80 protein-coding genes and 1 pseudogene are annotated in these 85,273 nt (G+C 67.7%); 7 read left to right on the plus strand and 74 right to left on the minus strand.

The genetic code is table 11. The features are described 5' to 3' along the window. The 61 genes and pseudogenes from N5J29_RS12900 to N5J29_RS13200 form a co-directional block, all read right to left on the minus strand. Positions 1–1,524 (minus strand): MCP four helix bundle domain-containing protein (locus N5J29_RS12900; RefSeq protein ID WP_279924434.1); only part of this gene is annotated, 1,524 nt, incomplete at its 3' end. A gap of 102 nt (positions 1,525–1,626) precedes the next feature. Then, positions 1,627–2,010, minus strand: coding sequence for a hypothetical protein (locus N5J29_RS12905; protein WP_053520421.1), 384 nt, complete (start codon positions 2,008–2,010; stop codon positions 1,627–1,629). A gap of 136 nt (positions 2,011–2,146) precedes the next feature. Continuing rightward, positions 2,147–2,638, minus strand: a complete 492-nt coding sequence (locus N5J29_RS12910) for a chemotaxis protein CheW (protein WP_053520422.1) — start codon at positions 2,636–2,638, stop codon at positions 2,147–2,149. A gap of 137 nt (positions 2,639–2,775) precedes the next feature. Continuing rightward, complete coding sequence (locus tag N5J29_RS12915) at positions 2,776–3,549, minus strand: flagellar brake protein (protein ID WP_111186113.1); 774 nt, start codon at positions 3,547–3,549, stop codon at positions 2,776–2,778. Positions 3,550–3,690: 141 nt separating this feature from the next. Next, positions 3,691–5,883 (minus strand): methyl-accepting chemotaxis protein, encoded by a 2,193-nt coding sequence (locus tag N5J29_RS12920; protein WP_164153062.1) that lies wholly within the window; start codon positions 5,881–5,883, stop codon positions 3,691–3,693. A gap of 3 nt (positions 5,884–5,886) precedes the next feature. Further along, positions 5,887–6,360, minus strand: coding sequence for a hypothetical protein (locus N5J29_RS12925; RefSeq protein WP_128990761.1), 474 nt, complete (start codon positions 6,358–6,360; stop codon positions 5,887–5,889). Between the two features lie 202 nt (positions 6,361–6,562). Beyond that, positions 6,563–8,806 carry a methyl-accepting chemotaxis protein gene (locus tag N5J29_RS12930; protein ID WP_164153063.1) on the minus strand — a complete coding sequence of 748 codons (2,244 nt, stop codon included), beginning with the start codon at positions 8,804–8,806 and terminating at the stop codon, positions 6,563–6,565. Positions 8,807–9,151: 345 nt separating this feature from the next. Further along, positions 9,152–11,161, minus strand: coding sequence for a chemotaxis protein CheA (locus N5J29_RS12935; RefSeq protein WP_053520424.1), 2,010 nt, complete (start codon positions 11,159–11,161; stop codon positions 9,152–9,154). A gap of 44 nt (positions 11,162–11,205) precedes the next feature. Then, positions 11,206–11,571: a response regulator gene (locus N5J29_RS12940; protein WP_164153064.1), complete on the minus strand. Its 366-nt coding sequence runs from the start codon at positions 11,569–11,571 to the stop codon at positions 11,206–11,208. Next, a complete protein-coding gene (locus N5J29_RS12945) occupies positions 11,568–11,876 on the minus strand; it encodes an STAS domain-containing protein (RefSeq protein ID WP_053520056.1) in 309 nt (102 codons plus the stop codon). The genes N5J29_RS12940 and N5J29_RS12945 overlap by 4 nt, the downstream gene beginning before the upstream one ends. Before the next feature lie 117 nt (positions 11,877–11,993). Further along, positions 11,994–12,989 (minus strand): chemotaxis protein CheW, encoded by a 996-nt coding sequence (locus N5J29_RS12950; protein ID WP_164153065.1) that lies wholly within the window; start codon positions 12,987–12,989, stop codon positions 11,994–11,996. Further along, a complete protein-coding gene (locus N5J29_RS12955; RefSeq protein WP_164153066.1) occupies positions 12,986–13,768 on the minus strand; it encodes a ParA family protein in 783 nt (260 codons plus the stop codon). Before N5J29_RS12955 ends, N5J29_RS12950 begins: the two co-directional genes overlap by 4 nt. A gap of 172 nt (positions 13,769–13,940) precedes the next feature. Then, positions 13,941–14,786, minus strand: a pseudogene (motD, locus tag N5J29_RS12960) (flagellar motor protein MotD); the annotation flags it as partial. A 1-nt stretch (position 14,787) separates the two neighbouring features. Beyond that, positions 14,788–15,528 carry a flagellar motor protein gene (locus N5J29_RS12965; RefSeq protein WP_053520060.1) on the minus strand — a complete coding sequence of 247 codons (741 nt, stop codon included), beginning with the start codon at positions 15,526–15,528 and terminating at the stop codon, positions 14,788–14,790. Between the two features lie 101 nt (positions 15,529–15,629). After that, positions 15,630–17,456: a chemotaxis protein CheA gene (locus N5J29_RS12970; protein WP_164153067.1), complete on the minus strand. Its 1,827-nt coding sequence runs from the start codon at positions 17,454–17,456 to the stop codon at positions 15,630–15,632. A gap of 2 nt (positions 17,457–17,458) precedes the next feature. Then, complete coding sequence (locus tag N5J29_RS12975; protein WP_053520062.1) at positions 17,459–18,064, minus strand: protein phosphatase CheZ; 606 nt, start codon at positions 18,062–18,064, stop codon at positions 17,459–17,461. Next, positions 18,064–18,456 (minus strand): chemotaxis response regulator CheY, encoded by a 393-nt coding sequence (gene cheY, locus N5J29_RS12980; protein ID WP_053520063.1) that lies wholly within the window; start codon positions 18,454–18,456, stop codon positions 18,064–18,066. Before cheY ends, N5J29_RS12975 begins: the two co-directional genes overlap by 1 nt. Positions 18,457–18,513: 57 nt before the next feature. Further along, positions 18,514–19,257, minus strand: coding sequence for an RNA polymerase sigma factor FliA (locus N5J29_RS12985; RefSeq protein ID WP_053520064.1), 744 nt, complete (start codon positions 19,255–19,257; stop codon positions 18,514–18,516). Further along, a complete protein-coding gene (locus N5J29_RS12990) occupies positions 19,254–20,141 on the minus strand; it encodes a MinD/ParA family protein (RefSeq protein WP_053520065.1) in 888 nt (295 codons plus the stop codon). The genes N5J29_RS12985 and N5J29_RS12990 overlap by 4 nt, the downstream gene beginning before the upstream one ends. Then, the gene (flhF, locus tag N5J29_RS12995) at positions 20,128–21,780 is read right to left on the minus strand and encodes a flagellar biosynthesis protein FlhF (protein WP_164153068.1); all 1,653 of its coding nucleotides are present in this window, start codon (positions 21,778–21,780) and stop codon (positions 20,128–20,130) included. Before flhF ends, N5J29_RS12990 begins: the two co-directional genes overlap by 14 nt. 145 nt (positions 21,781–21,925) lie before the next feature. After that, the gene (gene flhA / locus N5J29_RS13000) at positions 21,926–24,031 is read right to left on the minus strand and encodes a flagellar biosynthesis protein FlhA (protein ID WP_065176156.1); all 2,106 of its coding nucleotides are present in this window, start codon (positions 24,029–24,031) and stop codon (positions 21,926–21,928) included. Next, positions 24,028–25,158 carry a flagellar biosynthesis protein FlhB gene (flhB, locus tag N5J29_RS13005; protein WP_053520068.1) on the minus strand — a complete coding sequence of 377 codons (1,131 nt, stop codon included), beginning with the start codon at positions 25,156–25,158 and terminating at the stop codon, positions 24,028–24,030. The genes flhA and flhB overlap by 4 nt, the downstream gene beginning before the upstream one ends. An 84-nt stretch (positions 25,159–25,242) precedes the next feature. After that, a complete protein-coding gene (locus tag N5J29_RS13010; protein ID WP_164153027.1) occupies positions 25,243–27,477 on the minus strand; it encodes a CocE/NonD family hydrolase in 2,235 nt (744 codons plus the stop codon). 72 nt (positions 27,478–27,549) lie between these two features. Then, positions 27,550–29,682 carry a bifunctional diguanylate cyclase/phosphodiesterase gene (locus tag N5J29_RS13015; protein ID WP_164153026.1) on the minus strand — a complete coding sequence of 711 codons (2,133 nt, stop codon included), beginning with the start codon at positions 29,680–29,682 and terminating at the stop codon, positions 27,550–27,552. 163 nt (positions 29,683–29,845) lie between these two features. Continuing rightward, a complete protein-coding gene (gene fliR, locus N5J29_RS13020) occupies positions 29,846–30,637 on the minus strand; it encodes a flagellar biosynthetic protein FliR (protein ID WP_053519606.1) in 792 nt (263 codons plus the stop codon). Between the two features lie 13 nt (positions 30,638–30,650). Beyond that, a complete protein-coding gene (locus tag N5J29_RS13025) occupies positions 30,651–30,920 on the minus strand; it encodes a flagellar biosynthetic protein FliQ (protein ID WP_053519605.1) in 270 nt (89 codons plus the stop codon). 93 nt (positions 30,921–31,013) lie between these two features. Further along, positions 31,014–31,796: a flagellar type III secretion system pore protein FliP gene (fliP, locus tag N5J29_RS13030; RefSeq protein WP_053519604.1), complete on the minus strand. Its 783-nt coding sequence runs from the start codon at positions 31,794–31,796 to the stop codon at positions 31,014–31,016. A 1-nt stretch (position 31,797) separates the two neighbouring features. Then, positions 31,798–32,205 (minus strand): flagellar biosynthetic protein FliO, encoded by a 408-nt coding sequence (gene fliO, locus N5J29_RS13035; RefSeq protein WP_053519603.1) that lies wholly within the window; start codon positions 32,203–32,205, stop codon positions 31,798–31,800. Further along, positions 32,202–32,537, minus strand: a complete 336-nt coding sequence (gene fliN / locus N5J29_RS13040) for a flagellar motor switch protein FliN (RefSeq protein WP_053519602.1) — start codon at positions 32,535–32,537, stop codon at positions 32,202–32,204. Before fliN ends, fliO begins: the two co-directional genes overlap by 4 nt. Then, positions 32,534–33,538 carry a flagellar motor switch protein FliM gene (gene fliM / locus N5J29_RS13045; RefSeq protein WP_164153024.1) on the minus strand — a complete coding sequence of 335 codons (1,005 nt, stop codon included), beginning with the start codon at positions 33,536–33,538 and terminating at the stop codon, positions 32,534–32,536. The genes fliN and fliM overlap by 4 nt, the downstream gene beginning before the upstream one ends. A 10-nt stretch (positions 33,539–33,548) precedes the next feature. Continuing rightward, positions 33,549–34,067: a flagellar basal body-associated FliL family protein gene (locus N5J29_RS13050; RefSeq protein ID WP_164153023.1), complete on the minus strand. Its 519-nt coding sequence runs from the start codon at positions 34,065–34,067 to the stop codon at positions 33,549–33,551. 111 nt (positions 34,068–34,178) lie between these two features. Next, on the minus strand, positions 34,179–35,270 hold the full coding sequence (locus tag N5J29_RS13055) for a flagellar hook-length control protein FliK (RefSeq protein WP_065183031.1): 1,092 nt from the start codon (positions 35,268–35,270) through the stop codon (positions 34,179–34,181). Further along, on the minus strand, positions 35,267–35,734 hold the full coding sequence (gene fliJ, locus N5J29_RS13060) for a flagellar export protein FliJ (protein WP_164153022.1): 468 nt from the start codon (positions 35,732–35,734) through the stop codon (positions 35,267–35,269). The genes N5J29_RS13055 and fliJ overlap by 4 nt, the downstream gene beginning before the upstream one ends. 3 nt (positions 35,735–35,737) lie before the next feature. Continuing rightward, positions 35,738–37,123 (minus strand): FliI/YscN family ATPase, encoded by a 1,386-nt coding sequence (locus N5J29_RS13065; protein WP_053519597.1) that lies wholly within the window; start codon positions 37,121–37,123, stop codon positions 35,738–35,740. After that, entirely contained in the window at positions 37,120–37,761 is a 642-nt protein-coding gene (locus tag N5J29_RS13070) for a FliH/SctL family protein (RefSeq protein WP_053519596.1), read from the minus strand. The genes N5J29_RS13065 and N5J29_RS13070 overlap by 4 nt, the downstream gene beginning before the upstream one ends. Continuing rightward, entirely contained in the window at positions 37,758–38,744 is a 987-nt protein-coding gene (gene fliG, locus N5J29_RS13075) for a flagellar motor switch protein FliG (protein WP_053519595.1), read from the minus strand. Before fliG ends, N5J29_RS13070 begins: the two co-directional genes overlap by 4 nt. Positions 38,745–38,751: 7 nt before the next feature. Beyond that, a complete protein-coding gene (fliF, locus tag N5J29_RS13080; RefSeq protein ID WP_053519594.1) occupies positions 38,752–40,398 on the minus strand; it encodes a flagellar basal-body MS-ring/collar protein FliF in 1,647 nt (548 codons plus the stop codon). Positions 40,399–40,410: 12 nt separating this feature from the next. Next, entirely contained in the window at positions 40,411–40,776 is a 366-nt protein-coding gene (gene fliE, locus N5J29_RS13085; protein WP_053519593.1) for a flagellar hook-basal body complex protein FliE, read from the minus strand. Positions 40,777–41,035: 259 nt separating this feature from the next. Continuing rightward, the gene (locus tag N5J29_RS13090; protein ID WP_065176167.1) at positions 41,036–42,541 is read right to left on the minus strand and encodes a sigma-54 dependent transcriptional regulator; all 1,506 of its coding nucleotides are present in this window, start codon (positions 42,539–42,541) and stop codon (positions 41,036–41,038) included. Next, positions 42,538–42,915, minus strand: coding sequence for a response regulator transcription factor (locus N5J29_RS13095; protein WP_053519591.1), 378 nt, complete (start codon positions 42,913–42,915; stop codon positions 42,538–42,540). The genes N5J29_RS13090 and N5J29_RS13095 overlap by 4 nt, the downstream gene beginning before the upstream one ends. A gap of 14 nt (positions 42,916–42,929) precedes the next feature. Then, a complete protein-coding gene (rpoN, locus tag N5J29_RS13100; RefSeq protein ID WP_053519590.1) occupies positions 42,930–44,339 on the minus strand; it encodes an RNA polymerase factor sigma-54 in 1,410 nt (469 codons plus the stop codon). Between the two features lie 269 nt (positions 44,340–44,608). After that, complete coding sequence (locus N5J29_RS13105) at positions 44,609–45,241, minus strand: response regulator transcription factor (RefSeq protein WP_053519589.1); 633 nt, start codon at positions 45,239–45,241, stop codon at positions 44,609–44,611. Positions 45,242–45,332: 91 nt separating this feature from the next. Then, positions 45,333–45,911, minus strand: coding sequence for a PilZ domain-containing protein (locus N5J29_RS13110; RefSeq protein WP_111186090.1), 579 nt, complete (start codon positions 45,909–45,911; stop codon positions 45,333–45,335). Further along, positions 45,908–46,201: a hypothetical protein gene (locus tag N5J29_RS13115; RefSeq protein WP_111186089.1), complete on the minus strand. Its 294-nt coding sequence runs from the start codon at positions 46,199–46,201 to the stop codon at positions 45,908–45,910. Before N5J29_RS13115 ends, N5J29_RS13110 begins: the two co-directional genes overlap by 4 nt. Next, positions 46,198–46,614 carry a flagellar export chaperone FliS gene (gene fliS / locus N5J29_RS13120; RefSeq protein WP_053519586.1) on the minus strand — a complete coding sequence of 139 codons (417 nt, stop codon included), beginning with the start codon at positions 46,612–46,614 and terminating at the stop codon, positions 46,198–46,200. Before fliS ends, N5J29_RS13115 begins: the two co-directional genes overlap by 4 nt. A gap of 127 nt (positions 46,615–46,741) precedes the next feature. Beyond that, on the minus strand, positions 46,742–48,157 hold the full coding sequence (fliD, locus tag N5J29_RS13125) for a flagellar filament capping protein FliD (RefSeq protein ID WP_164153021.1): 1,416 nt from the start codon (positions 48,155–48,157) through the stop codon (positions 46,742–46,744). Between the two features lie 436 nt (positions 48,158–48,593). Further along, a complete protein-coding gene (locus N5J29_RS13130; RefSeq protein ID WP_164153020.1) occupies positions 48,594–49,772 on the minus strand; it encodes a flagellin in 1,179 nt (392 codons plus the stop codon). An 86-nt stretch (positions 49,773–49,858) separates the two neighbouring features. Next, complete coding sequence (locus N5J29_RS13135; RefSeq protein WP_279924438.1) at positions 49,859–51,091, minus strand: flagellin; 1,233 nt, start codon at positions 51,089–51,091, stop codon at positions 49,859–49,861. Between the two features lie 72 nt (positions 51,092–51,163). Then, complete coding sequence (locus N5J29_RS13140; RefSeq protein WP_197625486.1) at positions 51,164–52,381, minus strand: flagellin; 1,218 nt, start codon at positions 52,379–52,381, stop codon at positions 51,164–51,166. A 394-nt stretch (positions 52,382–52,775) separates the two neighbouring features. Continuing rightward, positions 52,776–53,978 (minus strand): flagellar hook-associated protein FlgL, encoded by a 1,203-nt coding sequence (gene flgL, locus N5J29_RS13145; protein WP_164152920.1) that lies wholly within the window; start codon positions 53,976–53,978, stop codon positions 52,776–52,778. Then, positions 53,975–55,855 (minus strand): flagellar hook-associated protein FlgK, encoded by a 1,881-nt coding sequence (flgK, locus tag N5J29_RS13150; RefSeq protein ID WP_164152919.1) that lies wholly within the window; start codon positions 55,853–55,855, stop codon positions 53,975–53,977. The genes flgL and flgK overlap by 4 nt, the downstream gene beginning before the upstream one ends. An 8-nt stretch (positions 55,856–55,863) precedes the next feature. Then, positions 55,864–57,060 carry a flagellar assembly peptidoglycan hydrolase FlgJ gene (flgJ, locus tag N5J29_RS13155; protein ID WP_164152918.1) on the minus strand — a complete coding sequence of 399 codons (1,197 nt, stop codon included), beginning with the start codon at positions 57,058–57,060 and terminating at the stop codon, positions 55,864–55,866. 1 nt (position 57,061) lies between these two features. Continuing rightward, positions 57,062–58,195: a flagellar basal body P-ring protein FlgI gene (locus tag N5J29_RS13160; RefSeq protein ID WP_164152917.1), complete on the minus strand. Its 1,134-nt coding sequence runs from the start codon at positions 58,193–58,195 to the stop codon at positions 57,062–57,064. A gap of 2 nt (positions 58,196–58,197) precedes the next feature. Next, the gene (gene flgH / locus N5J29_RS13165; RefSeq protein ID WP_074898853.1) at positions 58,198–58,890 is read right to left on the minus strand and encodes a flagellar basal body L-ring protein FlgH; all 693 of its coding nucleotides are present in this window, start codon (positions 58,888–58,890) and stop codon (positions 58,198–58,200) included. Between the two features lie 22 nt (positions 58,891–58,912). After that, on the minus strand, positions 58,913–59,698 hold the full coding sequence (gene flgG, locus N5J29_RS13170) for a flagellar basal-body rod protein FlgG (RefSeq protein ID WP_053517910.1): 786 nt from the start codon (positions 59,696–59,698) through the stop codon (positions 58,913–58,915). 103 nt (positions 59,699–59,801) lie between these two features. Further along, entirely contained in the window at positions 59,802–60,551 is a 750-nt protein-coding gene (locus N5J29_RS13175; RefSeq protein WP_164152916.1) for a flagellar basal body rod protein FlgF, read from the minus strand. A gap of 32 nt (positions 60,552–60,583) precedes the next feature. Further along, the gene (gene flgE, locus N5J29_RS13180) at positions 60,584–61,807 is read right to left on the minus strand and encodes a flagellar hook protein FlgE (RefSeq protein WP_053517912.1); all 1,224 of its coding nucleotides are present in this window, start codon (positions 61,805–61,807) and stop codon (positions 60,584–60,586) included. A gap of 31 nt (positions 61,808–61,838) precedes the next feature. Next, positions 61,839–62,522 carry a flagellar hook capping FlgD N-terminal domain-containing protein gene (locus N5J29_RS13185; protein ID WP_053517914.1) on the minus strand — a complete coding sequence of 228 codons (684 nt, stop codon included), beginning with the start codon at positions 62,520–62,522 and terminating at the stop codon, positions 61,839–61,841. Between the two features lie 23 nt (positions 62,523–62,545). Continuing rightward, on the minus strand, positions 62,546–62,953 hold the full coding sequence (gene flgC, locus N5J29_RS13190; RefSeq protein ID WP_053517916.1) for a flagellar basal body rod protein FlgC: 408 nt from the start codon (positions 62,951–62,953) through the stop codon (positions 62,546–62,548). Positions 62,954–62,956: 3 nt separating this feature from the next. Further along, positions 62,957–63,352: a flagellar basal body rod protein FlgB gene (gene flgB, locus N5J29_RS13195; RefSeq protein WP_053517917.1), complete on the minus strand. Its 396-nt coding sequence runs from the start codon at positions 63,350–63,352 to the stop codon at positions 62,957–62,959. A 166-nt stretch (positions 63,353–63,518) separates the two neighbouring features. Further along, positions 63,519–64,463, minus strand: a complete 945-nt coding sequence (locus N5J29_RS13200; protein WP_053517918.1) for a chemotaxis protein — start codon at positions 64,461–64,463, stop codon at positions 63,519–63,521. 129 nt (positions 64,464–64,592) lie between these two features. Between N5J29_RS13200 and flgA the strand changes: the two genes are divergently transcribed. From flgA to N5J29_RS13220, 4 genes are all read left to right on the plus strand, one after another. Continuing rightward, complete coding sequence (flgA, locus tag N5J29_RS13205) at positions 64,593–65,249, plus strand: flagellar basal body P-ring formation chaperone FlgA (RefSeq protein WP_065182183.1); 657 nt, start codon at positions 64,593–64,595, stop codon at positions 65,247–65,249. A 75-nt stretch (positions 65,250–65,324) separates the two neighbouring features. Next, complete coding sequence (flgM, locus tag N5J29_RS13210; RefSeq protein ID WP_053517921.1) at positions 65,325–65,630, plus strand: flagellar biosynthesis anti-sigma factor FlgM; 306 nt, start codon at positions 65,325–65,327, stop codon at positions 65,628–65,630. Further along, positions 65,627–65,965: a flagella protein gene (locus tag N5J29_RS13215; RefSeq protein WP_053517922.1), complete on the plus strand. Its 339-nt coding sequence runs from the start codon at positions 65,627–65,629 to the stop codon at positions 65,963–65,965. The genes flgM and N5J29_RS13215 overlap by 4 nt, the downstream gene beginning before the upstream one ends. Positions 65,966–66,056: 91 nt before the next feature. Beyond that, complete coding sequence (locus tag N5J29_RS13220) at positions 66,057–67,274, plus strand: ATP-binding protein (protein ID WP_065175707.1); 1,218 nt, start codon at positions 66,057–66,059, stop codon at positions 67,272–67,274. 54 nt (positions 67,275–67,328) lie between these two features. Here N5J29_RS13220 and N5J29_RS13225 read toward each other — a convergent pair whose 3' ends face one another. Then, on the minus strand, positions 67,329–69,104 hold the full coding sequence (locus N5J29_RS13225) for an EAL domain-containing protein (RefSeq protein ID WP_053517925.1): 1,776 nt from the start codon (positions 69,102–69,104) through the stop codon (positions 67,329–67,331). A gap of 4 nt (positions 69,105–69,108) precedes the next feature. Further along, positions 69,109–71,211 carry a PAS domain S-box protein gene (locus tag N5J29_RS13230; RefSeq protein WP_111187002.1) on the minus strand — a complete coding sequence of 701 codons (2,103 nt, stop codon included), beginning with the start codon at positions 71,209–71,211 and terminating at the stop codon, positions 69,109–69,111. A 131-nt stretch (positions 71,212–71,342) separates the two neighbouring features. On the opposite strand from N5J29_RS13230, the gene N5J29_RS13235 reads away from it, so the two are divergent. Continuing rightward, complete coding sequence (locus N5J29_RS13235; protein ID WP_053517927.1) at positions 71,343–74,105, plus strand: GGDEF domain-containing phosphodiesterase; 2,763 nt, start codon at positions 71,343–71,345, stop codon at positions 74,103–74,105. Positions 74,106–74,320: 215 nt separating this feature from the next. On the opposite strand, the gene N5J29_RS13240 is transcribed toward N5J29_RS13235, so the two are convergent. The 6 genes from N5J29_RS13240 to N5J29_RS13265 form a co-directional block, all read right to left on the minus strand. Next, the gene (locus N5J29_RS13240) at positions 74,321–74,539 is read right to left on the minus strand and encodes a hypothetical protein (RefSeq protein ID WP_111187001.1); all 219 of its coding nucleotides are present in this window, start codon (positions 74,537–74,539) and stop codon (positions 74,321–74,323) included. A 98-nt stretch (positions 74,540–74,637) separates the two neighbouring features. Further along, positions 74,638–75,828 (minus strand): methyl-accepting chemotaxis protein, encoded by a 1,191-nt coding sequence (locus N5J29_RS13245; protein WP_053517932.1) that lies wholly within the window; start codon positions 75,826–75,828, stop codon positions 74,638–74,640. 191 nt (positions 75,829–76,019) lie between these two features. Next, entirely contained in the window at positions 76,020–76,634 is a 615-nt protein-coding gene (gene hflD / locus N5J29_RS13250; RefSeq protein WP_065175704.1) for a high frequency lysogenization protein HflD, read from the minus strand. After that, positions 76,631–77,773: a tRNA 2-thiouridine(34) synthase MnmA gene (gene mnmA, locus N5J29_RS13255; protein WP_065175703.1), complete on the minus strand. Its 1,143-nt coding sequence runs from the start codon at positions 77,771–77,773 to the stop codon at positions 76,631–76,633. Before mnmA ends, hflD begins: the two co-directional genes overlap by 4 nt. Further along, on the minus strand, positions 77,770–78,231 hold the full coding sequence (locus tag N5J29_RS13260) for an NUDIX hydrolase (protein WP_065182192.1): 462 nt from the start codon (positions 78,229–78,231) through the stop codon (positions 77,770–77,772). The genes mnmA and N5J29_RS13260 overlap by 4 nt, the downstream gene beginning before the upstream one ends. Position 78,232: 1 nt before the next feature. Beyond that, positions 78,233–78,703 (minus strand): hypothetical protein, encoded by a 471-nt coding sequence (locus tag N5J29_RS13265; protein ID WP_111186999.1) that lies wholly within the window; start codon positions 78,701–78,703, stop codon positions 78,233–78,235. Between the two features lie 108 nt (positions 78,704–78,811). On the opposite strand from N5J29_RS13265, the gene clpS reads away from it, so the two are divergent. Continuing rightward, positions 78,812–79,138: an ATP-dependent Clp protease adapter ClpS gene (gene clpS / locus N5J29_RS13270; RefSeq protein WP_164152914.1), complete on the plus strand. Its 327-nt coding sequence runs from the start codon at positions 78,812–78,814 to the stop codon at positions 79,136–79,138. A 43-nt stretch (positions 79,139–79,181) separates the two neighbouring features. Here clpS and N5J29_RS13275 read toward each other — a convergent pair whose 3' ends face one another. Continuing rightward, complete coding sequence (locus tag N5J29_RS13275; RefSeq protein ID WP_164152913.1) at positions 79,182–79,994, minus strand: APH(6) family putative aminoglycoside O-phosphotransferase; 813 nt, start codon at positions 79,992–79,994, stop codon at positions 79,182–79,184. A gap of 135 nt (positions 79,995–80,129) precedes the next feature. Here N5J29_RS13275 and clpA point away from each other — a divergent pair, with 135 nt between their 5' ends. After that, on the plus strand, positions 80,130–82,409 hold the full coding sequence (gene clpA / locus N5J29_RS13280; protein WP_065182194.1) for an ATP-dependent Clp protease ATP-binding subunit ClpA: 2,280 nt from the start codon (positions 80,130–80,132) through the stop codon (positions 82,407–82,409). A 75-nt stretch (positions 82,410–82,484) separates the two neighbouring features. Here clpA and N5J29_RS13285 read toward each other — a convergent pair whose 3' ends face one another. The 4 genes from N5J29_RS13285 to N5J29_RS13300 all read right to left on the minus strand — a co-directional run. Continuing rightward, positions 82,485–82,862, minus strand: coding sequence for a hypothetical protein (locus tag N5J29_RS13285; RefSeq protein ID WP_164152912.1), 378 nt, complete (start codon positions 82,860–82,862; stop codon positions 82,485–82,487). A gap of 201 nt (positions 82,863–83,063) precedes the next feature. After that, positions 83,064–83,282, minus strand: a complete 219-nt coding sequence (gene infA / locus N5J29_RS13290; RefSeq protein ID WP_005409596.1) for a translation initiation factor IF-1 — start codon at positions 83,280–83,282, stop codon at positions 83,064–83,066. A gap of 86 nt (positions 83,283–83,368) precedes the next feature. Next, positions 83,369–84,109: a leucyl/phenylalanyl-tRNA--protein transferase gene (gene aat / locus N5J29_RS13295; RefSeq protein WP_053517945.1), complete on the minus strand. Its 741-nt coding sequence runs from the start codon at positions 84,107–84,109 to the stop codon at positions 83,369–83,371. A gap of 43 nt (positions 84,110–84,152) precedes the next feature. Then, on the minus strand, positions 84,153–85,273 hold a 1,121-nt coding region (locus N5J29_RS13300; RefSeq protein WP_279924440.1), incomplete at its 5' end, for a GNAT family N-acetyltransferase.

Here is an 85,273-nt window from a genome sequence, read left to right on the forward strand (position 1 = left end):
GGAGGCGATCTCGCCGGCGGCAGTACTGATTGCCCGGCTGGACTGCTTGATGCGGGTGACGATCTCGCTCAGCTGCGCGGCAGTGGCATTGGCATCGTCACGCATGCGAGCGAATACGCCCTGGTAGTCGCCATGCATGCGCACGGTGAGGTCACCCTGCGACAGCGCGGCGAGCAGGCCGGAAATCTGTTCGATGCTGCCGGCGTTGGCGTCGAGCAGGCCGTTGATCTGCTGGGCCAGCTGCAGGAAGAAGCCTTCCTTGTCGCTGGTTTCGATCCGGCCGGACAGGTCGCCGGCGGCGGCGCGGGCGATCACCCGGGCCACTTCGGCCTCGACCTGCGCTTCCTGGGTACGGTCACGCCATTCCACCACGCAGCCGACGGTGTCGCCGTCCTCGTTGCGGATGGTCGACACGACCTGGGCGAACTGGGCATCGCCGTACTGCATCGGGCGACGGGCCACGCCGTGCTGCTTGAGGTTCGCCAGCAGGGACGGGTCCATCTCGCCACGGTGTTCCAGCACCGTGACCGGCTTGCCGATCAGCGAGTCCTGCGCATCGAAGTCAGGCAGGTCGCGGCGCACATCGTCCTGGTACTGGCTCAACGTCTGCTGCAGGGCACGGTTGCTGTAGACGATGGTGTTGTTGGCATCGGTCAGGTAGACGCCGGTCGAACTGTAATCCAGCGCGGTCCGGATGCGCAGGTTCTCGCGGGCGATGGCCTGGTCGGTCTCGATGCGCTCACGCAGATCACGCTGCATGCGCTGCATGGCCTGCATCAGTTCGCCCACTTCATCCTGGCGGCTGACATCGATGTGACCGTCGAGCTTGCCGCCGGCGACATCATTGGCCACCGAGACGGCACCACGCACGCTGCCGACGAGGGCGCGGGCGAACAGCCACACCAGCACCAGGCCGAGCGCGGCGCCACCCAGCAGGGCGATCACGGTCAGGACGGACGAAGCGGCATAGGTGGATTCGGCCTGTTCGCGCGAGGCGCGTGCGAGGCGGTTGTCTTCGGCAATCAGGGCTTCCAGCGCCGCGGCGGCCTTGCGGTGCTTGGTGCGGGTCTCGCCGACGAAGGTATCGATGGCGTCGTCCGGCAGGTCCAGTTCCAGCATCTCGGTGACGCTGTCGTAGGAGGCCAGGGCGTCCTTCCAGTCCTTGGCGAAGGTGTCGAACAGCTTCTTCTGCTGGGCGTTGTCCACCAGCTTCGGATAGTCCTTGATGGAACTGTCCATGCTGGTACGCAGCGCGGCAGCCTGCTTGCGCGCGTCGGCCTTGACGTCATCGCTGGCACGGATCAGCTGCTGGTAGGCACTGTTGCGGTACTCGCCGAGCATGCCGCGCATCTCGCCGGCCAGGCGGATGCTTTCCATGCGCGAACCGGCCAACTCGGTGGTGACGTTGTTCAGCGAATGCAGGCCACGATAGGCGACGATGCCCTGCAGCAGCATCACCAGCAGGATGACGCCGAAGGTCACCATCAGCTTCGGCATCAGTTTCAGGTTGTTGATCCAAGGCATGGGCGTTGCGATCTCCTAAGGCAGACGCGCACGGGCATCGGGCCCGGTTGCGGCGGCGGCCACGCCGGCACCAGGACCGGCGTGACTGCGACGGACAGCGGATTACTTGATGTTGGCCAGCTTCAGGCCGGCCGGCGAGCTGACTTCGATCTCGGCGCGCGAGGCATCGCGCTGGATCTTGCCGATCACGCACACGGTCTTGCCTTCCAGCGTTTCCAGCGGGAACGAGAACTTGCTGCGGTTTTCACCGGCGATGCGCGCCGAGAAGGTGTGGCGCGGGAAGGCGCCGCCCATGTACAGGAACGTCGGCTGGCCTTCGGAACCTTCGGCGAAGCGGGCCTTCTCGACCTTGCCGCAGACCATGCCGTCCTTGCCCACCGAGCGCGGGGCCAGTTCCGGCGGGATCATGTCCGAGGACTGGGCGAGGGCGGACGACGCGGTGGTGGCCAGGGCGGCAGCCGAAACGAGCGCGAGCAGGGACTTCATCGGGGTGGTTCTCCGGGAGGGTGATGGTTTTTTGCCGGTGGTACGCGTTCCCGCGCGGCCGGCCTCTGTCCCCCTATCGGCACCGCCGCAGGGAACTGAAGGGTTTCGTGACAGCAACGTGAAGCGGTACGCAGACTCAGGCGGCGGCGTCCTCGAGCAGGGCCGGCTGGCCCATGTCCGCGCTGTCCAGCAGGGTCTCGATGTCCAGCAGGATCAGCATGCGGTCGTCCTGGGTGCCGATGCCCGAGATGAACCGGGTATCGACCGCAGCGCCGAATTCAGGGGTCGGGCGGATCTGTTCGGACGACAGCGGGATGACGTCCGAGACGCTGTCCACCACGATGCCGACCACACGGTCATCGACATTGAGCACGATCATCACGGTAAAGGCGTCGTAGCGCGCGTTCTCCAGGCGCAGCTTCAGGCGCAGGTCGATCACCGGCACGATGGTTCCGCGCAGGTTGATTACGCCCTTGATGTAATCCGGTGCGTCCGGCACCCGGGTGACGGCATCGTAGCCGCGGATTTCCTGCACCTTGAGGATATCCACGCCGTAATGCTCGGCGCCGAGCGTGAAGCTGAGGAATTCGCCGCCGGCGCTGGCGGCGGAGCGGGTCTGGTCGTTCATCGAGGGGTCCTGGTTCTGCCGGAAGTCCCGGTGTCAGGCTCGATATCGGCCCCGCGCGGGGGGACTTTAGGCAGGGCCGTGACAGGACATTCCCGTCTGGTGAGGACCGGATGGCGCCAGGCCACGGCCGGCGCCAGCTACATCTCTCCGTTCCGGCGTGCCTTGCGCTGGCGGTCGATCCGGAAGATGTAGCGCTGGATGGCGCTGTCGCCACCGCGAGGCAGGCTGTCGAAGCGCATCCCCACGCGCTTGATTTCGGTACCGTTGGGCTGGCGCTGCGGCAGCAGGTTGCAGACCACCAGTTCGATATCCAGATCCGGCCCATCCGACAGCGACAGCACCGCCGCGTAGCGCTGCTGCAGGCCGAACACGGCGCAGTCGCTGGGCACCGCGACGGCAAGGCCTCCGCCACTGATGTCCACCACGCGCATCGACAACGCCTCGGGGCGTCCGTCCGCAGCCGGCAGCAGCAGCTGGGGCGAGTCGGTGACGGGGGTCTCCAGCCGGTACAGTTCGCGCCGCTGCAGATGCATCAGTTCCTCTGGCAGCGCAGCGCGGAAGGCGACGTGGCCGTCGTTGTCCACGCGCTGCAGCCCCTGCAGACGGAAGCGCACCAGCACGCGCTCAAGCTGGGCGAAACACAGCACATGATCGGCCTGCTCGGCTGCCCGGTTGGACGCCTCCTGCGGGCTGCCATCGATCAGCAGCACGTCCTCGTCTTCGTCCAGTTCCAACAGCGCGGTCGGGAACGAGCGATCGCGGCCGTCGATATGCGCGTTTATCAGGGAGCGCTGCTCGATCAGCGAGCGCAGCAGCTGCCGCAGCTGGCGCGGATTACGGACCAGGAAGCGTTCATCCGCGGCGTCGGCCGCATGGACATCGTGCACTGCTGTGTCGTTGCCGTCGGACATGGAATCTGTGGTCAGGGGCGGGCGCCTGCGCGCGCCGGCGCGTGGCTCGATGGGGATATCGGCCACCGCGCCGGATTATGAAGTGTGAGTTTCATCACCTTCCATCGGCCGGGCCGGGATCGAAGGAATGGGCCGAAGGCATCATTCCTCGATACCGGCGATCTGCCGCACACGCTGCATCACCGCCGGATTGTCGTCCCCTCCGTGCAGGTGGAAGCGCGCTACCGCGGCCGCCAGCAGCTGTGCCTGTTCGGCCATGCCGTGGGTGGCCGCGGTGGACGCCTCCACCAGCGTGGCGTTCTGGCGGGTGCTGGCGTCCATCTGCGCGATGCTCTGGTTCACCTGCTCGATGCCCATGCTCTGTTCCTGCGAGGCGGAGGAGATCTCGCCCATGATCTGGTTCACCTGCTGCACCGCGGCCACGACCCGCTGCATGGTGCTGCCGGCCTGTTGCACCAGTGCGGCGCCATCGCTGACCTTGCCGACAGAGGCGTCGATCAGGCCCTTGATCTCCTTGGCAGCACCCGCCGAGCGTTGGGCGAGGGTGCGCACTTCGCTGGCGACCACGGCAAAGCCGCGGCCCTGCTCACCGGCACGGGCGGCTTCGACCGCGGCATTGAGGGCCAGGATGTTGGTCTGGAAGGCGATGCCGTCGATGACGCTGATGATCTCGGCGATCTTCTTCGAGGAGGCTTCAATGGCGGACATGGTGGTGACCACCTGGCCGACGACCGTGCGCCCCTCGCCGGCGATGTCGGCCGCATCGGTGGCCAGCTGGTTGGCCTGCCGCGCATGTCCCGCGTTCTGGCGCACGGTCGCGGTCAACTCCTCCATGGTGGCGGCGGTTTCCTCCAGGCTGGCCGCCTGCTGTTCGGTACGGCTGGCCAGGTGGCCATTGCCCTGCGCCAGTCCGGCGGCAGCGCCGGTGAGGCGGCTGGAGGCTGCCTGGATGCTGCCGACGATGCGGGTCAGCTCGGCGATGGTGGTGTTGGCATCGTCGCGGATGCGGGCGTAAACGCCGTGGAAGTCGCCCTGCATCTGCACGGTGAGGTCGCCGCGCGAGAGCGAGGACAGCAGCTGCGAGATCTGCTCGATGCTGCGTGCGTTGGCATCCAGCAGGCCGTTGAGGCGTTCCGCCAGCTGCAGGAAGAAGCCTTCCTTGCCGGCGGTGCCGACGCGGCCGCTGAAGTCGCCCTGCGCGGCGGCATCGACGATATGGCCGAGTTCTTCTTCGACCTCGATCTCGGCCGTGCGGTCGGCCCACTCCACTACGAATCCCTGGCGCTGTTCGTCGTCGCCGATGATCGGATTGACGATCAGCTGCAGGGCCCGGCCGCCGACGCGGATCTGCGTGCGGTAGGTGCCGGTGAGGCGGTCGAGCAGGGTGGCCTGGTGGGCCGGATTGCGGTGGAAGATGTCGATGTTGCGGCCCAGCAGATCGGCGGCGCTGAACTGCGGCAGGTCACGGCGCAGGTCGGCTTCGGCGGCGGCCAGCATTTTCTGCAGTGGACGGTTAACGAAGACGATGTTGCGGTCACGGTCAGCGATCATCACGTTGGTGGTGACATCGTCCAGCGCGCTGCGGATGCGCAGCGATTCGCCACTGGCCGCCAGCTCGCGCTGGCGGCGCTGCAGCAGCCGGGTGCTGGCTTGGACCAGGGCGGCGGCCAGCGAGTCCTGCGGGAACTGGCTGGCATGCAGCGCCTCGGGCAGGGGCTGGTCGTCGGCCAGGCCGCGTGCCAGGTGTGCCAGTTGCTGCGGGTCGTGGCCGAGCAGCAGAAGCTGGCGGCGCATCTGGACGGCCATCACCGACAGCAGGCCGGCCTCGATGGTGACGTACAGGGCGTGCAGGACCAGCACGCCCAGACCACTGCCGGCGGCGAATACCGGGTACGGCAGGCCGCGCGTCTGCAGGGCGAAGAACAGCACGTGATGCACGGCGATCGCCACGGCGGCCACCACGATCGGCAGCCAGTCGCGGTAGTACAGCAGCAGTGCGATCAGCACGATGACCGTGAAGTGGGTCTCCAGCTGTCCGTGCGTCTGGTGGATCAAGGTGGCCGACAGCACCATCCACGCCAGCGCTGTCGTGCAGCGGCTGAGGCGGCTGCCGGGCTGCAGGTGGATCTGCACCGCGCTGACCAGCAGCGCGGGCAGTGCGACCAGCAGCCACGGTGTCCATTGACCATGGCGCACGGCCAGTGCCAGCGAGGCCAGGACCAACCCTGCACTGACCAGCAGGAACAGGCGGTCGGCACCCGCGGCCAGCGTGCGCAGGTAAGGCGGTGTCGGCTGACCGGTCGGCGCGGCGGTATTACGGGTGGAGGCATGCATGCGCTACTCCTTGTGGCATGGGCAATGATGGGAAAGGATCACGGGCGCCTGTGCATTGCGCAGCAGCCCCGCAACCAGTGGAGCGGCTGCGAGCGGACGGCCGCCGCAGCCCGCGTCGAGAAGGGAGGGCCCGGCATAGACAAGGCGCTGCTGGTACAGCACCAGCCATTCGAAGGGCAGCGGCGTGCGGGCCTCCCGCAGGTCGATGCCGTCGGGTGTGCGCGCCGGTGGGGCGCAGCCACAGACGATGGACTGCCGCAGCAGCAGGGGATGCTGGTGGCTGGCGGCAAGCACGGCGGGCGACAGCTGCGCCAGCACGTCCGCGGCGCGCCAGCGGCCGGCCGGTGGCTGTGAAGCATCGGCCTGCGCCCACAGCGCGGCGAGGGTCCATCCGAGCCACGCAGCGAGCAGCAGCACGCCGGCCAGCATTCGCCCACGCTGTACCGGTATCGGGTCGGGGTCGTTGCTGGCTGGCATCGCTGGCTCGCGTAGGACCGTGTCCCGTTAGCGGCGAGCGGCGGCTGAACCTAAAGAAAAATTCAATCAGTTGGCCGGGGCAACGCTGGAACTGTGATGCGTTGCGACGACCGGCGAGGAGTCACGGCGAGCAGACCGGGCCGGTCGAGGGTCGGATCCCTGCCAGCGTGCAGGAATCCGACGCGTCCCGGTTCCGATGAGGTCAGAACTCCTGCCAGTCGCCGTCGAGTGCCAGCGCCGGCTGCGCCGCCGCGGCGCGTGCGACGCGCTGGGGAGCCGGCCTGGCCGCTGGAGCTGCCGCTGGCGTTCTGCGCTGCGCCGCCACGACCACCGCCGGTAGCGGTGCTTCGTTCTGTGACTCCAGGCGGAAGCGGGCCACGGCCTCACCCAGCTGCACAGCCTGTTCCTCCATCGCCCGTGCAGCGGCGGTGGCTTCCTCCACCAGCGCGGCGTTCTGCTGGGTGGTCTCGTCCATCTGCACCACGGTCTGGTTGACCTGCTCGATGCCGGCGCTCTGTTCCTGCGAGGCCGCGGAAATCTCGGCCATGATGTCGGTTACGCGCTGCACCGAGGCAACGATCTCGCCCATGGTGGCGCCGGCCTTGTGCACCAGCGCAGAACCATCTGCGACCTTGCCCACCGAGTCGTCGATCAGGCCCTTGATCTCCTTGGCGGCAGCGGCCGAACGCTGGGCGAGGGTGCGCACTTCGCTGGCGACCACCGCAAAGCCGCGGCCCTGCTCACCGGCACGGGCGGCCTCGACCGCGGCGTTGAGGGCCAGGATGTTGGTCTGGAAGGCGATGCCGTCGATGACGCTGATGATCTCGGCGATCTTCTTCGAGGAGGCTTCAATGGCGGACATGGTGGTGACCACCTGGCCGACCACTTCGCCGCCCTGGGAGGCGACGCCATGGGCACCGATGGCGAGCTGGTTGGCCTGGCGGGCGTGCTCGGCATTCTGGCGCACGGTGGAGGTCAGTTCCTCCATCGAGGCGGCGGTTTCTTCCAGGTTGGCGGCCTGCTGTTCGGTACGGCGCGACAGGTCGTTGTTGCCCGAGGCGATCTCGCCGGCGGCCAGGGTGATGCTGGAGGCGCTGGCCTGGATCTGGCCAACGATGCGGGTCAGCTGGGTGACGGTGGCATTGGCATCGTCACGCATCCGTGCGAACACGCCGTTGAACTGCCCGTCCATGCGCGCGGTGAGGTCCCCGGCAGCGATCGACTGCAGCAGCTGCGAGAGCTGGCCGAGATTGCTGTCGGCGACTTCCATCATGGTGTTCAGGTGATCGATCATCACCTTGAAATCATGGTGGAAGCGCTGTGCGTCGCCGCGCTGGCTGAAGTCGCCCGCGGCGGCTGCGGCCGCGAGCTGCTGGATCTGCGTATTGATCGCCAGCAGGCTGGACTTGGCCGCATCCATCGACTCATGCAGGATGGCGCGGCTGCCGGGCAGGCGGCGCGCGTCCGGTGCGAGATTGCCGACGGCATACTGGTTGAGTACGTCGATCGCATCGCGGATCGCGTCCAGGTGCTCGAAAATGACCGTATTGATGCCGCTGGCGAGCTGGCCGTAGACACCCGGGAAGTCTTCCGGGATGCGATGGCTGATATCCGGTCCGGCATGCATCTGCGCCATCAGCTGTGTCTGCTCGGAGAAACGGCGCAGCATTGCGGTCATTTCCGCGGTGGCGGACAGCATCTGGCCGGCCTCGTCGTTGCTGGTGGCGCGGGTGCTGACGCTCAAGTCACCGCGGGCGACTGCCTGGATGGCCTGCACGGCCTTGCCGAGCGGACCGGTCACGGCCCGCGAGATGACCGTGGCCAGGGCTGCGGCCAGCAACGACAGCAGCACGATGCAGCCGATGATGGCGATCATGCTGGCGCGATGGGTGGCGTTGGCATCGGCGATCCGCGCGTCCATCAGGCCGGCGATGTGGGCACCCAGTGCCTTCAGGGCGTCGAACAGTTCACGCCGTGCCGGGCGCGACTGCTCGTCGGAAATCTGCTGCGCCATGATGCCGTCGCCGGCGGCCACTGCGTCACGCATGGCCTTGTTGGCGGCGAAGTAGCGATCCACCTGCGCCGAGGCGGCGCGATACAGTTCGCGTTCCTTGTCCTGGGCCGGCAAGGCGGCATAGGCCGCCAGTTCATCGCGTACGGCTTTGGCGGTGGCGTCCATGCGCTTGTTGTAGTCGGCCACCTTGTCCGGTTGGTCCAGCATGGTCAGCTGGGCCAGCTCGTAGGTACGGAATTCACCAAGCTGCGAGCGGGCTTCGCCCAGATGCTGCACCGACGGAATATCGTTGCTGGCCATCGCCCCCAGCTGGTCGTTGGCCTGGCTCAGGCGCAACAGTGCGAACGCACCCAGCAGCAGGGTCATCAGGGTGGTGAGGGTGAACCCCACGGCCAGCTTGCGGGCGATGGGCAGATCGTGGAACCACTTCATGCAGGTGCTCCAGGTGGGCAGAGTGGCGGGCGTGCGTGCCGGCCGGGGAGTGCAGCGTGAATCGGAGCCGATGCGAGTCCGGTCACGACTGTCACTGCGAGATAGCGGCGCACGGCCGGCGGACTTTATGGATGGGCGTCACATCCGGATGCGTAGGGACGGCGGCGCGGACGCGTTGCAGGGGCCGTGTTCCGGCCTGCACGCGGGTGGTTTCCTGCGGCGCCGTGGGCCGACGGAGTTCACGAAATGGAGCGGGAGGCGCACACTCGCCTTGCTACCGGGCTGCACACAAACGAAAGCCGCCGCCCGTGTGGGGCGGCGGCCCTGGATCACCTGCGCTCGGACTCAGGCGGCCTGCGGCACGCGCAGCGAGCGCACCAGCCCACCGATGTCGACGATCAGTGCAACGCGGCCATCGCCGAGGATGGTGGCGCCGGACACGCCGCCGATACGCCGGTAGTTGTTCTCGATGTTCTTGACCACGACCTGCTGCTGGCCGACCAGTTCGTCCACTTCCAGTGCGATCTTCTGCCCGTCGCCTTCCACCACCACCACCAGCGACTCGCTGCCGGGCATGCGGGCGCCGTACCCGTAGTACTCGCTGAGGGACAGGATCGGCAGGTACTCGCCACGCACGCGCAGCACGCGCCCTTCGCCGGCCATGCTGCGGATGTCCTCCGGCTGCGGCTGCAGGGCTTCCAGCACATAGGCCAGCGGCAGGATCAACGTCTCGCCCGCCACCGCCACGGTCATGCCGTCGAGGATGGCCAGGGTCAGCGGCAGCCGGATCAGGGTACGCGTTCCAGTGCCCAGGCTGCTTTCGATCTGTACTTCACCGCCCAGTGCCTGGATGTTGCGACGGACGACGTCCATGCCCACGCCGCGCCCGGAGAGATCGGTGACGGCGTCGGCGGTGGAGAAGCCCGGTTGGAAGATCAGGTCCCAGACCTGCGAGTCGGTGGGATTGTCGGGCACGCTCAGGCCGCGTTCGGCCGCCTTGGCGAGGATCCTGGCGCGATCCAGGCCGCGTCCGTCGTCGCTGACTTCGATGACGATGTGGCCTCCCTGGTGCGACGCCGCCAGGGTGATGGTGCCGGTCTCGTCCTTGCCTGCGCCCTTGCGCACGTCCGGCATTTCCAGCCCGTGGTCGATGGAGTTGCGGACCAGGTGGACGAGCGGATCGGCGATCTTCTCGATCAGGCCCTTGTCCAGTTCGGTGCCTTCACCGATGGTGCGCAGGCGGACCTGCTTGCCGAGGCGGGTGGAGAGGTCGCGGACCAGGCGCGGGAAGCGGCGGAACACGGCGTCGACCGGCAGCATGCGCACGCCGATGACGGCTTCCTGCAGGTCGCGGGTGTTGCGTTCGAGCTGATCCAGGCCGGCGAACAGGCTCTCGGCAAGCACCGGATCCAGCGCATGCGAGACCTGCTTGAGCATGGCCTGGGTGATGACCAGTTCACCGACCAGATTGATCAGCGCGTCCACCTTGTCGACACTGACGCGGATCGAGGTTTCCGCATCCTGGCTGGTGCCAGGGGTGCCACTGGCGGCAGGGGCGGCGGCAACGGGGGGTACTGCAGCAACGGGCGTGGAAGGGGCGTTGGCTGTTGTATCGGGGGCGCGGGTGGCCAGGCTTGGCGGCGCGGCCGGACGGATGTCCAGTTCGCAGTCGTCCAGCACCCACGCAAAGGTGTCTTCGATCTTGCTGCGCGGCACCTTGCCGACCAGGCCGAGGTCCCACGCAAGATGGGCTTCGAGAGGGTCAAGCTGGGCGAAGCCGGGTAGGCGTTCGAGCCGCGCAGCGACCTGCAGCGAGCCGAGATGTTCCAGTTCGCGGATGATGCGCAGCGGATCATTGCCGCTCATGAACAGTGAGGGCGCGGGGGTGAAGCCGATCTGCCAGGCTTCGGGGGTATCGTCCACCGGTGCTGCGGCGGCAGCCGCGGCCGGGGCGCTGGCTGCCGGCTGGCCGGACAGCACTGCCTCCAGCCGCGCCTTCACCGCGGCGACGGCCGCCGGATCGGCCGCCTGGCCGTGCTCGGCCTCGCGCAGCAGGGCGCGCAGCACATCCACGGACGACAGCATCGCATCGACCGCGTGGCCTTCCAGCGCGCGCTTGCCGGCGCGCAGCTCGTCCAGCAGCGTTTCCAGTACGTGGGTGAGCGCGGCGATGGCATCGAAGCCGAACGTACCGGCACCGCCCTTGATGGAGTGGGCGGCGCGGAACACCGAGTTGATGATCTCCGCGTCCTGCTGCCCCGACTCCAGGGCCAGCAGGCCGGCCTCCATCGCGTCGAGGCCTTCGCGGCTCTCTTCGAAGAAGGTGGCGTGGAAGCGTTGCAGGTCCATGCTCATGCAGTGGTGATCCGGAAGCGAAGAAGGGGAACGGTGCGGGGCGATCAGCCCAGCACTTTCTGCACGGTGGCGACCAGCTGTTCCGGGTTGAACGGCTTGACCAGCCAGCCGGTGGCGCCGGCGGCCTTGCCTTCGGACTTCTTGTCGGCGGCGGACTCGGTGGTCAGCATCAGCAGCGGCGTGAACTTGTAGTCCGGCAGCTGGCGCAGCTCGCGGATCAGCGCAATGCCGTCCATGTTCGGCATGTTGACGTCGGTGACCACCGCGCTGAAGCGCTGTCCCTTCGCGCGGCCGAGCGCGACCGCGCCGTCTTCAGCTTCTTCGACGGCAAAACCGGCCGAGGTGAGGGCGAAGGACACCATCTGGCGCATCGACGCCGAATCGTCCACCACCAAGATACGTGCGCTCATGCAGCGTTCTCCACAGATTTCAGGTTGTCATGGGGTACGTCCAGGCCCAGGGCCTGGGTGACGCCCAGCAGGCGCGCGGCGTCACGGAAGGTTGCAGTGCAACCGTGGAAGCCGGTGTCCAGGCCCGCCTCGCGGCGTGCCTGCACGAATGCGCACAGCACCTGCACGGCGGCGGTGTGGACGCGGCCGACCTGGCTTGCATCCAGGGTCAGCTCGCCAACCTGCGCTACCAGCGGGGCGAGGCGGTTCTTGAGCTCGGTGCTGGTCTCGATGCCGAGATCCTCACCCAGTTCGACAGTACTCATCGTTGCTCCGGACAAACGGTTCCGTCATCCATATCGGCACCCGCCAGGGGTTCTTTAGGGGGCGGTGAGGCCCTGCGTGCCCGTTCCGACGGGCCCGGGCAACGCGTGGCCCCCGCCTCAGTTGAGCAGGCGGGTGGCGTCGAGCAGGATCATCGGCCGTTGGCTGACGCGGGCCACACCACGGAAGAGGTCGTTGGAGATCTGGCAGATGCGGGCGGTATCCGGTGGCTCGATCTGCGAATCAGTGAGATTGGCGACGTCTTCCACGGCCGAGACGCGCAGGCCGATGGTCTCGCCGTCTTCCTCCAGCACCACGATGCGGGTCTGTGCGTCGTCCTCGGCCGCCGCTGCGCCCAGGTGCAGCCCAAGGTCCATCACGGGCACCACCTGGCCGCGCAGGTTCATGATCCCCAGCATCGCCGGCGCAGTGCCGCGCAGCGGCAGCAGGGGTACCGGCAGTACCACCTCCTGCACTTTCAGCAGTTCCAGTGCATAGGCCTGGCTGCCACAGCGCATCCGCAGCCAGCGCGAGGTGCGCTCGTTCGCGCGGCGGTGCTGCGGATGCGGGCTGTTGGCGGGTCGATGGGCCTGCGCCTGCAGTTCCTGCCAGCTGGCAGGGCGGCTGGCGGCGGGTGCTTCGAGGGCGACACGCGGCGGTGCAGCCGCTACCGGCGGCACAGCGGCGGGTGCCGGGGGCACGATCCGCGCGGGCGGCACCGGATCCACCCCTTCGCCGCTGGCGGCGGCCTCGAAGGCAGCCTGCAGCGCGGGGCTGTCGGTGTGGGCCAGCAACGGGCTTTCCGCGCCGTCGGTCTCGTAGATCACCTCATCGGGCAGATCGTCCCAGGTCGGCTGGCGTTCGGCAGCGGCCGGTGCAGCGGACTGGCTGGCGGTCTCGAAGGCGGCCGCCAGAGCGGCGTCATCCATGGGCACCACGTCGCTGCTGCCGGTTTCGTAGATGACCTCTGCCGGCAGGTCGTCCCAGGTCGGCTCGCGTTCGGCGATCGCCGCCGGAAGCGCCGTGTTGCCTGCATCGGGGCTGGCCGCCACCGGGGCGATCGCTTCGCCCAGCAGCTCGTCCAGATAGTCGTCCAGCACGCCGGTGGTGTTCATGCGGCTTGCTCCAGCGCGCGCGCATCCTCGCCAAGGATCCAGTTCAGCGCGCGACGGTAGGCCGCGAGCCCGCGGCCGGGATAGTCCTCGCCGACGCTCGGCAGGGTCAGGCCGGCCGCGTTGCTGACCCGCGTGTCGATCGGAATCGCATCCTCCCAGACGCGTGCGCCGTGACGGTCCTGCATGCTGCGCAGTGATTCGTTGCCGGTGCGGGTGCGGCGGTCGAACAGGGTGGGCAGGATCGAGATCGGCAGCGGGCGCCGGCGCGAGCGCTCGACCATCTCACCGGTGCGCACCATGCCGTCCAGCCCGTGCAGTGCCAGCGGCTCGGCCTGCGTCGGAATGATCAGGCGGTCCGCTGCCGCGAGCGCATTGATCATCAGCAGGCCGAGTGTGGGCGCGCAGTCCAGCAGGATGTAGTCGTGCTGGCCCTGGTGCCGTGCCAGCGCGTTCTGCAGCGCCAGGCCAAGGCCCGGCTGGTTGGCGCTGCGGCGCTCCAGCGTGGCCAGTGCCGGCTGTGCACAGACGTAGTCCAGGCCGCTGAGGCTGCTGGTGTGGCAAAGGCTGGACAGCTCGGCCGGAGGTGCGCCGAACAGCTCAAGTACGCCGGTCGGTGGCGGGTCCACCGGCACGCCGAAGGCGCGGCTGAGCGAGGCGTGGGGATCAAGATCGATCAGCAGCACGCGATGGCCCTGCGTGGCCAGGTTGCGACCGAGGGCCAGGGTGGTCGTCGTCTTGCCGACTCCGCCCTTCTGGTTGGCGACTGCCCAGATGCGCATGGGTTTACTCCTTCATTGCCGGGGGAGCGGCGGCGCCGACACGGCTGCCAGCCGGCACCGGTGGCAACTGCACCGGTGCGATGGGGGACGGGGAGGGCACTGTGGCGGGTGTTGCCGCAGGCCCGGCGGACGGGTCGGCCGCGCCGTTGGCGGCGTTCAGGCGCTGGCCCAGCGGGTCGACCGAGTGCGAGGTGTCGGCCAGGATGATGACCATCACCCTCCGGTTGCGGTTGCGACCCTGCGCACTGTCGTTGTCCTCGCGCGGGCGGAACTGGCCGTAGCCGACCATGGCCAGACGCGAAGGCTGCAGGCCCTGGTCGGCGAACAGGTGGACCACGCTGGCGGCCCGCGCGGCCGACAGTTCCCAGTTGGAGGGGAAGGTGGCGGTGGCGATCGGCACGTTGTCGGTGTGGCCTTCCACCCGCACGCTGTTGGGTACGTCGCGCAGCACACCGGCCAGGCTGGACAGCGTCCCGCGCGCGTGCACGTCCAGCGCCGCCGAGCCGGTCGGGAACAGGATGTCGCTGTTGATCTCCACTTCGATCCACAGCTCGGTGCGGCGCACGCTGATCATGCCGCGCTCGATCAGCGGCGACAGCGCGGCGGTCAACCGGTCGGCGATGCTGCTGAGCTGGCGCTCGGCACGGGCGATCTGCTGCTGGTCGTGCACCGAGACCGGCATGCGCATCTGCGAGGCCATGGCCGGCAGCAGGGTAGGGTCGTGCGAGGGTGCCGGTGCGGACGGGCCGATCTTGGTGCCGGACTTGATCACCGAAGGACTGTCCCAGCCGCCCCCCTGCACCTGCTTGTTGCCGACCTGCACCGGATTGATGGTGCGCGGCGCGCCACCAAAGGCATCGGTGAGCGCATCGGCCATGATCCGGTACTTGCCTTCGTTGATCGAGGAGATCGCATACATCACCACGAAGAAGGCCAGCAGCAGCGTCATCAGATCGGCATAGGGGATCGCCCATGCTTCATGGTTGGCGTGCTCTTCGTGGTGTCTGCGGCGGGCCATGTCAGTGCAGGAAGCCGGACAGGTTGGTTTCGATGTTCCGCGGGTTCTCGCCCTGCGCGATCGAGATCAGGCCTTCGATGACCATCTCGCGGTCGCGGCTGTTGTGGGCGATCACCCCCTTCAGCTTGGCGGCGATCGGCAGGAACAGCAGGTTGGCCGACGCGATGCCGTAGATGGTGGCGGTGAAGGCGGCGGCGATGCCATGCCCCAGCTTGCTGGGGTCGGCCAGGTTCTTCATGACGGCGATCAGGCCCAGCACCGCACCGATGATGCCCAGCGTCGGCGCATAGATGCCCATGCCCTCGAAGACCTTGGCAGCGGCCTGGTCACGGTGTTCCTGGCTGCCCAGCTCGATCTCCAGCATGTGCCGGATCGATTCGGGCTCGACGCCATCGACCAGCAGCTGCAGGCCTTTGCGCAGGAACGGATCCTGCTGCGCTTCCACCTGCGCTTCCAGGCCCAGCAGGCCCTGGCGGCGGGCGATGTTGCTCCACTCGACGATCTGCTGGATCAGCTCGCGACGATCGCTGTGCGGCGGGCGCACGACCCAGCGCACGATCCGGAAGGCATGCCTGAATACGGCGGGTGCGGTGTGCAGCAGGATCGCGGCGATGGTGCCGACGATGACGATCACGAACGCCGCAGGCGACCACAGGGACGCCAGTCCGGCGCCCTTGAGGATGCTGCCGCCGACCAGCGAGGCCAGGGCGAGAAAGAGTCCGATGAGGCTGAGTCTATCCATGGGTCCGGTATCGGCGTGTGTGAATGGGACTTGAGACACCGGTCGATCGCGTACAGACGGTAGTCACAGTTTCTGGTTCGCCGGGCCATGCCCGGCGAGCGTCATCGCAGGCCATCCACGTCGAGGATGAGGGCCATCCGGCCATCACCGATCAGCGTCGCACCGGCGTAGCCGCGCAGGCCGCGCAGGGCCTTCGGCAATGGCTTGATGACCACTTCCTCGCGCCCACGGACTTGGTCCACGACCAGGCCGAAGCGCGCCTCGCCGGCCTGCAGCACCACGATGGTGAGCAGCGCCGAGGCGGCGGGCGTGACATCCAGCCACTGGCGCAGATCGACCAGCGGCAGGGTGTGCGAGCGACGATCCAGCACCGCCCGGCCATCGAACCAGCCCAGCGAGGTGCGCGGTGCATGCAGCACTTCCATCACGCGCGCCAGCGGCAGCGCATAGACGTCCTCGCCGGCCTGCACCAGCAGGGTTGGCAGGATCGCCAGGGTCAGCGGCACGCGGATCAGGAAACGGCTGCCCCGGCCCAGTTCCGACTGGATCTGGATCTGCCCACTGAGCTCGCGGATGCGCGACTGCACCACATCCATGCCGACGCCGCGGCCGGAGATGTCGGTCACCTGCTGCTTGGTGGAGAAGCCGGGCAGAAACACCAGGTGCAGACATTCCTCGCTGCTCAGCCGGGCCGCCGCCTCCGGGTCGATCAAGCCCTTTTCGCGTGCTTTCGCGCGCAGTTTTTCCGGATCGATGCCGGCGCCATCGTCCTGCACCTCGATGCTGACGTAGTCGCCTTCCTGCTGGGCCGACAGACGCACGTGGCCCATGCGTGGCTTGCCCTGTGCTTCGCGCAGATCGGGCATCTCCACACCATGGTCGATGGCGTTGCGGACCAGGTGCACCAGCGGGTCGGCCAGGGCCTCGACCAGGTTGCGGTCAAGCTCGGTTTCGGCGCCGACCAGCTCCAGGTCCACTTCCTTCTTCAGCGAGCGGGCAACATCGCGGGCGACCTTGGGGAAGCGCGAGAACACCTTGCCGACCGGTTGCATGCGCGTGCGCATCACTGCCGACTGCAGGCGCGCGGTGGCGATGTCCAGGGTCGACACGGCGCGGTCCAGTTCCTCGTCGCGCAGGCGCGCACGCAGGGTCTTGAGACGGTTGCGCGACAGCACCAGCTCGCCGATCAGGTTGACGATCGCATCCAGCCGCTTGGTATCCACGCGCACGGTGTGCTCCGCCTCGGCCACCGGCTTGTTGGCCGCGGGCTTGGCAGCGGCGGCCGCGGGGCGCGGTGCGGGCAGTGCAGGCGCAGGCGGAGCAGCCACGGGTTTCGCGCCCGGGGCGGCGCCGCCGTGCAGCTGGTCCAGCAGGGCTTCGAACTCATCCTCGCTGATCAGGCCATCGTCGGCCTTGGTAGGCGTCGCCACCGCGGTGGGGGCGTTGCTGCCGTGCAGCTGATCGAGCAGGGCCTCGAACTCGTCGTCGGTGATCAGGTCACCGGCAGCGGGCGCGGCCGCTGCGGGAGCGGCGGCGGCCGGCGCAGCAGCGCCGTGCACGTCGAACTGGGCGATCAGGTCCGGCGGGGCATAGCCGGGTTCGTTGCCGGAAGACACGGCATCCAGCATCGATTGCAGGTAGTCCAGTGATTGCTGTGCGGCATCGAAGTGATGCGGCTGCAGCACCGCCTGGCCAGCGCGGACGGCGCCCAGTGCCTCTTCGGCGGCATGGCACAGCTCGACCATGGCGGTGATGCCGAGGAAGCCGGCGCCGCCCTTGAGCGTGTGATAGCCACGGAACACGGCGTTGAGCTGGTCGGCGTCCTGCGGCGCCTGTTCCAGCGACACCAGCTGTTCGCCGAGGCGATCCAGGATTTCCTGTGCCTCGATGATGAAATCGGCGGTGATGTCGTCGGATACCGCGCTCATGCTTACAGTCCCAGGTCCGACAACAGGTCGTCGGCGTCGTTCTGAGAGACCGCGTGGCGGTCCAGTCCCTTCAGTGCCGGTCCGGCCAGCGCCGGATCGGTGCGATGCTGCTCCGGTGGCAGGCCCAGCGCGCCAAAGCCTTCGTGCACGCGGCGGACGATGCCGACCACGCGACGGATGATCTGTCCGGTCAGGTCCTGATAGCTCTGGGTCAGGGCAATCTCGGTCAGGTTGTGGCGGATGCGTTCCAGCTGCGCATCCTGCCCCGGCTGCAGGCCTTCGGCGCGCAGCTGTTCGGTGAGGCTGCGGCACTCTTCGGCCAGGTCCAGGGTGCGGTGCGTGGCCTGTTCGGTCATCGCCACCACATGGTCCAGGCGCGCGCAGGCGTCGTCCAGCTCGCCCGCCTCGCTGGGGACGGTCGGCAGTTCGCCCAGGGCCTGGCCCAGTTCGCGGGCCAGCCGTGACAGGCCGCTCATCATCGGCTGCGTGCGTGCGGCCACCAGGGCGTCGATGCGCTGGCGCCAGGCGCTCTCGTCGCCGGATTCGAGCGCGTCGAGGGCTTCCTGCAGGCGCAGGGCGAGAGCGTTCTTGTCGACCGTGGCGTCCATCAGGCGCTGGCCGCCAGGCGTTCGAAGATCTTGCCCAGTTTCTCTTCCAGCGTCTGCGCGGTGAACGGCTTGATGATGTAGCCGTTCACGCCGCTCTGCGCCGCTTCGATGATCTGCTCGCGCTTGGCCTCGGCGGTGACCATCAGCACCGGCAGGGTCTTGAGCTTGGCATCGGCGCGGATCGCCTTGAGCAGTTCGATACCGGTCATCACCGGCATGTTCCAGTCGGTGACCACGAAGTCGAACGGCTGGCTCTGCAGCATCGACAGTGCGGCATGCCCGTCCTCGGCTTCGGCGGTGTTGGTGAAGCCCAGATCGCCCAGCAGATTCTTGACGATGCGACGCATGGTCGAGAAGTCGTCGACGATCAGGATGCGCATGTTCTTGTTCAAAGCGGAGTTCCTTTGTTGTTCAGTCGCCCGCGGTGGCCGTGGCCGCCGCAGGCATGTTCATTCTTCAAGCCCGGCATCCGCAGCCTCGAAGATCTTCAGCCGGCCGCGCAGGCGCAGCACGGCCTGGCCGTGGATCTGGCAGACGCGCGATTCGCTCACGCCGAGCACCGCGCCGATCTCCTTCAGGTTCAGCTCCTGCTCGTAGTACAGCGAGAGCACCAGCTGTTCGCGTTCGGGCAGATGGCCGATGGCCTTGCCCAGTTCGCGGCCGAATTCGCCACGTTCCAGGACCTGCTGCGGTGTGGGTCCGCCCTGGGCGACGGTGTCCAGCTCGCCCTGGTCTTCGATGCGCGACTCCAGGCTCAGCACCTGGCCGCGCGAGGCGTCCTCCATCAGCCGTAGGTATTCGGGCAGTGGCATGTCCATGGCCGCCGCCACCTCGGTGGCACTGGCTGCACGGCCCGTGGTCTGCTCCAGGCGGCGGATGGTGGCGGCCGCATCGCGGGCGCGCCGATGCACCGAGCGCGGTACCCAGTCGCCACGGCGGATCTCGTCGATCATCGAGCCGCGGATGCGGATCGAGGCATAGGTCTCGAACGAGGCACCCTGGTCGGCGTCGTAGCTGCGCGAGGCTTCGATCAGGCCCATCATGCCGGCCTGGATCAGGTCGTCCACTTCGACGCTGGCCGGCAGGCGTGCGGCCAGGTGATGGGCGATGCGCCGCACCAGGTCCGAGTGCTGGGCGATGACCTCGGTCGCCGCCGAGCGCTGGACTTCCCTGTACTGGGCCGCGCCTTTCATGCTGCCACCCCGCGTTGCTTGAGGATGCGCTCGAGGAAGAATTCAACGCCACCGCGTGGCTCGGTGGGGGCCTGCCAGCGGGCGGTGCGACGGGCGATCTCGGTGATCGCCAGCGCCGCCGGGCTTGATGGATAGGCCTTCACCACCGGCTGCTGGCGCTGCACCGACAGGCGCAGCCAGTCATCCTGCGGCACGCAGCCCAGGTAGTTCAGCGAGACATCGGCAAGGAACTTCTCGCAGACCCGGGTCAGCTTTTCATACAGCACGCGGCCCTCGTTGGGGTCGCGCACCATGTTGGCCACCACCTGGATGCGGTCCACGCCGCGCTCGCGCGACAGCACCTTGATCAGTGCGTAGGCGTCGGTGATCGAGGCCGGCTCGTCGCAGACCACGACAACGGTGTCCTGTGCGGCCTGGCAGAAGGTCAGTACGCCATCGGTGATGCCGGCGGCGGTGTCCACCACCATGATGTCCAGCTCGCGTTCCAGTTCGGAGAACACGTTCACCAGGCCGATGTGCTCGGCCGGGGCCAGCTCGGCCATGTGCCGCCGACCGGACGCGGCCGGCACCACCAGCACGCCGTTCGGACCTTCGACGATCACGTCTTCCAGCGAGCAGCGGCCGGCGACCAGATCCGCCAGGGTGTGGGTGGGATTCAGCCCCAGGATCACGTCGATGTTGGCCAGGCCCAGGTCGGCGTCGAGCAGCAGCGTGCGCTTGCCCATGCCGGCCAGCGCCACGGCCAGGTTGGCCGAGACGTTGGTCTTGCCGACGCCGCCCTTGCCGCCGGTCACGGCGATGGTGCGCACAGGGCCGAGCGGCTCGCTGCGGGTGGCCGACAGCGGGAAGGTCTTGGTCAGCTTGGCGTACTCACGCGACGGCATGGTTCAACTCCGGGTTGCAGGGCATATCGGCCGCTCGGCGCAAATCTTCAAGGCGAAGTACAAGATTGGCCGCACTGGCCCGGTGCAGGTCGTCCGGAACGTCCTGGCCATCGGTCACCCAGGTGATCGGCAGCGCGTGGTCCACCGCGACCGACAGGGCGTTGCCGAAGCGGCCGGTCTCATCCAGCTTGCTCAGCACCAGGCCCTGCAGGTTGGCCGCGCCGAAGCGGCGCACCACCTCGTCCATGTCGCCGAAGCTGGTATTGGCCGGCAACACCAGCAGGGTGCGGACCTGGCGGGCGGCACGCAGCCACTGCAGCTGGGCGGCCAGGGCGCGGTCGCGCGGGCCCAGGCCGGCGGTATCGATCAGCACCAGCTTGTAGTCCTTCAGGCGCTCCAGCAGCTGGTCCAGGTCGGTACCGCTGTTGGCTTCATGCACCGCGATGCCGAGCTGGCGGCCATAGCCGTACAGCTGCTCGCGGGCACCGATGCGCAGTGTGTCGGTGGTGACCAGGGCCACATCGCGCGGCGCGTGCTTCTCGGCGAAGCGCGAGGCGAGCTTGGCGATGGTGGTGGTCTTGCCGGCCCCGGTCGGACCGACCAGAGCGATCACGCCGCCTTCTTCCAGCGGATCGACCGGCGCGATCGGCAGCCTGCGCGAGATCAGGCCCAGCATCAGCCCGCGGCCCCGGTGGGCTTCGGTTTCCAGCGGTATCTGCATGGCCACATCGCGGGCCAGCCCGGCATCGAATCCGTACTCGTCCATCAGGTCCAGGGCGGTCGCCCGCACCGGGCAGCCGCGCAGGCGCTCGTCGGTGAAGCGGTTCATCTCGCGCTCGATGACCTGGCGCATGCCGGCCACTTCGTGGCGCAGCTGGCGGATCTCGGCATCGTCCTGTGCAACCACCGTCAGTACCGGCGCCGGGGCAAGGAGCGGCGCCGGGGCCGGCGCGGTCTCCGCTTCAGCGGCAGCGGCAGGGGCTGGCGTGGTCTCGGCAACGTCCTGCGCGTACGGCGGTTCGGGGTGCACGGCCTCGGCTTGCGCCGTGGCCGCAGCGGTGATCGGCAGCGGCGGCGGCAGCACTGCCGGCGCGGGGGATTCGTGATGCTCGTCCTGCGGCGGGTCGATCAGGAAACGGGCGCGGTTGGCGGGCGCCGGTGCGGGAGCCAAGACGGCGCTCGCGAACGGCGCGAAGATCTGCTCCGGCAGTGCCGGATCGTTGACGGTGGCACGCGCCAGGGTGGCAGCGAAGCCGGAACTGCCGCGGGTGGGCACGATCTCGTCCGCACTGTCCAGCGTGCGGCCGGTGGCACCGACGGCCGCGCGGGCGAGGGCGGCCACGGCCGATGTGGTGGCCGTCACCGGCTGCTGGGCCGGTGTCGCGGAGCGGCGACGGGTGACCGCGGCGATCACTGCATCCGCGGCGGTGCGCGGTTTCGGCGGCGGCGGAGCTACGTCGCGCCGCGAGGCTTCCAGCGCGCGTTGCACCGCGCTCTCGTCATAGTTGGCTGCGGCGACGATCTCGACGCCTTCCTCGATCCGGCGGTTGGACAGGATCACAGCATCGGGACCATGTTCCTTGCGCACCAGGTTCATGGCCGAGCGCATGTCGGCGGCGACGAATCGTTTGATTTTCATGCTGTGGTCACGGGACGGGGACGGCGGGGTGGGGGTGGGAGAACGCGGGTGGTCGGTGGTCTGCACGGAACGGGTTCCCCTTGGCATCTGTCTGTTGCGGTGGTTCGAAGGTGGTGTCTGTTTTCTGACGCATCGGTGGGCGGCGTCAGCTGATCGTTCCGACCAGCTTCAGGCGCTTGTCCTCCGGCACTTCGCTGTACGCCAGTACCGACAGCGACGGAACGCTGTGACGGACCAGGCGTGCCAACGCGGCACGTACCGGGCCGGGAACCAGCACGACCGCGGGCTCGTTGCGGGCTTCCTGCTTGCTGACACATTCGGCCAGACTCTGATGCAGTCGCTCGGCAAGCCCGGGTTCCAGCGCGGCGCCGTTGCCCTGCGTGGACTCCTGCAAGACACGTTCCAATTGCGGGTTGAGGGTGAACACCGGCAGCTCCGCCGACATTCCGGCGATCTCCTGCACGATGAAGCGGCCGAGCGCGGTGCGCACTGCGGCGGTGAGCGTGGCCGGGTCCTGGCTGGACGGCGCGTGCTCCACCAGTGCTTCGGCGATCTTGCGCAGCTGGCGGATCGGAATGCGTTCCACCAGCAGGTTCTGCAGCACCCGCACCACGGCCGACAACGGCAGCGCCTTGGGCGTCAGATCTTCGACGAGCTTGGGTGCGCTCTTGGCGAGGTTGGCCAGCAGGTGCTGCACCTCTTCGTGGCCCAGCAGCTCCGGCGCATGCTCGCGGATCAGGTGGGAAAGATGGGTGGCGACCACGGTGGCCGGGTCGACCACGGTGTAGCCCATGGTTTCGGCCTGGGCGCGCTGGTGCGGCTGGATCCAGGTAGCGTCCAGGCCGAAGGCGGGATCCTTGCCGGCGATGCCGTCCAGCGGGCCGAGCGCACTGCCGGGGTCCAGCGCCAGTTCGCGGTCGGGATGGATCTCGGCGGTTGCCACCGGCACGCCATGCACCAGCACGCGGTAGCCGTTGGCCGGCAGTTCCAGGTTGTCGCGGATGTGCACGGATGGAATCAGGAATCCCACGTCCTGGGTCAGCTTGCGCCGCACGCCCTTGATGCGTGCCATGAGTTCGCCGCCCTGATTGCTGTCCACCAGCGGAATCAGCCGGTAACCGACCTCCAGCCCCAGCGGGTCGACCGGGCGCAGTTCGTCCCAGCTCAGTTCTGCGGTGGGGGCCGGCGCCGCCGGTCGGCCCAGCGCACTGACCGCGCCGGGGTCGCTGCCGGCAGCGTCGCTCGGGGCCGGGGCCTGTCCCTTCCGGTACAGCTTCCAGGCGATGAAGCCGAGAATGGAGGCAAGCGTCAGGAAAGCGACGTTGGGCATGCCGGGCACCAGGCCGACCAGGCCGATGATGCCGGCCGTGATGGCCAGGGCACGGTACTGGCCGAACACCTGGCCGGTCATCGCCTGTGCCATGTCCTGCGAGCGCGAGGCACGGGTGACCAGCATCGCCACTGCGCTGGAAACCAGCAGGGCCGGCAGCTGCGCCACCAGACCGTCACCGATGGACAGCAGGGTGTAGGTCGCAGCGGCATCGCCGAACGGCATGCCATGCTGCAGCACGCCCACGGCGAGGCCACCGAGCATGTTGATGAACAGGATCAGGATGCCGGCAATCGCATCACCCCGGATGAACTTGCTGGCGCCGTCCATCGCGCCATAGAAGTCGGCTTCCTCGCGGACCTCCTCGCGGCGCAGCTTGGCTTCTTCGCGCGTCAGCAGGCCGGCGTTGAGATCGGCATCGATGGCCATCTGCTTGCCGGGCATGGCGTCGAGGATGAAGCGCGCGGTCACTTCCGAGACACGGCCGGCGCCCTTGGTGATGACCACGAAGTTGATGATGGTCAGGATGGCGAACACCACGATGCCGACCGCATAGTTGCCGCCGATCACGAATTCACCGAACGCCGCGATGACCTTGCCAGCCGCGTCGTGGCCATTCTGGCCATTGAGCAGGATGACGCGGGTGGAGGCCACGTTCAGTGCCAGCCGCAGCATGGTGGTGACCAGCAGCACGATCGGGAAGATGGTGAAATCCAGCGGGCGCTTCACGTACACCACCGCCAACAGCACCATCAGCGAGATGGCGATGTTGAAGGTGAACAGCGCATCGAGCACGGGCGCCGCCAGCGGCACCACCACCATCGCCAGCAGCGCCAGCACGATCAGCGGTGCGCCGAGGCCTTGGCGGATCATCTCCAGCAGCCGGCGGGTGTTGAATCCGGACGAGGCCTGCGCGCTCATGCCCGGCCTCCCTTGCCGAATTCATCCACCTCGATGTGCGGGGCGCCCGGCATCGGGCCGGTGCGCCAGGCGCGCAGCTGGTAGACGTAGGACAGGACCTGGGCCACGGCCGAATACAGTCTCACGGGGATTTCCTTTCCGAGTTGGCCTTCCCGATACAAGGCGCGTGCCAAAGGCGGGGCGGAGACGATGGCGACCTTGTTGCCATCGGCGACTTCACGGATGCGCAGGGCGGTCTCGTCCACGCCCAGCGCCACCACGGTGGGCGCGTTCATGGCGCCGCCCTCGTACTTCAGAGCCACGGCGTAGTGGGTCGGGTTGACCACCACCACGTCTGCGGTGGGCACCGCTTCCATCATCCGGCGGTTGGCCATCTGCTGCTGGAGCTGGCGGATGCGGCCCTTCACCTCCGGGCTGCCTTCGCTTTCCTTCATTTCCCGCCGCAGTTCCTCGCGGGTCATCTTCAGCTTGCGCATCCAGTTCCAGCGCTGGTACGGCGCGTCGATCGCCGCCAGCACCAGCATTGCCCCGGCGGTGGCCAGCAGCAGTCGCAGGGTGAAGCCCAGGCCATCGGTGATGGCGGTTTCCAGTGGGTGGTGGATCAACCCGCGCAGGGTGTCGAAGCCGCTCCACACCACCAGTCCGGCGGCGACGCCCACGAACGCCACGCGCAGCAGTGACTTGGTGAATTCAGCGATGGCTTCCGGCCCGTACAGACGTTTGAGGCCGGTCAGCGGGTTCAGCCGATTGATGTCGGGCATCATCGCTTTGGCCGACCAGCGCAATCCGCCCATCACCAGCGGGGCGACGAAGCTGGCCAGCAGGCAGACCAGCACCAGCGGGGTGATCACCAGCATGAACTGCAGCAGCAGGTCGCCAAAGTGGCCGAACAGTTCCTTCGGGTTCTGCCGCAGCCCCTGCTCGGGACTCAACGCCTGTTTCATCCATTGCGTGGCACCACGGCCGATCGAGCCGCCCATGGCCATCACCGCCAGCACGCCGCCACCGAACACCGCGGCGGTCCCCAGTTCGCGGGAACGCGGCAGGTTGCCCTGTTCCCGGGCCTCGCGCAGGCGTTTTTCGGTGGGTTGTTCGGTCTTTTCGCCGGCGGATTCGTTCTCGGACATCACGGGCACTGCGGCAGGGGATGCCGGGCTGCCTGCAAGAACTGTTCCGCGGCGCGTGGTTCACCGCCGGGGCAACGCCCGACGCTAGCCGGGCAGGGCCGGCCGCAGCGGGATGCTCAGCGTGCTGTCGCTGTGCCAGTCCACCTGCAGGGGCTCACCGGCATCGGCGGCTGACTCGTCGCTGACATCGCGTCCGGTGCCGTGGTTCACCTGGTGCATGGCGTCCTTGAGCACGTCCACCTTCACCAGCAGCCGGCTGCCCGCGCCCACACGGCGGGCGACCATGCGGGTGCGATCGAAGGGCAGGTCGGTCCATCGCCCCGGCACCAGCAGCTGCCGCGTGGTCGGGTCGCGTACGTGGCTGGCCCGGCCGACGTAGTAGGACAGCTGCATCCGGCGCCCATCGGGCAGCAGCTCGTACAGGGTGACCGTGAAGTCCATGTCGCGCTTGTTGATGCGGACCTTCAGATCGCCCGAGAAGCGTCCGATCAGGTCCATCGGTGCTGGGAAGGGCTCGGAGAGGAAGGTCAGTGCCGTGTCCGGCTCGTCCCCGGCGGCCACGATCGGGAACGGATAGTAGCCATGCCGGACCTCCGTGCGGTCAGCGAGGTCCACCGTCTGCCGCAGTGTTCCCGGCGTTGGCCGCTGTTCCTGCAACGGGTGATGGTCGCCCTCAGCGGCTGCCGACAGGTAGTACGTGCGGTGGCCGCCCGCAGCGGCATCAAGGGTGGCTGCATGCCCCCAGGTGTTGCTGCCCATCAGCTGGAAGTTGACCTGGTCGGCCAGAAGCGCCGGGCGCGGGGCACCGCGAAGTACGTGGTCCAGCCACTGGAAGGTCAGCGCAGGCGTATCGAACTGCGCGACCGGGTCCACCGTGTAGCCGCGCAGCTGCATCGGCTTGCTGGCGGCCTGGGCACCGCCGTGGTCATACGGCCCGATCAGCAGGACATGATCGGCGTCCGGCCGGTAGCGCATGTGATCGGTGAAGTACTGCAACGCGGAAATCTGGCCGTCGTCGTAGTAGCCGGTAATGGTCAGCACCGGAATGCGGATGTCCCTGAAGTCTTCGGCGTACGGCACCATGGCCTGCCAGTAACCATCATAGGCCGGGTGGGCGAGCCAGCGCTGCAGCCAGGGATTGGGGGTGCCATCGATCTGGTCGATCTGCCGGTACGGCCGGCCGGAGGCATACCAGCGGCCGGGCAGCTGTGACCACCGGTCCTGCTGCCCATAGGTGTCGGTATCCAGCATCGGGCCATTGGCCACGTAGAAGGCCCAGCCGTAGTTGGCGCTGAGGAATACGTTGTTCTCCATCGGCAGGCCCTGGCCCGGAATGGCAGCCACGTAGGGCACGATGGTCTTCAGTGCCGGATGGTGATGGCGCGCTGCCGCCCATGCGGTGAATCCTTCATAGCTGCCGCCATACATGGCGACCCGACCGTCGCTCCAGGGCTGGCGGCTGACCCAGTCGATCGCGGCATTGGCGTCCACCCCGTCGTGTTCGTAGGGGGCGATGGTGCCGGTACCCTGACCTTTTCCGCGTGCGTCGACCACGATGCCGGCGTAGCCGTGGGCTGCGGCCAGCAGCATCTTCAGACGGTTCTTGGGTGGGTCGGTGTAGATGGTGAACAGCATGGCCGTCGGCAGCGGCGCGGACGCGCTGCGGGGCCGTGCCAGCTGTGCGGACAGCACCACCCCTTCGGCCACGGGGATACGCAATCCGCTGTCGATCACGAAGCGGCGTTGCTGTTCTGCGTCAAGCAGTGCAGGGGCGAGTGCCGCAGCCAGGGTCTGCGCGCGCAACACAGCCTGCAGACGCACCAGCTCCAGCGCGGCTGACTGCGGCACGGTGGCGGCATCGGCCTGTGCCGCAAGCGCCTGCGTCAGCTGCGCCTGTACCGCAGCGGGAGGCAAGGCAAGCGCTGCATCGGCCTGCACGGCGGCAACATCATCCAGGCCAGCAAAGGCCGAATGGAAGGCGCGCGAATACGCTTCCGCATCCCGCGCGCCAGTGCTTGCCAGCAGCATCGGCATCCAGCGCTGGGCCGCCGCGCCATCGCCGGCAGCGGCCAGCGTCGCGCGCAGCTTCTCGATCATGGCGCGTGCCTCGGCGTAGCGACCCGTGGCCAGCAGCGCATGGCAGCGCTGTGCATCGGTCAGCGTTGCCGACTGCAACACCTCCGTACCCAGCGCCTGCAGTGCCGTATCCACCTGTGCTGGCGGCGCATCGCGGGGCAGCGACCACCGCAGATCGCTGGCGGCCACGCGGGTGCAGGTGAGCGCCAGCAGCAGGCCAGCAAGAAGAGCGCGTAAGGTCACGGGGTGTTCCTTGCAATGGCGGGCGCGTGGCCATCATACGGTGGGTGGCCGCCCGCCGCGGAGAGTCCGACGTTACCCCGGCGGGGCCGGTGGGGGCGGGGTCTGCGCCAGCTCCACCCGTGGCCGCGGCAGGTCGTGCAGTTGCATGAAACGGCCCGCATCGACCGGGCGGCCGAGCAGGTAGCCCTGCAGGTAATCGCACCCCAGCCGCTCAAGGTAGGCACGCTGGGCAGCCGTTTCCACGCCCTCGGCAACAATGTCCATGTCCAGTGCATGGCCCAGCGCCACGATCGCCGATACGATCACCACGTCCTCCGCGCTGTGTTCGAGATCGCGCACGAAGGCGTGGTCGATCTTGATCTTGGTGGCCGGCAGGCGCTTGAGGTACAGAAGACTGGAGTAGCCGGTGCCGAAATCGTCGATGGAGATGCCGACCCCCAGCACCGACAACGCCTGCAGCAGCCGCAAACTGGTGTCGGTGTCGCGCATCACGGTGCTTTCGGTGATCTCCAGCACCAGGTTGCGCGGCGTCATGCGATGCCGCTCGATCACGTCGCGCACATCGCGCAGCAGGTGCGGCGAGCTGAACTGGACCGGCGACAGGTTGACCGATATCGACCAGCCCTCGTGGCCGGCGTCGTGCCAGTGCCGCAGTTGCAGGCACGCCTGGTCCAGCGCCCAGCGGCCGATCTCGTTGATCGCGCCGCTGCGCTCGGCCAGGCGGATGAAGCGATCCGGTGGAATCAGGCCCTGTTCCGGATGACGCCAGCGGATCAGCGCCTCGGCGCCGGCGACCTTCTGGGTGGCCACGCGGATCTTCGGCTGGTAGTGCAGGAACAGCTGTTCGCTGCCGATCGCCCGGCGCAGGTCGGCCAGCAGGCGGAACTGCTGTTCGGCGCTGTCGTTCATCCAATCCGCAAACAGGACAAAGGAGTTTCGGCCGGATTCCTTGGCCTGGTACATCGCAGCGTCGGCGAAGGCCATCAGCTGGCGTTCGCTGGCGGCGTGGTCGGGGCAGATGGCGATGCCGATGCTGGCAGTCACCTGCAGTTCGTTGTCGGGCAGCAGCGGGCCGCTTCCCACCGCCTGCAGGATGCGCCGGGCCAGGGTCGGTAGATCCTCGTCATGGTCGATGCGCACCACCAGCACGAACTCGTCGCCGCCCAGCCGCGCCAGCAGGTCGTTCGGCCGCAGCAGCTGGCGGGTGCGCTCGGCGACGGCCACCAGCAGGGCATCGCCGGCCTGGTGGCCATAGGCATCGTTGACCTGCTTGAAGCCATCCAGGTCCATGAACATCACCGCGAAGCGGCTGCCGCCCTGTTCGGCTTCGGCCAGTGACTGCACGATGCGCCGTTGCAGCAGCAGCCGGTTCGGAAGGCGGGTCAAGGGGTCGTGCAGCGCGGCCTGGGTCAATTCCTCCTGCGCATCCGTCAGCGAGGTGCTCAGCATCGCGTTGCGAAGGCGCAGCAGCTGCGCTTCCACCCGCTGGTCCAGCCAGGACACCACCAGCACCACCGCCAGGATCGCGACGGTCAGCACCACCACCAGCATCGCCAGCCAGGTGCTCTGCAGGCCATCGCCCACCGCAGCGCCGCAGATGCTGCCCTGTGGAAAGCGTGCGGCGGCCATGCCGGTGTAGTGCATGCCCACGATGGCCAGACCGAGCAGGCCGGCGGCGGCCAGCCGGTCACCGACCCGGGTGCGCTGCGCGCGCAGGCGGAAGGCGACGTAGAGGGCGGTCCAGGATGCAGCGACCGCAACCAGCAGCGACAGCAGCAGCCAGCCCGTGTGGTAGTCGATGCCGGGTTGCATGCGCATCGCGGCCATGCCGACGTAATGCATGCCGGCAATGCCGGTGCCCATCAGCAAGGCGCCCCCTGCCAGGCGGGGATGTGGCAGGGTGGGCAGCGAGACCAGCCAGAGCGCGAACACCGACGAGGCGATGGCCAGGGCGAGCGACAGCAGGGTGATCGGCAGGTCGTAGCCCAGCGGAATGGGCAGGTCGAAGGCCAGCATGCCGATGAAGTGCATCGACCAGATGCCCAGGCCCATCGCGAAGCCGCCACCGAGCCGCCACCACCAGGTCGCGCCCCTGCCGGGTGCAGTGACCGTGCGTCCGGCCATCGCCAATGCCGTGTAGGAAGCCATCACGGCCACCAACAGCGAGACTGCCACCAGCCATGCGTTGTACGTGCCTACCAGCATTCGTCAGTCTCCCGGACCTGCCTGTCGACGGAAACTACGGTGGGGCATGCATGTGGCAGGCAGCCAGAAGCGGCCGCCAGGTGCGGCATCCCCCCGGTTGCCGCGTATTCACTCTAACGCGCGTCCCCGGGGGGACGGCAAGCAGCAAAGCGTGATGGAAGCGTCAGTGTGTGACCGCGTCCGCAGCCTGGAACGCCGCATCGAACAGTCGTTGCACCGGGGGCCCCATTTCGCCGGCCAGCAGGACCAGCAGGAACAGGCCCAGCAGCAGCGACACCGGCAGGCCGAGCTGGATCGGATTGAGCGCAGGTGCCGCACGGGCGAGCACGCCGAACGCCAGGTTCACCGCCAGCATCGCCACCGTCAACGGAATGGCCAGCGTCAACGCACCGCGCAGCACGGTCAGCAGGAACGTCGGGGCGATGCTGAAGAACGCGTGCGGATCGGGCAGCGGCGCACCGATCGGCAGTGCCCGGTAGCTGTCCACGACCAGCGAGATCAGCGCGAGGTGGCCGTTCGCGGTGAAGAACAGCAGGCCGAACAACAGGTAGAACCACTGCCCGATCACGCCGGAGGTGCCGCCGCGCAGGGGGTCGCTCATCTGCGCGAACGCCAGGCCGGTGCCCTGTGCCACCAGTTCGCCGGCCATCGCGCCAGCTTCGAACACCAGCCGCAGCAGGAAGCCGATGGCCACGCCGATGGCCAGCTCACGGGCGATGGTCAGCACGGTGGCCGCATCGAAGCCGGTCCACTCCGGCACGGGCGGCAGCAGCGGGGCGAGCGCGATGGCGAGGGTACCGGCCAGTACCACGCGGATCCGCGCCGGCACCGCACGGGTGCCGACCATGGGCATGGCCATGGCTACCGCGCCGATGCGCAGCATCGTCCACAGCACGGTGCCGATCATGCCGAAGGCCTGCAGGCCGTCGGCAGCCATCTGGGTGGCGGCATCCATCGCGGTGCGCGTCCTAGCCGATCAGGTGCGGAATGCGCTGGAACAGCAGCGTGGTGTATTCGACCAGATGGCCGATCAGCAGGCTGCCCAGGGCGAACAGCACGGCGGTCAACGCTGCCGCCTTGGCGACGAAGGCGATGGTGGGCTCATTGAGCTGGGTCGCGGCCTGCACGACACCGACCACCACACCTACCACCAGTACGGTCAGCAGCAGCGGGCCAGCCACCCACAGTACGGCAATCAGGCCGCCACGCAGTTCGGTCAGGGCAAGTTCGGGAGACATCGTCTTTCCATCGGTAGCGCCGGGTCCTGCCCGGCGGTGGTCAATGCGGCCGACGGCAATGGCTGGCGGCCCCTGCAATCACGCCGGTCCGGGTCACGCCGGATTGAAGCTGGCCGCCAGCGTTCCCACCGTCAGCACCCAGCCGTCGACGAGCACGAACAGCAGGATCTTGAAGGGTGCCGAGACCAGCATCGGCGACAGCATCATCATGCCCATCGACATCAGCACGCTGGCCACGACCAGATCGATGATCACGAACGGGATGAAGATCAGGAAACCGATCTCGAAGGCGGTCTTCAGTTCGCTGGTCACGAACGAGGCGACCAGGACCGGGAACGGGATCGCATCCGGGCTGGCGTAGGTGCCGTGCCCGGCGATGCCGGCGAAGGTCATCAGGTCGGTCTCGCGGATCTGCGCCAGCATGAAGCCGCGCAGCGGCTGGGTGGTCAGTGTCCACGCGGTCTGGAAGTCGATCTGGCCGTTGAGGTAGGGCGCCATTCCACTGCTCCACGCCTTGTCCCAGGTCGGCATCATCACCATCGCGGTGAGGAACAGGGCCAGGCCCAGCAGCACCTGGTTGGACGGGGTCTGGCCGGTGCCCAGTGCCTGCCGCAGCAGGCCCAGCACGATGATGATGCGGGTGAACGAGGTCAGCACCAGCAGCATCGACGGGATCAGGGTGATCGCCGTCATCAGCAGCAGTGTCTGCAGCGGCAGGCTGACCGGCTGGCCACCGATCCTGCCCACGTTGACATCCGGCAGTGGCGTGGTCGGAGCAGCGCCCGGCGCGGCAAAGGCGAGCGCGGGCAGCAGGCACAGGGCAATCAGCAGCAGCCACGCGATCAGGGTAGCTGGACGGGTACGGATGACACGCATGTCAGGGGTCCTTGCGCAGCCGCTGCTGCAGCAGCTGGGCGAAATTCGGAAGGTTCTTCAGGTCCGGCACGCGCACCGGCGCGGGCGGCGGCAGCGGTTCGGAAAGGGTGTGCAGGGCGTTGATGCTGCCGGCGGTGACGCCCAGCAGCAGTTGTTGGCCGTTGACCTCCACCACCACGACGCGTTCCTTGGCGCCGACGCTGAGGCTGGCCACCAGCTTCATGCCGTCGGCCGGGCGGAAGCCGCTGCCGGGCAGGCGCTTGAGCAGCCAGCCCAGGCCGACCACCAGGGCCAGCACGGCCAGCAGCGCCAGCACCGCGCCGAACAGGCCCGGTGCCGAGGCCGCGTGCTGGCCGACCGGGGCGGCGGCCTTGCCGACGCCCAGCAGGGTGGACGCCAGCAGGCTCAACGCAGTCTCCGGATGCGTTCGCTCGGGCTGACCACATCGGTCAGGCGCACGCCGAAGCGGTCATTGATCACCACGACCTCGCCGTGCGCGATCAGGGTGCCGTTGACGAATACGTCGAGCGATTCACCGGCGCCACGCTCCAGCTCCACCACCGAACCCTGGTTGAGCTGCAGCAGGTTGCGGATCGGCAGGCGGGCGCGGCCGACTTCCAGCGACAGGGTCACCGGCACGTCGAGGATCACGTCCAGATTCAGATCGACCCCGGAGGCCTCGTCGGCGTGCAGGGTGCCGAACTGGGCCGGAGTCGGTTCGAGGGCGTCGGTATCGTTCATTGCGGGTCTTCCTGGATGACGGGTACGCGCGGGCGGGTGCCCGGCGGATGGGTAGCAGTGATCTTCACGGCATTCACGCCGTTGGCGATGCCGAATTCGCCGGTGAACACCGGGATGTTCTCCACGCACAGCGGCACCTGCGGGCTCAGCTCGATCGGCAGGATGTCGCCGACCTTCAACCGGGTCAGGTCACGCAGGGTCATGCGCTTGCTGGCCAGCACGCTGGACAGGGTCACTTCGGCGATGTTGAGCTGCTCGCGCAGGGTCTGGCCCCAGCTTTCGTCGCGGTCGTTGCGATCGCTCTGGATGCCGGCATCGAGCAGCTCCCGGATCGGTTCGAGCATCGAGTACGGCAGGGTGACGTGGATGTCGCCGCCACCGCCGTCGAGCTCGACATGCAGGCGGCACACCACCACGTATTCGCGCGGGGTCACGATGTTGGCGAAGTGCGGGTTGATCTCCGAGTTGATGTACTCGAACTCCACGTCCATCACCGGTGCCCACGCTTCGCGCAGGTCGGCGAAGGTCTGCTTCAGCAGCAGATGGATCACGCGCATCTCGGTGGCGGTGAACTCACGGCCTTCGATCCGGGTGGGGTAGCGCCCGTCGCCGCCGAAGAAGTTGTCGACGATGGCGAACACCAGGGTCGGCTCGAACACGATCAGGCCGGTGCCGCGCAGTGGCTTGAAACGGATCAGGTTCAGGTTGGTCGGCACATACAGCGAATGCATGTAGTCGTTGAACTTGATCAGCTCGATGCCGCGCACCGACAGTTCGGCCGAGCGCCGGATCAGGTTGAACAGGCCGATGCGCCACAGGCGTGCAAAGCGCTCGTGGACCATTTCCAGCGTCGGCATGCGGCCGCGGATGATGCGGTCCTGGCTGGCGAAGTCGTATGAACGGGCTTCGCCGGAGGGCGGCTCCGGGTCGGTCTCGACCGCGCCGCTGTCCACGCCGTGGAGCAGGGCATCGATCTCGTCCTGGGACAGCAGATCATTCATCGGTGGGCCCTTACTGGGTCACGAAGCTGGTGAACAGCAGATCGTCGGCACCATTGCTGCCGGTCTCGGCCTTGAGCACCTTCTGCACCTCGGCCAGCGAATCGGCCTGCAGCTTCTTCTTGCCGGCGATATCGGCGATCTGTGCCGGCTCGACCTGCGAGAACAGCATCAGCAGTCGTGCACGCAGGGCCGGGGCGTGGGTCTTGATCGCCTCCAGCGCGGCCGGATCACGGGTCATCAGCTGCACTTCCAGCTGCAGGTAGCGCGGGCCGTCGATGGGACCATTGAGGTTGACCACGAACGCGGGCTCCAGCGCGAAGTACTGCGCCGGTGCCGGCGTGGCGTTCTTCTTCCTCGGCGCCTGGCTGGTCTTTTCTTCCTGCGTGGACTGGGTGAAGAACCACACGCCGCCACCGGCGGCAGCGGCAGCCAGTACGGCCACCAGCGCGGTGATCAGGATCGGACTGCGCGGCGTGCGGGCCTTGTCCTTTTCGACGTTCTTCTTGGTTTTGTCAGCGGCTGCGGCCACGAGGTGAAGCTCCTGAGGGTTGCTTCACCGGGATATGCAAGGGGTGTGCCGATGCACCGGGAACAGGGTGCGACGGAAATCCGTCGGCAGGGCCTGCGTCGGTCGCGCACGTCAGGCATAGGCGTCCAGCAGGCCACGCTGGCGGATCAACGGGGTGGCCGGCAGGCTGGCATCACCCCGCGTCGGTTCTCCGTCACCCCGACCTGCCTCCTGCCCGGCCTGGCCGGCAGGTGCGCCACCGCCGCCCGGCTGATGGCCGACATCGGCGTGGGCCAGCTGGAAGCCTTGTTCGCCCAGCAGTTCACGCAGGCGTGGCAGGCTGCTTTCCAGCGCCTGGCGGACATCCACGTGCGGGCTGCTGAAACTGGCGTGGACCTTGTCACCGTTGAGCTGCAGGCGTACGTCCACCGGCCCCAGATCGTCCGGGCTCAGTCGGATGTGGGCGTGGCCGATCTTCTGGTCGGCCAGCCAGCCCAGGCGGGCGCCAATGGCCTGGTCGAATCCATCGTCGCCAAGCACCGGCTTCGGCGTCGGTTCACCGTTGAAGACCGCGTTGCTGGACAGCGCCGCCTTCAGATCCTGCAGTGCGGCGGGCAGGGGCGCCTGCAGGGGTGCAGGCGGGGCACGATCACCCTGCAACGTGCTGTCGGTGTCACCGCTGCGCTCCAGCGCGGCGTCGCCCGTCGGCAGCACAGGCAGGGACAGTGCGCCGTCCTCGCCATCGACGCCCGTGGCGGGTGACTGCACCACGGCGGCAGGCGACGCGGCAACCGGCGATGGGGGGGCGGTGGTCGCCGCCAGGGCCGGAGGCGCTGTGCCCGTTGCGGACGGTGGGACGCTGGCCGCAGGGTCGGCGGGCAGTGGGGTGGCCAGCACCAGCCCGGCCAGACCGAATGGAGGCCAGGGCGCTTCGTCGGTTTCCGTCGTCGCGTCCTGGTCGGTCGCAGCCTTGCCGGCCGGTGGCGCAGCGGCCTCGCCCGTAGCCTGCTCGCTGGCGGGGGGCCGCACGCTGGCGGCGTCATCGCTGCCGGTGGCCGCAACGCCGGTCGGCGCGGGGCTGTCCGCGGGCGGGACGGGCGCACCGCCCTGCAGCAGCTGACCGAAGTCCTTGCCGCCTTCGCTGCGTGCCGTGCGCGACGGGCTGCTGCCCACGCCGGGCGGAGTGGCCGTCGTGCTGCTGCCGGAAAGCGCGGCGGGCGTCACGAACGGACTCCGGTGTCTGCGCCGTCCTGGTCCTCGGCCTGCGCCAGGCGGGAGCGGCGCGCGCCGATGTCATCCATCTCGCGCTGGTCACGGCGGTCTGTCACCACCTTTTCCTGTGCGCGATAGCTGGCGGCCAGCTGCTCCAGCACCGCCTTGTCCCGGCTGGCCAGGATCAGGCGCGCGCGTTCGGCTTCGACCTTCTCGCGGTTGCCGTCGACGGTGCGCTGCTGCTGCTCCACCGCACTGTCGAGGCGGTCAAGGAACGCACGCCGGTTCAACAGCTGGGCAGGACTGGTCGCGGCCATCTGTGCGTTGGCGTACTCCTCGGCATAACGTCGCAGTTCGTCCAGACGCGACAGGTGAGTGTCGAGAAGGCGCTGGCGCTCGGCAAGGTCGCGGGCGACCGCATCTTCATGTTCCTGTGCCCGCCTCAGCAGAGGGTCGATACGCTTGGACTGGTTCATCGCTTACACCTCGTTTTCCACCAGGCGCTGCAGCGCCGCCTGGCTGTGCGGGAGATCCGCGGCCTTGGCCACGTCCTGTCCCAGGAATTCCATGATTTCCGGCCAGCGTTCCAGGGCTTCGTCGGTGGCCGCGTCGTTGCCGCGCTGGTAGGCGCCGATGGCGATCAGGTCGCGGTTGGCCGAGTAGGCCGACACCAGCCGCTTGAGCTTGCGGATGCGCAGGCGCCACGGTTCGTCGGCGATTTCCGTGACCACGCGGCTGACGGACGATTCCACGTCGATGGCCGGGTACAGGCCGCTGTCCGCGACCCGGCGCGACAGCAGGATGTGGCCGTCGAGGATCGCGCGTGCGGCGTCTGCGATCGGATCCTGCGGATCGTCGCCTTCGGTCAGTACGGTGTAGAACGCGGTGATGGAGCCGCGCCCCTTGGCGCCGTTGCCGGCGCGTTCGACCAGCGCGGGCAGCTTGGCGAACACCGACGGCGGGTAGCCGCGCGTGGTCGGCGGTTCGCCCACCGACAGGCCGATCTCGCGCTGTGCCTGCGCGAAGCGGGTCAGCGAGTCCATCAGCAGCAGGACGTTCAGGCCCTGGTCGCGGAACCATTCGGCAATGGCGGTGGCACGGTAGGCGCCATGCAGGCGCGCCAGCGGTGGCCGGTCGGCCGGGCTGGCGACCACCACCGCGCGGCGCAGGCCTTCCTCGCCCAGCGTGGTTTCGACGAAATCGCGCACTTCGCGGCCGCGTTCGCCGATCAGCCCGACCACGATGACGTCGGCAGCGGTGTAGCGGGTCATCATGCCCAGCAGTGTCGATTTGCCGACGCCGGAGCCGGCGAACAGGCCGACACGCTGGCCACGGCCGATCGGCAGCAGTGCGTTGATGGCGCGCACGCCCACATCCAGTGGCTGGGTGATCGGCTCGCGCGCGAGTGGATTGATCGACACACCGGCCATGCCGACGTGGCCTTCGGCACGGATCGGGCCCTTGCCGTCCAGCGGTACGCCATCGCTGTCGATTACCCGGCCGAGCAGGCCTTCGCCCACTTCCACGCCGCCGCGCCGTGCCGATGGCACGACCCGCGCGTTGGGCAACAGGCCATGCAGTTCGGCGCTGGGCATCAGGTAGGTGCGCTCACCGGCGAAGCCGACCACTTCGGCATCCACCCAGCCACCGTCGACCACTTCGACCTTGCAGCTGGCCCCCAGCGGTGCTTCGCAGCCGACCGCTTCCAGGGTCAGCCCGACCGCACGGCGCAGCACGCCTTCGCGGATCAGGCCACGGCCGTGTGCGGTGTCCACGCGCAGCCCGTCCAGGCGACGGGCCAAGCGTAGATTGCGGGCCAGGGCCCAGTCGGCCGCAGGCGGCGGCAGTGGCGTTTCGGCCGTCATGCGTTCGCTCCGGTCTGGCGGATCACTGCGTCCAGCGCGCCACGCAGGCGGGCTTCGAGAGTGCCGTCGATGCGCACGGCCTCGGCATGCACGCGCAGGTCGCCGCGGCTGAGGCTGGTGTCGGCAACCAGCCGCTGCTGCGGTGGCAGGGTGAGCAAGGGGGCGAGGGCAGCGATGTCGTCCGGGTGCAGGCGCACTTCCACTTCGCGCGTGCTGCCGCCGACCGCATCGATGGCTTCGCCGACCAGCTGTGCCAGCAGCGCCGGTTCGGCCTCGTAGGCGCGACCGACCAGGGCACCGGCGATGCGGACCGCCAGCTCTCCCAGCGCACCGACCACCTCGTTCTCCAGGCGGACCAGCGGGCGGCTGAAGTTGTCCAGGATGCCCTCGATCTGCGCGGCAAGCCGGCGCACCTCGGCCTGGCCCTGGCCATAGCCCTCCGCATGGCCGTGCTGGAAGCCTTCCTTCTCGGCACTGTCCTGGATGGCCTGTATCTCTTCCAGGGTCGGCAACTGCAGCGGCGGTTCCGGCTCGTGCTCCGGATCCGGCCCGGCGTGCCCGGACGCGTCCTCCTGTTCCAGCACGGGTTCCGGCTGGGCCAGCAGGTCAGGGGCGAGCCAGCGCACGACCGTGCTCACAGCATGGCCTCCGCGCTGCCGCCGATGGTGATGGTGCCTTCATCGGCCATGCGCTTGACGATGGCCAGGATCTCGCGCTGCGCGCCTTCCACGTCGGACAGACGCACCGGCCCACGGGCCTCCATGTCCTCCAGCAGGATCTCGGCGGCACGCTGGGACATGTTGCGGGTGATCTTGTCGCGGACCTTGATGTCGGCGCCGCGCAGGGCCAGTCCCAGCCGCTCGCCGCTGACTTCGCGCAGCACCAGCTGCATCTCGCGGTCGTCCAGATCCACCAGGTCGTCGAACACGAACATCAGGTCCTGGATGCGGCCACTCAAGGGCGCGTCGATGCGTGCGATCTCGCCCAGGATCGCCTGGTCCTGGCCGCTGTCCATGAAGTTGAGGATGTTGGCCGCGCACTGCACGCCGCCGATGTTGGATGACTTCAGGTTCTGGTTGCCGGCGAACTGGCGCTCCATGATCTCGTTGAGTTCATTGAGTGCGTTCGGCGGAATGCCATCGAGGGTGGCGATGCGCAGCAGCACGTCCACGCGGGTGCGGTCGGGCAGCAGTTTCAGCGCATCGGCGGCCTGGTCGGTTTCCAGGTGGGCCATGACGATGGCGATGATCTGCGGGTGCTCGTTGCGGACCAGGTCGGCGACCGCACGCGGATCCATCCACTTCAGCGCATCCAGGCCGGTGGTGTTGCGGCCCAGCAGGATGCGATCGATCAGGTTGCCGGCCTTTTCGCTGCCCAGTGCCTGCACCAGCATGTTGCGGATGTAGTCGTCCGACCCCACGCCCAGCGAGGTCTTGGAGCCCAGCTCCTGGCCGAACTGGTCCATCACCCGTTCCACCTGTTCGCGGGTGATGTCGGACATGGTGGCCATCGCGATGCCGATCTTCTGGACTTCCTTGGGTTCCATGTGACGCAGCACTTCGGCCGCGTCCAGTTCACCCAGCGACAGCAGCAGCACGGCGGCGCGCTGCACTCCGGTCAGCGGTACCTCAGTCATTGGCCACCCAACCCTTGACCACCTGGGCCACGCGCTTGGAGTCGGTCTTCACGGCTTCACGGGCCATCCGCAGTCGTTCCTCGTAGGAGTCCACCGGCAGGGCCAGCGCCTCCGGTCCACCCAGGCCAGCGCGCTCGGCACCCAGGGCCGGCAGCGGGCTGCCATCGTCATCGACCAGCTGCACGTCAGCGGTATGCGGTTCCAGTGCCAGCGGGTCGTGCTTCTTCGCCTGGCCGGTGATGGCACGCAGCGCCGGACGCAGTACGCCGAACAGCAGCGCCAGCACCACCACGGCCCCCAGCAGCATGCGGCCGGCATCGTGCACCCACGGCAGTTCCCACCAGGCCGGGCCTTCCACCGGTGTGGTCTCGCGCACGAACGGGGCATTCATCACCGACACCGTATCGCCGCGCTCGGCGCTGAAGCCGACGGCCTGCTTGACCAGCGCCTCGACGCGGGTCAGTTCGGCGGCCGACAGCGGCTGCGGGGTAAGTGCGCCATTGGCGCCGGGGCGCGGCACGTTGTCCACCAGCACCGCCACCGACACGCGCTTGATGCGGCCGGCCGGCTGGCGGGTGTGCTGCAGCGTGCGGTCCAGCTCGTAGTTGCGCGTGGCGTTCTTGCTGCTTTCGCTCGGCGTCTGCGCGGTCTGTGGCGGCGCAGCCTGGCCCGGCGGCGTGTTGCTGGTTGCGCCAGGCACGCCCTGCGGTCCGGGCGTGCTGGTGGTGTTCTCGCTCATCTGTTCGCTGCGCAGCTTGGCCGGCTCGCCGTTGTACAGCTCACGCGCTTCCTCGGTGACCGAGAAGTCCATGTCCACGCTGACTTCCGGATTGACGCGGCCCGGGCCGGTCATCGGTTCCAGCAACTCGCGGATGCGCTGGTTGAAGGAGGTCTCCTGCCGGCGGACCTGCTCGAACTGGGCGGCGTTGACCGCCGCTTCGCTGTTCGGGTCGCTGATGCTGAGCATGCGCCCGCTCTGGTCGACCACGGTCACCCGTTCCGGCGACAGGTCCGGAATGCTGGCGGCGACCATGTGCACGATCGCATCCACCTGGCTGCGTTCCAGCTGCTGGCCACCGCGTAGTTCCAGGGTCACCGAAGCACTGGCGACGTCGCGCTGGCGGGTGAAGGCGCTGGGCTTGGGGATGGCCAGGTGTACGCGTGAGTCACGCACCGGTCGCAGCGTATTGATGGTGCGCGACAGTTCGGTTTCCAGCGCGTGCTGGTAGCGCGCGCTTTCCACGAACTGGCTGACACCGAAGCCCGGGTCGCGCTCCATCAGCTCGAAACCCAGCTTGCCGCTGTCGGTCAGGCCGGAGCCGGCCAGCTTCAGGCGGGCGTCATGCAGGTTTTTCTCCGGCACGGTGATGCCACCGGTTGCCGGGTCCAGGGCGAACGGGATCTGCGCTGCACGCAGCAGGTCGGTCGCTTCAGCGGTGGCCTTCTGGTCCAGGCCGGTATACAGCGGAACCATGCCGGGCTTCTGCGACCAGAAGAACACGAACAGGCCCGCCGCCACCGCCACTGCGATCATCGCCATCAGCCCCAGCCGACGGGTGATCTGCAGGCTCTGCAGGCGGTCGAACCATTGCCCCGCCTTCTCGGCGTTCAGGCTGTCCTTGGAAAGCGTCAGTGCCATGCGTCAAGTTCCTTACAGCGGCATGTTCATCACGTCCTGGTAGGCCTGGACGAGACGGTTGCGGACTTCCACGGTGGCGCGGAAGGCGATCTGGGATTGCTGCGAGGCGACCATCACCTTGGCCAGGTCGGCGCCGGGTTCGCCCATCTCGAACGCCTTGGCCAGCGCGCCGGACGTCTGCTGCGCATTGTTGACGCCGGCAATCGCACCGCGCAGGGTCTCGGTGAAGCTGGCCGGCTGCACCTGCGGCGCATCCAGCACCGCACCAGGAAGGGCATTGCTGCGCGGCGCTTCAGCCAGCGGATTGAGCACCGGCTGTCCCATCTGGGACTGGTAGGTGCGGATCTGCGAAAGGATCGAAGTGACGGAGTGGGACATCTGCAACGGTTCCAGGAACAGGGATGGGGAATCTGCAGGGATCACTGCAAGTGCCGTGCCGGAGCGCCTGAGTGGTTCAGAAACGTGAGGGAAGTTTGCGTTCGGCGGAGGAAGGGCGAGCTGGCGTGCCGATACGCTGTCGTCATCTGCCGGTGTCAGTGAACCGGCGTCGGTTTTTTGGCCTTGCCGGCGGCCGCCGGATACACGAACGCCCGGGCAAGCCCAGGCGTCCGTGCCCCCTTCATGCTGGCGATCACGCTCAGCTGGCCAGTTCGGCCTGCTCGCGTTCGATGCCGTACTTGCGCAGTTTTTCCACCAAAGTGGTGCGGCGCAGGCCCAGCAGCTGCGCGGCGTGGGCGACCACCCCCTGCGTCCGCTCCAGCGCTTCATTGATCAGGCCCAGCTCGATGCTGGCCATGTGGTTGCGCAGGTCCAGGCCGTCGTCGGGCAGGGCCGTGGCAGCCGCAGCGCGGTTGACCGCGATGCCGTGCTCCAGCGACGGCTGGCCGCCGCTGCCGGGGGTGTGGAAGGAGAAGCTGCGCAGGTCCAATCGCTCTTCGCTGGGTGCTGCCGGTACCGCTGCCGGGGTGCTGACGGGGGCCAGCATGGCGTCGCCCCGGTAGCGCGCGGGAAGGTCCTGCACGCGGACCGAACCACCCGGATGCAGCACCGCCAGGCGTTCGACCAGATTGGTCAGCTCGCGTACGTTGCCTGGCCATTCGTAGCCCGCCAGCGCCTGCAGGGCTTCGGCAGTGAAACGGACTTCGCCGCGGCCGGTGCGCGCCAGCTGCGCGGCAATGGTTTCCACCAGTGCCGGCAGATCCTCGCGCCGTTCGCGCAGGGCCGGCACGTCGATCGGGAACACATTGAGGCGGTAGAACAGGTCTTCGCGGAACTTGCCGTCGGCGATCCGGCTCTCCAGATCGCGGTGGGTCGCTGCGATCACCCGCACGTTGCAGCGGATGGTCTGGTTGCCGCCGACACGCTCGAAGCTGCGCTCCTGCAGCACGCGCAGCAGCTTGACCTGCATCGGCAGGCTCATGTCGCCGATCTCATCCAGCAGCAGGGTGCCGCCCTCCGCCATTTCGAAGCGGCCCTTGCGCGCGGTCAGCGCGCCGGTGAAGGCACCCTTCTCGTGGCCGAACAGTTCGCTCTCGAGCAGGTCGGCTGGAATGGCGCCACAGTTGATCGCCACGAATGGCCCGTCGCGGCGCGGCGAGCGCTGGTGGATGGCGCGCGAGACCACTTCCTTGCCGGTGCCCGACTCGCCCAGCACCAGGACGGTGGTGTCGAATGCCGCGACCTGGTCGATCATCGTGCGCAGCGCGCTCACAGCGGCACCATTGCCGGTGGGTCCCTGCTCCTGCACGGCGCCCGCCTGGTGCTCGGCATCCAGGCGCTTGAGGCTGGCACGGCGCAGCAGGGCTTCCATCTGCGCATGGCGCAGCGGCGTCTCCAGCGGCCAGATGTTGGCTTCATGCAGGCCGTGGCGGTGGGCGAAGGCACTGGCCTCGCCATCGGCCAGCAGCACCGGCGGCGGCAGGCTGCTGCCACCCAGCCATGCGTAGAGGGCGGTGCTGGCGGCGCTGTCGTCGAGGCTGCCGACGATCACCGCCATCCAGTCGCTCTGGCGCTGCCGCCCCAGGTCGAAGTCTGCCGCGTCGGAAACCCAGCGCGGATTGAAGTCCATGAATTCCAGCAGGGCAACGGTGCGTTCGGCACGCACGGCGTCGTTGTCCAGCACCAGGATGCGCGACTCGCTCACGATCGATCCTCCCTGAGGCCTTCCAGGATCGGCATCACTTCCTGGATGTAGGACAGCTTGCTGACGAAATTGTCGGCGCCGGCGCGCAGTGCATGCTCGCGGTGCTCGGCGTCATCGAAGTGGCTGGCGATGACGATGTACGGGGCGTCATCCTGCGACTTGATCAGGCGTGTCGCCTGCAGGCCGCCCATTTCCGGCATCGCCAGGTCCATCAGCACCACCTGCGGGCGCAGCGTCTCCGAACGCTCGATCGCTTCCAGGCCGTTGCCGGCACTGCCGACGATCTGCAGCCAGTCGATCTTGCGGAAATGGCGCATCGCTGCGTTGATGAAACCTTCGTGGTCGTCGACCAGCAGGACCGTGAGCGTGTTCATGTCCAACATCCTTTTCAGCCCACCCGGGCCAGCTGCGGTTGCCTGGCGCTGAGCCGGCGCCGTTCGCGGGCCGGGGCGATATCCAGTTGTTCTCGGTATTTTGCGACGGTTCGGCGTGCAATGTTCACCCCCTGGCGCGAAAGCAGGGCGGCGATGGCCTCATCGGCCAGCGGCCGACCGGCCGGCTCGGCATCGATCAGGCGGCGCACCATGGCCTTCACCGCCTGGCCGGAGACGCTGGCGCCTTCCAGGCGCACCGCGAAGAAGTGCTTCAGCTCGAAGGTGCCACGCGGGGTCTGCAGGTACTTGCCGGTGGTGATGCGCGAGACGGTGGACTCGTGCATGCCGATCTCCTCGGCCACTTCCTTCAGGGTCAGCGGCGCCATCGCTTCCTCGCCCCGGACCAGGAACGCAGCCTGGCGCTCGACGATCACCCGCGCGGTACGCAGCAGGGTGTCATAGCGCATCGACAGGCCACGGCTGAACCAGCGCGCTTCCTGTAGCATCTCGCGCAGCGCCGGTGCAGCCTCGTTGCTGTCGGCCAGGGCCTGTTCGTACTGCGTGTTGATCGATACGCGGCGGCTGGTCGCCGGATTCAGGGCCACTTTCCACTGGCCGTCGGCGTGCCAGGCGACCACGTCCGGTACCACCACGGCATTGCGTTCCGGCAGCAGGTTGTCACCCGGGCGGGGTTGCAGCGAGAGGATCAGTCGCACTGCTTCGCGCACGTCACCGATCTCGGCGTCATGCAGGCGGGCGAGGGCGGGGTAGTCGTGCGCGGCCAGCGGCTCGAGCGCGCCGGCAAGGATGCGGGTGGCCAGGTGCCGCGCGGGAACCACGCCGTCCAGGCTGCGCAGCTGGGCCTGCAGGCTTTCGCGAAGGTCCCGCGCGGCCATGCCGGCGGGCTCGCCATGCAGCAGGCGCTGGCGGACCGCTTCGACACCATCGGCGGCGATGTCGAACTGGGCGCTGGCCAGCAGTTGCAGCTGTGCCAGCGGTGCCTGCAGATAGCCGGCGTCATCGCAATGCTCGAGCCAGAAGGCGGCGACCGCCAGCTCGCGGTCGTCCAGGTCCAGTGCCAGCCGCTGCAGCACGCGCAGCTGCGGATCACTCGATTCGCCCGCCGCGATGCGTGCCATCCGGTCGTCGTCGCCGTCCTGCCAGCTGGCGCCGGCAACGTCCCACATCGAGGACTCCGGCAGCTCGTCGAACGCCGCGGTTTCCAGCGTGGTGGCGCCGGCGTCGCCGGGTTCGGGTGCAGGTGCTTCGGCATCCTCGATCTCCAGCATCGGGTTGGAGTCGAGCAGGCGCTGGATTTCCTGTTCCAGATGCAGCCCGTCCAGCTGCAGCAGCCGGATCGACTGCAGCAGCTGCGGGGTGAGGTGAAGTTGTTGGCCCAGCTGGGCCGAGAGTGCAGCCTTCATCGTGGTTCCCCGGCGTCGCTCCCCGACGCCTTGTGGAACGCATCTTGCTTCTGATCCGGCGGGTGCGGAATCAGGGGGTTCCTGAGGTGGTTGGTGAATTACCCGACAGCGTGTAGGGGTTTTCCCGACATCGGCGCGGGATGTTGACGTTTCCCGGTCGCAAGCCCTTGATTTCCTGTTGCGCACGCGGTCGGGGCGTCGTGCCGGCGTGTACGGGATTCCGTCAGTGCCTGTGGGGGTGACGGGAACCCGTCATCCGGATGGCGCGGTCACTCCAGCTCGTGCTGGTGGCGGGCGGCGAGCAGCAGCAGGTCGTTGGCGCGGCGGCACCCCAGCGACTCCATCATGCGCGCGCGGTGGGTTTCCACGGTCTTGACGCTGATGCCGAGATCGGCGGCGATTTCCTTGTTGCTTTCGCCTTTGCCGATGCGGCGCAGGATCTCGCGCTGGCGGGGTGACAGCGCGGCGATACCGGTGGGCTTCTCGCGGCCCAGCATGGGCGCCAGCATCTTCGCCGAGATCTGCGGGCTCAGGAACACCTGGCCGGCGTGTGCGGCGCGCAGCGCCAGTTCCAGTTCCTGCGGAGCGGCATCCTTGACCACGAAGCCGACGGCACCACGATCCAGTGCGTCGCGCACGTGGGCGGCATCATCGTGCATGGTCATCATCACCACCCGGGTGCCGGGTGCGCGCATGCGGATGTCGCTGAGTGCTTCCAGGCCGGTGCGTCCGGGCAGGGACAGATCCATCAGCACCACGTCCGGCGCGTGCTGCAGGGCCAGTTGCAGCGCCTGCTCGGCGTTGCTGGCCTCGGCCACGAGCTGCACGTCGGCAAACCCCTGCAGCAGCCGCGCCAGGCCGGCGCGGACCAGGGTGTGATCGTCGACGATGAGAACTCGCACAGGCACGCTGGAGGTCCGGGAGGGGAGTCCACCTTAACTTAGCTGAACGGGCGAGCCAAGCGTCGTCCGTTGCGGGCGGGCGTGCCAGGGTTCAGCGCGCCCGCCTTGCTTCGGCCACCTGACGTCTGTGCAGGCGGAACAGATGCCGCTCCATGGCCATTTCCAGCCCGTCGCCGAGGCGATGGAAACGCAGCCAGAGATAGTGGCCTCCGCTGCCATCGGCGGCCTCGGCAACCACTTCCACCGGCAGATCGATATGGTCGGGCAGCCAGTCGCTGGGCTGCACGCGGACCACGCCGGCCTGGCCCGGGGCCGCGCCACTGCGGGGGCCCAGCTGCAGGCGGATGCCGCGCCGGGACCAGCGCACCGGGCGCAGGGTCAATGCCGGGCCCTGCTGGCGCACGAGCCGGCCCAGCAGCACCATGGCCAGATCCAGCTTGGCTTCCAGCCGCTGCAGCGGAAGGCTGGCCTCGCTGCGCTCCTCGTGTTCATCGACACGGCTGTCCTCGACCAGCGCCAGGCTGCGCAGCAGGCCTTCGGCGCTGCTGGTACGTCCCGCCGCATTGCCGGCCTGGAACTCGACCGGCAGCGCCAGCTCGCAGCTGAGCGTCTCGTCGAACAGCTCGCTTTCGGCCGGGTGATGCAGCGACGTGGTCGGCAGGAGGGTCATGCCAGCGATTCTGCCTGCAGGTAGGCGTGCGCGGCGCGAAGGGAGCGCCGTCCATCGTGCAGCTGCACGGCCACCGCGTCGCGGCGGTGGCGCAGCAGGGTGAGCAGGTTCTGCTGGCGTTCGAACAGCGCGGTCAGGGGCGCATGGTCGGCGGCCGCCAGCGGTTGGCTCAACAGCGCGTGCAGCTTGCTGTCATGGCCTTCGAGCAGGCTGTCGGCGGTGTCGAAGGCATCTTCACCCAGCGCCTTCTCGAAAGCATCCAGCTGCGCATGCAGTGCCTGCAGGCTCATGGTGCCACCGCTGCCGTACGGCGCTGCTCGTGCGGAATTGCGTTCCAGGCGCTGTCGATCTCGCCCAGCAGCTGCAGCGATTCGTCCAGGGCGGCGCGGTCGTTGTGCAGGTTGGCCTCGGTCAGGCGCTGCAGCACGTAGTCGTAGAGGGACGAAAGATTGCCGGCAATCTCGCCGCCGGCCTCATGGTCCAGCGAGCCGTTGAGGTGGCCGACGATGGCGCAGACCTCGCCGATCGCCTTGCCCTTGCCGGCATGGTCGCCGCGCTCGAGGCTGGCCAGTGCGCGCCGCACGCGCTCCAGCGCGCCCGCCAGCAACAGGGCCACCAGCTTGTGCGGATCGGCATCGGTGACCGCACTGGTCACACCCACCTGGCGGTACTGCTCGGCGTACTGACGGCTGGAACCGTACATTCGTGATTCTCCTTGCGCTGGGTGCTGCAGCAGGATCGTGACGATCGCTGCCGGCAGTACCGCGATGATTGCTGTTGCGTCCGTTATCGGTGCGTTCGGCACCAAACTTGAGTGCCGCGCGCGTCCGTCAACCGTTCAACTGCGCCAGCTGCTGCTGCAGCGCCGAACTGCTCTGCTGCAGCTTGCCCATCAGGCTGTCCAGTGCGAGGAACTGCTTCTTGTACCGTGCCTCCACACCGACCATGCGTGTATCCAGGTCCTTGCGGCGCTTGTCGATGCTGTCCAGGGTGTTGTTCAGGCCCTTGGTGCGGGCAACGAACGCACCCTCCTTGCCGACCGTCGTGCTCACGTAGCCGTCGACCAGCGAGTACAGCTGGCCCGCACCGCCGGCATCGCCGGTGATCGCCTGGCGGATCTTCTCCGGCTGGCTGGCAAGCGCGGCAGCGAACTTGGTGGTATCAAGCACCAGGCTGCCATCGGCATTGGGGTAGCCACGGGTCTGCAGGCCGATGGCCTTGGCGTCCAGGCCATCGCCGGACAGCGACTTGAGCACGCCCGACATCACCGAGCGCAGCTGGCTGGCGGCGCCGCGCATCTGCGCATCGCCGGTGAGGGCTGCCGCTTCCTTGGTCTTGGCGTCGTACTTGGTTTCGGTGTTGATGGCGGCGATGGCCGCGTTGTACGCGGTCACGAAATCCTGCATCACCTTGGTTGCCGCGGCGGTGTCGGTGCTGATCGTGACCGTGCTCTGTCCTTCCTTCTTCAGGTTCAGGGTCAGGCCCGGTATGGCGTCGGCCACGGTGTTGCTGGCGCTCACCACTTCAACGCCGTCGATGGTCAGTTTGGCATCGGCGGCGGCGGTGTTCTGCTTCAGGCTGCCGACCAGCGCTCCCAGCTTCGGGTCGCTGCCGGCGTATTCGAGCTTGATCGCGTTTGCCGCGCCGGTCTTTTCCTGTGCGATCGACAGGTACTGGTTGTCGCCGGAGCTGATCAGGGTGGCCTGCACGCCTTCCTTGCGGCCGGCGGCGTCGATCTTGTTGCGGATCGTGGTCAGCGTGTCGCCTTCCTCGACCTCCACGTTCATGGTCTTGGCCTTGTCGCCGACGCCGACGGTCAACGTCAAGGTTCCGGCGGCGAACGTATCGGTCTTCGGCACGGAGGTGTCGGCGATCAGCTTGTGTGCGGTCGCCAGCGACTTGACGTCGATGATGTGCGTACCGTTGGACGCTGCCGCCTTGCTGGTGCCGACGTCATACAGTGCCACGCTGGCCGTCAGGATCTCGTCGGTACCGCCGCTGCCGCCCTTGCTTGCGGTGACCGTGCGGGTGTCGAAGGCCGTAGTGGCCTTAAGCGCAGTGAGGGCGGTCTTCAGCTTGTCGAAGGCCGCGGTGACGGTGCCGATCGACGACAGCTGCATCTTGGTCTTGGACTGCTGCAGGTTCAGCGCATTGTCGGCGGGCTTGCGGTCGGCCGCGACCAGCTGGCTGACGATGCTGGAGATGTCCAGGCCCGAGCCGATGCCACCGTATCCAAAGTCTGCCACGTCGTTTCTCCTGGTAATCCGGGCGCCGCGCTGCGGCCGCCCGTCGTCAACGAAAATAGCGGCCTGCGCCGCTGGGTCTTGAGGACTTCGTTGATGCATGCGCCGTGCCAGTGCCGGACGGCAGGTTTGGCATGCAGGTTGCAGGAGTGACGGGGCAGGGTGCGGTCGGGACGACGCAGGCTGCCGGGAGTCTGCAAAAAACCCTCCCCCAAAGCAGGGGAGGGATCAGGCTACTGACAATCGGGGGGAGACGAAGCCGCCCGGTGCGTACAGTCAAAGGTACAGCGCTGAAACAGAGGTCCGCAGGGGCGGGCGATGCCAAGCCGGTTCGGGAAGCGTCCCGGGCCGGGCATGGCCCGCGCCTGCGTGCGCCGTGGCTGTCGGGTTGCCGCTGCCGCCGGTTCGACCGGCGGCAGCGGTACCTTCTTGCCGTGGATCAGCGCAGCAGGCTGAGCACGCCCTGCGGTACCTGGTTGGCCTGGGCCAGCATGGCCGTACCGGCCTGCTGCAGGATCTGGGTACGGGTCAGTTCAGCGGTTTCCTTGGCGAAGTCGGTGTCCTTGATGCGGCTGCGCGAGGCGGACAGGTTCTCCGTCGAGGTCTGCAGGTTGGCAACCACCGAGGTGAAGCGGTTCTGGATCGCACCCAGGTCGGCGCGGGTGTTGTTGATCGAACCCAGTGCCTTGTCGACCACTTCCAGCGCCTGCTGGGCACCGAGCACGGTGCTCACGTCCAGCTTCTGCACGTTGGCAGCGGTGGCGGTGCCAGCCGTGTAGGTGGCCGTGGCGGCCTTGGCGTCCCATGTGCCCGCGGTGGCGTCGAAGTCGCTGCGCTCCAGCGCGATGTCAGCGGCAACGACATCCTTGCCTTCCTTCACCGAGCTCAGCTTCATCGTGCCGTCGCTGTTGGCTTCGGCATAGATGCCGGCTTCACCGATCTTGGCATTGATGGCGGTGGCCACGGCCTTGGCGGCCTCTTCGGCGGTCGCGCCGGCCTTGATCTCGACGGTACCGATGTCAACGTCCATCACCTTGCCGGTGATGCGTGAGCCATCCGTGCTTGCATCCAGGGCAGCCGTAGCACCGGTCGCGAAGGTCGCGGTGCCCAGCGATTCGGTCTTGGCGTCCACCACCTTGTCGATGGCGATGGCCTGCCCGGCATTGGCACCGACCTGGAACAGCTGGCTGGAGAACGAGCCGTCCAGCAGCTTGGTGCCGTTGAACTCGGACTGCTTGGCGACGCGGTCGATTTCGCTGACCAGCTGGGTCACTTCAGCCTGCAGCGCCTTGCGGTCGCTGGCCGAGTTGGTGGCGTTGGACGACTGCACCGACAGCTCACGGATGCGCTGCAGGTTGTTGCCGATCTCGGTCAACGAGCCTTCGGCGACCTGGGCCAGCGAGATGCCGTCGTTGGCGTTGCGGATGGCCACGTCGGTGCCGCGGATCTGGGTGCCGAAGCGCTCGGAGATCGCCAGGCCAGCGGCGTCGTCCTTGGCGCTGTTGATGCGCGAACCGGAGGACAGGCGCTGGATGGTGGTGGCCAGCGATGCGCCGCTGGTGCTCAGATTGCGCTGAGCATTCAGCGACATCGTATTGGTGTTGATGACTTGTGCCATGGTGCATTTCCTTTGGCGGAGGTGGTGCGTGGTTCAGGGTCCGGGCGCCGGCCTGGCCGGCGCCCGGGAGTCGATCGCGGTGCGGATCAGCGCAGCAGGCTGAGCACGCCCTGCGGTACCTGATTGGCCTGGGCCAGCATGGCCGTACCGGCCTGCTGCAGGATCTGGGTACGGGTCAGTTCAGCGGTTTCCTTGGCGAAGTCGGTGTCCTTGATGCGGCTGCGCGAGGCGGACAGGTTCTCCGTCGAGGTCTGCAGGTTGGCGACCACCGAGGTGAAGCGGTTCTGGATCGCACCCAGGTCGGCGCGGGTGTTGTTGATCGAACCCAGTGCCTTGTCGACCACTTCCAGCGCCTGCTGGGCACCCTTCACAGTGCTGATGTCGACGTCCTTCAGCAGCTTGCCCGGTGCGGCGCTGGTGCTGGCCGTGGCGTCATCGCTGTCGAAGCCGGTGACGCCGGTGCTGGTGCCTGCGGTGGCCGACATGGCGACGAACTTGCCGTCCTTGTCGACGCTTTCCTTCACCGAGGTCAGGTTGATCTGGCCGGCGGTGGTGCCGTCGAGTTCGGCATAGACACCGGTCTCACCGATCTTGGCGTTGATCGCGGTCACGGTCGCCGCGGCCAGGGCAGCCTGGTCCTTGGCGGCGTCGCCGGTGGAGGTGATCTTGACGTCGGCGATCTTGATCGCCGAGGTCAGGCTGCCGCCACCGATGGTCAGGCCGGAATAGGTGATTTCCTTGCCGGCATCGGCTGCCAACGAGCCACCTTCTTCGATCGTGATCGAGTTGGAGTCGAAGACGGCATTGCCCAGCGCGTCGGCCTTGGCATCGACCACCTTGTCGATGGCAATAGCCTGGCCGGCATTGGCGCCGACCTGGAACAGCTGGCTGGAGAACGAACCGTCCAGCAGCTTGGTGCCGTTGAACTCGGACTGCTTGGCAACGCGGTCGATTTCGCTGACCAGCTGGGTCACTTCGGCCTGCAGCGCCTTGCGGTCACTGGCCGAGTTGGTGGCATTGGCGGCCTGCACCGACAGCTCGCGGACGCGCTGCAGGTTGTTGCCGATCTCGGTCAACGAGCCTTCGGCGACCTGGGCCAGCGAGATGCCGTCGTTGGCATTGCGGATGGCCACATCGGTGCCGCGGATCTGGGTGCCGAAGCGCTCGGAGATCGCCAGGCCAGCGGCGTCGTCCTTGGCGCTGTTGATGCGCGAACCGGAGGACAGGCGCTGGATGGTGGTGGCCAGCGAGCTGCCGCTGGTGCTCAGGTTACGCTGAGCATTCAACGACATCGTGTTGGTGTTGATGACTTGTGCCATGAGGAGAGGTCCTTGAGCGGTTGCACGTGAGTTGGGTCAGACGCCCCCGACGTGCCCCGGGAGCGGCTCATGTCAGCGCTGCAACAGGCTGAGCACGTTCTGCGGCACCTGGTTGGCCTGGGCCAGCATGGCCGTGCCGGCCTGCTGCAGGATCTGGGTGCGGGTCAGTTCGGCGGTTTCCTTGGCGAAGTCGGTATCGCGGATACGGCTGCGCGAGGCCGACAGGTTTTCGGAAGAGGTCTGCAGGTTGGCGACCACCGAGGTGAAGCGGTTCTGGATCGCGCCCAGGTCGGCGCGGACGCTGTTGACCGACTCCAGGGCCTTGTCGACGATCTCCAGGGCCTGCTGGGCGCCGGCGACGGTATCGATCTGGATGTCGGCGACGTGGGCGGCAGCGGTCCCGGCGGCGGGGGCGTTCAGGTCGGTGGCGGTGGCGGCCGGCCCCATCTTCACGGTCACACCGGCCACGGTGTTGTCGGCCTTGATCGAGGTCAGGGTGACTTCGCCCGCAGTGGTGGACTGCGCGGCATGCAGGCCGGTTTCGCCGATCTTGCCGTTCAGGGCGGCAGCCAGCGCCTTGGTGGCGTTGTCCTGGTTGACCTTGCGCACCGCAGCGATCTCGGCGGCGGTGGCCGGCGCGCCCGGCGGGGTGGTGTAGTCGAACGTGACATCGCCGATGCTGACACCGCCGACCGTGATGTTGGCCAGCGTGCCGGCGGCGGCATCGACGGCTGCGTCATCCAGGGTGGCGCTGCCAGCGTCGACGAAGGTGGTCGCGCCCAGCGAATTGGCCTTGGCATCGACCACGCTGTTGATGGCGATGGCCTGGCCGGCGTTGGCGCCAACCTGGAACAGCTGGCTGGTGAAGCTGCCATCGAGAAGCTTGGTGCCGTTGAAGTCGCTCTGCTTGGCGACGCGGTCGATTTCGCTGACCAGCTGGGTCACTTCGGCCTGCAGCGCCTTGCGGTCGCTGCTGGAGTTGGTGGCATTGGAGGCCTGCACGGCCAGTTCGCGGATGCGCTGCAGGTTGTTGCCGACTTCGCTCAGCGAACCTTCGGCGACCTGGGCCAGCGAGATGCCGTCGTTGGCGTTGCGGATGGCCACGTCCAGGCCGCGGATCTGGGTGCTGAAACGCTCCGAGATCGCCAGGCCGGCGGCGTCGTCCTTCGCGCTGTTGATGCGCAGGCCGGACGAGAGGCGCTGGATGGTGGTGGCCAGCGAGTTGCCGCTGGTGCTCAGGTTGCGCTGAGCGTTGAGCGACATCGTATTGGTGTTGATTACCTGTGCCATGGGGTCGTCTCCTCTTATTTGGAACCCGTAGGTGAATGGAACGAAGCGCCGCCTGTTTTTTTGTTTGGCTGTGTGCTTCGCCGTTGCCAAATGAATAACGGCGCTTTGTCAACAACCTTTAGGCGTGAATTTCGATGAGCCGGAAAAAGCCCGCGGGACGCTGTTTTTCCGGGGTTTCACCAGCCCGGAAGGGGGTACGTCGGGGCCGGGCAGGGACGACGGGCAACACCCGGCGGGCGCCGCTGGCAGCGCCGGGTGGGGCGGGCCTGGGGGCGTGGATCGTGAATGAACGCGCGCGGCGCACCCGCGGGCGAGGCAGCGGCAAGTGCTGCGGAAATGAAAAAGGCCGCGATGCAGGGCATCGCGGCCTTTATGGGCGTGTGCTGGAAACGGATCAGCCGATCTTGTTGAACAGCGACATCGACTGCATCTGCGAGAAGATCGTCTGTGCAGCCTGCAGCGCCGTGCTCTGCAACTGGTACTGGCTCAGGGCATCGGCGTAGTCCAGGTCGCGCATCTGTGACAGGGTGGTCTTCAACGTCACACTGTTGGCTTCGCGCATGTCCGCTGCATTGTCCAGCGCCTTGAGCTGCGAGCCGCCGGCAGCACGCGAATCGATCATCCGCTCGGACGCGCGGCCTACGTCGCGCAATGCACTCTGCAGCTGGTTCTGCTGTGCCGCCAGCTGTGCGGTGCTGCCGGTATCGGCGTCGAGTGCGGCGATCAGCTTGTCCATCGTCGCGAAGATGTCGCGGCTGCCGGCCGGCTGCACGTTGAAGGTGTCGCCGGGGTCGGCAGCGCCGGTGATCTGCAGGCGCACGCCGTTCACTTCCAGTTCGTCGCCGGGCTTGAGCGTGCCGGTACCGGTCACGTTGCCGGCTGCGTCCAGCACCTCGTACTGGTCGCTGGCGGTGAAGCGCACGCTGAAGGCCTGGCCGTTCCAGCTGTCACTGCCGTCGCGGGTGATGTTGGTCAGCACGCCCTTGCCGGTGTTGCCTGCGGCGGCACTGCCATCGACGAAGCCATCGCCGGTCGGAATGCGCATGAAGATCTCGCTGCCGGGCAGGGCGTCGAGCACGTAGGTGTCCGGCCCCACTTCCACCTGGCGCTGGGTCTGGTCGCCACGATAGACCACCTTGCCGTCGATCTTGGCGAACGGCGGATCGCCGTCATGGGTGCCACCGAATACATAGCGGCCGGTACCGTCGCTGCTGTTGGCCAGCGACAGCAGGCCGTCGCGGATCTGGTTCAGCTCGGTGATCAGGGTCTTCTTGTCCGCGGCGCTCAGCGCCGGATTGCTGGCCTGCAGCGTCAGGTCGCTGACGCGGCCCATCAGATCGTTGACCTGGGCCAGCGTGTTCTCCTGCACGCCGAGCCGGTTCTGCACGTTGCCGGCGTTGAGGCCCATACGCTCGAGGGCCGCCAGGCTGCGGTCCAGGCCCACGGCGGTGCCCGCGGCCACGGGATCGTCCTTGGCGCTGACGATCTTGCTGCCGGTGGCGATCTGCTGCTCCAGGTGATTGAGCTTGGCCTGCTTGGCCAGCATCAGCGTCACCGACTGGTTGAACATCATTCCGGTGGAGATGCGGCTGCTCATCGGCGGACGGCTCCCAGGATGGTCTGGAACATGTTGTCGGCAGTGGAAATCAACTGCGAGGCGGCCTGGTAGGCCTGCTGCAGGCGGAGCATGTTCGCCGCCTCCTCATCCAGGTTGACGCCGGAGATCTCGTCGCGCGCGTCCTGGGCCTTTTCGTTGATCACCAGCTGCGCTTCAAGCGAGTACTCGGCCGAGCGCGCTGCCGCGCCGACCTGGGTGGTCAGCCCGCCCAGTGCGCCGTTCAGGGTGACGGTGCCGCTGCTGAATGCCTTGGCGCTCTCCACCTTGGCCAGCCTTGCCGCGTTGCTGTTGTCCGAAGAGCCGGCCGGGGTCGGGGTGATGTTGAAGGTGTCGCCGGTGCGCGGTGCACCGTCGAGAACGAAGCTCCAACCGTTGGCGCTGATGGTCTGGCCCGGGGTGTAGGTCTGCGGCGGGCCACCATCGATGGTGTAGGTGGTGGCGGAAGTGAAGACGATCGCCGCAGGATTGCGCAGGTTCGCATGGCCGGCATCGGTCACGGAGACGCCGCTGAGCTTGCCCGTACCGGTATTGGCGGTGGCGGCGGCGCCCTTGACGGCAGCCGCGGCTGCGATGCGCGAGGGATCGGTGATGGCGATCTCCAGGCTGCCGGCCACGCCGGCAGTGGGCTGCAGCAGGAAGCGGTCGTTGATTGCCGGCGTGCCGCCGACCACCAGCTCGACACCGTTGATTACCAGCGGATCGGCGGCGGTGCCGGTGCCGGTCAACGGAATGCTGGCGCCGGTGTCGGCGCGGCTCGCCTTCCACTGCGTGCCATCGAACTGCAGGACGACGTTCTGCGCGTCCAGCTTGCCGAGATCGCCGAAGCTGGCACTGATGCTTGCCGTGCCGGTGTTGCCACTGTTGGCCGTCACCCGCGGCGTGCCGATGTTGAAGAAGTCACCGCCGAGCTGGCCGTAGAGATCCACGCCCTGGTGGTGGACTTGGTTGAAGCTGTCGGCCAGGCCGATCGCCAGCTTGCCCAGTTCCGCCTGCGCCGGGGTCAGCACGGTGTCGCGGAACTCCATCAGCCCACCGATTTGGCCGCCGACGGCCTTGGGATCCAGGGTGATGGTGTTGCCCTGCGTTTCCAGCGCCAGCTGCAGGCGCTCGGGCTGGTACGGATCGGCCACGGTGGTGACCCGGGTGGCGGTGGTGCCGACCACCAGCGCGTTGCCGCCAGCGGTGTAGACGTTCATCACGCCGCCGTCCTGGATCACCGCGGTGCCACCGGTATAGCCGATCAGCTGCGAGATCAGCTGGTCGCGGCGATCGAGCAGGTCCGGGGCCGCGCTGGCGATGTTGGTGCCGATGGCGCCGTTGATCTGGGCGATTTCCTGCGCCAGCCGGTTGACCTCGGTCGCTCCGGCGAGCAGGCCGTTGTTGACCTCGCTGTTGAGGTTGTTCAGATGGGTATTGAGCTGCACGAAACGGTTGGCCAGTGCCTTGCCACCGTCCAGCATGCTCTGCCGGTCGGCCGTGCCGGAGGCATTGGAAGACAGGCCGCTGACCGAATCGAAGAAGTTGGACCAGACGCCTGCGACGTTGGTGGCGGCGTCGGAGAACAGGGCGTTGACGCGGTCGGCCATGCCGGACAACTGCTTCAGGCGTGCCAGCTCGCCGCTGCTGTCGAGCAGGCGCGAGATCGCCAGCTGGTCGGCAGTGCGCCGGATGTCGGTGATGCGCGTGCCGTTGCCCACCGTGCCGTAGCCGAAGTTCTGCGGATCGGCCGTGGCGAAATTGACCTTCTGCCGGCTGTAACCCGGCGTGTTGAGGTTGGCCACGTTGTGGCTGGTGGTTGCCAGGGCGCGCTGGAAGGCGAGCAGGGCACCGGTACCGGTGGAAAGTACGCTGGACATGGGGTTCCTCAACGACGGGTGATACCCAGCGCCGCTGTTGCGGTGCTGGCGAAGGTCTGGCCAAGGCGACTGCCGGCATCGGTCACGGCGGCGACGGCACGCTCGATGGTCGGGCCGCCGGCGATCGCGGCGATCTTGGCGGCGTAGCGCGGATCGGTGGCATAGCCGGCCCGCTGCAGGCCCCGGGCGAAGCCCTGCACATCGGTGCCGGCCTGCAGGGCCTGCTGGTAGCGCGGGCTGGTCTTCAGCAGGCGCACGTAGTCGGCGAAGCTCTCGGCCGGCGAGGAGTAGGCGCGGAAGCTTGCGGTTTCATTGCGGCGCACGCCATCGACGTACTCATGGGTGCCGGCCACCGCACGCTGCCCGTTCCAGCCATTGGCCTTGATGCCGAACAGGTTGTGCGAGGTGCTGCCATCGGCGTGCTTGATCTGGCGCTTGCCCCAGCCGGTTTCCAGTGCGGCCTGCGCAACCAGCGCGCGGGCGTCCACGCCCAGCTCCCTGGCTGCGCTCTGCGCGTGCTGCCAGATGCTGGCGACGAAGCCTTCCGGGGTATGCGCACCCAGCTGGGCAACCGCGTTGCGGGTCGCCAGCGCATCGGTCGTAGTGCCGCTGCCACGGTTGCTGGCAGTGGCGGCCCACTGGTCGTTGCGGGCTGCCCAGTCGGGGCCGTCAAGCCCGGCGATGTAGGGATCATCGGTGCCCAGCGACCGGTGGACGCTGCTGCTTTCGCGGCCGGCGATCAGGTCCAGGGCCTGTTCCATCGGCGCGATGGCGGCCGATGCATCCTGCTGTGCACCTGCGGCCATCTGCTGCAGCATGCGTACGGCCTGGCCGGCGTCCTCCAGCGGCAGCGACGGCGCCGCCTTGGCGGGCGCGTTGAGCTGATAGGCCCGGCTGGCCTTCGCAGCGCCGATGCCGGTATCCAGCGCCGGTCCTTCGGCGGTCGCTCCGGACAGCTGGCGGGTGATCATGGCCGACAGCCCGAGTCCCTTGCCACGGGCCATCGCCTCGGCGATCTTCTGGTCGTACATCTCCCGGAACATCTTGTTCTCACCGGGAAAGAGCGAGTCGCCGAAACTGGCATCGCGCATGCTCTTGACCAGCATCTGCGCGAACTGGCCTTCCAGCTGCCGCGCGACCTTGTCGATCCTGGCCGGGTCGTTCTGCTGCGCCGGATTCAGCTCGAAGGCGGGGGTGATGCGCATGTCAGATCACCTCGAGTTCGGCGCTCAGCGCGCCGGCCTGCTTCAGTGCTTCCAGGATCGCGATGAGGTCGCCCGGCGCGGCGCCGACGGCGTTCACCGCGTGCACGATCTCATCCAGTGTGGTCCCGCCATTGAACTTGAACATGCGGCTGCCATCGTTGGTGGCGGTGATGGTCGACTGCGGGCTGACCACCGTGCTGCCGCCGGCCAGTGCGTTGGGCTGGCTGACGTTGGTGTTCTCCTGGATGGTCACCGTCAACGAACCGTGCGAGATCGCCGCAGGGCCGACGCGGACCTGCTGGCCGATGACCACCGTGCCCGTACGCGAGTTGACCACGACCTTGGCCGGGGCGCTGCCCGGGGTCAGCTCCAGGTTCTCGATGCGGGCAAGCAGGCCGATGCGTGCACCCGGGTCGGTCGGCGCGGCCACCGCCACAGTCACGCCGTCGACGGCACGTGCCGCGCCTTCGCCGAAGGCGTTGTTGAGCGCGGCGACCATCCGCGAGACGGTGGTGAAGTCGTTGTTGTGCAGGTTCAGGGTGATTTCGCCGTTGGCACCGAACACATCCGGCAACGCGCGTTCGACAGTGGCACCGTTGGGAATGCGGCCGACGCTGGGCACGTTCACCGACACCCGCGAGCCATCCTTGCCCTGGGCACCGAAGCCGCCCACGATCAGGTTGCCCTGTGCGATGGCGTAGACCTGGCCATCAGCACCGCGCAGCGGCGCCATCAGCAGCGAGCCGCCACGCAGCGACACCGCGTTGCCGATCGAGGACACGGTGACATCGATGGGCTGCCCTGGCTTGGCGAACGGTGGCAGTTCGGCGTGGATCGCCACGGCGGCGACGTTCTTCAGCTGCGGATTGACGTTGGCCGGCACATTCACGCCCAGCTCCCCCAGCAGGTTCTTCAGGCTCTGCACGGTGAAGGGGGCCTGGCTGGTGCGGTCGCCACTGCCATCCAGGCCGACCACCAGGCCGTAGCCGACCAGCGCGTTGCCGCGCACGCCGCCGACCTGGGCCAGATCCTTGATGCGCTCGGCATTGGCGGGCGCAGCCACTGCCAGCAGCACCAGGCAGCACAGCGATGACAGGCGGTGCCAGGAAGAGAAGAAGGTAAGCGTCATGGCCATGCTCAGAACGGCGTCAGGCCGGAGTTGAAGAAGCGGCTCAGCCAGCCCATCGCGTTGGATTGCGCGACCGGACCGCGGCCGCCGTAGACGATGCGGGCCTCGGCCACACGGCTGGAGGGAAGGGTGTTGTCCGGGCTGATGTCACCCGGGCGCACGATGCCCTGCACCTGCACCAGCTCGTCGCCCTGGTTCAGGCGCAGATTCTTCTGACCCTGCACGACCAGGTTGCCATTGGGCAGGCGCTGGATCACGGTGACCGTGACGCTGCCCTGCAGGCGGTTGCTCTGTGCGCTGTTGCCCTTGCCGGTGAAGTCGCGCGCGCCCTTGGCGCTGGCGCTGAGGATGTCCTTGCCGCCCAGGGTGACCGGCGCACCGAATATCGAGGGCGTCCCCAGGCTCAGATTCGATTCCTTGTTGGTGGCGGTGTTGGCGCTGGTCTGCGCGGTGGTGTTTTCCAGCAGCGTGATGGTCAGCAGGTCGCCGACATCACGCGCGCGGCGGTCCGAGTACAGCTGCAGGGTTGGACCTGCCGCATAGATCGCACCGGCCGTCGGCTCCGCCTGGGGCGGCATGATCGGCTGCAGCGGCGCCATCGCGGGGTAGGGGCGCACGTCGCCGGCAATCACGCAGCCGCCGAGCAGGGCGGCCATCGTGCTGGCGAGGACAGTGCGGGCGAGGGTGGAAATGGGCGACATGGCGTTATCCCGGTTGGGCCGGTCAGATCTTGTTGTTGAGGTAGGCCAGCATGGAGTCGGTGGTCGAGATCGCCTTGGCGTTCATCTCGTAGGCGCGCTGGGTTTCGATCATCGACACCAGCTCCTCCACCACGTTCACGTTGCTGCCTTCGAGCGCACCCTGGACCACGTTGCCGAGCCCGTTCAGGCCCGGGTTGCCGTTCTGCGCCGGCCCCGAGGCGGTGGTTTCCAGGAACAGGTTCTCGCCGCGCGCCTGCAGGCCTGCGGGATTGACGAAGTCGGTCAGGGTCAGCGCACCGATTTCCACCGATGCGGCGTCGTCGGCCATCTTCACGCTGATGGTGCCGTCGCTGCCGATGGTTACCGACTGCGCGCCTTCGGGAATCTGGATGCCGGGCTGCACCGGGTAACCGCTGTTGGTGACCAGTTCGCTGTCCTGGTTGATCTTGAACGAGCCGTCGCGGGTGTAGGCGGAGCTGCCATCGGGCAGCTGCACCTCGAAGAAGCCCCGGCCATTGACCATCACGTCCAGCGCGCGGCCGGTCTGCTGCTGGCTGCCCTGCTCGAAGTTCTTGGCGGTGGCCACCACGCGCACGCCCGTGCCCAGCTGCAGGCCGGTCGGCAGCTGGGTCTGCGCCGACGATGCGCCGCCCGGCTGGCGGACCTGCTGGTACAACAGATCCTCGAAGCTGGCGCGGTCCTGCTTGAAGCCGGTGGTGTTGGTGTTGGCGAGGTTGTTGGAAACCACCGACATGCGCATCTGCTGCGCATCCAGTCCGGTTTTCGCGATCCACAATGCCTGGTTCATCTTCGGAGTCCTGTCTGGCTGAAACCGGCCGCGTGCTGCGGCCCATGGGGTACGGCGTGCAAGCGGTGTGCCAGTGCCGTTACGCGGCGCCGGCGGAATTCCGTCAGCTGCCCAGTCGCAGCAGGCTGTTGGCGCTGCGTGCGTTGTCATCACCGTGCTTGATCACCTGCACCTGCATTTCGTACTGGCGCTGCAGCTGGATCATCTGCACCAGTGCACCAGCGGCATCGACGTTGCTGCCTTCCAGCTGGCCGCTGTGCACGGTGGGCCCGAGGGCCTGGGCGAACGGCTGCAGCGGATCGGTGTTGCGGAACAGGCCATCAAGACCGCGCTCGAGCCGTTCGTCCGGTGCCTGCACCACCTTGATCCGGCCGATCATGGCCATGGTCTGCGGGCCTTCACCCTGCGGGATGATCGAGATCGTGCCGTCGTTGCCGATCTCCATCGCCTGGTAAGGCGGAATGGCGATCGGGTTGTTGTTGTCATCCAGTACCGCGCGCCCACCGGAAGTCACCAGCTGACCGTTCGGTGTCACCGACAGTGCCGCGCCGCGCGTGTACGCTTCGCTGCCGTCGGTGGACTGCACGGCCAGCCAGGTGCCGGTCTGCAGCGCCAGGTCCAGCGGCTTGCCGGTGATGTGCTGCGCACCGGGCCGGCGGTTGAAGCCGGCGTCGACGTGCAGCGCATCGACCCGCGAGGCAAAGCCCCGGCCCTGGATCGGGAAGGCCTCGGTGTTGGCCAGCGCTTCCTTGAAGCCGGGGGTATCGGAGTTGGCGAGGTTGTGGCTGAGCGTTCCCTGCGCCTGCAGGGAGGCGCGGGCACCGGTCATCGCCACGTAGAGGGCTTTATCCATGCGGGGAGTTCCGTGACAGGGTCAGCGGCTCATCAACGGATGTTGATGACGGTCTGGGTGATCTGGTCCTGGGTGGTGATCATCTGTGCGTTGGCCTGGAAGTTGCGCTGCGCGGTGATCATGTTGACCAGCTGCTCGGTCAGGTCGACAGTGGACGCCTCCAGCGAGCCGGCCTGGATCTTGCCGAGGTTGGAGGTATCGGGCATTCCGGTACGGGCCGTACCCGAATCGAACGTCTCCGCCCACACGTTGTTGCCCTTCTGCTCCAGGCCCTGCGGGTTGTTGAAGGTGGTCAGCGCAACCTGGCCGAGCGGCTTGTCGTCGCCATTGGAGTAGCGTGCGTAGACCACGCCGGTGTCCGACACCGTGATTTCGTTGAGCTTGCCCGCGGCGTAACCGTCCTGCTGGGTGTTGCGCAGGGCGAACTTCTCGCCGTACTGGGTCGAGCCGCTCACGTCCAGGGTCATGTTCAACTCGCCCGCGCCGGTGGTCGGGGTGAACGTGCCGAGGCTGATCCTGCCGTTGGCCGGTGCGGTCAGCTTGCCGCTGTTGTCGAAGGTGACCGGCGTCGGGGTACCTGCGGGTTCGCCGTCCACGAAGTTGTGCACGGTCCACTGGTTGACGCCGGCTTCCTTGACGAAGTACGACACCTGGATGTGGCTCACGCCCAGCGAGTCATACACGGTAATGCCGCCGCTGGAGTGGTTGTAGCTGTTGGAATTGGTGGCATCGAACGGCTGCACCGTCGGTTCCTTGGCGTTGGCCGGCAGGGTGAAACCAACCTTTACATCGCTGGTCTGCCGGGGCGGGCTGTCGGTGGTCAGCAGCTGCAGGTCGATCATGCGACCGGCGTCGAAGTTGGTGCCGTCGGCGTTGGGCGCGAACACCTGCAGGCGCGCGCCCTGCGGGTTGGTCACGTAGCCTGCGGCATCGGTCTGGAAGTTGCCGGCACGCGAGTACACCCGCTGGCCGTTCATGTTCATGGTGAAGAAGCCCTCACCGGAAATCGCCATGTCCAGGCTGCGGCCGGTCTGCTCGTTGTTGCCCTGGATGAACTGCTGGGCCACGTTGGAGACGCGCACGCCCGAGCCGACCGCGTTCTTCGACAGGCCGTAGCTGGTGGCGGCGAACAGGTCGGCGAACTCGGCGCGCGACTGCTTGAAGCCGGTGGTGTTGACGTTGGCGACGTTGTTGGCGGTGACGCTCAGGTCGGAGTTGGCGGCATTGATGCCGGACAGCGAGACATTGAAGCCCATGGGATGCTCCTGGTAGATGCGGGTAGGCGGCTCAGCTGACGCGGAGCACGTAGTCGATCGGGGCCGTGCCCAGGCCCTTGAGGTTCAGGTACAGGCCATCGGAACCGACGGTCACGCTTTCCACCGGTGCCTGCACATAGGTGGACAGCTTGGTGCTCTTGCCAGCGGTATCGACATGGTTGGCGACCACGCTGTACTTGCCCGGCTCCATGCGGTTGCCGGCGGCATCCTTGCCATCCCACTGGAATGCGGTTTCGCCCGCGGCCTTGGCCTCGACGCTGATCGAGGTGACCTTGGCGCCGTTGGCATCGGTGATGTCCACGGTGATGATGCCGGCGCCGGGCGCGGCCACCGTGCCCTCGACGCTGCCTTCGTTCTCCAGCACCAGCTTCTCGGACGGCACCAGCACCTGGTGTCCCACCAGCGCGGCGCCACGCAGCACCTGGTCGCTGGCCATCGACTGCTGGAAGCCCTGCACCGTGGTGTTCAGATCGGTGATGCCCTGCACGGTCGACATCTGCGCCATCTGCGCGACCATCTGCGTGTTGTCCATGGGCTTGAGCGGGTCCTGGTGCTGCAGCTGCTCGGTCATCAGGCGCAGGAAGTCGGCCTGGTCCAGGGTGTTCTTCTTCTTGGTGGCGTTGCTGTTGGGAGCATTCAGGCCCAGTGCGGAGTAGACGTCCTGGCTGGTCTGGTTGTTGACGGCAGTGGTCATGGCGGTATCCGGTACTGCGGGCCTCAGCGGCCCATGGTCAGGGTGGCCAGGGCCAGTTCCTTGGCGGTGGTCAACATCTCCACGCCGGCCTGGTAGTTGCGTGAGGTCGAGATCAGATTGACCATCTGCGCGACAGGATCGACGTCGGGCTGGTAGATGTAACCGTCGGCGTCGGCAAGCGGATGGCCGGGCTCGTAGCGCTTGATCGGCGCCGCCTCGCTGCGGGTGATTTCCTTCACCTGCACCGAGGTGATGTTCGGGTCGTCCTTGCTCGTGACCGCCTGGAAGATCGGCTCCAGCGGCTTGTAGACGGCCTCGGCCGAGCCGGCAACGGTGTCGGCGTTGGACAGGTTGGAGGCGATGGTGCTCATGCGCACCGACTGCGCCTGCAGCGCGGAGCCGGCGATGTCGAAGATCGGCAGGTTGCTCATGGCTTATTGCCCCGTGATCGCGGTCAGCATGGAACGGACCTTGCTCTCGACGAAGCTGAGCGATGCGCGGTACTCCAGCGCGGCGCGACCGTAGGCGGCGCGCTCTGCATCCGGATCGACGGTATTGCCGTCAAGGCTGGGCTGGACACCCTCGCGCGCGATCTGGAACGGATTCAGGCCGTTGTTGATCGCATAGTGCTGCTCGTGGGTGGTGGCCATCAGGCCGTTGCCATCCTGTCCCTGTGCGCTGCGCAGGGCGGCGTCGAAGTCCAGGTCCTGGGCCTTGTAGCCGGGGGTATCGGCATTGCCGAGATTGCTGGCGATCAGCTTCATCCGCTGTTCGCGCAACGGCATGGCCTGGGCATGTACGCCCAGGTAGTCGGTAATCAGGTTGCGCACGATGCACTCCCACGGGAACGTTGCCCGGGAAGCTGCAAGCGGTGTGCCAAAAGGTCGTGGGCGGGGCGGGGCGCCGCTACGCTCGCCGGGCCATGCCCGGCGCTACCCAAGGGGCGGCCAACATCCGGTAGCGCCGGGCCATGCCCGGCGGGGAACCCCGGCGGCCTCAGGCCGCCATCGCCACCTTGCGCAGGCGGTCCAGCACGAAATCGGCCAGCTCGTGCGGGGAGTACTTGGCGACGAAGGCATTGGCGCCCACGCGCTCGACCATCGCGTTGTTGAATACGCCCGACAGCGAGGTATGCAGCAGCACGTACAGCCCCGCCAGCCCCGGATGGCGCCGGATTTCCGTCGTCAGCGTGTAGCCGTCCATCGCCGGCATCTCGATATCGGAGATGACCATGGCGTAGCGGTCGGCGGGATTCTCGCCCGAGGCGTGGATCTGCAGCAGGTGGTCCAGCGCCTGCCGGCCATCGGAGAGCAAGGTGGCGCCGACCCCCAGCTGGTCCAGCACGCTGCGGATCTGCTGGCGTGCCACCCGCGAGTCGTCCACCACCAGCACCTGCAGCTGCGGGCCGTCGGCGGGCATGGCCATCTGTGGATCGAGCACGGCCTCGCCCCGGATCTGCGCGATGTCGGCCAGCACGCTTTCCACGTCGATCACCTGGATCAGCTCGCCCTGGAAGCGGGTGACCGCCGTCAGATAGCTCGATTCAGCGCCCAGTTCCGGTGGCGGATGGATGTCCTCCACCGCGATGTTGACGATGCGCTCCACGCCGCTGACCAGGAAGCCCTGGATCGAGCGGTTGAATTCAGTGACGACAAGGTAGCCGGGCGAGGTATCGGCATCCGGCTCGCGCTCGGGATGGCCGATCGCCAGGCCCAGGTCCAGGACCGGCACCGAGCGTCCGCGTACATCGGCCACGCCGGCGAACTGCCCGGGCAGGCCGGGCACCTGGAACAGCTCCGGGCGCCGCAGCACTTCCTGCACCTTGAATACATTGACGCCAAAAAGCTGACGTCCGCCGAGGCGGAACAGCAGCAGCGCCAGTCGGTTGTGGCCGGCCAGGCGGGTCCGCTGGTCGATCCGGTTGAGCAGGTCATGGGACATGGCTGCTGTATCGGCGTGCAGCGGCGGGAACTTGAGGGTCCGATCCAGCGGCGCCGAGTGTGGTGCCGCGCGTCGCACTGGCACGCCGCTTGCACGCGTCCGGGCCAGGTCCCATCGACAGGAGGCGCCATGCGCCCGATCTCCTCCATCCTGGCAGTCGCACTGGCCATTGCCTCGCCCTGGGCAGTGGCCGCCGACTGGCAGCCGGTGGCCAGCATCCGTGCGGCGGCGTTGTCGAGCCTGCCTGCCGGCAGCGAAGGCGAGGCCCAGGTGGCTGACGCGCTGCGTCTTCCCCGGTGCGGGGGAGCGCTGCAGGTGCAGCCGACAGCGAACACCACGGTCGAGGTCAGCTGCCCCGATGCGGGCGGCTGGCGCCTGTTCGTACCGGTGAAGGTGCGGCGCAACCAGACGGTGCTGGTGCTTGCACGCGGCATCGCTGCTGGAGAAACGCTGACGGCTGCCGATATCAGTACCGCCCAACGCGATGCTGCACGCATTGCCGGGGCCGTGCTGGCCGATCCCAATGCAGCGATCGGCCGCATCGCCCGGCGTCCGCTGCAGGCTGGAACGCTGCTGTCGAGCAACGACCTGGTCACCCAGCGTCTCATCAAGCGCGGAGACAGTGTGGCGCTGGTGTCGCGGCGCGGCTCGGTCGAGGTGCGCATCGCGGGCCGGGCGATGGGCGATGCCGGCGAGAACGAACGCATCTCGGTGGAGAACCTGTCCTCGCGGCGCATCGTGCAGGGCACGGTGGATGCCCGTGGTGACGTAATCGTGGCGCGTTGAATTCCCGCAAGATTTCCCTAAAGATCACGGCCCTGCGGCCGTTATCCCTTGTGAACGGCAACTCCAGGACACCCCATGAGCCAGAAAATCGACGGCAACCTGCAGGTCCCCCAGGCACTGCGCAGCGTGACGAACCCGGCCAGCAAGCCCGGCGTCAGCAGCGACTCGCCGGCGCGTCCTGTGGAGGCGGCCGACAGCCTGCGCCTGACCGGCGAGGCCACCAATCTGCAGGCCATCGAACGCGAACTGACCACGGCGCCGGCGATCGACGCCCAGCGCGTGGCCGCCGTGCGCGAATCGCTGCAGAACGGCACCTATACGATCAATCCGGACGCGATCGCTTCGCGCATGCTTGAGCTGGACCAGCAGCTGCACGGATGACCGCGGCGATGAGCGAGCCGTTGCAGCGCCTGGCGCTGGCCCTGGACGTCGAACGCCAGGCCCTGGTCGAGCATGACGTGCACGCATTGATCCGCGCCACCGGCGCCAAGCTGGAGGCGCTGCGTGCGCTGGAAGGCGCACCGCCGGTGGGCGAGGGCGAACAGCTGCAGGAGCTGGCCGAGCGCAATCGCGCCAACGGCGTGCTGCTGTCGCGCAGGCGCCGCGAAGTGAACTGGGCGCTGCGCCAGCTGGGCCGCAGCGAAGAGGCCTCGGCCTACGATGCCAAGGGGCAGGCCCACGCAGTCACCGCTGGCCGTCCTCTGGCGGTGGCCTGACGCAACTTCGCGCGGACCTCCCGGCTCGCAGGCTGTCGCCTGCGGCACGACCGCGTATATTGGGCGCCTGTTCGAATGCCCCTGAGCCGCCGTGTCCGCTGCCAACGTCCTGGTTACCGCCCCCCTTCCACCACAGCCGGTGCTGCAGGCGTTGCTTGAACGCCTGCGCGAGGGCTTGCTGCTGTTCACCGAAGACGGTCAGGTCGCCTTGGCCAATCCGGCCGCGCAGAACCTGCTGGCCAGCGACGAAGGCCTTCTGCCGGCGCCACAGCGCCTGCGTCAGCTGCTGCCGCCGGACGCGCTGGAGCACGCCCGCCAGAACGGTCACTGGAACGGCAGCCTGCCGCTGGGCGAGGGCGTGGTGATCGCGCATCTGTACCATCACGGTCCGCCCGGGCAGGGCCACTACCTGGCACTGTTCCGCCACATCGAGGGCCAGGAAGACTACGAGCGCGAGCTGCAGCAGCGCCATGCCGAACTGCGCCAGGCCTACCTTCGATTGAACGGCACGCAGGAAAAGCTGCTGCAGTCGGAGAAGATGGCGTCCATCGGCCAGCTTGCCGCCGGCGTCGCGCACGAGATCAACAACCCGATCGGCTACGTGCACTCCAATCTCGGCAGCCTGCAGGAGTACCTGCGCAGCCTGTTCACCGTGATCGAGGCCTACGAGCGCGCCCTGCGTGCGCCCGACCCGAAGGCGCTCATCCCGGAGATCGACGACATCCGTGACCGGCTGGACATCGACTTCATCAGCCGCGATCTGCCACAGCTGATGGCCGAGTCACGCGAAGGCATCGAGCGGGTGACACGCATCGTGCGCGACCTCAAGGACTTCTCGTACTCCGGCCGCGATGAGTCGTGGAAGCTGGTTGACCTGCACGCCGGCCTCGAGTCCACCATCAACATCATCTGGAACGAGCTCAAGTACAAGGTCACCCTGGTGCGTGAGTTCGGCCAGCTGCCGCTGGTCGAGTGCCTGCCGTCCGAACTCAACCAGGTCTACATGAACCTGCTGCTCAACGCCGGCCATGCCATCGCCGAGCGTGGCACCATCACCGTGCGTACCGGTGTGGAGGGCGACCATGTCTGGGTCGAGTTCGAGGATACCGGTGGCGGCATCTCGCCCGAACTGCGCCAGCGCATCTTCGACCCGTTCTTCACCACCAAGCCGGTGGGCAGCGGAACCGGCCTGGGCCTGTCGATCTCCTACAGCATCATCAACAAGCACCACGGTCGCATCGATCTGGACAGCACCCCCGGCGTCGGCTCGCGCTTCCGCGTGGTGTTGCCGGTGAAGCAGCCGCGCTGAGCCGCCGCACGGCACAGGTGCACGGTAGCGCCGGGCCATGCCCGGCGGCCTCCATCATCGCAACGGCGGGCGATCCTCGCCGCCGTCACCTGCGTCCATCGCCACCGGGCCGGCATTGCTGCGGCGCTGTTCCTCGTAGGTACGGAAGGCCTGGTGGATGTGCTTGCGCAGCTCGTCGTCGTTCCATGGCTTGGTCAGGAAGCGGTAGATCGCGCCGCGGTTGATCGCGTCGGTCACCGTGTTCAGATCGGTGTAGCCGGACAGCACGAGACGGATGGTGTCGGGGTACAGCATTTTCACCCGGCCCAGGAACTCGGTGCCGCTCATGTCGCTCATGCGCTGGTCGGACAGGATCACCTGCACATCGTTGATCGCCAGCAGATCGAAGGCGTCGCGCACGTTGCCGGCGGCGAGGATGCGGTAGCCGTCGCGACGGAACAGCCGCACCAGCGAGCGCAGCACGTTCTCTTCATCGTCCAGCAGCAGCAGGGTGCGGTCCGGGCGGGTCTCGGCGAATGCTTCCGGGCGCAGGTAGCGCCGGCGCAGGGTCATGCCCGCGGCATCGGCCGACATCGGTTCGCCGAACAGATAGCCCTGGAACACATCGCAGTCGTTGCGGCGCAGGAAGCCCAGCTGTGCCTGCGATTCCACACCGTTGGCGATCACCGTCATGCCCAGCTGGTGGCCCATGGCGATGATCGCACGGGCGATGGCGGCCTCGCGGTTGCCGGCCGGTGCGCTTTTGATGAAGCTGCGGTCGATCTTCAGCTTGTCCACCGGATAGCGCACCAGCGCGCTCAGGCTGGAGTCGCCGGTGCCGAAGTTGTCCAGGCTCAGGCTGATGCCTTCGTTGCGCAGGTTGGCCAGGGTCTCGTGGACGAAATTGACGTTGTTGGTCAGCGCGCTTTCGTTGATCTCCAGCGTCAGCATCTGCGCCGGCACGCCCGCTGCCTGCAGCAGCGACATCACTTCGGCGAAGAAATTCGGTCGCAGCAGCTGCAGGGTGGAGACATTCACCGCAATGGTGAAGTCGTCGAAACCCTGGTCGCGCCACAGCCGGGCCTGCTTGAGCGCGCCCTCCAGCACCCAGGTACCGATCTGCACGATGATGCCGAGCCGCTCGGCCGTTCGCATGAAGCGCTCCGGTACCAGCATCCCCAGCGTCGGCGACTGCCAGCGCAGCAGGGCTTCCATGCCCACCACATGGCCATCGCGTGCGCTGACCAGGGGCTGGTAGCGCAGCTTCAGCTCGGCATTGGGGATGGCATCGACGATCTGGCGCGCGATGATGCTCTCGCTGTGCGCGCTGGGTGGTGTGTCCACGGCATGGATGCGCACCGCGTTGCCACCCTCGCGGGCGGCCTGGTACAGCGCATCTTCAGCATGATCGAGCAGGCGCGAGGTGCTGCTGGCATGCTCCGGGCACAGGCTGACGCCCAGCTTGCCGGTCATGAACAGGGTATAGGGCAGCACCGACAGCGGCAGTTCCATCTGCTGGCGGATTTCTTCGGCGAAGTCCTCCGGCAGCGGCAGGTCGGCGTCGCGCGGCACGGCGATCAGGAACTCGTCGCTGCCATGGCGCCACAGCTTGCCGCGCCCGCGCAGGTAGGACTGCAGGCGTTGCGCCACCAGTACCAGCGCCTGGTCACCCACTTCCGCGCTCATGTTCTCGTTGACCGACGCGAAGTGGTCGATGTCCACATGCATCAGCATCAACGGCGTGCCACCCGAAGCGGCTTCGGCCACCATCGCCTGCAGCTCGGGATTGCCGGCGCCAAGGCGGTCAGGGGCATCGTCGATGCTGACCAGCGGCAGATTGGGATTCCACATAGGCTCAGTAATCCGGTGTTTCGACGGCAGCCGCGCAGGCTGCCTGGTAGGGAAGATGGACATCGACCAGGGTGCCGGCGCCGTGCGCCGACTCGATCCGCACGTGGCCGCCCACGCTCTGCGCACGTTCGCGCATGACGATCAGGCCCAGGCCGCGCGGGCCGTCAGGGTCGAAACCCTCGCCGTCGTCGCGGATCTGCAGGTGCAGCCCGCGCTGGCCGACATCGCGCAGCTGCAGCTGCACCTGGCTGGCGCGGGCGTGGCGCAGTACGTTGGTCAGGCTTTCCTGGGCGATGCGGAAGCAGGCCTGCTCGATGCTGTTGTCGGGCCGATGCGGCAGGGGCTCGATTTCGGCCAGCAGTTCCACCGGTGAGGAGCGGAACAGTACCCGTGCCTGCCAGCTCAGTGCCGCCTCCAGGCCCAGCGCATCCAGCTGTGGAGGCCGCAGCAGGGTGGAGATGTCACGCAGCTTGGCCACCGTGGTGTCGGCCAGGCTGACGATCTGTGCCAGATCCTCGCTGCGGCGCTTCGGATCGTCTTCGTCCTGCGCGGCATAGGCGGAGAGCTTGATGGCGGTGATGGCCTGCCCGATGTCATCGTGCAGGTCGCGCGAGATCGCGCGGCGCTCGTCCTCCTGCAGCGAGAACAACCGACCGGCCATCGCCTGTAGTTCGCGGTTGCTGGTCTCCAGCGCACTGCGGGTGCGCTCGGAATCGCTCAGGTCACGCACGATCAGCAGCTTGCAGTCGCGACCGCCGTAGCGGACTTCGCCCACGGCCAGGCCGGCGTGGAAGCTGCGGCCATCGGCACGCTGCATCGCCACCACGCTGCTGTGGCCGGGGCCGTGCTGGGGCTGGCCGGCCCGGAGCTGCACGCGTACCCGCGCCAGATCGCTGTCGGCGACCAGAGCCGCCAGCGGCTCGCCGAGCAGGGCATGGCCGCCATAGCCGAACAGACTCGCGGCCCAGGCGTTGGCGTACAGCACGTGCTCCTCGAAGAGGATCACCACGCCGTCCGGCAGTACACGCACCAGTTCGCGGAACTGTTCCTCACGTTCGCGCAGCAGCCGCCGCGACTGCTCGCGCTCGGTCACGTCCTGCAGCGTGCCGAGCACGCGGTCGCGGCCGGCCTCGTCAACGCCGCTGGCCGCGCGCAGGTGCACCATCAACGCGCGGCCATCCATCGACAGCAGCGGCAGCAGCACGTCCACCTGCACCGGTTCGCCGGAACACAGTTCGGCCAGCAGCTGGTCCGCCTGCGCGGCAGTGGCCGGATCGGCCGCCACCAGCAGTTCGTCGAAGCGATGCCAGCGGCGCGCTTCCGGCGGGCGCCGGCCGAGCAGGCGATAGACCTGGCTGGAGTACCGGCCCAGCCCGCTGGAGGGGTCCAGTTCCCAGGCGCCGATCTTCGCCAGCTCATGCGCTTCCTCCACCCGTGCCAGTGCCTGGTCCCGGCGCAGCTGTGCAAGGTCCTCGGCGGTGCGATCGATGGCAATCAGCAGGCGTGCGTTGTGGCCGTCGTAACCGATTGCGTTCGAGCGCAGCTCCATCTGCCGCAGGCTGCCATCGCGCAGCTGCAGCTGCGCCCGCAGGATGCACAGCTGCTCGGGCGCCTCCCGGATGGCTTCGAGCTTGGTCTGCAGCGCCTGGTCCTGGCCGGGCGGCCAGAGCACGTCGATGGTGCGCTCAAGCAGTTCCTCGCGCTCCCAGCCGAAGGCGCTGCAGGCCGCAGGATTGGCATCGAGAATGGCCAGGCTGTCCAGATCGTAGACCAGGATCGGCCCGGGATTGCCCTCGAACATCTGCCGCAGGCGCAGCTCGGAGGCCTGCAGGCGGGCATGGGTGAGCAGCACGTGCTCGGCCAGCGGCCGCAGCAGCAGGTACAGCAGCCCGGCGCTGGCCAGGGCGAAGAACGACCCTTTCAGGCTCTGCCACAGTGATGCCTGGTACGGATCGGGTACCAGCAGCTGCACGGCGCTGTCGGTGGCGATCATCCAGGCCAGGGCCATCGCCAGGTAACTCAGCACGATCCGCCGACGATCGCGGCCCAGCGATTGGGCCATCCGCGGGTCGGGAACAGGGGCGGTGCCGGTCGGTTCTGCGGGCATGGACAGGGCAGCAGGTAGGGGCGCCGGCCATCTTACCGCGCAGGTGCCCCGTAGCCACTCAATTATCCGCCGCAGGCGCCGTTAACCACTGCGTGCCCCGCTGTCGGGCGTTTCATCCGGAGCAAGATCGCGTGGACCAAGGGATCATCGCCAGCCTGCTGCAGCATCCGCTCGCGTCGGCGCTGGTCATCGTCGACCGCACTGGCCGTCCGCTGGCAGCCAATCCGGCCGCGCGCGAGCATGGCCTGCCGGCGACGGTCGCGGCCTACGCGCCGATGCTGGAGGACCTGCGTCTGCTGGCCGCCGACGGTGGCATTGTTGCGTGCAGCCTGCCGGGAGGGCCGCGCGGGCATTACGACGGCCACCTGCGCGCTGTGCATGACGGCGCCGGCAATCTGCTGGCCTTCACCCTGAGCGTGCCGGAACCGGTGCCGCTGGCGGGTGGCGGACGCTGGGAACTAGCGCTGGACAGCGCTGGCCACAGCCTGTGGGACTGGGATATTCCCAGCGATCGCGTCACCCGCACCCCTGGCCTGGGCGAAGAGACTGCCAGCGGAATGCTGGCGCGCGTGCACGGCGAGGACATCGGCCACGTGCGCGCCGCGCTGGATCAGCACCTGCGTGGAACCAGCGACCAGTACAGCGCGCAGTTCCGCTTCCGCCAGCCCGACGGGCAGTGGCGCTGGGTGCTTGATCGTGGCCGCGTGGTCGCGCGCACTGCCGACGGCCAGCCGCTGCGGATGGTTGGCACCCACACCGACATCGAACAGCAGAAGCAGCTGGAGGCGTTGCTGCACGAACAGCAGGTGCACCTGAGCGAGGCGCAGCGCATCGCCAGCATGGGCAGCTGGTCGTTCGATCCTGGCACGGGCTCCTTCTGGTGGTCGCCCGAACTGCGTTCGCTGCTGGCACTTGAGCCCGGCAACGTGCCCGGCCAGCGACGCTGGCTCAAGCAGCTGCATCCGCGTTCACGTGGAGCGCTGCGGGCAGCCTGGCGCCGCTTGTGGCGCGATGGCCGCTCCGCCAGCCTCGAACTGGAGCTGGCCCGCGGCAGCGGCGAACCATCGCTGCATCTGCGGCTGTGGATGCAGCCGCTGCTGGACGGCGAGGGCCAGCCCAAGCGGCTGCTGGGCCAGGTGCAGAACATCACCGAACAGCACCAGACCGATGCGCTGATCCGCTGGCGTACCGAGCTGCTCAACCGCGTTTCGGCCCTGGGCCGCATCGGAGGGTGCGAGATCGAGGTGCAGACCCGGCACATGCAATGGACCGAAGAGTGCTATCGCATCCACGGACTGCGCAAGGAGCCGATCACTCTGGACCAGGCGTTGGCGCTGTACACCGAGGACTCGCGCAGCGCGTTCGAGGCGGCGCTGGGCCGGATTGCCGGTGGCGGCCTGCCCGAGCAGCTGGATCTCTGCTTCTATCGTCAATCCGGCCTGCGCGTATGGGTGCAGGTGCTGATCGAGCTGGATCGGCGCGATGGCCTGCCGCCACGTTTCGTGGTGCTGTTCCGTGACATCACGCGTGAGCGCGAGGCCAACGAGCGCATCGAGCTGCTGGCCCATTACGACCTGCTGACCGGCCTGCCGAACCGGGTGCTGCTGGGCGAGCAGACGGCTGAAGCAATCGAGGAAGCGCGTGATCGCGGCACCTCGCTGGCGATGCTGTTCATCGACCTGGATGGCTTCAAGACCATCAACGACAGCTTCGGCCATGCCACCGGTGATGCGCTGCTGAAGGCGGCGGCCACCCGGCTGCACCAGAACCTGCGCAACAATGATCTGTTCGGCCGCTTCAGCGGTGACGAATTCATCGTGGTGCTGCGCGACCTGGCCGAACCGGAAGACGCTGGCCACGTGGCGCGCAAGCTGATCGGCTCGCTGGCCGAGCCGCTGCGCCGAGGCGATACCACGCTGAAGGTGGGGGCCAGCGTGGGCATCGCCATGCTGGGCGATACCCAGACCGATTTCGATTCACTGCTGCGCGCCGCCGATGCCGCGATGTATGCGGCCAAGGAAGCCGGTCGCAACACCTACCAGTACTACAGCCAGGACGCACTGGCCCGCATCCAGCGCCGGCTTGAGCTGGAGCATGCACTGCATGGCGCGATCGAGCGCGAGGAGTTCAGCCTGGCCTATCAGCCGCTGCTGCACGCCCACCTTGGCGAGCCGCCGGCCATCGAAGCACTGCTGCGCTGGCATCGACCCGGCATCGGCTACTGCAGTCCGGCCGAGTTCATTCCCATCGCAGAGAAGTGCGGTGAAATCGTGCGCATCGGCGACTGGGTACTGAACGAAGCCTGCCGCCAGGCCACTGCCTGGGACAGAGCCGGTCTGCACTTCGACCGCATCGCGGTGAACGTCTCGGCCGTGCAGCTGCGTGATCGCGGCTTCGCCGAGCGGGTGATCGAGATCTGCCATGCCCATGGCTGGCCGCCACAGCGCCTGGAACTGGAGCTGACCGAGTCGGCGCTGATCCGTGACACCGACATCCTGCGTCATTGCTTCGACGTGCTGGAACGGCACGGTGTGCCGCTGGCGGTGGACGATTTCGGAACGGGATTCTCCAACCTCAACTACCTCAACCGGTTCCCGGTGGGCCGTCTGAAGATCGACCGCAGCTTCGTGCAGGGCATGCTGCACGACTCGGGTACGGCCGAGGTGACCCAGGCCATCGTGCACCTGGGCCACGCGCTGGGCATGAAGGTCGTGGCCGAAGGTGTGGAAACGCACCAGGAAGAAGACATGCTGCGCCGCCAGGGCTGCGACGAGATCCAGGGCTACCTGTACTCGCGGCCGCTGAGCCCGCGCGACCTGGCGCAGTGGCTGCGCCAGCAGCATCAGTCACCGTCGCGCACGGACGCCGGCAACGAAGCGCTGCTGGTGCGTTGACGATTTGTGACCGCGTACCCGCGGTCTCCAGGCCTGTCCGGTTGCGATGAACCTGCGGCGCATATGAGCCGAGCATGGGCTCGGCGGCGCTTTCTGGTCGGAGCGATGGACATCCCTGCGCCTCAGCCGAGCATGGGCCTGTTTCACCGTAGAGCCGAGCGGACGCTCGGCTCTTTCATGTTCGGGCCGCGATAGACCCGGCAGACGCCCCGGCGCTACTTCAGGGCATCTCCATCCAACCCCAGGTCCCAGGCCATGCCCAGCAGTTCGCCGGCGGTACCGGGCGAGGGCGGGCGCGCATCGGCGAGCTGCTGCAGCTCGCGGATCTCCTCATGCGCGACCTTTTCCAGCTGCTGCAGCTGTTCTCGCACGCTGGCGTTGCGTGGGCGTTCGATGTCGGTGAGGGAGGAGGGCGGGGCGCTGATCAGGGCCATGGGGCGCGTACAGGATGCATTCGGCGGTGGATCACAGGCAAAGGCCCCGGTCGAGCCGGGGCCTTGCAGACTGCCGGAGAGGGCAGCGGACACGCGTCTCAGAACAGTTCGACGGTACCGGCGCCCATGTTCTGCTGGGCGACCGGCTTGTGCGGCGGGCGCTCCCATTCGTTGCGCAGTTCGCGCAGACGGTTGCCGGTGCGCTGCAGCGCGCTGGCGATCTCTTCGTCGAAGACGCCGCCATTGCGGTGCAGGAGTTCCTGCAGGGCCACCGCTTCGCGGTTGATCGCGGTCAGGCGGTCGAGGTGGGTATGCACGCCACCCAGCGCCTGCGTGGCGATATCTTCGAACTGCAGCGCGCGCACGGCCTCGGCGACGCTGCCGTCGATGGCACGCGCACACTCGGACACCTCGCGCATGCCTTCGCCCAGAGAAGCATTGATCTGTGCCACGTTGTCCAGCATGGCTGCTGCTTCCTGGCGTGCTTCGCGGGAGCGGTCCATGTCGCGCGAAGCCATGTGCGAGACCGTCTCGCGGACCTTGGCGATGGCGTCCTTGGAGCTGTGGGCCAGCTTTCGGATCTGTTCGTTGAAGGTGGTCGAGCGCTCGGACAGGTTGCGCACTTCGTCGGCGACCACCGCGAAGCCGCGGCCGGCCTCGCCGGCACGGGCCGCTTCGATGGCGGCATTCAGTGCCAGCAGGTTGGTCTGGTCGGCAATCGACTTGACGTCTTCCAGCAGCGCGAAGATGCCGTCCAGGTGCTGCGCCATCTGGTCGATGTGCTGCACGGTGGTAGAGCTCTGGCCGCTGACCTGTTCCAGCGCTTCCACCAGCTGTTCCATGCGATGGCTGGCATGCTGGGCGAACCGCGCAACGTCGAGGCCCGCACTGCCTTCATCGCCGGCACGGTCGACGATGCGCGACAGCGCCTGGCTCTGCTGGCGCGACTTGCGGTTCATTGCATCGAAGCTGCCGCCCAGGCTCGATACCGCCTGGCGGATCAGGTCGCGGGCGCGTTCCACTTCGCCGCGCGAACCGTCGATTTCGTTGCCGACGAAGCTGCGCAGTTCGGTCAGCAGCTGGTCCTGCTCACGCAGGACGCGGGCCTGTTCCGGTGAGCGGTGCGCCTGGGCGCGGGCGGTCCACCACGCAAAGCCCAGCCAGCTCAGCGTCATCGTGGTCAGGATCGCCCAGCGCAGGGCGGCCGGCCATTCGAAGCCGATGGCGAAGGGGAGCAGCAGGGTCAGGGCCAGCGGGGCGGCCAGACGGATGAAAATGCGTGAGTACATGGACGTTCTCGGGAGGTGCACGGAGGATGTATCGGCCGTGTGCCCCTTCTCTTTAACGTCGATGCGCTTTCTGAATGCGCCGGATTTCCGGCGCCGGACGCTCGCCGGGCATGGCCCGGCGGTACCCCTGCAGCGCTGCGCGACGGTCAGGCCATGCGGTAGCGCCGGGCCATGCCCGGCGGATGCAACGGTCAGGCCAGCAGGCGGTCCACGGCCTCGACCATCGCCTTGCGACCAAACAGGAAGTCCCAGTAGCTGCCGCCCACCTGCCGCCACAGCACCGCGGCGCGGACGGCGGCCAGCAGCAGGGCACGGATCTCGGAGACCACACCGGCCTGGCCCAGGTAATGCGGGTTGCCCTGCACCATCACCCGCGGCTTGAGATGGCTGATGGTGTCCGCATAGACGCTGCCGAGGCTGGCCAGCACATCCGGGTGACCGCTGTCGCCCAGTTCGGCGGCCTTGCGCTGCGCCTGCTCGATGCCCGCGGCAACCTTGTTGACGGTTGCGCCGTCCTGCACGAAGCGGCGCTCCAGCTGCAGCACCGACAATGCCAGCTTGGGCAGGATCGGATCCTGGCCCTGGTTGCGGAAGTAGTTGTGCAGCAGGCGCAGGCCCGACTTCAGCGCGTGGCGGTCGCCGAACACCTCCTGCGGAGATGACGCGTCGACGCGGAACACGCTGTCCACCGCGGTACGTACAGCGGCGGCGTCGGAATGGCCGGTATCGGCGATGCGGCGCACCTGCTGCAGGGCCTGGGCAATGCCGGCCAGGGCCAGGACGCGGTCGTCGACAGTGAAACTCATGCAGCGATTACCTCAAAAGGAGAAGGGGTGGTGCGCAGGCGCTGTTCCAGCGGCGCATCGGTGGCGGCGATCACCGCACCGCCCAGGCAGATCTCGCCGTCATACAGCACCAGCGACTGGCCGGGCGTGACGGCCCGCTGCGGGCGGGCAAAGGTGACCAGCACGCTGCCATCGTCCAGCACATCGACCGTACACGGCTCGTCGGGCTGGCGGTAGCGGGTCTGGGCAGTGCATTCGAAACGCCGGGCCGGTGGTGCGCCGGCGATCCAGTGCGCGGTTTCCGAACGCAGGCGTTCGGAGAGCATCCACGGGCTGTCGCGGTCCTGATCGACATACAGCACGTTGCTGGCCACGTCCTTGCCGACCACGTACCACGGCGCGGCCGGGCGGCCACGCACGCCGCCGATGTTCAGGCCCTCGCGCTGGCCGAGCGTGAAATAGAACACGCCCGGATGCTCGGCAATCACGCTGCCGTCGGCCGGGTCGAGGATCTGTCCCGGCCGGGCCGGCAGATAGCGGCCCAGGAACTCGCGGAAGTCGCGCTCGCCGATGAAGCAGATGCCGGTGGAGTCCTTCTTGGCATGGGTCGGCAGGCTGACGTCACGGGCGATCCGGCGCAGGTCGCTCTTTTCCAGGTCGCCGATCGGGAACAGGGTGGCGGCCAGCTGCGCCTGCCCCAGCTGGTGCAGGAAATAGCTCTGGTCCTTGGAGCGGTCGGCGCCGCGCAGCAGCAGCCACTGGTGGCCGCGCTGGGTCACCCGCGCGTAATGGCCGGTGGCGATGCGCTCGGCGCCCAGTTCACGCGCCGCGTCCAGGAAGTGCTTGAACTTCACCTCGCGGTTGCACAGCACGTCCGGATTGGGGGTGCGGCCGGCGGCGTACTCGGCCAGGAAATGCTCGAACACGCCTTGCCAGTACTCGCTGGAGAAGTCGCGGAAATGGAAGGGAATGCCCAGCAGGCCGCAGACCGCCACCGCATCGCGGCGATCATCCTCGGCGCGGCAGTCGCCGCTGCCGTCGTCGGCCCAGTTCTGCATGAACAGGCCGGCCACGGCCTCGCCCTGCTGCACCAGCCGCCAGGCGGCGACCGACGAATCGACGCCACCGGAAACGCCCACCATCACGCGCGGGGTGCTCATGCGACCTCCCGGACCAGCGAAAGCGGGTGGCGCTGGCCACCCAGATAGTCCGCCACGACCTGCCATACCAGCGGGCTGCGCTGGCGCTGCCCGGCGGCCTGCAGCTCGGCCGGGGTCATCCACAGCGCGCGGTCGATGCCGGTGTCGAGCGGCTGCGCCGGATCATGCGAGACCGGGCGCGCCGCGTAGCAGAAGCGAAGGAACGTCGTACCGTCGCCCGCCGTCCATTGGTAACAGCCGATGAAGTCGGTCAGCTGAACCGTCCAGCCGGTCTCCTCGCGGGTCTCGCGCAGCGCCGCCTCGGCCAGGCTCTCGCCGGGCTCGAGGTGCCCGGCAGGCTGGTTGAGCACGGCGCGGCCATCGATGGTCTCCTCGACCAGCAGCACGCGGCCGCCGTCGACCACGATGGTGGCGACGGTGGCGTGCGGTGCCCAGCGCGGGTCCGGCGTGGCGTTCACCTCAGAGATCGTCCTTCTTGGTCAGTTCCAGTTCCATCGCGTCGGCGGTGCGGATCGCGGCATCGATGGCGTCGCTGAGCTGGTCGGCGGTTGCATCGGCGTCGATCTTCACCACGAACATCGCGGTCGCCTCCTGTTTCACCCAGCCGCCCATCTTGGCGTCCTGCGAGTCCTCCAGCAGGCGGTTGGCGACCGCGACCGGGAACTGCTTGGTCTTGGACGTGTACCCTGGCGACCAGATCTCACGGATGTTGTGGCTGCCGAAGTCTTCCACCGCCGAGCGCACGTACACCATCTGGGTGCGGTCGCCCTCGACGTCGAACACCAGGCGGTAGTCGCCATCCTCGTCGACCTCGTAGTTGTAGCCCAGCTTGTCCAGCTGGCGACCGACGGCAGCGTCGGCATCGGCTGCGCTCGCCGGACCGGCACAGGCCAGGGCGATCAACAGGGCAGGCAGAAGGGTCCTTTTCATGAAAATCCTGTGAAACCGGGGTGGGAAGGACAATTGTGACGGCGGCCGTCCGTGCCGTCCATTCCGGGAGGGCCGACGCGGGCGCGCGGCAACCTCTATAATGACCGGATGCCCCGCGAGTCTTCCCCCGATTCCCACCACGAGCACGGCATCGCCGTGGAGCCCGCGCGCCCGGAAGTGGCGCCGCCGCCGCTCTACCAGGTCATGCTGCTCAACGACGACTACACCCCGATGGATTTCGTGGTGGACGTGCTGCAGCAGTTCTTCAACATGGACCTGGACAAGGCGACGCAGGTGATGCTGCATGTCCATACCCGCGGTCGCGGCGTCTGCGGCGTGTTCACCCGCGAAGTGGCCGAGACCAAGGTCGGCCAGGTCAACGAGTATTCACGGATGAACCAGCATCCGCTGCTGTGCACGATGGAAAAGGCCTGACCGGCCTCTTGTAGAGCCGAGCCCATGCTCGGCTACAGCGGGATCACCCCTCCGCCAGCGCCTCCAGTGCCATCGCCGCGACTGTCTCGTCGATATCGGCCGGGTCGCCATCATTGCGGAACCATACGGCCGACAGCCCGGCGCTGGCAGCGATCCAGCGCAGCAGGCGCGTGCGATCCAGCTCCGCCAGGGCGCTGACCTCGGTCACCCGGGCCGCAAAGCGCTCCGGCCGGGTCGCGACGTGGATGCCGGGACCGCACAGGTCGGGATTGCTGAACAGCGTGGTGTAGTCGAACGCGCGATCACCGATCAGCCGTTTCGGGTCGATCGCCAGCCAGCCGCGCGTGCCGAAGTCGAGCACGTTGTCGTGGTGCAGGTCACCGTGCAGCGGCCGGACCTCCTGTTCGTCCTCCAGCAGCGCGACCGCCAGCGATCTGCACTGTTCCAGCAGTGGCGGCAGCGAGCCCCTTGGCTGCAGCAGGTCGGCGAACCATGTAGGCAGGCAGACCAGCTCCGCTGGCGGTGCGCTCCGTGGCCGGTGCAGCCGCTGCAGGACCTGGCACAGGATCGTGGTACAGGTGCTGTCATCGCCGCCGATCGAGCGCTCCCGCAGCGATTGGCCGCCGGCGCGCTCGATCAGGATGGCCGGCCCCTCGTGCGCCAGCAGGCGCGCGGCACCGTCGCCGTCCCACCAGCGCAGCAGGCGATGGCTGTTCTGTTCTTCGGTTTCACTGCTGATCTTCAGCATTGCCGGCAGGTCGTCGGCGGTCAGTACCGGCCAGAGCCGGGCGTGCGGGGTACGGATGGCGGGACCATCACGTCGCAATCGCCAGCGGCTCAGGTAGGGTTCGCTCATGGGTGGGCTGTCCGGGAGTGAATGAAGATCAAGCAATCCGCACTGCTAACGCCATCTGAACGCAGCAATCCGCTAGGGTGATGGAAATCGCGTAGTCAGGCCGCATATTGTCCCCATCTGCCGCCGGAGTAATCCATGTTCAGCAAAGACCTCGAACACACCATCGGCCAGTGCTACAAGCGCGCCCGTGAGGCCCGGCATGAGTTCATGACGGTCGAACACCTGCTGCTGGCACTGCTCGACAACCCGTCCGCCCAGGCCGTACTGAAGGCCTGCGGTGCCGATGCCGACCGCCTGCGCCAGGAGCTGGAGCAGGCCATCGAGGCCTCCGTGTCCCGCCTGGCGGAAGACGATGGCCGCGACACCCAGCCGACGCTGGGCTTCCAGCGCGTGCTGCAGCGGGCCGTGTACCACGTGCAGTCCTCGGGCAAGAAGGAGGTCACCGGCGCCAATGTGCTGGTCGCCATCTTCGGCGAGAAGGACTCCCATGCCGTCTACTACCTCAACCAGCAGGACGTGACCCGCCTGGACGTGGTCAATTACCTGTCCCATGGCATCGCCAAGCTGGGCGAGGAGGGCGAACAGCCCTCTTCCGAAGGCGAGAGCCGGGCCGAGGGCGGGGAGGGCGAGCCGAAGGGGGATGCCCTGACCGAGTTCGCCAGCAACCTCAACGAGCAGGCCCGGGCCGGACGCATCGACCCGCTGGTCGGGCGTGCCGACGAGATAGAGCGGACCATCCAGGTCCTGTGCCGTCGTCGCAAGAACAACCCGCTCTACGTGGGCGAGGCCGGCGTCGGCAAGACCGCGATCGCCGAAGGCCTGGCCCGGCGTATCGTCGAGGGCTCGGTGCCGGAGGTGCTGGCCGATGCCGTCATCTATTCGCTCGACCTGGGCGCACTGGTGGCTGGCACCAAGTACCGTGGCGACTTCGAGAAGCGCCTGAAGAGCGTGCTGACGGCCCTGAAGAAGGTGCCCAACGCCGTGCTGTTCATCGACGAGATCCACACCATCATCGGTGCCGGTTCGGCGTCGGGCGGCACCATGGATGCGTCCAACCTGATCAAGCCGGCGCTGGCGTCGGGCGAGCTGCGCTGCATCGGCTCGACCACGTTCCAGGAGTACCGCGGCATCTTCGAGAAGGATCGCGCCCTGGCGCGCCGCTTCCAGAAGATCGACATCGTCGAGCCGACCGTGGGTGAGACCTACGAGATCCTGCAGGGCCTGAAGGGCAAGTACGAAGCCCACCACGGCGTGACGTACTCCGACGAGGCGCTGCAGGCCGCGGTGGACCTGTCGGTCAAGCATATCGGTGACCGCCTGCTGCCGGACAAGGCCATCGACGTGATCGACGAGGCAGGTGCGCGCCAGCGGCTGTTGCCGGAGGACCAGCGCAAGGAACTGATCGACGTGGAGGAAGTGGAGGCCATCATTGCCAAGATGGCGCGCATCCCGACCAAGCAGGTCAGCGCCACCGACAAGGATGTGCTGCAGCACCTGGAGCGCAACCTGAAGATGGTGATCTTCGGCCAGGACCCGGCCATCGAGACCCTGTCGTCGGCGATCAAGCTGGCGCGCTCGGGCCTGGGCAATCCGGAGAAGCCGATCGGCAACTTCCTGTTTGCCGGCCCGACCGGTGTCGGCAAGACCGAGGTGACCAAGCAGCTGGCCCTGCAGCTGGGCATCGAGCTGGTCCGCTTCGATATGTCCGAGTACATGGAGCCGCATTCGATCAGCCGCCTGATCGGTGCGCCCCCGGGATACGTCGGCTTCGACCAGGGCGGCCTGCTGACCGAGAAGATCGTCAAGACGCCGCATTGCGTGCTGCTGCTGGACGAAATCGAGAAGGCGCACCCGGACATCTTCAACATCCTGCTGCAGGTCATGGACCGGGGCGTGCTGACCGACACCAACGGACGTGAAGCGAACTTCAAGAACGTGGTGCTGGTGATGACCACCAATGCCGGCGCGGCCCAGGCCTCGCGGCGTTCGATCGGCTTCACCAAGCAGGACCACGCCACCGACGCGATGGAGACCATCCGCCGCAGCTTCACCCCGGAATTCCGCAACCGCCTCGATGCGGTGGTGCAGTTCCAGGCGCTGGGCTTCGAGCACATCCTGCGTGTGGTGGACAAGTTCCTGATCGAGCTGGAGATGCTGCTGCAGGAGAAGCACGTCAGCCTGTCGGCCACGCCGACCGCGCGCGACTGGCTGGCCCACCATGGCTTCGACCCGCTGATGGGTGCCCGTCCGATGGCGCGCGTGATCCAGGACAAGATCAAGCGTCCGCTGGCCGACGAGCTGTTGTTCGGCAAGCTGGTCAACGGCGGCAAGGTCAGCATCGATGTCCGCGACGACGAACTGGTGGTCGAGACCCAGGCCGAGCCGGAGCGGCTGCTGCCGGCCACGGTGGAGTGAGCTGACGCCACGGGCTGTGGCGTGAAGGACTGGAAACGGCAAGGGCGGCTTCGGCCGCCCTTGTGCTGTCAGGTGTCAGCGGCTGCGACGGCGCGCTTCACGCGTGAACCGCTCGGCATCGATCGGCTCGATGCGCGCCACCTCGCAGGAGCCGCGACCGGTGTCCAGCTTGCTTCGGCCCTCGCTGCACAGCGTGTCAGCCTCCTTGCCGTCGGTCGTGAAGCCGAGGCGGGTGGCCCGCACGGCGGAAGGGCAGCTGTTGCGGAAGTGCACGACATAGTGCGCTTCGCCGGAGCGGAGCAGGATGTTCCTGTCGGCGCCGGCGCGAACGATCTGCTGTTCGCCGGACAGCGGCACGCACTGCGCCGCCGGGGTGTCGGCCGCATGGGCGGACGGGGCCAGCAGGGCGATGGCGGACAAGGCCAAGGGGGCGAGCAGGGAAGTGAGGTTCATGGCGGGGCAGGGGTGGCGATCCGGAGTGGATCGGATCCCAGAATGCTGCCGCTGTCGCAACTGCGAATCTGCCGCAAGCAGGGCTGACTGACGCCATGGTGAGATCGGTCACGATGACCTCCGGCAGGGCCGGAGAGCGCGCATGACAAAAGGCCAGCAACCCAGGCTGGCCTTGTCGAAGTGGCGCGACGCGCCGACCGCTTACTTCATGCGGTAGGTGATGCGACCCTTGGTCAGGTCGTACGGGGTCATTTCAACCTTGACCCGGTCACCGGTGAGGATGCGGATGTAGTTCTTGCGCATGCGGCCGGAGATGTGGGCGATGATCTCGTGCCCATTTTCCAGACGAACGCGGAAAGTGGTGTTCGGCAGCGTCTCGCTGACGGTGCCCTCGAACTCGATGGAATCGTCTTTCGACATGTAGTCCTGTGCGGTTCAGAAAACGGCCACGCTGGGCCTAAGGCGCAGTATTTTACGCGGGACGCGGCCGGCTTGCAAAGTTTATGTTAACCCCCGGCCAGGACGCGGGCCGGCAAGCGGCCCATGTGCCGTGTCCACGGGCCTTCACGCCCCGGGCAGCGCACGGCCTGCCGCACGTGGTCCAGAAACGCGGCGCGTGGCAGGTGCACCGCACCCATCCGCAGCAGATGTGGATTCTCCACCTGTGCATCGATCAGTTCCCAGCCCCAGCCATGCAGGGTGGCCGCCAGCGCGGCCAGCGCGATCTTGGAGCCGCCGCTGGCGCCGCTGAACATGCTTTCGCCGAAGAACACCGTACCGATGGCCACGCCATAGATGCCACCGACCAGGGTCTGCCGGTCCCAGACCTCGACGGAATGGGCGAACCCGAGGTCGTGCAGCCGGCTGTAGGCCTCGACCATTGCCGGGCTGATCCAGGTGCCGTCCTGTCCGGGGCGCGGCGCGGCAGCACAGGCGCGCATCACCTGGCTGAAGGCGGTGTCGGCAGTCACCTCCCAGTGGCTGCCGCGCAGCTGGCGGCGGAAGCGGCTGGACAGGTGTACGCCGGAGGTGCGGAACACCATGCGTGGGTCCGGTGACCACCACAGGATCGGCTCGCCGTCGCTGAACCACGGGAAGATGCCGCCGGCATAGGCATTCAACAGGCGTGCAGGATGCAGGTCGCCGCCTACGGCCAGCAGGCCGTCGGGACTGCGCAGCGCGGTTTCAGCGGGCGGGAAGGGGGCGTCCGGCGCATCGTCCAGGCGCCAGGGCAATTGACGGGTCATGCCGGGAGTGTAGCGATGCCGGCGCATCCATTCTGCGGCGGCGCTAGTCCTGCGTGCGGAACGGGCTGTGTTGCTGCAACGTCTGCTCATAGCGCCGCACGTCCCTGCGCTCCTGCCGGCACCAGTCCTGCAGAGCTTCTGCGAAATCCGCATCGGCCACCCAGTGCCGGCTGCGCACCCGCGTCGGCAGGAAGCCGCGCGCCAGCTTGTGTTCGCCCTGTGCGCCGGGCTCGAAGCGGGTCAGGCCTTCGCGCAGGCAGTACTCGATGCCCTGGTAGTAGCAGGCCTCGAAGTGCAGGCCAGGCAGGGTAGCGCCACCCCAGTAGCGGCCATACAGCGTGTCGCCCCCACGCAGGCACAGGGCGCCGGCAATCGGTTCGCCGTCCTGTTCGGCCAGGAACATCACCAGGCCGCGCCCGAGGCTGCTGGCCAGGTGGCGCAGGAAGGGCTCGGTGAGCGCCGGTGCATTGCCGTACTCGACGAAGGTCTGCAGGTAGAAACGGTACATCGCCTGCAGGTCGGCACGGCTGGCCTCATCGCCGTGCACGACGCGGAAGCCGATGCCCTGGCGGGTGACCCTGGCGCGCTCCTGGCGGATGTTCTTGCGGTGCTTGTGGTCCATGGCGCCAAGGAACTGATCGAACGTCGTCCAGTCGCCCGGGTTCTGCCACTGGAACTGGATGTCCTCGCGCAACAGCCAGTCATCGCCGAACAGCGCTTCATCCGCTGCGGTGTGGAAGTTGATATGCGCCGAGGACACGCCCAGCGTGGGCAGCGCCCCGCGCAGGGCCGACAGCACGCGCGCGCGGGCTGGATCGTCCCGGGCCAGCAGCCGCGGCCCGGTCACCGGCGAGTACGGCACGGCGCCGAGCCATTTCGGGTAGTAGTCGCGGCCATGCCGGGCATAGGCATTGGCCCAGGCGTGGTCGAACACGAACTCGCCGTGGGAGTTGGTCTTCAGGTAGCCGGGAATCGCCGCGACCAGGACGTCGCCCTCCCACAGGGTGAAATGCCATGCCTGCCAGCCCCAATCCCCGCGCAGGCAACCGTGGGCTTCGAGTCCGGCCAGGAAGGCGTAGCTGACGAAGGGATTGCGGCCATCATGCAGCGCGTCCCAGTCGGTGGCGGTAACGGACTGCAGCGAGTCGAGGAAACGGGGGGAGG

This window comes from Stenotrophomonas sp. GD03680 (assembly GCF_029844625.1).
In the GTDB taxonomy this organism is placed as follows: Bacteria; Pseudomonadota; Gammaproteobacteria; order Xanthomonadales; family Xanthomonadaceae; genus Stenotrophomonas; species Stenotrophomonas maltophilia_P.

Coding starts and splice junctions, on each gene's coding strand:
- fliP (WP_053519604.1), bottom strand. CDS start 31,796: ATGCGTGTCATCCGTACCCGTCCAGCTACCCTGATCGCGTGGCTGCTG.
- N5J29_RS13160 (WP_164152917.1), bottom strand. CDS start 58,195: ATGGCCATGACGCTTACCTTCTTCTCTTCCTGGCACCGCCTGTCATCG.
- fliE (WP_053519593.1), bottom strand. CDS start 40,776: ATGTCCCACTCCGTCACTTCGATCCTTTCGCAGATCCGCACCTACCAG.
- flgG (WP_053517910.1), bottom strand. CDS start 59,698: ATGAACCAGGCATTGTGGATCGCGAAAACCGGACTGGATGCGCAGCAG.
- N5J29_RS13245 (WP_053517932.1), bottom strand. CDS start 75,828: ATGTACTCACGCATTTTCATCCGTCTGGCCGCCCCGCTGGCCCTGACC.
- N5J29_RS12975 (WP_053520062.1), bottom strand. CDS start 18,064: ATGGACGCCACGGTCGACAAGAACGCTCTCGCCCTGCGCCTGCAGGAA.
- N5J29_RS13115 (WP_111186089.1), bottom strand. CDS start 46,201: ATGAGCCTGCAGGCACTGCATGCGCAGCTGGATGCTTTCGAGAAGGCG.
- N5J29_RS12945 (WP_053520056.1), bottom strand. CDS start 11,876: ATGAGTACTGTCGAACTGGGTGAGGATCTCGGCATCGAGACCAGCACC.
- N5J29_RS12905 (WP_053520421.1), bottom strand. CDS start 2,010: ATGAAGTCCCTGCTCGCGCTCGTTTCGGCTGCCGCCCTGGCCACCACC.
- clpA (WP_065182194.1), top strand. CDS start 80,130: ATGTTCAGCAAAGACCTCGAACACACCATCGGCCAGTGCTACAAGCGC.
- N5J29_RS13065 (WP_053519597.1), bottom strand. CDS start 37,123: ATGACGGCCGAAACGCCACTGCCGCCGCCTGCGGCCGACTGGGCCCTG.
- infA (WP_005409596.1), bottom strand. CDS start 83,282: ATGTCGAAAGACGATTCCATCGAGTTCGAGGGCACCGTCAGCGAGACG.
- N5J29_RS13265 (WP_111186999.1), bottom strand. CDS start 78,703: ATGAAAAGGACCCTTCTGCCTGCCCTGTTGATCGCCCTGGCCTGTGCC.
- N5J29_RS13185 (WP_053517914.1), bottom strand. CDS start 62,522: ATGACCACTGCCGTCAACAACCAGACCAGCCAGGACGTCTACTCCGCA.
- flhB (WP_053520068.1), bottom strand. CDS start 25,158: ATGTCCGAGAACGAATCCGCCGGCGAAAAGACCGAACAACCCACCGAA.
- rpoN (WP_053519590.1), bottom strand. CDS start 44,339: ATGAAGGCTGCACTCTCGGCCCAGCTGGGCCAACAACTTCACCTCACC.
- N5J29_RS12990 (WP_053520065.1), bottom strand. CDS start 20,141: ATGCCGTCGCGTGAGTACGCCAAGCTGACCAAGACCTTCCCGCTGTCG.
- N5J29_RS13135 (WP_279924438.1), bottom strand. CDS start 51,091: ATGGCACAAGTCATCAACACCAACACGATGTCGTTGAATGCTCAGCGT.
- flhF (WP_164153068.1), bottom strand. CDS start 21,780: ATGAAAATCAAACGATTCGTCGCCGCCGACATGCGCTCGGCCATGAAC.
- flgA (WP_065182183.1), top strand. CDS start 64,593: ATGCGCCCGATCTCCTCCATCCTGGCAGTCGCACTGGCCATTGCCTCG.
- fliN (WP_053519602.1), bottom strand. CDS start 32,537: ATGAACGATACCGACGCCCTCGAACCGACTCCGGCCCAGTTCGGCACC.
- N5J29_RS12915 (WP_111186113.1), bottom strand. CDS start 3,549: ATGTCCGACGGCAACGACACAGCAGTGCACGATGTCCATGCGGCCGAC.
- flgJ (WP_164152918.1), bottom strand. CDS start 57,060: ATGCGCATCACCCCCGCCTTCGAGCTGAATCCGGCGCAGCAGAACGAC.
- flgL (WP_164152920.1), bottom strand. CDS start 53,978: ATGAGCAGCCGCATCTCCACCGGAATGATGTTCAACCAGTCGGTGACG.
- fliR (WP_053519606.1), bottom strand. CDS start 30,637: ATGGATGCCGCCACCCAGATGGCTGCCGACGGCCTGCAGGCCTTCGGC.
- N5J29_RS13225 (WP_053517925.1), bottom strand. CDS start 69,104: ATGTGGAATCCCAATCTGCCGCTGGTCAGCATCGACGATGCCCCTGAC.
- N5J29_RS12950 (WP_164153065.1), bottom strand. CDS start 12,989: ATGAACACCACCGGCGTGCTGGACGACTATCTGGACGAGCTGCTGGGC.
- N5J29_RS13200 (WP_053517918.1), bottom strand. CDS start 64,463: ATGTCCCATGACCTGCTCAACCGGATCGACCAGCGGACCCGCCTGGCC.
- N5J29_RS13015 (WP_164153026.1), bottom strand. CDS start 29,682: ATGCTGGTAGGCACGTACAACGCATGGCTGGTGGCAGTCTCGCTGTTG.
- fliJ (WP_164153022.1), bottom strand. CDS start 35,734: ATGAACCAGTCCAAGCGTATCGACCCTCTGCTGAGGCGGGCACAGGAA.
- N5J29_RS12970 (WP_164153067.1), bottom strand. CDS start 17,456: ATGAGCGCGGTATCCGACGACATCACCGCCGATTTCATCATCGAGGCA.
- N5J29_RS13240 (WP_111187001.1), bottom strand. CDS start 74,539: ATGGCCCTGATCAGCGCCCCGCCCTCCTCCCTCACCGACATCGAACGC.
- flhA (WP_065176156.1), bottom strand. CDS start 24,031: ATGAGCGCGCAGGCCTCGTCCGGATTCAACACCCGCCGGCTGCTGGAG.
- flgH (WP_074898853.1), bottom strand. CDS start 58,890: ATGTCGCCCATTTCCACCCTCGCCCGCACTGTCCTCGCCAGCACGATG.
- flgM (WP_053517921.1), top strand. CDS start 65,325: ATGAGCCAGAAAATCGACGGCAACCTGCAGGTCCCCCAGGCACTGCGC.
- mnmA (WP_065175703.1), bottom strand. CDS start 77,773: ATGAGCACCCCGCGCGTGATGGTGGGCGTTTCCGGTGGCGTCGATTCG.
- N5J29_RS12925 (WP_128990761.1), bottom strand. CDS start 6,360: ATGCCAGCCAGCAACGACCCCGACCCGATACCGGTACAGCGTGGGCGA.
- N5J29_RS12955 (WP_164153066.1), bottom strand. CDS start 13,768: ATGCGCATCTGGGCAGTCGCCAACCAGAAGGGCGGAGTCGGCAAGACG.
- N5J29_RS13215 (WP_053517922.1), top strand. CDS start 65,627: ATGACCGCGGCGATGAGCGAGCCGTTGCAGCGCCTGGCGCTGGCCCTG.
- N5J29_RS13110 (WP_111186090.1), bottom strand. CDS start 45,911: ATGACCCTCCTGCCGACCACGTCGCTGCATCACCCGGCCGAAAGCGAG.
- N5J29_RS13025 (WP_053519605.1), bottom strand. CDS start 30,920: ATGTCTCCCGAACTTGCCCTGACCGAACTGCGTGGCGGCCTGATTGCC.
- fliF (WP_053519594.1), bottom strand. CDS start 40,398: ATGGCACTGACGCTTTCCAAGGACAGCCTGAACGCCGAGAAGGCGGGG.
- flgC (WP_053517916.1), bottom strand. CDS start 62,953: ATGAGCAACCTGCCGATCTTCGACATCGCCGGCTCCGCGCTGCAGGCG.
- N5J29_RS13175 (WP_164152916.1), bottom strand. CDS start 60,551: ATGGATAAAGCCCTCTACGTGGCGATGACCGGTGCCCGCGCCTCCCTG.
- N5J29_RS12985 (WP_053520064.1), bottom strand. CDS start 19,257: ATGAAAGGCGCGGCCCAGTACAGGGAAGTCCAGCGCTCGGCGGCGACC.
- aat (WP_053517945.1), bottom strand. CDS start 84,109: ATGACCCGTCAATTGCCCTGGCGCCTGGACGATGCGCCGGACGCCCCC.
- N5J29_RS13095 (WP_053519591.1), bottom strand. CDS start 42,915: ATGAACACGCTCACGGTCCTGCTGGTCGACGACCACGAAGGTTTCATC.
- N5J29_RS13140 (WP_197625486.1), bottom strand. CDS start 52,381: ATGGCACAGGTAATCAACACCAATACGATGTCGCTCAACGCTCAGCGC.
- N5J29_RS12930 (WP_164153063.1), bottom strand. CDS start 8,806: ATGAAGTGGTTCCACGATCTGCCCATCGCCCGCAAGCTGGCCGTGGGG.
- fliS (WP_053519586.1), bottom strand. CDS start 46,614: ATGTACGGTTCCAGCCGTCAGTACGCCGAGCAGTACCGCCAGGTGGGT.
- N5J29_RS13130 (WP_164153020.1), bottom strand. CDS start 49,772: ATGGCACAAGTCATCAACACCAATACGATGTCGCTGAATGCTCAGCGC.
- clpS (WP_164152914.1), top strand. CDS start 78,812: ATGCCCCGCGAGTCTTCCCCCGATTCCCACCACGAGCACGGCATCGCC.
- flgE (WP_053517912.1), bottom strand. CDS start 61,807: ATGGGCTTCAATGTCTCGCTGTCCGGCATCAATGCCGCCAACTCCGAC.
- N5J29_RS12965 (WP_053520060.1), bottom strand. CDS start 15,528: ATGGATAGACTCAGCCTCATCGGACTCTTTCTCGCCCTGGCCTCGCTG.
- hflD (WP_065175704.1), bottom strand. CDS start 76,634: ATGAGTTTCACTGTCGACGACCGCGTCCTGGCCCTGGCCGGCATTGCC.
- N5J29_RS13230 (WP_111187002.1), bottom strand. CDS start 71,211: ATGCCCGCAGAACCGACCGGCACCGCCCCTGTTCCCGACCCGCGGATG.
- fliM (WP_164153024.1), bottom strand. CDS start 33,538: ATGAATGATCTGCTGTCCCAGGACGAGATCGATGCCCTGCTCCACGGC.
- N5J29_RS12920 (WP_164153062.1), bottom strand. CDS start 5,883: ATGCATGCCTCCACCCGTAATACCGCCGCGCCGACCGGTCAGCCGACA.
- N5J29_RS12940 (WP_164153064.1), bottom strand. CDS start 11,571: ATGAGCGCACGTATCTTGGTGGTGGACGATTCGGCGTCGATGCGCCAG.
- N5J29_RS13285 (WP_164152912.1), bottom strand. CDS start 82,862: ATGAACCTCACTTCCCTGCTCGCCCCCTTGGCCTTGTCCGCCATCGCC.
- N5J29_RS12935 (WP_053520424.1), bottom strand. CDS start 11,161: ATGAGCATGGACCTGCAACGCTTCCACGCCACCTTCTTCGAAGAGAGC.
- N5J29_RS12910 (WP_053520422.1), bottom strand. CDS start 2,638: ATGAACGACCAGACCCGCTCCGCCGCCAGCGCCGGCGGCGAATTCCTC.
- flgK (WP_164152919.1), bottom strand. CDS start 55,855: ATGTCCAGCGTACTTTCCACCGGTACCGGTGCCCTGCTCGCCTTCCAG.
- N5J29_RS13275 (WP_164152913.1), bottom strand. CDS start 79,994: ATGAGCGAACCCTACCTGAGCCGCTGGCGATTGCGACGTGATGGTCCC.